The organism is Bacteroidales bacterium, assembly GCA_016709865.1.
Taxonomy (GTDB): Bacteria; Bacteroidota; Bacteroidia; order Bacteroidales; family VadinHA17; genus LD21.
Map to the genome: position 1 here is coordinate 1,557,132 of JADJLX010000005.1, position 115,343 is coordinate 1,672,474.

General features: G+C 39.8%; 90 protein-coding genes, 3 tRNA genes and 1 pseudogene (2 of these 94 cut by a window edge). 49 read left to right on the top strand and 45 right to left on the bottom strand.

Going from position 1 to position 115,343, the window contains the following annotated elements; genetic code table 11:
* Window positions 1-3,877, bottom strand: the 5' end (the start) of a protein-coding gene (locus IPJ16_14885) for an Ig-like domain-containing protein (protein ID MBK7628460.1). 18,647 nt of this gene lie to the left of the window's left edge; only the first 3,877 of its 22,524 coding nucleotides appear in the window; it begins with the start codon at window positions 3,875-3,877; its stop codon lies off the left edge, out of view.
* Window positions 3,878-4,305: 428 nt separating this feature from the next.
* Between IPJ16_14885 and IPJ16_14890 the strand changes: the two genes are divergently transcribed.
* Window positions 4,306-4,380: transfer RNA gene (locus IPJ16_14890), tRNA-Val, on the top strand.
* A gap of 613 nt (window positions 4,381-4,993) precedes the next feature.
* Here the strand turns inward: IPJ16_14890 and IPJ16_14895 are convergent.
* Entirely contained in the window at window positions 4,994-5,911 is a 918-nt protein-coding gene (locus tag IPJ16_14895; protein MBK7628461.1) for a TerC family protein, read from the bottom strand.
* Window positions 5,912-6,010: 99 nt separating this feature from the next.
* Here IPJ16_14895 and IPJ16_14900 point away from each other — a divergent pair, with 99 nt between their 5' ends.
* On the top strand, window positions 6,011-7,657 hold the full coding sequence (locus tag IPJ16_14900; protein ID MBK7628462.1) for a M28 family peptidase: 1,647 nt from the start codon (window positions 6,011-6,013) through the stop codon (window positions 7,655-7,657).
* Window positions 7,639-8,544 (top strand): aldo/keto reductase, encoded by a 906-nt coding sequence (locus IPJ16_14905; GenBank protein ID MBK7628463.1) that lies wholly within the window; start codon window positions 7,639-7,641, stop codon window positions 8,542-8,544. The genes IPJ16_14900 and IPJ16_14905 overlap by 19 nt, the downstream gene beginning before the upstream one ends.
* Before the next feature lie 52 nt (window positions 8,545-8,596).
* Here IPJ16_14905 and IPJ16_14910 read toward each other — a convergent pair whose 3' ends face one another.
* Together IPJ16_14910 and IPJ16_14915 are read right to left on the bottom strand one after the other, a co-directional pair.
* Window positions 8,597-10,393 (bottom strand): bifunctional metallophosphatase/5'-nucleotidase, encoded by a 1,797-nt coding sequence (locus IPJ16_14910; GenBank protein MBK7628464.1) that lies wholly within the window; start codon window positions 10,391-10,393, stop codon window positions 8,597-8,599.
* A 106-nt stretch (window positions 10,394-10,499) separates the two neighbouring features.
* A complete protein-coding gene (locus tag IPJ16_14915; protein MBK7628465.1) occupies window positions 10,500-11,801 on the bottom strand; it encodes a bifunctional folylpolyglutamate synthase/dihydrofolate synthase in 1,302 nt (433 codons plus the stop codon).
* Between the two features lie 227 nt (window positions 11,802-12,028).
* Here IPJ16_14915 and IPJ16_14920 point away from each other — a divergent pair, with 227 nt between their 5' ends.
* The 7 genes from IPJ16_14920 (at window position 12,029) to IPJ16_14950 (ending at window position 19,306) form a co-directional block, all read left to right on the top strand.
* Window positions 12,029-13,363, top strand: a complete 1,335-nt coding sequence (locus tag IPJ16_14920) for a PhoH family protein (protein ID MBK7628466.1) — start codon at window positions 12,029-12,031, stop codon at window positions 13,361-13,363.
* Between the two features lie 64 nt (window positions 13,364-13,427).
* A complete protein-coding gene (locus IPJ16_14925; GenBank protein ID MBK7628467.1) occupies window positions 13,428-14,108 on the top strand; it encodes a DUF1080 domain-containing protein in 681 nt (226 codons plus the stop codon).
* 48 nt (window positions 14,109-14,156) lie between these two features.
* Window positions 14,157-15,413: a tRNA (N(6)-L-threonylcarbamoyladenosine(37)-C(2))-methylthiotransferase MtaB gene (gene mtaB, locus IPJ16_14930; protein MBK7628468.1), complete on the top strand. Its 1,257-nt coding sequence runs from the start codon at window positions 14,157-14,159 to the stop codon at window positions 15,411-15,413.
* A 3-nt stretch (window positions 15,414-15,416) separates the two neighbouring features.
* A complete protein-coding gene (locus IPJ16_14935) occupies window positions 15,417-16,214 on the top strand; it encodes an inositol monophosphatase (GenBank protein MBK7628469.1) in 798 nt (265 codons plus the stop codon).
* 11 nt (window positions 16,215-16,225) lie between these two features.
* Entirely contained in the window at window positions 16,226-17,110 is an 885-nt protein-coding gene (locus tag IPJ16_14940; protein MBK7628470.1) for a lysophospholipid acyltransferase family protein, read from the top strand.
* Window positions 17,103-18,140: a glycosyltransferase family 2 protein gene (locus IPJ16_14945; protein ID MBK7628471.1), complete on the top strand. Its 1,038-nt coding sequence runs from the start codon at window positions 17,103-17,105 to the stop codon at window positions 18,138-18,140. The genes IPJ16_14940 and IPJ16_14945 overlap by 8 nt, the downstream gene beginning before the upstream one ends.
* Window positions 18,137-19,306: a metallophosphoesterase gene (locus tag IPJ16_14950; protein MBK7628472.1), complete on the top strand. Its 1,170-nt coding sequence runs from the start codon at window positions 18,137-18,139 to the stop codon at window positions 19,304-19,306. Before IPJ16_14945 ends, IPJ16_14950 begins: the two co-directional genes overlap by 4 nt.
* Before the next feature lie 4 nt (window positions 19,307-19,310).
* Here the strand turns inward: IPJ16_14950 and IPJ16_14955 are convergent, their stop codons facing one another.
* The 3 genes from IPJ16_14955 to IPJ16_14965 form a co-directional block, all read right to left on the bottom strand.
* Entirely contained in the window at window positions 19,311-20,603 is a 1,293-nt protein-coding gene (locus tag IPJ16_14955; GenBank protein ID MBK7628473.1) for a UDP-N-acetylmuramoyl-tripeptide--D-alanyl-D-alanine ligase, read from the bottom strand.
* Window positions 20,604-20,666: 63 nt separating this feature from the next.
* Window positions 20,667-22,172, bottom strand: coding sequence for an SUMF1/EgtB/PvdO family nonheme iron enzyme (locus tag IPJ16_14960; GenBank protein ID MBK7628474.1), 1,506 nt, complete (start codon window positions 22,170-22,172; stop codon window positions 20,667-20,669).
* Window positions 22,173-22,256: 84 nt separating this feature from the next.
* A complete protein-coding gene (locus tag IPJ16_14965) occupies window positions 22,257-23,219 on the bottom strand; it encodes a PorP/SprF family type IX secretion system membrane protein (protein MBK7628475.1) in 963 nt (320 codons plus the stop codon).
* A 124-nt stretch (window positions 23,220-23,343) separates the two neighbouring features.
* On the opposite strand from IPJ16_14965, the gene porU reads away from it, so the two are divergent.
* The 4 genes from porU to IPJ16_14985 all read left to right on the top strand — a co-directional run bounded on the left by porU (window position 23,344) and on the right by IPJ16_14985 (window position 28,857).
* Complete coding sequence (gene porU / locus IPJ16_14970) at window positions 23,344-26,766, top strand: type IX secretion system sortase PorU (GenBank protein ID MBK7628476.1); 3,423 nt, start codon at window positions 23,344-23,346, stop codon at window positions 26,764-26,766.
* 68 nt (window positions 26,767-26,834) lie between these two features.
* On the top strand, window positions 26,835-28,001 hold the full coding sequence (porV, locus tag IPJ16_14975) for a type IX secretion system outer membrane channel protein PorV (GenBank protein ID MBK7628477.1): 1,167 nt from the start codon (window positions 26,835-26,837) through the stop codon (window positions 27,999-28,001).
* Entirely contained in the window at window positions 27,998-28,480 is a 483-nt protein-coding gene (locus IPJ16_14980) for a 2-C-methyl-D-erythritol 2,4-cyclodiphosphate synthase (GenBank protein MBK7628478.1), read from the top strand. Before porV ends, IPJ16_14980 begins: the two co-directional genes overlap by 4 nt.
* Window positions 28,481-28,491: 11 nt before the next feature.
* Window positions 28,492-28,857, top strand: coding sequence for a CoA-binding protein (locus tag IPJ16_14985; GenBank protein MBK7628479.1), 366 nt, complete (start codon window positions 28,492-28,494; stop codon window positions 28,855-28,857).
* Here the strand turns inward: IPJ16_14985 and IPJ16_14990 are convergent.
* From IPJ16_14990 to IPJ16_15020, 7 genes are all read right to left on the bottom strand, one after another.
* Window positions 28,838-30,847, bottom strand: coding sequence for a urocanate hydratase (locus IPJ16_14990; protein MBK7628480.1), 2,010 nt, complete (start codon window positions 30,845-30,847; stop codon window positions 28,838-28,840). The two genes, IPJ16_14985 and IPJ16_14990, sit on opposite strands and share 20 nt — an antisense overlap.
* Before the next feature lie 195 nt (window positions 30,848-31,042).
* Complete coding sequence (locus tag IPJ16_14995) at window positions 31,043-31,807, bottom strand: hypothetical protein (protein ID MBK7628481.1); 765 nt, start codon at window positions 31,805-31,807, stop codon at window positions 31,043-31,045.
* A gap of 2 nt (window positions 31,808-31,809) precedes the next feature.
* Window positions 31,810-32,904 carry a Nif3-like dinuclear metal center hexameric protein gene (locus IPJ16_15000; protein MBK7628482.1) on the bottom strand — a complete coding sequence of 365 codons (1,095 nt, stop codon included), beginning with the start codon at window positions 32,902-32,904 and terminating at the stop codon, window positions 31,810-31,812.
* Between the two features lie 130 nt (window positions 32,905-33,034).
* On the bottom strand, window positions 33,035-33,370 hold the full coding sequence (locus IPJ16_15005; GenBank protein MBK7628483.1) for a MerR family transcriptional regulator: 336 nt from the start codon (window positions 33,368-33,370) through the stop codon (window positions 33,035-33,037).
* 5 nt (window positions 33,371-33,375) lie between these two features.
* Complete coding sequence (locus IPJ16_15010; GenBank protein ID MBK7628484.1) at window positions 33,376-34,473, bottom strand: CapA family protein; 1,098 nt, start codon at window positions 34,471-34,473, stop codon at window positions 33,376-33,378.
* 16 nt (window positions 34,474-34,489) lie between these two features.
* Window positions 34,490-35,461 carry a M23 family metallopeptidase gene (locus IPJ16_15015; GenBank protein ID MBK7628485.1) on the bottom strand — a complete coding sequence of 324 codons (972 nt, stop codon included), beginning with the start codon at window positions 35,459-35,461 and terminating at the stop codon, window positions 34,490-34,492.
* An 88-nt stretch (window positions 35,462-35,549) separates the two neighbouring features.
* Window positions 35,550-36,497 carry a M23 family metallopeptidase gene (locus tag IPJ16_15020; GenBank protein ID MBK7628486.1) on the bottom strand — a complete coding sequence of 316 codons (948 nt, stop codon included), beginning with the start codon at window positions 36,495-36,497 and terminating at the stop codon, window positions 35,550-35,552.
* A gap of 132 nt (window positions 36,498-36,629) precedes the next feature.
* Between IPJ16_15020 and alaS the strand changes: the two genes are divergently transcribed.
* The 3 genes from alaS (at window position 36,630) to IPJ16_15035 (ending at window position 40,873) form a co-directional block, all read left to right on the top strand.
* Window positions 36,630-39,266: an alanine--tRNA ligase gene (gene alaS / locus IPJ16_15025; protein ID MBK7628487.1), complete on the top strand. Its 2,637-nt coding sequence runs from the start codon at window positions 36,630-36,632 to the stop codon at window positions 39,264-39,266.
* 406 nt (window positions 39,267-39,672) lie between these two features.
* A complete protein-coding gene (locus IPJ16_15030) occupies window positions 39,673-40,143 on the top strand; it encodes a hypothetical protein (protein ID MBK7628488.1) in 471 nt (156 codons plus the stop codon).
* Window positions 40,115-40,873, top strand: coding sequence for a hypothetical protein (locus tag IPJ16_15035; protein ID MBK7628489.1), 759 nt, complete (start codon window positions 40,115-40,117; stop codon window positions 40,871-40,873). Before IPJ16_15030 ends, IPJ16_15035 begins: the two co-directional genes overlap by 29 nt.
* Before the next feature lie 13 nt (window positions 40,874-40,886).
* On the opposite strand, the gene IPJ16_15040 is transcribed toward IPJ16_15035, so the two are convergent.
* On the bottom strand, window positions 40,887-42,341 hold the full coding sequence (locus IPJ16_15040; protein MBK7628490.1) for a sodium:solute symporter: 1,455 nt from the start codon (window positions 42,339-42,341) through the stop codon (window positions 40,887-40,889).
* Between the two features lie 120 nt (window positions 42,342-42,461).
* On the opposite strand from IPJ16_15040, the gene recR reads away from it, so the two are divergent.
* The 8 genes from recR to IPJ16_15080 all read left to right on the top strand — a co-directional run bounded on the left by recR (window position 42,462) and on the right by IPJ16_15080 (window position 54,867).
* The gene (gene recR / locus IPJ16_15045; protein MBK7628491.1) at window positions 42,462-43,076 is read left to right on the top strand and encodes a recombination protein RecR; all 615 of its coding nucleotides are present in this window, start codon (window positions 42,462-42,464) and stop codon (window positions 43,074-43,076) included.
* A gap of 23 nt (window positions 43,077-43,099) precedes the next feature.
* Window positions 43,100-43,969 carry a glycosyltransferase family 2 protein gene (locus tag IPJ16_15050; GenBank protein MBK7628492.1) on the top strand — a complete coding sequence of 290 codons (870 nt, stop codon included), beginning with the start codon at window positions 43,100-43,102 and terminating at the stop codon, window positions 43,967-43,969.
* A gap of 118 nt (window positions 43,970-44,087) precedes the next feature.
* Complete coding sequence (locus IPJ16_15055; protein ID MBK7628493.1) at window positions 44,088-45,395, top strand: 2-oxo acid dehydrogenase subunit E2; 1,308 nt, start codon at window positions 44,088-44,090, stop codon at window positions 45,393-45,395.
* A gap of 247 nt (window positions 45,396-45,642) precedes the next feature.
* Window positions 45,643-48,501, top strand: coding sequence for a PD40 domain-containing protein (locus tag IPJ16_15060; GenBank protein ID MBK7628494.1), 2,859 nt, complete (start codon window positions 45,643-45,645; stop codon window positions 48,499-48,501).
* Window positions 48,502-48,519: 18 nt separating this feature from the next.
* Window positions 48,520-49,794: a PD40 domain-containing protein gene (locus IPJ16_15065; GenBank protein ID MBK7628495.1), complete on the top strand. Its 1,275-nt coding sequence runs from the start codon at window positions 48,520-48,522 to the stop codon at window positions 49,792-49,794.
* 53 nt (window positions 49,795-49,847) lie between these two features.
* Window positions 49,848-51,806, top strand: a complete 1,959-nt coding sequence (locus tag IPJ16_15070) for a PD40 domain-containing protein (protein MBK7628496.1) — start codon at window positions 49,848-49,850, stop codon at window positions 51,804-51,806.
* Window positions 51,803-54,322: an OmpA family protein gene (locus IPJ16_15075; GenBank protein ID MBK7628497.1), complete on the top strand. Its 2,520-nt coding sequence runs from the start codon at window positions 51,803-51,805 to the stop codon at window positions 54,320-54,322. The genes IPJ16_15070 and IPJ16_15075 overlap by 4 nt, the downstream gene beginning before the upstream one ends.
* Window positions 54,323-54,342: 20 nt before the next feature.
* Window positions 54,343-54,867 (top strand): GNAT family N-acetyltransferase, encoded by a 525-nt coding sequence (locus IPJ16_15080; protein ID MBK7628498.1) that lies wholly within the window; start codon window positions 54,343-54,345, stop codon window positions 54,865-54,867.
* On the opposite strand, the gene rlmN is transcribed toward IPJ16_15080, so the two are convergent.
* Together rlmN and IPJ16_15090 are read right to left on the bottom strand one after the other, a co-directional pair.
* Window positions 54,851-55,909, bottom strand: a complete 1,059-nt coding sequence (gene rlmN / locus IPJ16_15085; protein ID MBK7628499.1) for a 23S rRNA (adenine(2503)-C(2))-methyltransferase RlmN — start codon at window positions 55,907-55,909, stop codon at window positions 54,851-54,853. The two genes, IPJ16_15080 and rlmN, sit on opposite strands and share 17 nt — an antisense overlap.
* A 4-nt stretch (window positions 55,910-55,913) precedes the next feature.
* Window positions 55,914-58,019, bottom strand: a complete 2,106-nt coding sequence (locus IPJ16_15090; protein MBK7628500.1) for a M3 family metallopeptidase — start codon at window positions 58,017-58,019, stop codon at window positions 55,914-55,916.
* Between the two features lie 124 nt (window positions 58,020-58,143).
* On the opposite strand from IPJ16_15090, the gene IPJ16_15095 reads away from it, so the two are divergent.
* Both IPJ16_15095 and IPJ16_15100 read left to right on the top strand, forming a co-directional pair.
* Window positions 58,144-58,232, top strand: a tRNA-Ser gene (locus IPJ16_15095).
* Between the two features lie 424 nt (window positions 58,233-58,656).
* On the top strand, window positions 58,657-59,910 hold the full coding sequence (locus IPJ16_15100) for a nucleoside permease (GenBank protein MBK7628501.1): 1,254 nt from the start codon (window positions 58,657-58,659) through the stop codon (window positions 59,908-59,910).
* A gap of 48 nt (window positions 59,911-59,958) precedes the next feature.
* Here IPJ16_15100 and IPJ16_15105 read toward each other — a convergent pair whose 3' ends face one another.
* From IPJ16_15105 to IPJ16_15140, 8 genes are all read right to left on the bottom strand, one after another.
* On the bottom strand, window positions 59,959-60,702 hold the full coding sequence (locus IPJ16_15105; GenBank protein MBK7628502.1) for a hypothetical protein: 744 nt from the start codon (window positions 60,700-60,702) through the stop codon (window positions 59,959-59,961).
* 73 nt (window positions 60,703-60,775) lie between these two features.
* The gene (locus IPJ16_15110; GenBank protein MBK7628503.1) at window positions 60,776-61,585 is read right to left on the bottom strand and encodes a L,D-transpeptidase; all 810 of its coding nucleotides are present in this window, start codon (window positions 61,583-61,585) and stop codon (window positions 60,776-60,778) included.
* A gap of 11 nt (window positions 61,586-61,596) precedes the next feature.
* A complete protein-coding gene (locus IPJ16_15115; protein MBK7628504.1) occupies window positions 61,597-62,709 on the bottom strand; it encodes a L,D-transpeptidase family protein in 1,113 nt (370 codons plus the stop codon).
* Between the two features lie 75 nt (window positions 62,710-62,784).
* A complete protein-coding gene (locus IPJ16_15120; protein MBK7628505.1) occupies window positions 62,785-63,375 on the bottom strand; it encodes a hypothetical protein in 591 nt (196 codons plus the stop codon).
* Between the two features lie 177 nt (window positions 63,376-63,552).
* On the bottom strand, window positions 63,553-64,917 hold the full coding sequence (locus IPJ16_15125; protein MBK7628506.1) for a beta-glucosidase: 1,365 nt from the start codon (window positions 64,915-64,917) through the stop codon (window positions 63,553-63,555).
* Window positions 64,918-65,268: 351 nt separating this feature from the next.
* Window positions 65,269-65,355: transfer RNA gene (locus IPJ16_15130), tRNA-Ser, on the bottom strand.
* A 91-nt stretch (window positions 65,356-65,446) separates the two neighbouring features.
* On the bottom strand, window positions 65,447-66,859 hold the full coding sequence (rlmD, locus tag IPJ16_15135; GenBank protein ID MBK7628507.1) for a 23S rRNA (uracil(1939)-C(5))-methyltransferase RlmD: 1,413 nt from the start codon (window positions 66,857-66,859) through the stop codon (window positions 65,447-65,449).
* Window positions 66,860-68,098 carry an alpha/beta fold hydrolase gene (locus tag IPJ16_15140; GenBank protein ID MBK7628508.1) on the bottom strand — a complete coding sequence of 413 codons (1,239 nt, stop codon included), beginning with the start codon at window positions 68,096-68,098 and terminating at the stop codon, window positions 66,860-66,862.
* Window positions 68,099-68,299: 201 nt separating this feature from the next.
* On the opposite strand from IPJ16_15140, the gene IPJ16_15145 reads away from it, so the two are divergent.
* The 6 genes and pseudogenes from IPJ16_15145 (at window position 68,300) to rlmB (ending at window position 74,434) form a co-directional block, all read left to right on the top strand.
* Window positions 68,300-69,067, top strand: coding sequence for a T9SS type A sorting domain-containing protein (locus tag IPJ16_15145; GenBank protein MBK7628509.1), 768 nt, complete (start codon window positions 68,300-68,302; stop codon window positions 69,065-69,067).
* Between the two features lie 95 nt (window positions 69,068-69,162).
* A pseudogene (locus tag IPJ16_15150) lies at window positions 69,163-69,515 on the top strand (four helix bundle protein).
* 103 nt (window positions 69,516-69,618) lie between these two features.
* Entirely contained in the window at window positions 69,619-71,562 is a 1,944-nt protein-coding gene (locus IPJ16_15155) for an ABC-F family ATP-binding cassette domain-containing protein (GenBank protein MBK7628510.1), read from the top strand.
* A gap of 2 nt (window positions 71,563-71,564) precedes the next feature.
* The gene (locus tag IPJ16_15160; protein ID MBK7628511.1) at window positions 71,565-72,335 is read left to right on the top strand and encodes a hypothetical protein; all 771 of its coding nucleotides are present in this window, start codon (window positions 71,565-71,567) and stop codon (window positions 72,333-72,335) included.
* A gap of 12 nt (window positions 72,336-72,347) precedes the next feature.
* Window positions 72,348-73,682 carry a GWxTD domain-containing protein gene (locus IPJ16_15165; GenBank protein MBK7628512.1) on the top strand — a complete coding sequence of 445 codons (1,335 nt, stop codon included), beginning with the start codon at window positions 72,348-72,350 and terminating at the stop codon, window positions 73,680-73,682.
* 11 nt (window positions 73,683-73,693) lie between these two features.
* Window positions 73,694-74,434, top strand: coding sequence for a 23S rRNA (guanosine(2251)-2'-O)-methyltransferase RlmB (gene rlmB, locus IPJ16_15170; GenBank protein ID MBK7628513.1), 741 nt, complete (start codon window positions 73,694-73,696; stop codon window positions 74,432-74,434).
* A 1-nt stretch (window position 74,435) separates the two neighbouring features.
* On the opposite strand, the gene IPJ16_15175 is transcribed toward rlmB, so the two are convergent.
* Window positions 74,436-75,653, bottom strand: a complete 1,218-nt coding sequence (locus IPJ16_15175; protein ID MBK7628514.1) for a transaldolase — start codon at window positions 75,651-75,653, stop codon at window positions 74,436-74,438.
* Between the two features lie 28 nt (window positions 75,654-75,681).
* Entirely contained in the window at window positions 75,682-76,947 is a 1,266-nt protein-coding gene (locus tag IPJ16_15180; protein MBK7628515.1) for a mechanosensitive ion channel, read from the bottom strand.
* Window positions 76,948-77,046: 99 nt separating this feature from the next.
* Between IPJ16_15180 and IPJ16_15185 the strand changes: the two genes are divergently transcribed.
* Window positions 77,047-78,321, top strand: coding sequence for a peptidase (locus IPJ16_15185; protein ID MBK7628516.1), 1,275 nt, complete (start codon window positions 77,047-77,049; stop codon window positions 78,319-78,321).
* Window positions 78,322-78,407: 86 nt separating this feature from the next.
* Here IPJ16_15185 and IPJ16_15190 read toward each other — a convergent pair whose 3' ends face one another.
* A complete protein-coding gene (locus tag IPJ16_15190) occupies window positions 78,408-78,752 on the bottom strand; it encodes a hypothetical protein (GenBank protein MBK7628517.1) in 345 nt (114 codons plus the stop codon).
* 135 nt (window positions 78,753-78,887) lie between these two features.
* Here IPJ16_15190 and IPJ16_15195 point away from each other — a divergent pair, with 135 nt between their 5' ends.
* Window positions 78,888-79,463: an RNA polymerase sigma factor gene (locus IPJ16_15195; protein ID MBK7628518.1), complete on the top strand. Its 576-nt coding sequence runs from the start codon at window positions 78,888-78,890 to the stop codon at window positions 79,461-79,463.
* A complete protein-coding gene (locus IPJ16_15200) occupies window positions 79,456-79,872 on the top strand; it encodes a hypothetical protein (protein MBK7628519.1) in 417 nt (138 codons plus the stop codon). Before IPJ16_15195 ends, IPJ16_15200 begins: the two co-directional genes overlap by 8 nt.
* A gap of 31 nt (window positions 79,873-79,903) precedes the next feature.
* Here IPJ16_15200 and IPJ16_15205 read toward each other — a convergent pair whose 3' ends face one another.
* Window positions 79,904-80,179, bottom strand: a complete 276-nt coding sequence (locus IPJ16_15205; GenBank protein MBK7628520.1) for an ATP-dependent Clp protease adaptor ClpS — start codon at window positions 80,177-80,179, stop codon at window positions 79,904-79,906.
* Window positions 80,176-81,879, bottom strand: coding sequence for a hypothetical protein (locus IPJ16_15210; protein ID MBK7628521.1), 1,704 nt, complete (start codon window positions 81,877-81,879; stop codon window positions 80,176-80,178). Before IPJ16_15210 ends, IPJ16_15205 begins: the two co-directional genes overlap by 4 nt.
* 137 nt (window positions 81,880-82,016) lie before the next feature.
* Here IPJ16_15210 and bcp point away from each other — a divergent pair, with 137 nt between their 5' ends.
* Genes bcp through IPJ16_15225 form a run of 3 tightly spaced genes read left to right on the top strand, consistent with a single transcriptional unit; the run spans window position 82,017 to window position 85,588 of the window.
* Window positions 82,017-82,481: a thioredoxin-dependent thiol peroxidase gene (bcp, locus tag IPJ16_15215; GenBank protein MBK7628522.1), complete on the top strand. Its 465-nt coding sequence runs from the start codon at window positions 82,017-82,019 to the stop codon at window positions 82,479-82,481.
* A gap of 10 nt (window positions 82,482-82,491) precedes the next feature.
* Window positions 82,492-83,499, top strand: coding sequence for a recombinase RecA (recA, locus tag IPJ16_15220; GenBank protein ID MBK7628523.1), 1,008 nt, complete (start codon window positions 82,492-82,494; stop codon window positions 83,497-83,499).
* A 25-nt stretch (window positions 83,500-83,524) separates the two neighbouring features.
* Window positions 83,525-85,588 (top strand): S9 family peptidase, encoded by a 2,064-nt coding sequence (locus tag IPJ16_15225; protein ID MBK7628524.1) that lies wholly within the window; start codon window positions 83,525-83,527, stop codon window positions 85,586-85,588.
* A 52-nt stretch (window positions 85,589-85,640) separates the two neighbouring features.
* Here IPJ16_15225 and miaA read toward each other — a convergent pair whose 3' ends face one another.
* Window positions 85,641-86,549 carry a tRNA (adenosine(37)-N6)-dimethylallyltransferase MiaA gene (miaA, locus tag IPJ16_15230; protein MBK7628525.1) on the bottom strand — a complete coding sequence of 303 codons (909 nt, stop codon included), beginning with the start codon at window positions 86,547-86,549 and terminating at the stop codon, window positions 85,641-85,643.
* Window positions 86,550-86,648: 99 nt separating this feature from the next.
* Here miaA and IPJ16_15235 point away from each other — a divergent pair, with 99 nt between their 5' ends.
* On the top strand, window positions 86,649-87,230 hold the full coding sequence (locus IPJ16_15235) for a YIP1 family protein (protein ID MBK7628526.1): 582 nt from the start codon (window positions 86,649-86,651) through the stop codon (window positions 87,228-87,230).
* 9 nt (window positions 87,231-87,239) lie between these two features.
* On the top strand, window positions 87,240-87,698 hold the full coding sequence (gene smpB / locus IPJ16_15240) for an SsrA-binding protein SmpB (protein ID MBK7628527.1): 459 nt from the start codon (window positions 87,240-87,242) through the stop codon (window positions 87,696-87,698).
* On the opposite strand, the gene IPJ16_15245 is transcribed toward smpB, so the two are convergent.
* From IPJ16_15245 to IPJ16_15285, 9 genes are all read right to left on the bottom strand, one after another.
* Window positions 87,699-88,409, bottom strand: coding sequence for a TIGR00730 family Rossman fold protein (locus IPJ16_15245; GenBank protein ID MBK7628528.1), 711 nt, complete (start codon window positions 88,407-88,409; stop codon window positions 87,699-87,701).
* Between the two features lie 44 nt (window positions 88,410-88,453).
* Window positions 88,454-91,273: an excinuclease ABC subunit UvrA gene (gene uvrA / locus IPJ16_15250; GenBank protein MBK7628529.1), complete on the bottom strand. Its 2,820-nt coding sequence runs from the start codon at window positions 91,271-91,273 to the stop codon at window positions 88,454-88,456.
* A gap of 20 nt (window positions 91,274-91,293) precedes the next feature.
* Window positions 91,294-92,247, bottom strand: coding sequence for a lytic transglycosylase domain-containing protein (locus IPJ16_15255; protein MBK7628530.1), 954 nt, complete (start codon window positions 92,245-92,247; stop codon window positions 91,294-91,296).
* Window positions 92,248-92,411: 164 nt separating this feature from the next.
* Entirely contained in the window at window positions 92,412-93,734 is a 1,323-nt protein-coding gene (locus IPJ16_15260) for an outer membrane beta-barrel protein (protein MBK7628531.1), read from the bottom strand.
* Window positions 93,727-94,287, bottom strand: a complete 561-nt coding sequence (locus IPJ16_15265) for an RNA polymerase sigma factor (GenBank protein ID MBK7628532.1) — start codon at window positions 94,285-94,287, stop codon at window positions 93,727-93,729. The genes IPJ16_15260 and IPJ16_15265 overlap by 8 nt, the downstream gene beginning before the upstream one ends.
* Before the next feature lie 99 nt (window positions 94,288-94,386).
* Window positions 94,387-95,778: a dihydrolipoyl dehydrogenase gene (gene lpdA, locus IPJ16_15270; protein ID MBK7628533.1), complete on the bottom strand. Its 1,392-nt coding sequence runs from the start codon at window positions 95,776-95,778 to the stop codon at window positions 94,387-94,389.
* Window positions 95,779-95,843: 65 nt separating this feature from the next.
* Window positions 95,844-96,656, bottom strand: coding sequence for a metal ABC transporter permease (locus IPJ16_15275; GenBank protein MBK7628534.1), 813 nt, complete (start codon window positions 96,654-96,656; stop codon window positions 95,844-95,846).
* Between the two features lie 11 nt (window positions 96,657-96,667).
* Complete coding sequence (locus IPJ16_15280; GenBank protein ID MBK7628535.1) at window positions 96,668-97,417, bottom strand: ATP-binding cassette domain-containing protein; 750 nt, start codon at window positions 97,415-97,417, stop codon at window positions 96,668-96,670.
* 9 nt (window positions 97,418-97,426) lie between these two features.
* A complete protein-coding gene (locus IPJ16_15285) occupies window positions 97,427-98,299 on the bottom strand; it encodes a zinc ABC transporter substrate-binding protein (GenBank protein ID MBK7628536.1) in 873 nt (290 codons plus the stop codon).
* A gap of 125 nt (window positions 98,300-98,424) precedes the next feature.
* Between IPJ16_15285 and IPJ16_15290 the strand changes: the two genes are divergently transcribed.
* Genes IPJ16_15290 through IPJ16_15300 form a run of 3 tightly spaced genes read left to right on the top strand, consistent with a single transcriptional unit; the run spans window position 98,425 to window position 102,292 of the window.
* Window positions 98,425-98,916 carry a hypothetical protein gene (locus IPJ16_15290; protein MBK7628537.1) on the top strand — a complete coding sequence of 164 codons (492 nt, stop codon included), beginning with the start codon at window positions 98,425-98,427 and terminating at the stop codon, window positions 98,914-98,916.
* Between the two features lie 14 nt (window positions 98,917-98,930).
* Entirely contained in the window at window positions 98,931-100,550 is a 1,620-nt protein-coding gene (locus IPJ16_15295; protein MBK7628538.1) for a peptidase, read from the top strand.
* A gap of 20 nt (window positions 100,551-100,570) precedes the next feature.
* Window positions 100,571-102,292: a peptidase M14 gene (locus IPJ16_15300; protein MBK7628539.1), complete on the top strand. Its 1,722-nt coding sequence runs from the start codon at window positions 100,571-100,573 to the stop codon at window positions 102,290-102,292.
* An 87-nt stretch (window positions 102,293-102,379) separates the two neighbouring features.
* Here IPJ16_15300 and IPJ16_15305 read toward each other — a convergent pair whose 3' ends face one another.
* Window positions 102,380-103,087, bottom strand: coding sequence for a hypothetical protein (locus IPJ16_15305; protein MBK7628540.1), 708 nt, complete (start codon window positions 103,085-103,087; stop codon window positions 102,380-102,382).
* 147 nt (window positions 103,088-103,234) lie between these two features.
* On the opposite strand from IPJ16_15305, the gene IPJ16_15310 reads away from it, so the two are divergent.
* From IPJ16_15310 to IPJ16_15320, 3 genes are read left to right on the top strand one after another with little or no spacing between them, the layout of a single operon-like run.
* Window positions 103,235-104,647: a HAMP domain-containing histidine kinase gene (locus IPJ16_15310; protein ID MBK7628541.1), complete on the top strand. Its 1,413-nt coding sequence runs from the start codon at window positions 103,235-103,237 to the stop codon at window positions 104,645-104,647.
* The gene (locus tag IPJ16_15315) at window positions 104,637-106,376 is read left to right on the top strand and encodes a discoidin domain-containing protein (protein MBK7628542.1); all 1,740 of its coding nucleotides are present in this window, start codon (window positions 104,637-104,639) and stop codon (window positions 106,374-106,376) included. Before IPJ16_15310 ends, IPJ16_15315 begins: the two co-directional genes overlap by 11 nt.
* A 44-nt stretch (window positions 106,377-106,420) precedes the next feature.
* The gene (locus tag IPJ16_15320; GenBank protein MBK7628543.1) at window positions 106,421-107,101 is read left to right on the top strand and encodes a response regulator transcription factor; all 681 of its coding nucleotides are present in this window, start codon (window positions 106,421-106,423) and stop codon (window positions 107,099-107,101) included.
* Window positions 107,102-107,235: 134 nt separating this feature from the next.
* Here IPJ16_15320 and IPJ16_15325 read toward each other — a convergent pair whose 3' ends face one another.
* The 3 genes from IPJ16_15325 to IPJ16_15335 form a co-directional block, all read right to left on the bottom strand.
* Window positions 107,236-108,342, bottom strand: a complete 1,107-nt coding sequence (locus IPJ16_15325) for an AhpC/TSA family protein (GenBank protein ID MBK7628544.1) — start codon at window positions 108,340-108,342, stop codon at window positions 107,236-107,238.
* A gap of 76 nt (window positions 108,343-108,418) precedes the next feature.
* The gene (gene meaB / locus IPJ16_15330) at window positions 108,419-109,510 is read right to left on the bottom strand and encodes a methylmalonyl Co-A mutase-associated GTPase MeaB (GenBank protein MBK7628545.1); all 1,092 of its coding nucleotides are present in this window, start codon (window positions 109,508-109,510) and stop codon (window positions 108,419-108,421) included.
* The gene (locus tag IPJ16_15335) at window positions 109,482-110,582 is read right to left on the bottom strand and encodes a DUF1573 domain-containing protein (GenBank protein ID MBK7628546.1); all 1,101 of its coding nucleotides are present in this window, start codon (window positions 110,580-110,582) and stop codon (window positions 109,482-109,484) included. The genes meaB and IPJ16_15335 overlap by 29 nt, the downstream gene beginning before the upstream one ends.
* A 286-nt stretch (window positions 110,583-110,868) precedes the next feature.
* On the opposite strand from IPJ16_15335, the gene IPJ16_15340 reads away from it, so the two are divergent.
* Window positions 110,869-114,141, top strand: coding sequence for a hypothetical protein (locus IPJ16_15340; GenBank protein MBK7628547.1), 3,273 nt, complete (start codon window positions 110,869-110,871; stop codon window positions 114,139-114,141).
* Window positions 114,142-114,346: 205 nt separating this feature from the next.
* Window positions 114,347-114,514 carry a 4Fe-4S binding protein gene (locus tag IPJ16_15345; GenBank protein ID MBK7628548.1) on the top strand — a complete coding sequence of 56 codons (168 nt, stop codon included), beginning with the start codon at window positions 114,347-114,349 and terminating at the stop codon, window positions 114,512-114,514.
* A gap of 52 nt (window positions 114,515-114,566) precedes the next feature.
* Here the strand turns inward: IPJ16_15345 and IPJ16_15350 are convergent, their stop codons facing one another.
* On the bottom strand, window positions 114,567-115,343 hold the 3' portion of the coding sequence (locus IPJ16_15350) for a hypothetical protein (protein MBK7628549.1). It continues 243 nt past the right edge of the window; the window shows 777 of its 1,020 coding nt (coding positions 244-1,020); its start codon lies off the right edge, out of view; it ends in the stop codon at window positions 114,567-114,569.

The following is a 115,343-nucleotide window of genomic DNA, read 5'->3' on the forward strand; positions in this document are numbered from 1 at the left end:
AATTAAAAACACCATTATTGGTTATGCCTCCCTGGAATGTCACAGCTGTACTTGCAGTATTGTCCCATGTACCATTTAATCCAATGGTTACCAACCCAGTAAATGTTTTTGAGCCAGTTAATGAGTTCAACACTATGCTACCTGAAGTTGCACCGTTACCAATGGAGGTTGTTCCATTAACTGCCAGAGCAGTTGTAAATACATCTAAAGTGAAAGCACCCTGAGTTGCAGTCAGATTTCCGGTAACAGTTGTTGTTCCTGTACCTGCGAATGTTGCACCGAAAGCATCATCAAGTTCAAGATTACCGAAAGTATTTGTTGTTCCGGAAATTGCATGAACACCAGCTCCTCCGTTTAAATATAATTTACCGGCACCTGAATGAGTTCCGTTATTTGTAACATTTCCGTTTACGGTAATTGTATTGCCGCCATCAGCAAAAGTCCCAAGCAGAATATCAAGATTGCCGTTAACTTCAATATTGGCAGTTCCGGTTACTGTCCCGGCAGATCTTACAATCAGATTATTGTAGATCAGCTGAGAAGCCGACATATTGCCATTATTGTTATACTCTGTGGTACCTCCGCCTGCTAAAACAAAATTATTAACAGTAGCTGAAGGAAAATTTGGTGAGTTTAGTTTTAATGTACCACCGCCATTTAATTCAGTAAGAGTATTATTGAATTTAAATGTCGACTGGTCAATTGTACCGCCACTGTTAATCGTAATCTTATTACCAGTTGTTGTAACATCTGAAGTAAGTGATACGGTACGTCCGGTAAGGATAACAACTTCAGTACCATTCACAGGAATAGAAGTACCGGGACCCGTTAATCCTGAAGGATCTGTAGTCCAGGTTGTTGTCTGATCCCAATTACCGGTCTGGAAAGAGTATAGAACTGGTGGAATATATGGATTGACTGTAACAACTGCCAGACAATTTGAACTGTTCAGTGCGGCATCAGTAACCGTAAGTGTTACATTATTAGGTCCGATGTTTGCAACAGTAAAAGCAGTTGGTGCAGCTCCAAGTGTTGGAACTCCGCAATTATCCGATGATCCGTTATCAATATCAGCTGCAACAATTGAAGCATTTCCAAATGCATCTAATGTAACAGTTATGTCTTTGCATAATGCTGTTGGATTAATTATATCCTGTATTGCGACTGCATATGCAGGAGTGGTAGTTGCACAAAGAAGTGCTGTTGTCTCAGTTACTGTGACTGTTCCTGGTCCTGCAGGACCCCAATCTACAGTAATGCTACTACCTGTTGTTGAACCATTTATAGCTCCCCCGGTGATAGACCAACTATATGTGTTTGGAGGATTATTTGCAGTGGAATATACGACACCTGTAGCATTTGGACAAACACTAACAGGACCGCCAATCGAAGGTGATGGAGACGGATTCGCAGTTATTGTCTGCGATCCGGTCATATTATTTGTACATGATGTTGTTGCGTTTGTAGCTACAATCGTATATACTCCGGCTGTTTTATTAGGCCACGTTAACAGTAAACCTGATCCTGCGACTGGTGCATCTTCATCTACTCCACCTTTCTTAAGCTGATAATTTACTCCCGATTCAGAACTACTAAGTGTAATATCAACACCCGTACCACCTGAACAATAGGTGGTAGATGATGCACCTACGATGTAAACAGCTGGCAATGGATCGATGGTAATTACCTGAGATCCAGTCATATTACTTGTACAGAAGGTTGTTGTATTGGTTGCAACAACTGTATAGGTTCCTGCTGGTTTATTATTCCATGATAATAGAGCACCTGTTCCGGCAACTGGTCCTCCATCATCTGATCCGCCGACTTTGAGCTGATAATTCACTCCTACCTCTGAACCACTGAGCGTAATATTTACACCTGCTCCGCCTGAGCAATATGAAGAAGCAGAAGCGCCGACCGCAAAAGCAGTTGGCAAAGGATTCTCAGTAATAACCTGAGAACCGGTCATATTATTAATACATAAAGTTGCATTATTTGTCGCAACGACTGTATATGTGCCGTTTGTCATGGGTGTCCAGGTCAACAGGGAACCTGTTCCTGCCTGAGGAGCTCCTTCATCAAGACCGTTTTTCTTCAGCTGGTAACTGAATCCTATATCAGAATCAGACAGAGTTATATCTACTCCGGGTGCGCCGGCACAATAGGATGTTGCTGAAGCACCAACATTATAAGCAGTTGGCAATACAACACAATCCTGAATTGTATATGTATGAACAGTTATGGTTCCAAGATTAATACCTACAGGAGGATTGCTAAGGGTAACAGTGAAGGTTTCATCACCCTCAGGTATAACATCATTTAAAACACTTATCTCAATATGTGCAAATGAGTTTCCCGGCTGAAAAGCCACTGTATCTGCAAAAGCAGTATAATCACCCGGAGCAACTGCAGATCCATTAGCTGTTGCAAAATCAACAATCAGTAAGTTCAGAGGAATATAATTCAATCTTACCGGCAAAATGGCGGGACTTAAACTTTCTGATCCGGCTGATGCAGCTGCAAGAAAGTTAACAGTCGGTCTTACTGCAGCAATAGAAACAAAATCACCGTCGTTTATATCAATTCCTAATATTTCATATTGCCCTCCACCTAAAGATAACATTTCATAAACTTTTGCGCCGGTGCTGAAATTGCCATCTGCATCAACCATCAGTGCATATTTTGTATAACCCACAGGAACCGCAGGAAAAGATGAAGTATTAACAGTAAACTTAACTGTTCCAACACCATTACCCAATCCACCATCGGTTTCATCTAAACGCCATTCTCTGGCCAGTCTTGAAATATTTAGTCCGGCATCAGGTGCTTCTGTGGTTGTCCAGGCAGCAATAGATCCATTGTCGTGCCCAAACAAAAGGTAGTCCCCGTTATCTAGTGCGCTTGGAGTATTAACTCTAAGAATATCGTCAGACATTGCATCATTGTGAGTATTAGATGCATCTACCTGACCAATTCCTGCCACTGCAAATTTATGAGTGGCATCGTAACTATACTTGTCGTTTGATATAGTAAGCCCGTATTTTGCAGCCAGGTAACTGTTTATAATATTTATTTGCGCATTGTTAATCCTGTAATTGTAAAATATTACTTCGGTCATATAACCCTGTAGTCCGCCATCAGTTGCTGTAGCATGCCTTCCTATTCTGGGATTTGGAGGAGTAAGATTACCATCTCCATCTGCGACAGAATTTTCCATGGTGCCATTAAGATAGAACCTGTAGTCCACACCTCTGTTACGCATATAATCGACGAGTTGAAACGAAGCAGTATTAACATTTGTGGTACTTAACAATCCACCTAATCCACCTCCACCGTTATCTCTTTTCTGAAAGAAATACTTGTTTGTCCCAGCGAATTTCAGACTAGTCAGCTCATTAGTTGCAGTAGTTCGGTCAATAACATAATCACCAGCACCATCATTGGTTCCCCCAGCTGTGTAACCTGTGGCCTGAAACACCGTTACAACTGAAAAACCACCAGTTCCGGGAATGCCTAGTGCCGGAGCATCAATAAAATCATCGCTGAAAAGTATAGCTGGAAGGCCGTTAATGATATTAGTTTTAAACTGTGGCTTAAGAGGGACATTTGTCTGAACTGCATGATTGTTATTTCCTGAAAAATCATTCCATTGCTCAACAAACTGATTATTAGTAGCGAGATTAACTCCGTTATCTCTGTAAACACCAGCATCAGATTTCAGCCACAATCTGTTTGTAGTGCTGTTTCCCACACCACCCGGACCAGACTGCGAAAAAGCAGAAGGCATGAAGAGGCATAAAAGTACAGTAATCAGAAGTGAAATTAATTTCGCACGTCTCATATAGTCAGGTTCAAAATATTTCTTAAATAATCTCATAGATCAGGTTATCAAATAGTTATATATCCGGAGTATATAGTATTCCCATATGAACTTCGGATATTCATCTCACTTTTTCGCAATAGCGAATATATACATTTTTTAAACACCTGTAACACTTTATTTTATAAGTGTTTTAAACACTTTAACAAGACTTATAAAGAACAATTAAGGTTGCTTCGGGTAACTTATTAAGAATATCGTACTTAACATGCCACAGAATGAGGATATGCACTTGTTATTACAATATCGTCATTTGACCAACTACCGAAAAAAGCGACTTGAATGGTTATTTAGATTTGATGAAATTATCACACAGCCGGTACAAAGGTCAGGATAGCAATCTGAACTAAGTATGATCAAAAACATAATAATTGAAATATTTTTTGCAGAAACGAAAATTGAATCTATATTTGCACTCTCTTTTTGGGGGTTTAGCTCAGCTGGTTCAGAGCATCTGCCTTACAAGCAGAGGGTCGGCGGTTCGAACCCGTCAACCCCCACAACACTTAAACCGGTCGCAAAGCGACTGGTTTTTATTTTTTAAGGACGTCGAAAAATGGTTCAACGGAGCGCCGCGGAGGCAACCCGGCAAAAGAATCAACCACCCCAGTGGAACTGTAAAATTCAAATTCAAAATCATTTCACCATTTGGGGTCACCCCTAATAAAAAGCTAATCTTTATACACAACTTTTTTGTTAAGTTCCTGCTGTGAGAAGGAGATCCCTCATTCCTCCAAACCTCCGCAAGCTCCGGTTTGTCGAAATTCGGGATGACAGGTTTTTTGAGGGGACATGGGAGGAAGGAAGAAACGGCGGTTTGCTCTTAGAAATTTGATTTTTGAATTTTCCCGGGGCAAACCGCCGTTTCTTCCTTCCTCATACCTCTCACCAAAAATGGTGTCATCCTGAATTCATCCTTCCTGATAATTTCTCAATATCCCACAATTAGAAAAGGATGAATGAAGGATCTCCTTATCTCTTTAAGCAATTGACTAGAATTGAGATATGATATGAGATTACCTTCAAAAGGAGGGGAAACCTTGTTTTCTTCGACATATCAGAGATTAGAAGTCAGAGAAATGTCGCCAGTTTACCGTTATAGGAAATCTGCTATTATTTTTTCTCCTTTATCACGACAGACGCCAGTATTGAGACAACAAGTATCGAAATTATAACTAACAGAGAGAGAACTATCGGAATCTCAAATTCAAAATATGCAGCCAGCATTTTTAATCCCACAAATGTGAGTACAAAAGCAAGCCCGACCTTAAGATACCTGAATAATCCCATTATTCCTGAAACAGCAAAATAGAGAGATCGCAGTCCCATTATTGCAAATATATTGGAAGTATAAACAATGAAACTATCCTTGCTGATAGCAAGTATTGCCGGTATACTGTCAACTGCAAAAATAAGATCGGATGATTCTATTACTAACAACACGAGGAAAAGTGGAGTCGCATATATTTTTTTGTTCTGCCTCACAAACAGCTTATTACCATGTATTGTATCAGTAACAGGAAGGAACTTTCTGAAAAACTTTACTATTGCATTCTTATCCGGATCCACAGCAGTCTCTTTCTGAAACAGCATGGCGATTCCGGAGTATACAAGGAAACCTCCGAAAATAATCACTATCCAATGGAACCTGTTTATCAGGGCTACTCCGGCAAAAATAAAAATACCCCTCATTATAAGCGCACCAAGTATGCCCCAGAAAAGTATCTTATGCTGATATTCTCCCTTTACCGCAAAATATGAGAATATCAGAATGAAAACAAAAATATTATCAACACTCAGAGAGTACTCAATTACATACCCTGTGAGAAACTCAAGTGCTTTGGTCTTCCCGAATTCGAATAAAACAAACAGATTAAATAAGAGGGCAAGGGAAATCCAGACTGCACTCCATATAAGTGCTTCTTTAACAGGGACTTTATGTGTTTTTTTATGAAAGACACCAAGGTCAAGTGCCAGCATAAAAAAAATGAAAAGATGAAACCCTATCCAGAAATAAATGCTTATGCCCATTATCGAATAAATATTAGGCTGCAAACTTAGGAAAATAATTTCTTATATCTTTATGACGGTTACCTCTGTGCAGTTTTATAATATCAAAGCTTATCAAAAATGAAAAAAAATCTTTTCCTGGCTGTAATAATTTGCATTTCTCTTTCTGCTGCCACAGCTTACTCTCAGAAAGGCAACAGTTCTGTTAATCAGATAACAGCAGCTGATCTTGAGAGTTATGTTACTTTCCTCGCTTCACCCCTGCTTAAAGGCAGAATGAACGGTGAAGAGGAACTGGATATAGCCGCTCAGTTTATTGCCTCACAGGCAAAACTTATTGGACTGAAACCGGGTAACGGAACTAGTTTTCTTCAGCCTTATTCAATCCATAAGACTACTATGGATCCTGAAAAGACGAGCATGAAAATAGTATCAAATGCTAAAGATACAATAGCAATCAACAAACCCTTTTATCAGCTTGTACCAACGGGACCTACTGACCTTGATATTCAGGGAGAAGTAGTCTTTGCCGGTTATGGTATCAGGTCGCAAAAGTATAAATACAACGATTTTGAGAACCTCAACGCGGAAGGAAAAATAATTCTGATTATGGAAAGAGCCCCAATGTCGGAAGACGGCAAAAAATCGCTCTTTGAGGAACCGGAATGGAGCTCAAGAATGAGTTTCAATAATAAACTAATGGCTTTGCCTAACCTCAAGCCAAAAGCCATACTTATTGTACCTGATCCAAAATCAGGAATCAGATCAATAAGTGATTCTGGTCAGGGACTTGCAGAATATATAAGCTCCAAAACAAGTCTGGCAGGTGAACCTGAAGAAAAGCCAAATCCTATTATGGCGATGTTGCCAAAAATAATCTTTATCGACAGGGCTCTGGCTGATGAGTTACTTAAAGGTTCAGGACATACACTTGAGGAATTACAGAAGAATATTGATGCATCATTCAAACCCAATTCATTTCTGATACCCAACAAACAACTCATTATAAAAGAGGTTACCAGGAAGGAAGTTAAAATTATGAATAATGTTGCCGGATATATTGAAGGAAGTGATCCTGTCCTTAAAAACGAAGTAATTATTTTCTCAGGGCACTACGATCATATTGGGGTTACAGGAAGCGGAATAAATACAGGCGCAGACGATAATGCCTCCGGATGTGCAGCACTTCTGTCAATGGCTGAAGCATTTCAGAGTCTTAACAAAAAGCCGTTGCGTTCAATCCTCTTTCTCTGGGTCTCAGGTGAAGAGATTGGCCTTTACGGATCAAAATCTTATGTAAACATGCCGTTGTTCCCTCTCGATAAAACTGTTGCCGACCTTAACATGGACATGATAGGCAGAGTAAAAGAGGAGGCCGATTCAACAAAGGACACACCTATGACAGGAGCAAACTCAGTCTTCGTCATTACTGATAATCAGAGCAAAGATCTGATAGCGATAGCTGACGCTGTTGATAAAAAAAGTATCCTTGATTTTGACTATAGTCTCAGTGGCAGAGATAATCCCCTGCAGCTTTTTTCAAGAAGTGATCATTATAACTTTGTTGAAAAAGATATTCCTGTTCTTTTCTTTAGCTCAGGAATTCATGCAGATTATCATACGCCGGGTGATGTAATTGAAAAGATAGATTTCAAAAAGATGGAACTGGTAACCCGCACTATGTATGAAATCGGTTTAACAGTAGCCAATAGGAAAAACAGAATAGTTGTAGATAATCCATTCAGCACATGGGGAAAAAGCAAATAAGCCGTAAAGAATTCTTTACAAGGACATTAACCGGACTTGCTGGTATAAGTCTGATTTCAAAGGACCTGAAAGTTCCTGCTACTTATTCTCAGGAATTAAGAAGCATTGGTAAGACCGGAATAATGGTCAGTCCTGTCTGTTTTGGAGCTCCCAGGACAAACGAGGAATCATTAATCAAATATGCTGTCAGCAAAGGAATTAATTTTATTGATACCGGCAGATCTTACGGTAACGGGAACAACGAAAGGCTGGTAGGAAGGGCTATATCCGGACAAAGAGACAAAACTGTTATTCAGTCTAAAATACGACTAGATGAGAACGAACTGCCTTCGAAAGGGAAAGGGAAGAAAGGTGCCGCAGAGATCAGAAATGCACTTCAGACTAAAATCGATGCAAGTCTGAAGGCTCTTAACAGCAGCTATATTGATGTACTTCTCTATCACGATGCTGCTGATGAAAACCTTCTCTTTCATACCGAGACAATGAAGTTCTTTGCAGATATGAAAAGCAGTGGCGTAATAAAAGCACACGGGTTCTCAACTCATAATGACTTTATGAATCTCCCTGAAAGGAATAATAAGGAAGTGTTTTATGATGTCATAATGGTCCCGTTTAATCCAAAGGGTTCATTTGTTCACTCAGTAACAGGCAATTACTCTGAATGGGACCAGAAAAAACTGATCTCAGTTCTTTCTGAAGCCGGTGAAAAGGGGATCGGTGTCATTGCAATGAAGACCTGTTCCGGGGGTAAACATTCTCTTAAAGAAGGATCTGAGCCAACTTTCAAAGATTCAGTACTTTGGGTGCTTCAGCATAAATTCATCAGCTCAGCAGCAATTGCAATGGCTAACTTTGAACAGGTAGACGAACACACTTCCTGGCTCTAGCAGGGGATTCCTCGCTAGCGCTCAGAATGACAAAACAGGACGAAAGTAATAATTATTTCACCTCGAAGAAGTTCTTCACTGGTTGCTTATACTTTATATTCAGATCAGGAATCCCGTTACCATTTGTGTCCTTCATAAGCGATATCATTTCCATTAGCGCCAGCCACTCTTTTCCTTCCTGCACTCCTTCCCGCCTGCTGTCCAGGTCAATAACCGCATTCTTCATATCTGTAACCCTTGCTCCTGTTACATCTTTCGGAACAACATTTATCAATCCGAAACTCATCTTTTTGATAATGCCAATAAACTCAAGCATATATGAATTTGCAGTAACTGAATAGAGTGTCTTATTCTTTTTGGAGAAATCAGCTACCTCAACTTTTCCATCAGAATGGAGTATTTCAACTTTTCTTATCTTTTTCAGCATTCCCTTTTCAGGATTGTATTCAACTCTGATACCTGAGTAATAGCAATAGTTTCCGGGAGTTGATTTATAGGCTACCTGCAGTATTTCAAGAATACTTCTCAGTTCCTTTCCAGTAACATATAATCTGGAAAGAGGATAACCGGGGACCGGATCGTTGCCGGTTCCCATCGACATAATCCTGAAGATATCAGCTGCAGACTGTTTTCCAGGAACAATCCTGTCGCGGATTACTCCAACGGCAACCATGCTTACATCGGTACCTTTATCAGAATGATTATTTACATAACTGTGAATTGCATCTGCCACCATAGGTCCGAGATTACTGCCTTTTATATCACCCATCTCATCGCATTCCAGCAGAAAATCAGATTCAGCAACCGGGTTACTATATTTCATCCCGAGGGGTGTAAGTATCTCTGAATCTATAAGTAATTTCTGATTTTCAATTAATTTCTGTACAACAATGTCACCGGCAGTCTTGTCATCAACGGGAATAAGAGTATAGCCGTCAACCGAAACGTTTCCATTTTTAATTGTCAGAGATAATTTGCCGATATTCCTCCCATACTCTCCTGTCTGTACAACCGGAATGCCATTTACCAGCAGAGGTTTTTCAAGAAATGTATGTGTATGTCCGCTAATGATCACATCAATACCTGCCACTTTTTCAGCCAGTTCAACATCTTCTCCTTCCCATCCGCCTTTTCCGTCAGCAGAAACACCTGAATGTGAAAGACATATAATAATATCGCAATTCTCATTCTGAAGCTCTTTAACCATTTTACGCGCCATCGGGATCTGTCTCGAAAAAGTAACAGGGGGGGCAAGAGCTGCATTATCATCAGCTACAACGCCCATTAGAGAGAAGAATCCGATCTTTATCCCATCTCTGGTAAGCATCAGTTTTCTTCCGATGGTATTATCATTGAATAACTCCTCGAGTGTATTATCTCCGCTCTCCTTTTCGCTAAAAACGGCATTGCTCAGAAGCAGCGGAGGGATCTCACCGTTTTTCTTAGCAGAGGAAATGATGGCCGCAAGTTTCTCCGGACCATAGTCAAACTCATGATTACCAAGGCATGCCACATCGTATCCCATTGTTTTCATCAGGCGAAGCTGGAATCCGTTTTTTGTTTCCAGACTCTGAAAAAGTGTACCCATGAGGAAATCTCCGGCATCAAGAACAAATGTTGTTCCGGTTGCAGATTCCTTTTCTCTCTTTATGATAGTTGCAATTCTGGAGAAACCTCCAACAGTTTTATCATCATTTACTGAAGAAGGAGAATAGTCAGATTCCGGAGCAAATCCTTCAATATGAGCATGGAGATCATTAGTATGCAAAATTGTAATCTTCTTTTCTGATTGTGCTGATAATGAAAGAGTAACAGCGGCAGACAAAATAATCAATAAGGTCCTTCTCATCTATGTTAATATAATTCCTTTAAACAAATCTAATCAAAATAAGACAATTCGCTACAATCAATGCAATAATACCATTGTGCCTTTGTGCCTTTGTGCCATTGCGCCTTTAAGCCTCCTCCTCCAACGCATCTGCAACAATAAATGTGCTTCCTCCTATAAATATTAAATCGTCAGGTGAAGATTTTTCTTTTGCTGCCTTCAATGCGCTTTTTACATCAGTATAAGACTCTCCCTGCAATCCATAATCTCCTGCCTTTGATTTAAGAATCTTCTCATCCAGAGCCCTTAAAACTGATGCTTTGGTGAAATAGTAAACAGCATCTTTCGGAAAGAGAGGCAAAACAGATTTGAGATCCTTATCACTAACAAAGCCAATCACCATATGCAATGAACTCTTCTGAATCTCCTTAAGCTGCTTCAGAACATATTCAAGTCCTTCCTTATTATGGCCCGTATCACATATAGTAAGGGGATCGTGACTTAATATCTGCCAGCGTCCCGACAATCCGGTATTTGAAATGACATTGGTTATTCCGTCTTTGATATTTGCGTTTGAAATATCAAAATCATTTTTCAACGACCTGAAAACCTGAAATATACACTGAATGTTTTTTGACTGGTAATCTCCTCCTAAAAAGGTTGTTCCAGAAAAAGTATTTTTTGTATCAGTCTCCTCAACAACATATTTTCTGGGAAATCCTGAAAAATTGTTTTCACCCAGAGTGCAGCTGAACTTCTGATCAGCGAACACTATCTCTGACCCTGTTTCACCGGCTCTGTTTTTGAAAACTTCAAGCGTCTCCGGATGTGTTTCACTTATAACCAGAGGTGTTTTTTCTTTAATAACTCCTGCCTTTTCAATAGCTATCTTCTCAAAGGTATCGCCCAGCAGATCCATATGATCTGTGCCGATATTTGTAATAACCGACAGAACAGGCTTAATGATATTTGTTGAATCAAGTCGCCCACCAAGTCCGACTTCTATTACCGCCACATCAACCTTATATTCAGCAAAATGATTAAAAGCCATTGCAACACATAACTCAAAAAATGAAGGTTTCAGCGACTCAATAATCGAAATATGATTTGTAACAAATGTTACAATTTCATCTTCAGCTATCATCGCGCCGTTCACCCTTATTCTTTCCCTGAAATCCTTCAGGTGTGGTGATGTATATAACCCTGTTTTATAACCTGCCTCCTGCAAAACTGAGGCAATCATGTGAGAAACAGATCCTTTTCCATTCGTACCTGCTACATGAATGGTCCGGAACTTAAGGTGCGGATTACCCAGATAATTGTCAAGTGCAATTGTATTATCGAGATCATTCTTATAAGCAGCCTTCCCGATCCGGTGATAAGCAGGCAGCTGACTATATAAGAATTCAAGAGTTTCCTGGTATGTCATTAAATTCAAAGTTCAAAGTTCAAAGTTCAAAGTTCAAAGTTCAAAATTCAAAATTCAAAGTTAAAGGCTTTAAGTACTTTAGTCACTCTAGTCACTTTAGGCACTTTTTTCAGCAAAATAACAAACTTAACAATCAGTTAACAATTTGTGCCTGAATTTAGTTATTTTTACAATTGGGACATGAGTTGACAGGAGAAAAGTATAATGCTGACTTTAAACGACTTAGTATGAGAAAGAAGAATAATAAGAAACTGTTTATTATTGACACTAATGTTTTACTTCACGATTATAAATGCATTTACAATTTTGAGGAAAATGATGTTATTATACCGATAGTTGTACTTGAGGAGCTTGATAAATTCAAAAGAGGAAATGACCTTATTAATTTCCATGCAAGGGAGTTCACCAGAGAGCTGGACAAACTTTCAGGAGATTTGCTGCTTACTGCAAATATACCTCTTGGAGAAAACCTTGGGAACCTTCATATTGAAACCGGTAAGGATTTCTCTGAAAAGGTAAATCAGTCATTCCCTGAAAGAACCGCTGACCACAGGATACTGGCAATATCCGAATATGTCTGCACATCAAATAAAGACAAGACAGTTGTGCTTATCACAAAAGATATCAACCTGAGGATGAAAGCCAAATCACTCGGAATAATTGCCCAGGATTATGAGAATGACAAGGTTGCTGATATCGACGATCTCTACAAAGGCATAACAATAATGGAAGGTGTCGATCAAACTCTTATCAGCAAGCTTTATGAGCTGCCTGAAGGGGTCAGTTCAGAAGAATTCAAACTCGAGAAAGATATGAAAGGGCACCAGTTTTTTATAATGAAAAACAACGGATCCAGTGCCCTGGCTCATTATAACCCTGTGAGTAAAAACCTTACCAGGGTGATCAAGCAAACTACTTATGGTATAGATCCCCGTAATGCTGAACAAACATTTGCCATAGAGGCACTCTCAAATCCTGATATTCAGCTGGTTTCACTTACCGGAAAAGCCGGCACGGGAAAAACTCTTCTTGCACTGGCTGCTGCGCTTCAGCAACATAAAAGATACAAACAGATCTTTCTTGCCCGTCCAATAGTCCCGCTTGCAAACCGCGATCTCGGTTTCCTTCCTGGTGACGTAAAAGAAAAAATGGATCCTTACATGCAGCCTCTGTATGATAACCTTACCGTAATAAAACATAAATTCAGTCATCAGAGTCCCGAATTCCTTCGTATTAATGATATGATGAAAGAGGATAAGCTTGTTATAACTCCCCTTGCATATATCAGAGGAAGAAGCCTTTCAAGCATATTCTTTATTGTAGATGAGGCCCAGAACCTTACTCCCCACGAGATAAAAACAATCATTACAAGGGCAGGCGAAGGAACAAAAATGGTATTTACAGGCGATATAGAACAGATAGATTCTCCATACCTCGACACTGCATCAAACGGACTTAGTTACCTGTCGGATAAAATGAAGAATCAGGATATTTTTGCCCATGTGAACCTTGTAAAAGGAGAAAGGAGCTTTCTGGCTGAACTGGCCAGTAAATTATTATAAGTTAAAAGGCAAAAGGCAAAAGTTAAAAGTCAAAGTTAAATACATAACTAACCCTATTTATAGTATGAAAACAAGAACTATCCAGCTAACCGCAGTATTGATAATTACATTACTTCTGATCCCATCTGCCATTATGGCTCAGGGAAAAGCTAAAAAAGAAAAGGCTCCAAAAGCTCCAAAGGGTACAGTAATGCTCTTCAATGGCAAGAACCTTGATAATTGGGTATTTCACCTTAAAGATCCTGCTGTCGATCCTGCTAAAGTGTTCACTGTTCAGGATGGTGTAATTCACATTAAAGGTGATCCTTTCGGGTATATGCGCACAAAGGAATCTTATTCAGATTATAAACTTCATGTTGAATACCGGTACCCGGTTGAATTGTCGAACAGCGGTGTGTTTATACATGGACAGGGAGCTGATACAATCTGGCTGAAATGCATTGAATGTCAGCTGAAAGCGGGCAGTGCAGGTGATTTTGTCTGCATGAACGGGTCTGATATGAATGAGAGAAAAGATAAAGCCAACCGTGTTGTAAGAAAACTTGCAGAATCTAATGAAAAACCTGTGGGAGAATGGAATACAATAGAGGTTACATGCAAGGCTAACACTATAGAGGTTGTTGTTAACGGATTAACACAGAATAAAGGGACTAATTTAAATATCACCTCAGGAAGTATCTGCCTGCAGAGTGAAGGAAAAGCTATCGAATTCAGAAATGTATTTCTGACACCACTTAAAAAATAGGATGGAGATCCCTAAAAAAAAGTTGCATTTCATACACTTGGCTGTAAGCTGAATTTTGCAGAAACTTCAACTATCTCAAGATCATTCCCGGAGGAAAAATTTGAGAGGGTGCCTGCAAATACGAAGGCTGATATATATGTAATAAACACATGTTCTGTTACAGACGCAGCTGATAAAAAATGCCGGCAGGCAATAAAGAAATTTATCACCCTGTCGCCCGATGCATTTATTGCAGTTGTGGGATGCTATGCCCAGCTAAAACCTCAGGAGATCTCATCAATTCCGGGGGTTGATCTTGTACTGGGCACAAATGAAAAATTCGATATTACTGATTATATATCCGGCTTAAAGAAAAGATCACATGCAGAGATCCATTCATGCGATCTTTCATCTTCAGACTCCTTTAATCAGTCGTATTCAATGGGCGACCGCACACGATCTTTCCTTAAAGTCCAGGATGGTTGCGATTACGGCTGCTCATACTGCACAATACCACTTGCACGGGGAAAAAGCAGGAATCCTGAAATCGACTCTATCTTAAGTGAAGCAGAAAAAATAGCTGAAATAGGTGTAAAAGAGATTGTTATAACCGGCGTAAATATAGGCGACTTCGGAAAATCCACAGGAGGCTCATTTGCTGAACTTCTTAAAGAACTTATCGGAATAAACGGTATAGAGAGGTACCGGATCTCTTCCATCGAGCCAAATCTGCTTACAGATGAAATAATTGAGATGACTGCGGCTAATGAAAAGATACTGCCCCACTTCCACATTCCGCTTCAGAGCGGCTGCAATAAAATCCTTGGTCTGATGAGAAGGAGATACACACGGGAAGTGTTTGCTGACAGGGTAAATGCAGTAATAAAGAAAATACCTTTTGCAGGTATCGGGGCTGATGTTATTATAGGATTCCCAGGTGAAACAAAAGCTGATTTTGATGATACTTATTCGTTTATTGAAAGCTTACCTCTCTCCTATCTCCACGTTTTCACATTCTCTGAAAGACCCGATACCGCAGCTGAGAAACTTCCCGGAAAAGTTGATCATAATGAGAAGGATGCAAGAAGTAAAAAGCTTATTTCCCTTTCTGAAATGAAGAGCCTTGAATTTTACAAATCCAATCTCGGACTCGAAACAAAAGTATTGTTTGAAAGAACACGCTCAGGGGGATTAATAACCGGATTTACATCGAATTATATAAGAGTGGAACATCCATGGAATGCCAGACTTGCAGGTACTGTAAGACGGGTTATGCTTAAGAAAATAGAACCAGGTGGAAGGATTAGTGTTGAATTAACTGACTGAAAAATGATCAACCTTAAAGAGATTTGCACACAAGTTGAAAATAGTGCCCGCGAAACAGGAGCTTTCATAAGAAGAGAAGCTGAGAACTTTGATATCAGCAGGACAGAAACCAAAGGATTAAATGACTTTGTCAGTTACGTTGATAAGACTTCTGAAAAAATGCTTGTTGCAAAACTGAGTCAGCTTCTTCCGGAAGCAGGATTCAAAACAGAAGAGGGGACAATTGAAAAAACAGGTATAAAATACTGCTGGGTAATCGATCCGCTCGATGGCACTACAAATTTCCTTCATGGACTTAACCCTTATGCTATAAGTATTGGACTGATGGAATATGATGAAGTTGTTGCCGGAGTGGTATATGTCATTAAAGAAGATGAAATGTTTACCGCCTGGAAAGATGGGGGAGCATGGCTTAACGGGAGGCAGATCCATGTTTCAAAAGCAAAAAAAATATCTGCCAGCCTGATCGCAACCGGTTTCCCTTATAGTGATTTCAGCCGTTTGGATAATTATATGAATTGTTTCACCTGGTTCTGCAAAAATTCTCAGGGAGTCAGACGTTTAGGATCTGCGGCAACAGATATTGCATATATTGCCTGTGGCAGGTTTGAAGTATTCTACGAATATGGTCTTCATGCATGGGATATAGCTGCCGGAATAATCATTTTACGCGAAGCCGGGGGAAAAATAAGCGACTTTGCAGGGAATGAGAAAAACCTTTCCGGAGAAGAAATTGTGGCAGCAAACAGCGCAGTATTTCCTGAAGTTCTGGAAATTGTGCGTAAATTTATGCAGAATTAGTCTTTTTTTAAATGAGCGCAATTGCCTACTATATTTTCTATCCTCTGAACTGGATAGTTACTCTCCTGCCGCTAAGAGTTTTATATATTTTTTCGGACCTGCTTTTTCTTGTACTATATTATTTCCCGTCATACCGGAGAAAAGTAGTCGCAACAAACCTCAAAAATTCTTTCCCTGAAAAATCTGAAACCGAACTCAAAATAATTGAAAAGAAGTTTTACAGACATCTTTCTGACCTTTTTATTGAGACTCTTAAGCTCACACATATGTCGGAAAAGGAATTCATGAGCAGGTTTACAGTCACCAACCTTCATATTATTGAAAAGCTCCTTGAGGAGAAACGCGATACTATTGCTGTGCTGGGACATTACAACAACTGGGAATGGCTCGGAGCCTTCCCTATGTACACAAAATATAAAGCAGTATCTATTTATAAACCACTTCAGAACAAGTATTTCGACAGGTTCATAAATAGCCTTAGAACCAAACATGGAATGGTACTCACCTCGATGGCTAACATTATCAGAGAGATAATCAACGATAGAAAGAATAATATCAATACAATCTCAGCTTTTATCTCAGATCAGATACCAATAAAGACTGAAATTAAATACTGGACTACTTTTCTGAATCAGGATACACCGGTATATTTGGGAACTGAAAAAGTTGCCTCCAAATATGATATGGCAATTGTGTTTTTCAATATTCAGAAAATCAAACGAGGTTATTACAATCTTAATATTGAACTGCTTTTTGAACATACTTCTGGCCTTCCTGAGCACCTCATAACAGATACTCACGTAAATCGTCTCGAAGAGTTAATAAGAGAGAAACCTGAATTCTGGATCTGGAGCCACCGCCGCTGGAAACATAAGAGACCGGTAGAAAATGCTTAAAACTGCAATAGTAATATTAAACTGGAATGGTATTGGTTTTCTTAAACAATTCCTACAGACAGTTATCGATCATTCAGCTGATATTAATACAGTTATATATATTGCTGATAATGGATCAACTGATGGTTCTGCTGAATGGATTGAAGAAAACCACAAAGATGTAAAACTGATCAGGCTTGGTAAAAATCATGGATTTGCCGGTGGCTACAATCTTGCACTGGCAAAGATAAAAGCAGAGTATTACATACTCCTCAACTCAGACATTGAGGTAACTGCAGGATGGCTGCAACCGCTTGTTGATTATATGGATAGGTATCCTGATGTTGCATCATGCCAACCTAAAATTCTAGCTTATAATAATAAAGCTTACTTTGAATATGCCGGGGCAGCCGGAGGATATATAGATAAGTACGGGTATCCTTTCTGCAGAGGCAGGATCCTTCATAAAACCGAAAAGGATACAGGGCAGTACGATGATCCGGTCGATACCTTCTGGTCGAGCGGAGCCTGCATGATAGTGCGTGCCTCAACCTGGAAAAAGTGCGGAGGACTCGACGCTGCCTTCTTTGCCCATATGGAGGAAATTGATCTCTGCTGGCGGTTCCATAAAGCAGGATTCAGGGTCTGCTGTAATCCTGCATCTGTTGTTTACCATGTAGGAGGAGGCACTCTTCCATACAACTCCAGGCTGAAAACCTACCTGAACTTCAGGAACAGCCTCTTCATGCTATTTAAAAACCTCCCGGATAAAGATCTTGAGAATATTATCTACAGGCGCAAACTCCTCGACGGATTGGCAGGGTTGTTCTTCCTGCTGAAAGGTCAGTTCGGCAATATTAAATCAATCCTTAAAGCCCACAGGGATTTCTTCAAGTGCGACAGTATACTTGTTGATAAAAGAGTAATCGTCAAAAAACTTGAAAAGGAAAATTATTATGTGCCTGTTTTGAACAAGAGCATCATTTTTGAGTTTTATGCTAAACAAAACAAGACATTCAGAAGCATAAAAGGAACAAACAATTTAAAATGAGAAAAATTCAAATGCTGATATTCTTTTCAATAGTACTCGTACTTTACTCACTGGTAAATATTTACATCTTCTATAAGGGTTATGGGGCAATTCCTGCGCTGCACGATAACAGACTCCTCTACTCAATCGTTTTCTTCTTCCTCGCAGCCGTATTCATAGCCGCCAAGTTTCTCGAATCTAGGCACTCCTCGGTTATAACAGATGTCTTTAATATAATTGGAGGATTCTGGATGGCATTTATGCTTTACGGATTCTTATTTTTCCTGATATCTGATATTGTTCTGCTGTTTCTGAGGGTTTCACACCTCATCAGCGGTGATAATATCTTACTGTACAAGAAGTGGGCCTTCATTGCAACAATCTCTTTATCTGCAGTTTTAATCATAGGTGGTTTTATAAATGCGGTCATTCCGGTTGTCAAGGAATATAATATTACAATTAATAAATCTGCAGGAGAAATAAAAAACCTGAGGATTGCTGCAGTTTCTGATATTCACCTTGGAAGCATTATAAGAAAAAGAAGCATAAAGAAACTTTCAACGATGCTTCAGGAGATAAAACCTGATCTTGTTTTGCTGCTTGGAGATATAATTGATGGCGAAATCGGACCTGTACTGAGAGGCGACCTGCTCCAGTATTTTACATGTCCCAAATGTAATGATGGCCTTTATGCAATTACCGGTAATCATGAATTTATCGGTGGAGGAGGTAAAACAATTCCATACATTGAAAGCAAGGGGATTAAGGTTCTTAAGGATGAAATGGTAATCCTCGACGGAGGCATTCAGCTACTGGGCAGGATCGACAGAGATTCATTCCGCTTCTACGGTAAAGAACGTATGCCTCTTAGTCAGCTTATGCAACAGGCTGATACATCCAAACCGGTAATCCTGCTCGACCATCAGCCTTTTCACCTCGATGAGTCTGCCAGGGCGGGAGTTGATCTTCAGCTTTCAGGACATACTCATAATGGCCAGATGTGGCCCTTAAATTATCTTACAAATAAGATCTATGAGTTAAGTTATGGTTACCTGAAAAAAGGCAACTCGCATTTTATTGTATCTTCCGGTTACGGCCTGTGGGGTCCAAGGGTAAGATCAGGAAGCAGATCTGAAGTACTTCTTATTAATATTACTTTCTCAGGTTCTGATTTGTCCCCGAAATAGGCTCTTACAAAAGATCGAAAATCTTTTCAAGTCCCATTCCTCTCGATCCCTTAATCAAAACAGTTTTACCTTTAACTGGTTCATTTTTAAGATATTCTATCAGTTTGCCCTTTTCAAGGAATGATTTTATTCCTGATTTGGCTGATACCCTCTCAAAAACAGGTCCGACAAGAATCGACTGGGTAAACTTATAAGCCAAGACCTCTTCAAGAATTTTCTTATGCTCCTCTTCACTCTTCTCTCCCAGCTCAAACATATCACCAAGGATTACCATCTTATTATCCTCTGCAAGTTCAGAGAAGGCTTTGAGGGCCAGATGCATGCTTGTAGGATTTGCATTGTAAGCATCGCAGATAAGAGTATTGTTTTTTGTTTTTGTAACCTGTGATCTGTTGTTCGCAGGCTGATAATTCTCAACTGCATCAACAATATCTTTTATATCAACATCAAAGAAGAGACCTGTCGCAATTGCGGCTTTAAGATTTTCAATATTATAGCTGCCGAATAAATTAGTCTTTATATTATATGTATGGTGCTGATAAGTGGCTTTTATTTCAATATTAATTGCTGATGGTACTTGTTCAATACCCAACTCAATTCCAGTAGGATCTGAAAATGGTACAGCTCTGTTAACATTTTTGAATATTTTTTCTGTCAGAAGCGGGTTAGTATCATTATATAGTGCTACTCCGTTAACCTTCCGTAAATATTCATATAATTCCGTTTTTGCTTTTACTACACCCTCAAAGGAACCGAACCCTTCAATATGTGCAGTACCTATATTTGTTATAATTCCAAAATCAGGTCTGGCAATAAGGCATAGTGTTCTGATCTCACCAATATGATTAGCCCCAAGCTCTATAATCATCATCTGGGTATCTTCCGGGGCTGAAAGAATAGTAAGAGGAACTCCTATATGGTTATTCAGGTTTCCACGGGTATAGTGTACCTTTTTTTTCTTTGAAACAATAGCAGCAATCAGTTCTTTGGTCGTTGTTTTACCATTGGTTCCGGTAATTGCCAGAACCGGAACCTTCATCTCTTTCCTGTGATGTGTGGCAAGAGCCTGCAGTTCATTGAGGCAATCATCCACAAGGATAGTATTTTCGGTTTCGAAAAGAGGATCATCAATTACTGCACATATTGCACCTTTCTCAAGAGCCTCAGCAGCAAATTTATTACCATTGTAGTTCTCTCCCCAAAGGGCAAAAAACAGTTGACCCTTGCTTACTGTGCGCGAATCAGTAGCTATTCCCGTTGACTCTTTATAGAGTTCATATAGTTGATCTGTCTTCATATTGGTAAAAAAATGCCTCATTATTCAACATAATGAGGCTGTATTTTCAGAGAACTTTTTCTTTTATAATCCGGACGGACTTCCTACCCTGATCATTGCACATCTGAACCCGATATCGTCACGTGATTCTTCCTGATCTAGGAATCTTCTTGTTGCCGGGTTTAGCCAGTATGCCCTGTCTTTCCATGATCCGCCTTTGTATACTCGTGCATTATCATTGAGGAGAGTAACAAAATCCTGACTCCCCGGGGTAAGGTCCTGTGAATACATCCTGAGTGAACCTTTCTTACCGTCTTCAACTGTCCAGTCTGCGCCGCCAACGATAGCTGACTGAAGGTCACCGTCCCTGTAGTTTCTGTAATCACCTTTCTGGTAATTATATCTGTTTGCTACGTCGGCATCTTTTACAGTATCAATATATAGTCTTCCTAGTTTATCTTTCCCAACTACTGTTCCGTTTGCATCTCTTCTGACATCTGTGTATACGTTGCCCCTGAAAGGGTTAAAGCCATCAACATCTTCCGAGGTAAGCGGACGATAAACATCCTGCACCCATTCATTTACGTTTCCTGCCATGCAATAGAGACCGTAATCGTTTGGCCAGTATGATTTAACATCAACTGTAATACTTCCGTTATCGTTCAGGCTTCCTGCAACACCCATTAGGTCGCCTCTGCCACGAACAAAGTTTGCCATCATCTCACCACGTACTTTCGGGTCGGCGTTTCTGACAACTTCTCCATCCCATGGATAAATTCTTCTTTCATAAACTCTTTCCTCGAAAGTATTTCCCCTGAGTGCGTATGCTGCAAATTCCCATTCAGCTTCCGTGGGGAGCCTGTAGCTTGGAAGGAGCACTCCATCCTCGAAGTTGGTTCTGCGTTCAGTCTGATTCGGATTGAGACTCTCACGAAGCTGATTCACAACTCCTTCATACAGACCTGCAAGATATGCTTCGGTATTAAAGTTTTTATCATTTAACTGGTTTGGATCGGGATTTAGTTCACCCTCATCAATCAGAATCTGCTCATTTACCCTGTCAGTTCTCCATAGGCAGAAGTCATTAGCTTTTAACCAGCTTACTCCAACAACGGGATAGTTATTATATGACGGGTGTCTGAAATAGTACTGAACATAAGGATCGTTGAAACCCATCGGACTTCTCCAGACTAAAGTGTCAGGTAGTGCTCTTCTGAAAACTTCAGGATAATCTTTGTAAACCCTGCGCAGCCAGAAAAGGTATTCACGGTAGTCGATATTCTTAACTTCCGTCTCGTCCATGTAAAAAGATGATACAGTTACAGTTCTGGGTTTGTTGTTCCAGTCGAACATAACATCCTGCTGTACCTGGCCCATTGTAAAGCGGCCACCTTCAATAAGTACAAGACCAGGACCTGTTTTCTGATCTGCTCCGAGAGTGACCTCAAACCCGCCATTGTCAGGATTATTATATTCCCAGCCTGTTGCGGTAGAGACATTCTCATTCCCGCCTCCCTTTTTCTTGAATATACAGGATGTGAATAGTAAAACAGAAATTAAAACAATTGGTAAGGCTCTGAATTTATACATAACTCCTTTAGTTTTATGGCTTTTAAGAATACTCAAATATAGCATTTTTTACTAAAACAATCTTTTTTTGATGCCCAAATATAACTACAATTTAGGAAAATTTATTGTTTTAATTGTTTTTCTTTTATCAACATTATTTAAACTGAATGCCAATCCTGTCTGATGAAGAAGTGAGAAAGGCATCATATTATTTCCTGATGAAATATTAAAACGATAATTGTAATATACACTCATTCTGCCTGCTTTTACCGAAAACCCTGTCTGCATATTTATATTATCCCAATTATCATCTAATAATAATGCATTGAATGACAAATAATTACTTTCAAAAACAGTTCCTGCTCCCGCAGATAAATATCCTCCCTGCATCACAATGTATCCGAGTGGTCTGAGTTTAACATTATCTGAATTACCAAGGTTAATATCATATAAAACGTGAAGGAGAAGTTTCCTCTTAAGTTTTTCATCATGACTTAAATTTTCTGAAAGATCAGGCTCAGCAAGATGACTTACCGAAATACCGCCGGTAAGCTTACCTGTCATAATTAGAAATCCTGCTCCGATATCAAATACCGACTTTCCGGTATTAGTCATAACATCACCTGTTGGGTAAATAACTCCTCCAAGCGGATCAATCTGATCGGGCAGTATTGCACCATTGAAATTAAAACCCCGATGAAATACTGAAGCCGAAAGTCCTGCATTTATGAAGAGGTCTTTTCCAGCCTGCAAATAGTATGAATATGAAACTCCTCCTCTCATTTCGTTGGCTATACCACACATAAAATCATCAGACAAATAGATTCCAACTCCTCCGTGAAGCGATGGTAAATAAGAATCGTATGAAACAATAACTGAATGAAGATTATAACTGTTACCGGGGAAGTAATTATTATACGACAACCTTATTACTCCGTCGCCTTCACTGCCGGAAAGTGCAGGGTTGTTCATAAGAATCAGCTGATAACCAGGACCTGACTCACTATCCTGCCCCTTGCAGAAGAGAGAGAAAACAACAAAAAGAGTGATAATACTAATTAGTCTCATGAACACCACGGGTAAACTGCAATATCAACGTTATGAATCCGTTATTATTATCATCCCGTTGATTATGCAAAAAAACAAAATAAGTTAGCAAAGAAAAAGCACATTTCTATCTTTGTCAGGAAGAATGAAAAAAATAGTTTCAATATCACTTATTTACCTGTTTGTTTTTGTCTCTGGTCTTAGCGGACAGAAATCAGGCCAGAACTATGCCTCATCATCAGTCTTATCCTCAGGGCAATGGTACAGGATTGCAGTTTTGTCGGACGGGATTTACAGAATTGATTATTCCAGGCTGAAACAGCTGGGGCTGTTGAATCCATCGAATCCGCGGCTTTATTGTAACAATTCCGGACAGTTATCGTATTATAATAATGATCCTGCTGCTGACGACCTTAAAGAGATCCCGGTATATACATCTACAGGATCTGACGGCATATTCAATGAGGGAGATTATCTGTTGTTCTTCGGAAAAGGTACCCACCGATGGACCTATAATGAAAAATTAAAAGATTACGATTTTCTCCGTCATAATTATTCAGATACAGCTTATTATTTTATTACATCGTCTGCAACTACTCAGGGCAAGAGAATAATAACTCTTCAGGAACCAACCCAGGCTGCTACGTTTATCTCTTCACTGTCTGATGCTTTATATATTCATGAGATTGAAAATGAAAACCTGCTTAAATCCGGAAGGGAGTGGTTTCAACAGATACTGGATCTTGATATTAACCCCGGATTTTCCGAAATAAGTACTACCAGCCGTTTAAAATATAAAATCAGAGTAGCTGCCAGGGCAGGAACAACAACAACATTCAGACTTTATGACGGGGGTTCGCTTAAAAAAAGCATTCAGGTACCCGGTATAAACCTTTATAATTATACAGGTATCCAGGCACAGATAGTATCTGATACAGGTTCATTTTTGCCTTCTTCGGCTGCACCTGTTCTGCAGTTAAGGTTCTCAGGTAACAGCGAACCTGGTGCGAAGGGATGGGTCGATTTTGTTCAGCTCAAAGGCAGAAGAACAAATTCATTTACGGGGAAGCTGGTGCAATACAGCGATTCAAGATCCGTTGCACCAGGTGGTATAACCAGTTATTCAATTAAAAGCCAGATAAATGATGCTTTGATATGGGACATTTCAGATCCGGAAAATCCTAAACAGGTATTGTTTACAAAAACAGGAGATAATATTACATTTAAATCACTCAGCGATTCATTAAAATCATTCGTTGCGTTTACTCTTTCAAATGCTTCAGTTCCTGTAATAAAAACAGCTGCTATTCCGAACCAGAATCTTCATGGCTCTGAATCTGCTGACATGATTATAGTTACTCATCCCCTGTTCAAATCGCACGCAGAAAAGCTGGCAGAAATTCACTTCGCAAACAGTGGTCTGATCTCACAAATTGTTACTCCAGTTCAGATTTACAATGAATTCTCGGGAGGTATACCGGATATTGCTGCAATCAGGAACTATGTAAGGATGAAGTACATAAAACAATCCGGAACTGATCATCCTCTCAAATATCTGCTGCTGTTTGGTGATGGCTCGTACGAAAACAAGACGCTTCCTCCCGGTAACCCGAATTTTATTCCGACATACCAGTCGCAAAATTCAAATGTTGTTGTCAATTCATTCACATCTGATGACTTTTACGGATTACTTGAAGACGGAGAAGGTGAAGCAGACGGAACTGAGGATATTGGCATCGGGAGGATGCCTGTTTCTGATACTGCCCAGGCTGGAATAATTATTTCAAAAATTAAGAAATACCTCGATCCGGTTAACATGGGTGACTGGAAAAACATAATATGCATAACTGCAGATGACGAGGATGGCAATGCACATATGTCAGATGCTGAAGGACTTGCCAGTGTACTGAAAGACAGCGTTCCTGAATATAATATTGATAAAATCTACCTTGATGCATTTAAACAGACAACAAATGTTGGGGGACAGTCTTATCCGGATGTAAATAAAGCAATTACCGCCAGAATAAATAACGGTTGCCTAATTTTCAACTATGTGGGTCATGGAGGAGAAGGTGGTCTTGCCCATGAGGGGGTTATCAAACCTGAAGATATTAATTCATGGAAGAACGGAGGAAAACTGCCGCTGTTCATTACTGCCACATGTGAGTTCAGCAGATTCGACGATGCAGAGATGAATGTTGCTACACATGAGCTTTTCGGAAAAACATCTGCAGGTGAAATGGTGCTTCTGAATAAAGAAGGAGGTGCAATAGCACTTATGTCTACAACAAGGGTTGTTTACTCTGCACCGAATTTCTTTCTGAACAGGAATATTTTCAATTATGCATTCAGCCGTGATGAAGACGGGAATGCCCTCACACTGGGTGATATTATAAGGATTGCTAAAAACAAATCAGGGAGCGGTCCGAATAAGAGGAATTTTACACTCCTTGGCGATCCTGCACTCACCCTGGCTTATCCGTGGCATGGCAAAATAATAACCGATTCTGTTAATAATGTGTCGGTTACAGAAAAAACAGATAGCCTGAAAGCCTTGTCCGTTGTGACAATTTCAGGACATATAGAAGATAAAAACGGAGTACATATGAACTCCTTTAACGGAGTAGTCTCACCACAGGTATATGATAAAGAGAGTAAGATAAAAACTCTTGCCAATGACGGTGGACAGACTTTGGAATTCAATCTCAGGAACAGTATTATTTTTAGCGGCAAAACAAGAGCCAGAAACGGAAAGTTCAGCTTTACTTTTATAGTTCCAAGAGATATTAACTATACTTTCGGGAATGGTAAGATCAGCTACTATGCCAATGAAAATAATGAAGATATGAACGGTAGTTTCAATAATATTATAGTCGGAGGATTTTCAAGCACAGCCGTCTTCGATACATCTGGTCCGGTGATAAGGCTGTTTCTCAACGATACTCTCTTCAGAAACGGCGGAATCACTGACAAAAATCCGAGGCTACTTGCGATAATAGAAGATAAGGGTGGAATAAATACTTCAGGATCGGGAATTGGTCATGATATAACTGGTTTCCTTGATAAAGAGGTAACACTGCCTATTGTTCTAAATAACTATTATACAAATGATTTTGATAATTATTCGAGGGGTACGATTTCTTATAATCTCACTGATCTTAGCATGGGAAGCCATTCAATAACTGTCAAGGCATGGGATAACTTCAATAACTCTTCTGAACAGACGATTTCTTTCTTTGTGGAATCTGAAGATAAATTCATTCTTAAAAATCTTATCAATTATCCAAACCCTTTCTTCACCGAGACAAATATTACCGGAGAGCATAACAGGCCTGACACTGAGTTGGAGGTCACAATAAATATCTTTAATCTCAGCGGACGCATAATAAAAATTATTAAAACAAGGGTGCCATCAACCGGCTACTCAATCCCTCCGGTCACCTGGGACGGAAACGATGACAGCGGAAGAAGAGTGGGAAAGGGAATTTATCCCTATTCAGTTACTATTAAAGTATCGGAAGGTACCGGTGAAACAGCAAGGGCCTCAGGTCGTATGATCATTTTGTGACAGTTACACAATATTTCGGGCGAAAATTTGTTTTATATTTGCACAATCGTAGAATCTTAATTACAGGCATGAAGAAAAAGTTAGCTATTATATTATTATTACTCGTGGCCCTATCGGGCAAGACGGTACTCTTCTCTCAGGATCTGAATGCAATACAGACTGTTGTACCCTTCCTTACTATTGCTCCTGATTCCCGTTCAGGAGGTATGGGTGACGTAGGTGCTGCAACATCACCTGATGTTTACAGCATGCACTGGAATCCTGCAAAATTTGCTTTTATCGACGGCGAAGGCGGTGTGGGAGTATCCTATTCTCCATGGCTGAGGAACCTTGTTCCTGATATAAATATTGCTTATCTGACCGGATATAAGAGGATTGACGACAAACAGGTAGTTAGCGGAAGCTTAATATATTCATCACTCGGACTTGTACCGCTAACAGATGAATGGGGAAATCCGCTGCGGGATATTAATCCTAATGAATTTGCCATTGACGCCGGATATTCAAGGGTCTTTGCAGAAAATCTTTCAGGAGGACTTGCTTTCAGATTTATTTATTCAAACCTCACAAGTGGTTTTTCCGCAGGAGGTGAAGATACAAAACCAGGTACTTCATTTGCTGCCGATATTTCAGGTTATTATAATAAGGATGTTACAATTCTCAGTAAAGACGGACAACTGGCATTCGGACTTATTTTTTCCAATATCGGTTCAAAAATGAGTTACTCTGATGCTCAGACTTCTGATTTTATTCCAATGAATTTGCGGATAGGCAGTTCAGGTACAATTGAACTTGATCAGTATAATAAAATCAGTGTTTCCTTTGACATAAATAAACTTCTGGTACCTACAACACCCCAGTATAGCACATCAAATGCAGATAGTATTATTGCAGGGAAAGATCCCAATGTAGCTGTCCCTGTAGCTATATTCCAGTCATTTATTGATGCTCCGGGCGGTTTTAAAGAGGAACTCCATGAGCTGACATATTCATATGGAGTTGAGTACTGGTACAACAGTCAGTTTGCTATCAGAGGCGGATATTTTCATGAGAATGAAACAAAGGGAAACAGAAAATATTTTACTGCAGGTGCAGGTTTCAGACTTAAGATATTCACAATAGATTTCTCCTACCTGATGCCACTCACTCAAAATCATCCTCTCGCACGTACTCTGAGGTTTTCCCTCGCATTCGACTTTAATGCTTTGAGAAACGCAGGCAGATCAAAGGGATGAATATCAGAATTGGCCAGGGAATCGATTTTCACAGACTTGAAAAAGGATTAAACCTTTGGCTGGGAGGAGTACAAATACCTGCTTCAAAGGGATGTGTTGCCCACTCCGACGGAGATGTCCTTCTTCATTCTATATGTGATGCACTTCTGGGTGCTGCCGGTTTAAGAGATATAGGATTTTATTTTCCTGATTCAAGCGCAGAGTTTAAAGGTATCGACAGCAAAATCATACTCAAAAGGACATTCGATCTGATAAAAGCAAAAGGATTCAGCGTCGTTAATATAGATGGTACGGTTTGCCTTGAGAATCCAAAAATCTCTCCATTTATTGAGGAAATGAGAAGCACAATCTCTGCTATCGTTAATACAGATGCTGAAAATATTACAATTAAGGCTACCACAACTGAAAAGCTTGGATTCACCGGACGTGAAGAGGGAGTAGTTGCACTCGCCGTTGTATTGCTTAACCGCCAGACTTAAGATAGATTATAATGGAGAAAACTACTTTGGTACTTGGAGCAAGTCCGAATCCTGACAGATTCGCATATAAGGCCATCAGAAGTCTGCAGAGGAGAAATATTCCCGTTATTGCTATTGGCAGAAGAGATGTCGATCTTGGTAATCTGCAGATAAGAAAAGGTATGCCAGCCGATTTAGGAAGTGTACATACCATAACAGTGTACATGAATGCAAAAAATCAGAAAGAGTTTTACGATTATATTCTTTCACTTACCCCAAAAAGAATAATATTTAATCCGGGAACTTCAAATCCGGAACTTGCTGAAACAGCCAGGAAGAAAGGTATTGAAGTTGTTGAAGATTGTATGCTGGTGATGCTTAATACAGGAAAGTTTTGATTAATTCATCGTCAGCAACATAAGGTACAGTTACCCTTAGTCCCGGGGTTCTCCCCATCTCCCTCTTAATAGCAAACATAGCTTCATCGTTACGGGCCCAGCTCCGGCGGGCAATTCCATTGTTAACGTCCCAGTGGAGCATCATCTTAAGCTTATCATCAGTTTCACTGCTTCCATCGAGCACTAATCCAAAGCCCCCATTTATAACTTCTCCCCAGCCTACTCCTCCTCCATTGTGCAATGAAACCCATGTTGCCCCCCGGAATGAATCACCGATGACATTCTGTACTGCCATATCAGCTGTAAATTTTGAACCATCATAGATATTGGATGTCTCTCTGTATGGTGAATCTGTTCCTGACACATCGTGATGATCGCGTCCAATAACCACAGGTGCGGATATTTTTCCTTTGGCAATAGCACTGTTAAAAGCTGAAGCAATAGCAGCCCTGCCTTCTGCATCAGCATATAAAATTCGTGCCTGTGAACCAACCACCAGTTTATTTTTTGCAGCCTCTTTAATCCAGTGTATATTATCAGCCATCTGCTGTCTGATCAGTTCAGGAGATCTTTCGATTAATTCAGTAAGAACCTCAGTGGCTATAGTATCAGTAACAGCCAGATCAGCAGGATCATTTGAGCAGCAGACCCATCTGAAAGGTCCAAAACCATAATCGAAACACATTGGCCCCATAATATCCTGAACATAAGAAGGATATCTGAACTCTCCATCTGGTTTCATAACATCACCGCCAGCCCTGGAAACCTCAAGCAGAAATGCATTGCCATAATCAAAAAAATATGTTCCCCTGGCAGTATGTCTGTTAATGGCAGCTATCTGTCTTCTCAGCGACTCACACACCAGCTCCCTGAATCTGTCAGGTTCAGCTGACATCAGCCTGTTGGATTCCTCAAAGCTTATTCCGGCAGGATAATAACCTCCCGACCATGGGTTATGAAGCGAAGTCTGGTCTGATCCCAGGTCAACATATATATTTTCGTCTGCAAATTTCTCCCACACATCAACAATGTTTCCATGATATGCCAGTGAAACAATTTCATTGTTCTTCTTTGCCTGATTTACCCTGTCGGTAAGTTTACCAATATCTGAATACACCTCATCTACCCAGCCCTGGGAATGTCTGATTTGAATAACCTTCTGATTTACCTCAGCCACAACAGAGATGATCCCTGCTATTGAAGCAGCCTTAGGCTGAGCACCTGACATTCCTCCCAATCCGGATGACAGGAAAAGCCTTCCTTTCAGATCATTCGGATTACTGCTTATCAGCCTGCCGGCATTAAGAATAGTAATTGTTGTACCGTGAACTATCCCCTGAGGGCCTATATACATATACGAACCGGCAGTCATCTGTCCGTACTGTGAAACACCGAGAGCGTTAAACTTCTCCCAATCGTCCTGGGCTGAATAATTTGGTATCACCATACCATTGGTTACAACAACTCGGGGTGAATTTTTAAATGAAGGAAAGAGTCCGAGCGGATGACCTGAATACATTACAAGAGTCTGTTCATCAGTCATTTCAGAGAGATACTTCATTGTCAGAAGATATTGCGCCCAATTCTGAAAAACAGCGCCATTCCCACCATATGTAATAAGCTCATGCGGATGTTGTGCTACTTCGTTATCAAGGTTATTAGAGATCATAATCATGATTGCTGCCGCGCTTTTCGATCTGTGGGGAAACTCTTCGAGATGACGGGCCTTTATTGTGTAATCAGGTCTGAACCTGTACATATATATACGCCCGTAAGTTTCCAGTTCCACTGCAAATTCCTCTGCCAGAACCTTATGAAATCTTACAGGAAAGTATCTGAGTGCATTTTTTATTGCCAGAATCTTTTCGGAATGTGACAATATATCCTTTCTTTTTGGAGCATGATTCAGACTTTTATCGAATGGTTTTGGATCAGGGAGCACTTCTGGTATCCCCTTTGAAATAAGTTTTTGAAACTCGGGAGTGGTCATTATAATGCGAATGATAATATTGTAAAGTTAAGATTTTTTTTGCCTCTCCCCAACCCCTCCCCCAGGAGGGAGGGGCTGAAATCCGTATCAGGTGATTGCTCCCCTTCTCCCCCGGGAGAAGGGGCCGGGGGATGAGGTCTCCGAAACAAAAAAGCTGACCCGTATTGAGTCAGCTTTCTTTATTTCATCGGTCTGTTATAAATGACCCTCTTTAATTATCTCATCATCAACGAGAATACGGCCGCAATATTCACACACAATAATTTTCTTTCTTGATTTAATATCGAGCTGTCTCTGTGGGGGTATCTGGTTAAAGCAACCTCCGCAGGCATCCCTCTGAACAGAAACAACTGCCAGACCGTTACGTGCATTTGAACGTATACGCTTGTAAGCAGTAAGAAGTCTCTCTTCGATAATAGCTTCCACTTTTTCGGATTTTTTATAAAGGCCTTCCTCCTCTTTCTGTGTATCAGAGATAATCTCATCAAGTTCTGATTTCTTGTTCTCGAGATCAGACTTACGGTCAGCAAGAGTTACTTCAGAATCTGCAATAACAAGTTTTTTCTCATCTATCAGGAAATTAAACTCCTTTATTTTCTTGTTATATAATTCGATCTCCAGATTCTGGTATTCAATCTCTTTTGACAGTGAATCAAATTCCCTGTTATTTCTTACATTTTTCTGCTGTTCTTCATATTTTTTTATGAGAGCCTCAGAATCGGTTATCTCATTTAACTTCTTAGAAACCGATTTTTCAAGGTTAACCACCTCTTCCTTCAGATTGCCCAAACGTGTCTCCAAACCTGCTATCTCATCCTCAAGATCCTGCACTTCAAGAGGCAGTTCACCTCTGAGTGTTTTGATCTTATCAATCTCTGAATCAACCAACTGTAAACTAAATAATGCTCTTAATCTCTCTTCAACAGAAATTTCAGATTCATGTGCTTTTGCTTTTTCCATCTTTACAAATAATTTATCGGATTCGTATTTGTTTCTGAAAACCGGACTGCAAATTTAGGGAATTTTTTCTTAATTAGGTCTTTTAAAATTTCTGATGAGAATTTTTCAGTCTCAAAATGGCCGGCATCCACAAGCAGAATCTTATTATCAGCATCAAAAAAATTATGATATTTTATATCTGCAGTAATAAAAACATCGGCTCCGGAAGCAATTGCAACAGGAAGTAGTGATACTCCTGAACCTCCGCATAAAGCAACCTTTCTGATCTTCTTTCCTGTAAGTTTTGAGAATCTGACGCCTTTTATTTCAAAAACAGAGGAGATCAGTTTCAGAAGCTCATTCTCTCCAATCGGTTCAGAAAAATCACCTGTACATCCCAACCCTGCACCATAGAATTTATTTTCCAGTTCATATAAATCGTATGCCACCTCCTCATATGGATGTGCAGCAAGAAGAGCCCTGACTACCTTTTCTTTAAGATGCGAGAATAATATTGTTTCAAACCTGCTTTCATTTTCAAGATGCATTTCACCCTTTTTACCGGCAAAAGGATTTGCAGATTCATTTCCTCTGAAACTCCCGGTACCGTCTGTAACGAAACCGCATTGGTCGTAGTTGCCTATAACACCGGCACCTGCTTCAAAAAGCGCAGCCCTTACCCTATCCAAATGTGACACAGGAATATATGTAACCAGCTTCAGAAGCCTGTGTTCCAGTGGAGAGAGGACCTTAATATCTTTAAGCTCCAGCTTTTCAGCCATCTTTCTGCTGACACCATTATGAAAAATGTCAAGGTTTGTGTGAGCAGAATAAACAGCAATACCGTTATCGGTGCATTTGTAGATAATTCTCCCGACAAGAGATGAGTCGCTGATTTTTTTAATACCTCCGAATAACAGTGGATGGTGTGAAACGACTAGATTACAATTACTATTAATTGCCTCATCGATAACTTCTTCGGTAACGTCAAGAGCAATTAATGCGGAAGTTATTTCTGTATCTGCTTTTCCAATCTGAAGACCTGAATTGTCATAACTTTCCTGAAATGACAATGGCACTTCCGAATCGAGGTATGAACAAATTTCTTTTAGTTTCATATTTGTTTCTTTTCTCTGTGCAACTCTATGCCAGCCGAAGCTTGCCGAAGGCCTCTGTGTCTCTCTGTGTAACAAAAAAAAGAACTGTCACAGAGTTTCACTGAGGATGCACAGAGTTACACAGAGTTTATTAAACTCCATCCCGGATATCGAGAAGCATGGCTTTGATTTTCTGCAAAGACTCATTGATCTCGAATTTATACTCAGTTTCCGCCCACTTTTCAGCCAGTCGTTTTTTTGCTCCAGAGAGTGTCATTCCCTCCTCTTTTACAAGATGATGAATGATCCTGAGGTTTTTAATGTCGGCCGGAGTAAACAACCTGTTGCCCTTTTTGTTTTTCATCGGCTTCAGAACATCAAATTCATTCTCCCAGAACCTGACAGTAGATACCGGTACTTCAAGCATTTCTGCTACTTCTCCAATAGAATAATAGAGCTTTTCGATCTTTTTTTCCTTGTATGGCATAGCAACTATTTATAAGTTATTTCACCTTTTTCCGAAATACTGATTACACTCTCCGGGAAATCAGCTGCAGTCAGATCGCGGATCTTCCTGATAACACTTCCGTTTGAATCATATTTAACTCCTCCCGGCCATGGCTGATACACCGGAATAATCTTACCCGATAAAAACCTTCCTGATATGTCTGTTTTGATTTTCATTATTGGTGCCAGACCGTTTGGTCCTGCAAGATTAAACCTTCCATATGTACAGAAATTACCAAGACTATAGCTTATGAAGCGTTCATTATAAACCTCAATTGCACGCGTTACATGAGGGCCATGCCCAAAAACCACATCAGCCCCGTTATCAATCACAAAGTGAGCAAATTTATAAACATTTCCCCTGTTTTCACCATGAAATATCTCATCTGTTCTCGTGACATTCTGAAATTCAGCCCCTTCAGCCCCTCCATGAAAAGATACTATTACAATATCGCATGTATCGGCCAGCATTCTGACTATCTCACCGGCTTTCAAATATTCATTAATATTCACAGTTCCTGCATTTGGCGCAAAGGCGCAGAAGCCATAGAGAAGAGAATCTTTCTTCAGAATGGACCATGGATGCTCCTGCAATCCGGCATAAACTATCCCGACTGAATCAAGAATCTCTTTTGTCCTGATTCTGGATGGCTGCCCGAAATCCCCAAAGTGGTTATTTGCAAGGCTCAGCATATCAAACCCTGTTGAAGTAAGAGCTGATATATATCGTTCCGGCATTCTGAAAAGATAACACAATGTTGTATCCCTGCACTTTTTGGCAGCCTCACCGTTGTTCAGAAATGAACCCTCAAGGTTACCGAAAGTAATGTCAGATGAAATAAGTGTATCGGCTACACTTTCTAATAGAAGAAATGGATTATCCCGGGGCGGAAGAAATTTTACTGAGGGGAATGAAGAACCAAGCATTATGTCGCCAACCCCTGTAATTACTACTTCTCTTTTGCTAATCGCTGTATCCTGATATTCCGGAAGAAATGAATTAACTTTTCCTGCCGGATAAGTAATTAATGGGAAAACAAATAATAAGGAGAGTGGCAGAATTAACCGAACCGGTATCTTCATAATAGTAATAAAATGGCTAATCAAAAGACTGACCGGTTTTGGAAGCAATCTCAATCATTCTTTCATATTCAGCGGCTGACAGATCTTCAAAATAATAATTTACCGGATCAACATTAACACCGTTCAGTTTTATTTCGTAATGAAGATGATTAGCAACAGACTGTCCTGTACTTCCAACATAACCAATTATATCGCCTCTCTGAACCTTCTGTCCCACCCTTACATTAAAATCATTCAGATGAGCGTAAATGCTTGTATACCCGAAACCATGATCTATAATAATGTGTTTCCCAAGTCCGCGTTGCGAAATAACACGTGCAACAACTGTTCCGTTACCTGTTGCATAAACATCAGTTCCCTCTGGAGCAGTGAAATCCATTCCGTAATGGAATTTTATGATTTTATATATTGGGTGAATCCTTCTTCCGAAACCGGAAGCAGTTCTTTTAAGATCTTTATTCGAAATTGGAATTATAGCAGGGACTGATCTGAGCATCTCTTCTTTCCTTGATGCCAGGGATATCAGATCATCAAATGATTTGGACTGAATATAGACTTTCTTCCTTATTTTATCGAGCCTGGTTGCTGTTTCAATTACAAGTTTCGAATTAGAATAGCCTTCCAATGATTTATACCTGTTTACTCCGCCTACTCCACCGTCGCGCAGGGTTGCAGGGATAGGTTCAGCTTCAAAAATTGTCCGGTAAAGATTATCGTCGGTTTTCTGAAGTCCGTCGAGAACATTCTCAATATTAGCCATATCCCTCTGAATGAGATCATACTGAATAGCAAGTTGTTCAACCTCCCTCTTTAGTGCTTTTTCCTTCGGAGAATCAAAAAAGGAAGCAAAAATAACCCAGTAGATCAGGGCAATAATTACAGAACCGACAAGATAAGCCAGTGTTCTGAATAACAAAGCCCTGACCCCAAGTCTGACTCTGTCGAAACTTAGTGATTCAGGATTAAATTTATACTTTGTTCTTGGCATAACATGGCAAAGATAATCAATTCTGTAAAAAATGAAACCTCTGGTGAATATTGAAGGTTATGAAGAGATAAAAAGATAAAAGAATGAATTACCTGAAATTGGATTTTGCCGAGAACTCCTGGATCATCTCATTAAATTCCTTGGAGGTCACGTCATTATTAAAGAAATTAATAGGATTGGTATGCTGACCCAATTTTTCTATCTGGTAATGAAGATGAGGGCCTGATGAAAGTCCGGTACTGCCGCTTAGTCCAATGAGTTCGCCTCTTTTGATATTCATCCCCTTGGGAACAGTTATCTCGCTAAGATGGCCGTAATATGATTTTAAACCGTAACCATGATCGATAACAACAAGGTTACCAAAACCACCGGAGTTCCAGCCCGATTCTACAATTGTCCCGTCGCCTGTTGCATATACTTTGGTTCCGTAGGGAACTTCAAAATCCTGGCCATAGTGCGGCCGGGGTGTTCCGAGAACCGGATGAATATCGCGGAATCCGAATTTGTCTCCGAGCCTGAATTCAACACTTACCGGGCTTATTGAGGGCATATGATCCAATTCCCTCTTCCATTCAGTTGCGCTCTCGAGAAGATAATTAAATGATTCGGATTGAACACTTGAAAGATTTTTTATCTCTTCAATCTTTGCCCTGTATGCAATAATCATAGAGGAATTCATGTAACCATTTAGATCCCTGAACCTGTCGACACCTCCATAACCTGCCATTCTGTATGATTCTGCAAGTGTATCAAGGTCAAGGATGGGACGATACATAACATCATCAGATAGTCTGAAACTGTTTAGTGTGGTTATGGAATTATCGAGTTCACGTCCGATAAGAGAATACTGTAGTTTCATGTTTTCAACCTGCTGTGTCAGCATTTTCTCTTTAGGAGAACCATAATACTTCTCAAAAAGAACTCCATATACAACAGCAATAACTACAGTTGCTGCAAACCAGAGAAAAAACCGCAAAAGCTTTGCCTTCCATGGTAACCTAACCTGCTTATACTGCAGATCAGATAAATCAAGCACGTATTTACGGTTTCGCAACAAAAGGCAATAGTTTTTTTAATTTTTATTTTGGTAATCGACAAATCTAAATCAAATAAATTAATTTTACAAGCCAAAAATCAGGTAATTTTACTTAACACTATGATTAACAAAATGAAAGCGCAGGAACTGAGGGATTTGTTTTTTGATTTTTTCAGATCAAAAGGTCATAATATTGTTCCATCGGCACCGATGGTTGTAAAAAATGACCCTACTCTGATGTTCACTAATGCAGGGATGAATCAGTTCAAAGATATCTTCCTGGGAAACCAGCAGGCAATAAATAAAAGAGTGGCAAATTCCCAGAAATGCCTTCGTGTTTCAGGGAAGCATAACGATCTTGAAGAGGTCGGACATGATACATATCACCATACCATGTTTGAAATGCTTGGCAACTGGTCGTTTGGTGACTATTTTAAAAAAGATGCCATTGAGTGGGCGTGGGAACTGCTTGTCGATAAGCTGGGAATACCTGAAGACAGACTTTATGCAACAATATTTGAAGGAAGCAGGGAAGATAATGTTCCGCGCGATGATGAGGCCTATGGTTACTGGGAAAAGTGTTTTTCAAATCCTGCAGGCAAGATAATTGAAGGATCAAAAAAAGATAACTTCTGGGAAATGGGTGAATCAGGACCATGCGGACCATGTTCTGAAATTCATGTTGATATAAGGGATGACGAAGAGAGGAAAAAAATATCCGGTAAGGATCTTGTAAACAAAGGGCATCCCCACGTTATAGAAATATGGAATCTTGTATTTATTCAGTACAATAGAAAAGCCGACGGGATACTTGAGCAACTACCTTCGAAACATGTAGATACAGGTATGGGATTTGAAAGGCTCTGTATGGTCATTCAGGGCAAAAAATCGAATTATGAAACTGACATTTTTCAGTCTGTAATTAAAGAGATCTCAACAATAACAGGAAAGCCTTACGGCGAAAATGAGAAATGGGATATTGCCTTAAGGGTTATAGCCGATCACCTCAGGGCTGTTTCGTTTTCAATTGCCGACGGACAGCTTCCTTCAAACAATAAGGCTGGCTATGTTATAAGAAGGATTCTTCGCCGTGCAGTCAGATATGGATACAATAATCTGGGAATCGAGGAACCATTTATGTATAAGCTCGTTCCTGTTCTTGCTGAAACAATGGGGAATCAGTATCCGGAACTTGTTGCCGGAAAAGACCATATATCCAAGATCATCTTTGAAGAAGAAACAGCTTTCCTGAAAACACTCGGGAAGGGACTGAAAATGATTGAGAAGATGATTTCAGACCTTAGAAAAGAGAAGAAAAATATTCTCCCCGGCAAGGTTGCTTTTGAAATGTACGACACTTTCGGATTCCCTGTTGATCTTACACAACTGATTCTGAAAGAGAACTATATGCATCTCGACATAAAAGGATTTGAGGATGAGATGAAAAATCAGAAGGAACGTTCGAGAGAGGATGCTACTGTTGAAACTGCTGACTGGATTATAATACGTGATATTGAAGGAACTGAATTCACAGGTTACGACAAAACTGAAGATGATGTTCTTATAACCAGATACCGCACGGTAAAAGTAAAAGGGAAAGAGAGTTACCAGATAATATTCAATAAAACTCCCTTTTATGCTGAATCGGGAGGACAAACAGGGGATACGGGTGTGATTACTTCCGGTAAAGAGAAGATTATTATCACAGATACAGTAAAGGAGAATAACCTGATAATTCACATGGCAGTGCAACTGCCAGCCGATGCCGCCGTAACTTTCAGGGCATCAGTGGATACAGAGAAGCGCCGGATGACAGCTAATAATCATACTGCCACCCACCTTCTGCATTTCGCACTAAGGTCTGTCCTTGGAAACCACGTGGAACAAAAGGGTTCGCTGGTAACTCCTGATCGCTTAAGGTTCGATTACAGTCACTTTTCCAAACCTACAAGGGAAGAACTGGCACAGGTGGAAGAGATCGTAAACAGGATGGTAAGGGAGAATCATGACAGTAAGGTAACTTACGGTGTCACAATGGAGAAAGCCAAATCTATGGGAGCCATGGCTCTCTTCGGTGAAAAATACGGCGATACTGTAAGAGTTGTGGAATTCGGAAAATCGGTTGAATTATGCGGCGGAACCCATGTTGAAGCAACCGGGTCGATAGGTATTGTGAAAATAATAACAGAAGGGGCTATAGCCTCAGGCATCAGAAGAATAGAAGCTGTAACTGCCTCAAAAGCTGAAGAATACATAAATGAAAAATTAAACACGATCGACGAAATTGCCATCCTTCTGAAGAGCACAGGAAATGTTACAGAAAGTGTTGAAAGGCTTTTGGCTGACAATGCCTCACTCAGAAAGAGTGTTGAGAAATACCAGGCACAGTCAACTTCCATAATGCTCAATGAACTTGTTGAGAAGGCTGAAACAATTAATAAAATCAGGTTTATCTCAGGGAAAGTTGAAGCTGAGTCAGCAGAAATACTGAAAAATATTGCTTACCAGATCAGAAGCACATCTGAAAACAGTGTCCTCGTTTTAGGCTCTGAAAACAACGGTAAAGCCAATCTGCTGGTAATGGTCAGCGACAATCTGGTTAAGGAAAGAAACCTGAATGCTGTCACAATCATCAGAGAAATTTCGGCAGAAATAAACGGAGGCGGAGGTGGTCAGCCATTTCTTGCTACGGCCGGTGGGAAAAACCCTGGGGGCATAGGTAATGCCATTAAAAAAGCGGAGGAGTATCTGAAGAATGTAAAGTATTGAATATATGCTTTATACATTTCCCCTCCTTTTGAAGGAGGGGTGGCCGCAGGAAAATGCTTGTTTGTTTTTGCAAAGCTAATTTGCGGCCGGGGTGGTTGATTATTATCACTGCAATCACCTTTTTGCATTATGTGATATTTCACTAAAATCAACCACCCCGGTCGGGATATAAAATACGTTAAAAATCTGATAATCAATCATCCCGACCACCCCTCCTTCAAAAGGAGGGGAAACTCTATATATGCAGTCTTTCATTTATCCCAAACCTTAAGCTGAAAGCTATGCTTCGAGGGGGAAGTCCCGATAGCTATGGGGAGGAAAGTGGATATTTAAAGATTGAATGACCAACTTCATAAAAGTTCCAATTGTCCAATATTTTTGTAATTTTGAGGCTTTCAGAAAAATAATGAATAAATATTATAAGGGAAGCCTCATTATAATTATATCCGGACTATTCTTCGCGATGGTTTCCTGTACACCTTTAACCTGTTTTGAAGATACCGAATCTTTTGTAAAAGCCTCATTATATAATTATACAACAAAAGCAAGGCAGGCACCCGACAGTATTACTCTTTACGGTATTGGTAAAGAGAATCTGTTCCTTTACAAAAAAGCGATTAACGTTCAACCTGTTCTTTTTGCCCTGAATCCATCAGTTACCACCTGCAAATACATTTTTAAAATAAACAATATAACTGATACAATCACATTCAATTATACAGGATATCTGCATCTGATTTCAAAGGAATGCGGTTATACATATTACTATACTCTTTCAGACAAACCTATATTCACAAAAAATACAATCGATTCCGTGTCAGTCAGCAAAGGAGCCATTACCACTTTAAATGAGGAAAATATCCGTATATATTATTAGCCTTCTGTTCCTGATGGCAGGCAGTAATGTGTATTTAAATGCACAGGATACTCTTGACATTCCTCTGAAAATGAGAGCAGGAATTGACATTTTCGGTCCTGCTATGTACTTTGCTGACAAGAATATACTTAGTGCTGAAGGATATTTCTCAATTGATCTGAATGAAAAAAGGTCTGCCTTTCTCAGTGCCGGATATCTCGACTATAAATATTCACAACCCGATTATGAGTATATCAATAAAGGAATATTTCTCCGGACCGGGATTGATTTCAACCTGTTGAAACCTGAAAAAGCTATGGGTAAGTATTACACAGGTATTGGTCTTCATTATGGAATAAACCGTTTCACCTCGGAAGTTCCGCTGATGAGACAGGAAAATTACTGGGGTACAATTTATTCATCTGTCTCACCCAAAACCAGCTGGGGTCATTTTATTGAAGTCTCTCCCGGGGTAAGGGCTGAAATATTCAAAAACTTCAGTATGGGCTGGAATATAAGTCTCAGAATGCTTGTATATTCAGGTACCGGAAAAGATCTGCGGTCAATCTATTTACCCGGATTCGGAAATGGTGCAACTAAGTTCAGTACAGGAGTGAGCTATTTCATATCATGGAACATTCCTTATAAGAAAATCAGGGTAATAATTAAGAAAGAGGAACCCGAAGAGACAGAGGAAACTGATGAGATTGAAAGCACCAGTACTTATGGCGGTGGACAGATAAGGCAGTGAGGGACCGCAAGACTTATTTCTTTTCCGGCTTTCTGCTGAACAGATAAAGTCCGATGAAAGTCAGGAAACCATTCAATAAAAGAAGTTCAAATCCGAATTTATATCCGTTAAAGAGCTGAACTGAATACTTGCTCAGAAAGAAGCAGATAAGGGGTGAAAGAACTGCAATAAACGGTGTCAGCTTATCTTTTACAAGCCGTTTTGTGAAGAGTCCGAATGAGTAAAGTCCGAGCAGAGGCCCGTATGTATATCCCGCAATAGTAAATAGCTTATCTATAACTGCCTTATCATTTAATGCACTGAATATAAGGACACTGACAAAAAACACACAGGCAATTGATAAGTGTACTATATACCTGATCCGTGTCTTGGCTTTCTCAGTAATACCCTCTCTCGTGTCGAGTCCAAGAAAGTCAATACTTACTGATGTTGTCAGAGATGTCAATGCACCGTCTGCACTGGGGAATGCAGCAGAAATAAGTCCGATAAGAAATACAACACCTGCCATTGGTCCAAGGTACCTTATCGCGACTGTCGGAAAAATATCATCGCTCGAAGCAACTGTGATTCCTCTTGCCTGAACAAAGATCAGCAACAGTGCCCCCAGGAACAGGAACAGCAGATTCACAAATACAAGAATGCCGCTGAAAGTGAACATGTTTTTCTGGGCTTCCTTTATATTTCTGCAGCTAAGGTTTTTCTGCATCATCTCCTGATCAAGGCCTGTCATAACAATAGTAATAAACATCCCGCTGAAAAACTGCTTCAGGAAAAATCTCTCATGGTGCCAGTCGGTGAAAAACATTTTTGAAGCGTCACTCTCCCTTACTGTCTTAAATAACTCAGGAAGAGAAACATCCAGGTTTTTACCAATATATATTACTGACAGAATCACAGCAAGAAGCATAAATGTGGTCTGTAGTGTATCAGTCCAGATTATCGTTCTTATACCTCCCTTTAAGGTGTAAAGTATAATCAGAAGTATAAATACAAATACATTGACCCAGAAAGGAATATTCCATGCGTCAAAGACAAAGATCTGCAGTACGTTAATTACCAGAAACATCCTGAGTGAAGCACCAAGTGTCCGGGATATTATGAAGAAACCTGCACCGGTTTTATACGACCAGAATCCGAACCGCTGATCGAGATATGTATAGATTGAGGTTAGTTTAAGCCTGTAATATAAAGGAAGAAGAACCAGGGCAATAACAAAATATCCAAAAAGGTATCCGAGAACCAGAACCATGTAGCTGAACTGGGTATCCTTAACCCAGCCGGGAACTGACATAAATGTAACACCCGACATGGAAGCGCCAATCATGCCGTAAGCAACAACAAACCAGGGGGATACTTTATTCCCGATAAAAAACGACTGATTATCTGCCTTACGTGCTGTGAACCAGGTAACAGCAAATAACAGAAGGGTATAGAGAAGAAAAAGTCCAAGGATCAGAATTGGCTGCATAACTGAATTTATTCTAATTAATTATTATACAAGAATAACAAAAAGAAAGGAAGACAAAAAATTCTGTACCTCTTTAATAACACCGGAAATTTGAACTAATTTTGCTGAAAGACCTTTGCTATGAGTTTTACTGAATTTCCTTCCAGACTTCTTGAAAATGCTGTAAACGAGTTTGCCTCACTGCCCGGAGTTGGGCGAAAAACAGCTTTCAGACTTGTGATGAATCTTTTACGAAGAGATTCAGAAGAAGTTAAGCGTTTCGGCGAGAGTATAATGAGGCTTCACGGGGAGATTCATTATTGCAGAATATGTAATAACATTTCCGATACCGAAGTCTGCAGTATTTGCAATGATGATAAGCGGGAAAAGGCAATAATTTGTGTGGTTGAAAATATACAGGATGTAATGGCTATCGAGAATACACGTCAGTTCAGAGGAATTTACCATGTACTTGGCGGTATTATTTCACCAATTGACGGGATTGGTCCGTCAGATCTGAAAATAGATAGTCTTGAGGAAAAAGTAAAGGAGGGTAATATCAGGGAAATAATATTTGCATTAAGCACAACAATGGAGGGGGATACTACCAATTACTACCTCTATAAGAGACTTAATAAGTATAACATAATCCTCAGTACCCTCGCCAGGGGAGTAGCAATCGGGGATGAGCTTGAATATACCGATGAGATCACACTTGGCCGTGCAATAAACAACAGGAATCTTTACCAGCAATAGGCTGACATATAAACAATTACCTGATGGAATTATCTGTAATAATTGTCAGCTTTAATGTCAGGGAATATCTGCGACAATGCCTGATTTCAGTTTTAAAAGCAGCTGAATCGGTCGAATGTGAGATTTTTGTTGTGGATAATAATTCATCAGATGGCTCCTGTGATATGGTGAAAAACGAATTCCCTGAAGTTGAACTTATTGAGAATAAAGAGAATACCGGATTTTCATACGCTAATAATCAGGCGATTAAAAGGGCCACTGGCTCATTTATATTGGTTCTTAATCCTGATACAATTATTGAAGCTGATACTTTCTCAAAATGTATCGGATTCATGATGGATCATTCTGATGCAGGTGCCGTTGGAGTAAAAATGATAAACGGGGAAGGCCGCTACCTTCCCGAATCAAAAAGGGCTTTCCCTGATCCATTGACTGCCTTCTTCAAGACATTCGGATTATCGGCAATGTTCCCAAAATCTCACTTCTTCAACAGATATTATCTTACAAGCATTGATACAAACGAAACAGCACCGGCAGAAGCAGTTTCAGGCGCCTTCATGCTCATAAGAAGGGAAGCTCTTTTGAAAGCCGGCCTTTTCAGCGAGGAGTTTTTTATGTACGGTGAAGATATTGATCTGAGCTATAGAATAAGCCAGTGTGGATATACCAATTACTATTATCCGGGGGTGTGTATAATTCATTTTAAAGGCATGAGTACACCAAGGGATAAATACACTGACATTTTGCATTTCTACAACGCAATGAAAATATATTCAGGAAAGCGTTACAGGGAGAAATTCAATCCACTGTTCTTCATCATAATTTCTGGTATCCGGATCAGGGAAGGAATTGCGCTTACCGCCCGTTTCATCAGGTACACATTTATAAGGTAAAAAAAACTGAAATAGGACTGTTTGTTTCAGGCATGTTACAATTTCTAAAACATTTCCACAATCTGGTTGTTTTATTAGTGTAGATAATTTTTAGTAAATTTAAGATAAAATATTTCAGATGGCCAGCATGAATATATTGTTACCGGCAATGGGTGAAGGAGTCATTGAAGCAACTATTAATAAATGGCTTGTTTCTGAAGGTTCAGTTGTTAAGGAGGATGATCCTCTTGTCGAAGTAGCAACAGACAAAGTAGATTCCGAAGTACCTGCACCTGCATCTGGCAGAATTGTATCAATTAAAGCCAGAGAAGGTGATATCATAAAAGTAGGCGGTCTTCTTGCTATAATTGAAAATGATACTGTTCCGACTAAGGAAGAGGTAAAGAAAATAGAAAAAGAAGTAGAAAGGATTCGCGAGACTATTGAAACAGTAAGACAGGAGAGAAAAGAGGAAGAGGTACTGTCGCATGATCTTAAAAGCCGCACTCCTTCAGGAAAATTCATTTCTCCTCTTGTAAGAAGTATTGCCGCAAAGGAAGCAATCAGCTATGCAGAACTTGATAAGATTACTGGTACCGGCATGGATGGAAGGATAACAAAAGATGATATACTGAAGAATATTGAAGAGAGGAAAAAGAAAACAGAGGCATCTGAAGCAGTAAAAGCTGTAAAAGCAGTAGATGCTGTAAAAGCATCAGTATCTGAAGTATACGTTAGTGGATCAGATGAGGTAATTCCAATGGACCGTGTGCGAAAACTGATTGCCGACCATATGGTAATGTCAAAAAGAACATCGCCACATGTTACATCGTTTATCGATGCTGATGTCACCCGACTGGTCAACTGGAGAAACGCAAACAAAGAAAAATTCCTTGCAGCTGAAGGACAAAAACTTACACTCACTCCGATCTTCATTGATGCTGTCGCCAGGGCACTTTATGAATTTCCGATGGTTAATATCTCCGTTGATGGCAACAACATAATACGGAAGAAAAATATTAATATCGGTATGGCAACCGCCCTGCCCGATGGAAATCTCATTGTGCCGGTTATAAAAAATGCTAATGAAAAGAATCTTACCGGACTTGCAAAAACTGTTAATGACCTGGCGGGAAGAGCAAGATTAAATAAACTGAAACCTGATGAGATTACAGGGGGAACCTTTACAATCACAAATTTTGGCAGCTATAATAATATTGCAGGTACACCAATCATAAACCAGCCGCAGGCTGCAATACTTGGCACAGGAGCAGTCAGAAAAACACCTGCAGTAATAGAGACTCCCGACGGGGATATGATAGCTATCCGCCAAATAATGATACTTTCGCTGAGTTACGACCACCGAGTAATTGATGGCGCTCTTGCAGGAAAGTTTCTTAACAAAGTAAAAGATATTCTCGAAAATTATTCACCAGAAATAGCTTAATTACTCATTTGTCCTTCAGGAGAGGAACCTATTTTCATCCGGATAAAACAGGTCTTTAAATAAAATCAGCAACATTTGATAAAAAGGGCTTCCACAAATAGCCCTTTTTTCTAATATTTCTACTATATTAGTAGCTTTGAGTAATTAGAACAAAGCAAATACTCCCCTCATTTCTAAACTGTGGAATGAGGATTTAAAATATCCGCAGATGATAACTTACTATCATTCTAATTAGATTTATTACAATATGATGAAGAGGTTCCTGTTTATATCGTTGCTCCTGGCTGCATTAACTGACACAGATCTTATTTCCCAGGCGATAACAATCAACAAAGAAGATTTCTATTATGCAGAGAGCCGTCTGTTATTTGAGGATTACAAGGAGGCTTTGCCTCCCTATCAGAGGCTATTAAAATCCTACCCCGACAATTCGAATTATAAATACAGGATTGGGCAATGCTATATTAACACGCCCGGAGAAAAAGAGAAAGCTATTTCCTACCTGGAGGAGGCAGTTAAAAATATTAATCCAAAATATAAGGAAGGAAAGTTTAAAGAAACAGGGGCTCCTTATGATGCTTACTATTATCTGGCTAATGCCTACAGAATAAATAATCAGCTTAATAAAGCCATTGAGACCTATAAACTATTCAAAAAAAACCTTGATCCGGAGGTATATGATTCAAATATCGTAAATCTGCAAATACAATCATGCCTGAACGCCCAGGAACTAATGAGCATGCAGCTTTTTATCAAGGAGTCAAATCTTGGTGATATGATAAATGAAGGCAGGTCAGAGTTTAATCCTGTTGTTTCAGATAACGAAGATCTGATGGTTTTCTCAAGAAGTGAAGCATTCTTTGACGCTATCTATTATACAACCAAAGTTAACGGACGATGGACCGGACCAGTTAACATGAATGAGATTCTAAAGGTAGACCGTGACATGTTCCCAACATCAATTTCGAGTGACGGGAAAACATTATATCTGTACAGTTCAGCCGATTATGACGGAATAATATATACTTCCACTATTGAAAACGGAACATGGACTCCGATAGTCAAACTAAACGAAAATATTAATACAAAATACTGGGAATCCCATGCCACAGTTTCACACGACAATAAGAAACTTTACTTTACAAGTAACAGGAAAGGCGGGTATGAAGGTCTTGATATATACGTATCTGAAAGAGACAGCACTGGTGACTGGGGACCAGCTAAAAATCTTGGACCTGTAATAAATACCCCTTATAATGAAGAGTCTCCGTTTCTGAGCAAGGATGACAAGACACTTTTCTTCAGTTCCAGAGGTCATTTTAACATGGGAGGATATGATATTTTCTATTCAACACTGCTTCCTAACGGTGAATGGTCTGTTCCTCTCAATGTAGGATTCCCTTTGAACTCAACCGATGATGACGTATTTTTCAAACCAATGAATGAGGGTTATGAGGGTTACTTTGCCAAAGAACAGGCCGGAGGGTTCGGACAGCAGGATATTTATCGTATTGAGATCTTTTCAGACGACCATCCAAGGAAGTTCTTTGTAAGAGGAATGGTAAAAGTGGCAGACCTGATCAGCAATATTAACGACAGCGTTAAGATCAGCGCAATGAATATCAAAAATCCGAATCAGACACTTATAGTCTATTCAAATCCTAAAACCGGAGAGTATGAATTTCAGCTTCCGCAGGGTAATTACGAGATAACATACGAAGGTGACGGCGGTGAAAGAGTTGTGCGAAATCTGGATCTGCCTCTTACTAATCCGTCAGATAGTTTTGTCCTGCCAGGAACTATTCTTCCCAAGACCGACTTTACAGCCGATCTTAATGTTGAAAGCAACAAAACCATCTCAGTATCAAAAGGAGATACAGTTCTATTCCCGTTAAAAGTAGAACGTAATTCATTCCTGACTATTGAACACTGGGTTGGGGATTCACTGATATCATCCGAACAATTCCTTGTTACAGATACAATCTTTAACTACAAAATGGTCCCGGGATCAGGCGATAACAGGGTAACCTTTACTTTAAAAGACAGGTTTAACAATACAACAACAACTGATGTTTTCATCACACGTGAAAAAGATATAACCCAGCAACCTGTAATCAGACCTGAATACAGTCGGATTATAGCCAAAAAACAGGTTTCCGCTCTGGCTTCCATGCTAAACAGCAGGAGCGACAGTAAACTTAAAGGCATCATTAAAGATGCTGATCTTGAAGATCATCAGTTCGGAAGGGTCGATGATATGTTTTCATATCTTAAGGAAGAGGCTGCCAAGAAAAGCGTCAGTCCGGAGGAGATCGACAGACTGGCTCTGAGAGTCGCAGTTATGGATAATGTCCTCACCCAGGCAGCCGTTGATCTTATGGCAAAATACACAACGGGTAACCTGAAAGAGATACTCTCAGACCTGGATATTGAGAAAGCTAATCTCAAAACATGGACTGATCTGCAGGAATATATTAAATTGAAAACCGGAGGTGAAATAACTCCTGAAGAACTCAACAAAATCGCTGCAGATATTTTAGCCAATGTAGATCCGACTATATCCGTAATAAACAGTAAAATTCAGGCTTATAGTGAAAATTCTGAAGATGGAACTATTATCAGGCAATCACTTGCTGCTGTAGACCTGAGTAATATCAAAATTAAGGAGAAATGGCTAAAAGCATTCTATTATGAATCGATAAAACAGGGCCTTACTCATAGTCAGATGTCAGAAATTCTGGTGACAATCAGTTCAATGCCGGATACAAAAGTTGAACAGTTCCTGCTTGATCTTATTGAACAGGCTGAAGAACCTCTCCGCTCTGCATTGAAGGCACTTGATCTTAAAAAGGAAAATATAAAATCTCCTGCTGAATTACTTCTGTTCCTCCTGAATAACAGCGACAAGGTAAAATATCCTGAGGATTTGATTTACAAAGCTATAGCTAACCTGATAATAGATAAGGATATTCCTGTTGAGACAATAAAGGATCAGCAAATGCCTGAAAGCAAAAACCTGCTTTGGTTGCTCTGGTTATTGATTGGAGCAGGACTTGGCTTCCTCTTCTTTATCATCTGGAGAAGAAAAAAGAAAGAAAATAAATAAATACTAAATCTCATATTTATGAGTAAAAAGCATGTCTGTCTGGTTGTTACACTACTATTCTCTGTTGCTGTTTTTGCACAGGAAACTAAAAATCTGCAGGAATCATTTCTTGAGGCTGAATACTTTCTTCTGAATGAAGATTATTCCGATGCTCTTAATTACTACATGCAGCTTTATGAGAAGCTTCCTGACAATTCCAATCTTGCATATTGCATAGGAGTATGTTATCTTAACATTCCGGGTAAGAAAAACCTATCAGTAGACTATCTGGAAAGTGCCGTTAAGAATATGTCGGCAAAACATAAGGAAGGGACAATTTCCCAGACTGCTGCGCCTTATGATGCATTATATGAGCTTGCAAAAGCTTATCGTATTAACTATATGTTTGATAAAGCAAAAGAAGCCTATCTTAAGTACTCAGGTACACTACTCCCTGATGACAAGGAAAATCTGGATTATATAAAACATGAGATGGATGTTTGCGACTGGGCCAAGAAGTTAATATCTGAACCTGTTGCATATGAGGAAGAGAATATGGGAGAACTTTTTAATGATGATAAATCTAATTTCAACCCATTGATTTCAGCCGATGGAAAATCTTTTGCATATATGGTATCTCTTAAATTCTATGATGCGGTAATGTTTTCAAGATTAGAAAACGGCAAGTGGAGCGGACCTGTTAATATAACACCTGATCTGCAATCAGACGGGGACTTTTATATTTCATGCCTTTCGGCTGACGGGAAACAACTATATCTCTCAAAGGATGATAACTACAACAGTGATATCTATGTTAGTTCCTTTGATGGTACAGTATGGTCAAAAGCTGTTAAACTTGATAAAAACATCAATACAAAATACTGGGAGTCTCATGGTTTCCTTTCTGAATCAGGAACTCAGCTTATTTTTGCTTCAGACAGACCCGGAGGCTTTGGAGGATTGGATTTGTATATTTCACAAAAGGTAAAAGGTACTTGGGGTCCGGCAGTAAACCTTGGCCCACAAATCAATACACCTTTCAATGAAGACCGGCCATTTTTGGTTAATAAAGGAAAGACACTCATTTTCAGTTCTCAGGGACATCAGGGGATTGGAGGATATGATTTATTCAGGACTGATCTTCAGACAAATGGACTCTGGAGCAAACCTGTAAATATGGGATATCCAATAAACACACCTGACAATAACACCTTTTTTATGCCGGTTGGTGACGGAAAATCAGGGTACTATTCAGTGTTTAAAGAGTCAGTAGGATTTGGGAAAGAAGATATATACAAGATCACGATTAAATAAAAAATGACTGACTATTAATCTGATAGTCTGAAATATTTATTACATTTGTTCTGATGGTTAACCTCAGAGTAAATATGTACCGCCTTGTTTTGCAGCTTTTAACTCTGTTTATAATTCCTTTTGCTGCATTTTCTCAATCAGCCGATGAGATGAAAAAAATATTCGCACAGGCTGAATCATATTATCTTTATGAGGAGTTTGAGCTGGCCAATCAGCTGTATCTCCTTCTGGAAACTCCTGACAACCTCAATATAAAGTATAAGATCGGCACCTGTTACCTTAATATCCCCGGGGAGAAAGAGAAATCAATTCCGTATCTTGAGGATGCAGTTAAAGGTGCAAGCTATGATTCAAAAACTGAATTGCTCAAGGAGACAAAAGCTCCGTTGGATGCCTACTTCTTCCTTGCAAAAGCCTACATGATAAATGATGAGCTTGAGAAAGGCTTGGCGACTCTTACTACCTTTAGTAAACTCGCAAGTGAGACTAAATCAAAAGGGGGTATGCAGAACCTTGAGTATATCGATCAGCAGATCCAGGCATGTAAGAATGCTATTCAGTTTAAGGAAAAACCTGTACAGTTCAGTAAAAAATCCCTTGGTCCTGATTTTAATCTTGGCTCTATAAACGACAACCCGGCAGTAAGTTATGACGGCAATACAATTGTTTATACTGAACGGAGAGGAATAGTTAACGTTTTATACTTTTCGAAGAAAGAGAGAGGAAAATGGCAGCCGCCTATAGAAATAACTGCCGAACTGAATGCAGGAGAAGATTGCTCTTCATGTTCCCTCAACAGTGACGGAACAGAGTTGTTTCTATATAAAACTGATAATTACGACGGAGCAATCTATTCATCAAATTACATTAACGGGGCATGGACTCCAATTAAAAAACTTAACAAAAACATAAACACTAAGTTTTATGAGTCTCATGCATCAATATCTGCTGATGGTAAGAAACTATATTTTACAAGTAACAGAGAGGGCGGACAGGGAAACCTCGATATCTATGTATCAGAAAAAGATGCATCAGGTGACTGGGGAATACCTGTGAATCTGGGAGCCGCAATCAATACACCTTTTAATGAAGACACTCCTTTCATAACAGCTAATGACTCTGTTCTCTACTTCTCATCCGAAGGCCACAGTACAATGGGCGGGTATGATAATTTCAAAAGTCAGCGAATTGGTGATGTATGGAAGACTCCTTCAAACCTCGGGTATCCTATTAATTCCTCTGACGATGATAAATTTTTCGAGCCGGTAAATAATGGGGTTAATGCGTATTACTCAATAACAACTGACTACAAGAAAAATGATATCTTTTTTATTGGAATAGGAGTTAATGATGTTGCACAACTCTTCGAAATAAAAGGAAAATTCAGCCTTAAAGACACAACAGTTACATTCGATAAAAACTATGCAATTCATCTTCTCGACAACAATTCAGGCGATACTCTCGATGTAGGATTTCCAAATAAATACACCGGCTTTTACAGTTTTACCGTGCTCCCCGGCGACCTGAAGCTGATCTATACCGGTAAAGGCTATCTTTCACATACAGTTGACACTACAATTCAGCAGGACAATCCGTCGCTCATCATTAACATCGATGCCATCCTCGAAAGGGATACTACAGTTAAAGTCGCTATTGTCCCTGATCTGACTGTATATGATAAAATTAATCTGTCACTGGCACCATCAGTTAACGCAATTGATACAAGCATACTTATTACTAACATGAACGTTGCGGATGTCAGCGACAGAAATGTCGATGATGCTGATATACTTTATTATACTGTTCAGGTAATTGCTCTACATAACCCTGTTGATGTCAGTTACTTCAAGTATATTACCGACATGAAAGTGATGTATAGTGACACCGATAAGTTCTACCGGTATACTACCGGAAGATTATCCACGAGGGAAGAGGCTTATGCATTACGATTAGAACTGATACGAAAAGGATATCCCGAAGAGATATTTATCAAAAAAGTCTCCAAAGAATGAGTACCGGGTTTAAAAAATGCATAAATATTTCTATTGCCTCTTTTTTACTTTCAATTACCCCTCTCTTCTCTCAGGTACTTACCAAAAAGCAATTCATTAAGGCTGTTCAGGATGCTGATATTTCATTTTATTATGATGAAGATTATGAAGAAGCTGCTTTGCAATATGAATCCCTCTTAAAAGTATATCCCGATAACTCAAACCTCTCAGCCAAACTGGGGATCTGCTATCTGAATATTGATGGCAAAAAAGCCGACGCTTTAAGACTTCTCGAAAAAGCTTCAGCAAATATTGTTGAAAATGATAAGGATTATATAGAGTATGGTGAGAAAGCCCCTCTCGACACATACCTTTACCGTGCAATAGCATATCATAAGAATGACAGCCTCCAGAAAGCTATTACACTTTTTTACGATGCAAAAAAACGACTTAGCGGTACTGAAATTTTCAAGGATGAGTATATCGACAATCAGATCAGAGATTGCAGATATGCTATTGAAATGCAAAAGAAGCCTCTTACTATCATTGCAAAACTTTTTGCTCCATGGCTCAGGGATTATCCCGGAGCATGTAATCCTGTTCTTTCAAAAAACGACTCTGTATTTATTTTTACACATAAAGAGGGTGGAAAAACCCGGATACTATGCTCGTATAAAAACAAAACATGGAAACCTCCTGTAGATATAACAAAACAACTTGGAGGTTATGACAGATTTTACTCAAATTCGATCACCGGCGATGGCAGATTACTTATAATATACATGGATGACGGAGGAGATGGAAACCTCTATTTCAGTCAGAGAAAAGACTCAGTCTGGTCGAAGATAAAAAGTGTTGGTAAACCGATAAATACGATTTACTGGCAATCTCACGGATTCATAACTCCAGATGGACAGGAGATGTACTTTTCAAGCAATAAACCCGGAGGTTTCGGTGAACTTGACATATGGTATACAAAAAAGAACCCTAACGGGACCTGGGCTGAACCTGTGAACTGCGGAGATGTTATAAATACCCCTTACAATGAAGACACTCCGTTTTTTGATCCTGAAACAAACGCATTGCTTTTCAGCTCTCTGGGACATATAAGCATGGGTGATTATGATATATTCAGGGCAATAAAGAGAAATGGAGGATGGACAAATCCGACAGGTATGCCATATGCTTTTAACAGTACTGCTCAGAATACCTTCTTCATACTCAATAATAATGCCCCGGGATTCATAGCAAGCATATTCAATGAGAAAACTTATGAAAGGAACATCTATTCCCTCGTTGCTGAAGATCCTGCCGATAAGATAACTACTGCTAAAGGGACAATTTCTCTCCTGGATGGTCTGGCAGTTGATCCAACGCAAACTTTTATACAACTTCTAGATCTCAAAAAGGGAACCACATCAGGGAATATTGCCCTCAGAGATTCTTCCTCTTTTAGCGTTGATGTTAAACCCGGTGATTATCAGATTTTTGTTACTCATACCGGCTATAAAAAAGATACAATAAACCTGAATATCCCGTTATACTTTCCGGGAAACTATGTAGCTGTACAGGCTTCCCTTACTCCGGATAAAGTAACAAGCGGCGATTTTCTCTCAATAAATAATATCCTGTTCAGCTTCGACAGCTATAAACTCGACGAGCAAGCTATTAACAGTCTGGAGATATTAAAAACAATCCTCTATGGCTACCCTGATCTTAAAATAGAAATAGCTGGCTATACCGATGCAAAAGGCAGCACTGAGTATAACAGGAAACTGGCTGATAAGAGAGCTCAGGAGGTGATAAATTATCTTGTTAAATCAGGAATTTCCGGCTCCCGTTTTGTTAAGAAGGCATTTGGTGAGTCGAATTTCGCAGCTGTTAATACTAACCGCGATGGTTCTGATAATCCTGAGGGCAGAAAATATAACAGAAGAGCCACTTTCGGTATTGTTGATCCTCAGACAGGAGTGGTAATAAGTCAGGAGACATATACGCCGCGACATCTGAGGCAACCTTCTTCAATGAAGTACAGTATAGTTCTGATGCGTGCTGCAAAAACAGTCCCTTCAGGTTACTTCAGAAATTTGAAGATTGACGAAACACACTTCATAAGAAGTCTGCAGATTGATTCAGTAACACTCTATACTCTGGGACTCTTTTACAACAGAAGTGATGCATCTAAATACCTTCAATATGCAAAAGAGAAAGGATTCAACGATTCATATATAGTGTCACAGTATGAGATCAACAGTGAATCTAAATCCCTTATTGATCCAAATGCAGGCAGCAGACAGGCTGGAACAGGAAAAACAGTCTATACAATCCAGCTAAAAGCCGCAAGACAACCAATAAAGCTAAAGGAATTCAGGGGAATTGACGGCATACGGGAGATAATCTCCGAAGACGGATACTACAGGTATGTAACAGGTGAATTCAGCTCATTCAAAAAAGCTAAAACAGCTCTTACACCTCTTGTTGAATCGGGTTATAAAGATGCATTCATAAGAGAACTTAATTTGCTCATTAATAAGTAGTTTAATTAATAATTCTTGATATGCAATTTAAAGACATCAGGCTTCGGGCACTTGAACCGGAAGATCTCGAACTTCTTTATGAATGGGAAAACAACGATACAAACTGGGTAATCAGCAATACTGTCTCACCATTTTCGAAATATACCCTAAAAAGATACCTGGAAAACTCCCATAAAAGCATCTACGAAACCGGCCAGCTAAGGCTGATGATAGACCATGCACCTGATAAAATAACTATCGGTACAATTGATGTTTTTGACTTTGATCCTTTTCATAAAAGAGCCGGACTTGGGATTCTTATTGCCAACGACAAATACAAGAGAAAAGGGTATGGTACTATGGCTCTAACATGTCTGATCAGTTATTGTTTCAGAACTTTGCAGCTTCATCAGCTTTATTGTAACATACTTGAAAATAATAGCGGCAGTATTGATCTGTTTAAAAAACAGGGATTCGTTCAGGCCGGAATGAAGAAGGATTGGATAAAAACATCTGAGGGATATCTGAGTGAGTATCTTTTTCAACTGATCAACTCAAATCAGTAGCTAAAAGACCACAGGCTGCTGAAATATCTGCTCCCCTTGACTTTCTTACTGAGGCTGAGACCCCTGAGATAACAAGGTTGTGTTTAAAGTAATTCATCCTTTCCGGTGAGGAAGAGATGTGATTATCCCCCGGAACATTATGATAGGGCAATAGATTGACCCTGATCTTTGACCCGACAATAAGATTCTTAATAGCTTCCAGATGTAAATCCGTATCATTCATGCCCTTAATCATAACGTAAGCGAGAGATACTCTTCTGTTCTTTCGTAAAGGATAATTTTTCAGTATGCTGATTATCTCCTCCACAGGATATTTTCTTTCTGCCGGAATAATCATTTTTCTTTCTTCGAAGAAAGGTGAATGAAGGCTCACTGTAAGATTACATGAAGAGCTTTCCATAAACCTTACAATGCCCGGGGTAATACCAACAGTTGACACAGTTATATTACGCGGACTAATTGATAAACCCCATTCAGAAGTGAGGATCTCGCATGCTTTCAGCACATTGTCCAGGTTATCCATTGGCTCCCCCATTCCCATGAAGACCACATGTGTAACTTTATGTGCATCAGGAATGCCGATAACCTGGTTAACTATTTCTCCTGCACTAAGGTTTCCTGCAAAACCATATCTGGCTGTAGCACAGAAAGGGCAACCCATCCTGCAGCCTGATTGAGTTGAAACACATACTGTATTTCTTTTACCATCAGGAATATAAACAGTTTCAAACTCTTTGTTTGTATCAGTACTGAATAAGTATTTTATTGTACCGTCAGATGAAACCCGGGATGCAACAGGATGAGCCATTCCGGTTACAGCGTTATTCCTGAGATACTCCTTTAGAGTTTTTGGAATCCCTGCCATTCCCGAAAAGTCATCAATCCGCTTCTTATAAATACTTGTTGCAATATGTAAGGCGTGACTTAAAGTGAAACCTGCAGGAGCAATAAACTCCTGAATCTCATTGGAAGTTAAACCACAGAGTTTAGTTATCTCTGAATCTGTGAAAAGCGAAGAGGGGTGCATATTAGTTTGAAACACCCACCTACTTTATTAAACCTCTGTTTTTTAGAAGAGGTTCTATCTGAGCATCACGTCCTCTGAAGTTCAGAAACATCTGCATAGCATCCATTGTTCCGTTCTTCTCCAGAATGTTCTTACGAAAAGACGCCGCAACTGTCTGATCAAAGAGACCCTTTTCTTTAAACGCCTCATATGCGTCATTGTCGTATACTGCCGCCCATATATAACTATAATATCCTGAATCATAGCCTGTTGCGATATGGAGGAAATATGTGCTCCTGTAACGGGGCAGTATTTCAGGTATTAATCCGATACCTGTTAGATAATCCTTTTCAAAAGATTGAACATCTATATCAGCAGGTGCTGTTAGTGAATGATATTTGATGTCAAGTAATGAAGCAGCAAGATATTCAACTGTCTCAAATCCCTGGTTGAAATATCCGCTGTTTTTAATTTTCATAACAAGTTCAGAAGGAATCGATTCACCGGTACTGTAATGTTTGGCGTACATATTAAGGACTTCAGGTTCAGTAGCCCAATGTTCCATAATCTGCGATGGCAGTTCAACAAAATCCCACGCAATAAATGTCTGGTTATAGGTACTTTTATTAAACAATGCATCAAGTGCATGTCCGAACTCATGATAAAGTGTGCTTGCCTCTTCAACACTTATCAGTGCCGGCAGGTCACCTGATGGTTTCGTGAAATTAAAACAGGTTGTAACCACAGGTGCGATAGCCTTACCATCAGCTATATGGTGACTGCGATAATTCCCGCACCATGCTCCCTGCTGTTTGCTCTCCCTTGGAAAGAAGTCCATATAAAGCACCCCAATATGAGTACCGTCAGCTTCTTTTACTTCAAAAGCCTCTACATCAGGGTGTGGTTTCGGGAGATCAGAAACAGGTGTAAATGTAACACCAAATAATTTGTTAGCTACTGAGAAAGCACCCTCTCTCACATTTTCCAGTTTGAAGTAGGGTCTCAGTTCACTGTCGTTCAGATCATATTTTTCCTTCCTGAGTTTTTCAGCATAGAACCACCAGTCTGATGGTTCAATTTTGAACTTTGCTCCATCTTTTTGAGCAATCTTCTGCATACCTGCCAATTCATTACCTGCAACAGGAATGGCCTTTTCCCATAAATTATCAAGGAGCTTTAGGACGTTTTCAGGATTTTTAGCCATCCTTGGTTCCAGAATTATATCCGAATGAGTTTTGTATCCTAACAGCTTAGCTCTGGCAGCCCGGATTTTAACAATCTCAGCAAGTACTTTATTATTATCAAATTCGTTCCCGTTATTTCCCCTGTTTACATAGGCAGAATAGATCTGTTTACGCAAACTCCTGTTTTCAGCATATGTAAGGAAAGGGAAAATACTTGGTCTCTGTGTATTTACAGCCCACTTACCCTCCTGTCCGGCATTTTTTGCGGTCTCTGCAGCAGCTGCAATGACAGATTCGGGAAGTCCAGCAAGGTCCTCTTTATTAAGGAACATTGTATAGTTGTTTGTCTCCGCCAGAACATTCTGGCTGAACTTAACAGTAAGTACAGAAAGTTTCTGATTATAAGCTTTAAGGGTATCCTGATCTGCCATATTCAGGTTTGCACCGTTTCTGACAAAACCTTTGTAGATATTTTCAAGAATAAAAATCTGATCAGGATTAAGTTTGAATTTAGCCTGGTTATCATACACTGATTTTATCCTTTTGAACAATTCAGCATTCAGAAGAATCTCATCATTATAAGCTGATAACAGAGGTGAAATCTCAATCTCTACTTTTTGAAGCGAATCATTCGTATTAGCTGTTGATTGTGCAAAGAAAACAGCTGAAACATTCCTAAGAAGCTCCCCTGCCTTATCATAAGCCGCAATTGTATTAATAAATGTGGGTTCTTTCTTTGTAGCCACAATCTTTGCAATGTCCTTTCGCCCCTGTGCCATTCCTTCACTGAAAGCAGGCATATAATGCTTTGCCATTATCTGCTCAAAGGGAGGAACTTTAAATTTTGTATCATAAGCTGTAAAGAACGGATTACTCTGATCAGGAAGAGGCTGTTTATTACAACTTACTATTGGAAGAAATGCCAATCCACAGATTAACAGATTTTTGCAAATAATTTTCATGGTTATGTTCAGTTTGATTATTAGGATTCGGAATACTAACTACAAAATAAAGATATAAAGTACTGGAATCAAAACATAAACGGCTAAAATTTACTACTTTTGTCCTTCCATTCTGCAGAACCTTGGAGAGATGGCAGAGTGGTCGAATGCGGCGGTCTCGAAAACCGTTGTTCGCCTTCCGGCGAACCGGGGGTTCGAATCCCCCTCTCTCCGCAAAGTCAAAGCAAAACAACCGCCAATTTGGCGGTTGTTTTAGTCTTGAGACAAACCGTTCAAAGCTCGCTTTGATAAGGGAGGTCTCAAAACTAAAAAACCCGTGAAGCGGGTTTTGCTTTGACTTTGCAGGCCACCCACCAGGGATCACGACCGAACGGAGTGAGGTCGTAATCCCCTACTATTCTTAACCCTTCCCCGTCCCTTCCCTTAAAAAATAAGGGAAGGGCGTCCACCATTTATGAATACAAATCATATGAGGCAGTGGTTTGTCTTTGCAGGCCACCCCATATGGGAATTCATATCTTTTGAAATTAAAGACGACAAGTTAAGCCTTCTTTTTTCAACATTTTCTCAGAAAGGTAAAATAGAATTAAATAGCTTGCTATCTTCGTGAATTAACAATAACAAATATTAAAAAGCTATGGGACTTAAAAGCCGGCTTACTATCATGAACTTCCTCCAGTTCTTCATCTGGGGATCGTGGCTGCTCACAATTGGCGCATATTGGTTTCAGAACAAAAACTGGTCGGGGACCAATTTTGGAGCTATATTTTCAACAATGGGTGTTGCCTCGCTTTTTATGCCTGCTATTGCAGGTATCATAGCCGACAGATGGGTTAACGCGGAGAGATTATATGGTATCTTTCACATAATTGGTGCTATTCTGCTTTCAATAATCCCGTCTATCAATAATCCTGACACTTTCTACTGGGTCCTTTTACTTACAATGATGTTTTATATGCCCACTTTAGCCCTTGCTATTACGGTGGCATACAGCTCCATGAAAAAAAGTGGTCTGGATATAATAAAAGATTACCCGTCGGTAAGGGTTTGGGGCACCATAGGCTTTATTGTTGCCTTGTGGGTCGTGAGTCTTCTGGGCTTTGAGACCTCATCCTATCAGTTCTATATTGCAGCCGCGTGCTCACTTACACTTGGACTCTATGCTTTTACCCTTCCGAAATGTCCGCCTCTTGCCAGGGGCCACAAGAAGAAGCTGATTGAAGAGTTGGGGCTTAACGCTTTCAAACTATTTAAAAGCTCAAAAATGGCCCTCTTCTTCATCTTTGCTATGATGCTTGGCGGAGCTCTGCAGCTAACCAATGCCTACGGCGACACTTTTCTTCACGATTTCGCCAAGATCCCTGAATACAAAGATCTTGTTGCTGTAAGGTACCCTGCAATAATAATGTCAGTATCACAAATCTCCGAGACACTTTTTATCCTTACCATTCCATTTTTCCTGAAGAAGTTCGGTATCAAGATGGTGATGCTTATGAGCATGGTAGCCTGGGTTCTCCGTTTCGGACTGTTCGGAATAGGAAATCCCGCAGATGGTCTTTGGATGATCATCCTCTCATGCATTATATATGGTATGGCTTTTGATTTTTTCAATATCTCCGGTTCTCTCTTCGTAGAGACACAAAGCACTCCTGAAATACGTGCAAGCTCACAGGGTCTGTTCATGATGATGACTAATGGCTTCGGTGCTTTCCTTGGCAGCAGAATAAGCGGGATAGTGATTGACAAATACTTTACCCTTGCAAGCGGTTCATTTGACTGGAAGGGGATCTGGTTCGCCTTTGCAGGCTATTCTCTGGTAATAGCAATTCTATTCACAATACTCTTCAGACATAAGCATGTGCCGGAGGAAACTGCTAATATTACTATTTAATTTCTTAACCGCTTTTAATTAGATTGTACTGGAAGTAAAAGAATTTTATTACAAGTATACGGCAATCTGCCCATGCCTTGGTACAGCCCTGTAAATGATTTTAGCATCAGCACTTGGAATTTTAATTTTAATGTAAGGCTGATATTCAGGCACCTTAAATGCAAGAATGTCCTTCAATGCCTTCCTTGTGTAAATTAATCTCTGACGCAGGTCAAACATAAAACGATCCTTGCTGTCTCCCTGCTTGACCTCTTCACTCTGGTATACAAATATCTTAATTCCTCTGTCTGTATCGAATATGTAATTAACAGGTTCATAAAACGCTGTATCGGGAATAGCATCAGGAATAAACTCTGAAGTATCCTTTGGTGCAATTTTCAGTATTATTGGTATTTTTTCAATTGAAGATGTATCACTTACAATATTGAGTGGCGCTGAGAGCAATGAGGTAATAACAAATTCATCACCATGGGTTATTAATTTGCTGGCTTCAAATTCGTTAATAGAAGTTGAATGAACAACTACACCACTTATTTCAATATTAATCACACTGTCAGACAAATTTATTGTAAGATAAACCGAATCGGTTTTAGCCATTGCTGCTCTCGATTGCAGATATGCCTCTTCTTTGAATAAGGAGAGAAAAGTTGAATCGGAAGTTATACTTTCGGGCAGTTTTTGCTTTTCATATTTAGCAAAACCGTACTTATCTGATATTTCAGCCATCTTTTTGGCAGGACTTCTTCTCTCCATTATGCTGTAATAGGCAACAAATGCCAAGACAGCTGTCATGATAATTATCAGGAGTATGAATAAATAACTGGGGGATTTACGTGTTTCTGATTCCATTATAGGTACCTCCGGTTTAGAAAATATACACTTTTGAACCAATATTGAGAGTATTAAATACTATCTCAAGGTCTTCATCACCAAGCCTTACACACCCATGAGTAACGGGCATCCCCATAAGTCGTTTATAAATTGTTCCGTGAATCATATATCCATCAACCAAATCGAGGGCATAATCGCCAAGGACACCTTCTTCCCATCTGGAAGGATGGTCTTTTGGCGGTACAGGAAGGCCCTGCTCAATAAAATCCCAGTCAGAACGGTGCCAGTATGGATGCTTTCTCTTACCTGTAATTGAAAATTTTCCTTTAGGTGTCTTAAAAACATATGTTTTTTTCTGAGTCTGAAGGATCTTATTGGCCCCTGAACTGCATAAACCTTCTCTTACAAGCTTCTTATTTTTATAAAGAAAGAACCTGTTCTCAGTAGTATTAATAACAATATAAGATTGTCCGGAACTATAGGTGTTTAGTTTTCTTGACAATTGTTGAATATTCTTCGACATAAGGGATATCTGCTTTTTGTAAGCAGCATCCTTTTTTAAGTCTGCATCATTTGTTATTTCAGTCTTCCTTCCGGATGATGATTCCTGAATTGAAGGAACGATGTATAAAATAAAGAATACAATCAGAACTGGAATGAGAATTGATGAAACTGTAATTAATACCGCTTTCAAGATAAGTAACAACTTCCTGTTTGCCTGCAATTTAGCTCTTAATGAGGAAATTAACTGGATGATGCCTTCATCATCAGACTCGTTGTTTTCAAAAGGACTTTTTGCAGGTTCAGGCTGTAGTCCTTCGTTTTTTATTTCTTCATTCTCCATAACAGAATTTATTATCTGTTTACTATATCTTCGAGTTCAATCATTGATCCGACAATAGTAACGGGTGTCCCAACTTTGGCAATCCTAAAGACTGAATCCATTTCCTTATCAGTCAATGCTATACAGCCATCAGTCCAGTCTATACCCTTCCCCCCGTTTCCATGAATCTCTATGAGGTTTCCAATCTTAGCTGATGCTGGCAATGAACCTCGGGCAATCTCCTTCCTGAAATTCTCTTTATCCTCATCGTTAGGATAATCTATTAACAGGGCTTTATAGTATTTGGTTGACCGTCCGTCAATTTTCTTTGTAACTTTATACATTCCTTCAGGAGTTGCCTTATCTCCTTTAACTCTTTTATCACCAACCCAGTTTTTACCAAGTTCAGCGGTAAACTCAAGCTTTTTTACGCCATTCTGATAGATATAGCATTTTCGTGAAAATTTATCAATAATTATTGAATAATCGCGATTTTTCTTTGAATCATTTATCGTTCTTGTTACCCAATTCTTCCATGTGGGATACGATTTGAAATAATCCTTAAGATTGGTTGTGGCATTTTCATAGGAGTTTGTCAGCAGATATTCCGAATCGGTTATTTTCCGGTTTGCCTGCAGATACTGGCCTTTTCTGTAAATTATCTCAGCTTCTTTGAGCAGCATTTTCCCCTGGGAGATTCTGTTTCTTGTTTCAGCTGTCAAAGGATATGTGGTAAATAACTCGTTAATTTCTGATACAAGTTCATTAAGTATATCAATCTTTTGCTTAACTCTGATCTTCAGACTGGAGGTACTGCTGATTGAGTTTTCACCTGCTTTTTCTGCCTTTTCTATTGATTGTCTGGCAAACATCAAAACACGGTCATAATCTCTGAAATATATGAACCTGGTGTTTTGTCTCTGCCAGTTAACCATAGCAGAATCATAAAAGGCTTTTGCCTCGTTATAAAGTTTCTTTGAATAAGTATCAGCCCTGTCCTTCCCTGCCTGAGATAATGCTTCCCTGGCATATTCAACCTCCTCAGCCGGAGGTTTGGGTGTTAACCTTATTAATAAAATAACTATTAAAGGAACAGACACAGCAATTCCAGAAAATAAAAGGAAATCCCTCCAGTTAGCCCTCATTTGTATTTATGAAGAATTTAAAAAACCCCCGGAAGTAATCCCGGGGGTTTTATATTTTAAAGTGTAATTTGATAATTACCTTCTTACTTTTGCAATAGCTTCTTTGAGTTCGGTATTGATACCAACAGCTCTGTCATTAGCAGCTTTAACTTTATTGAGTGCATCCATGTATGCGCCTTTGTCGTACATACCCTGTGCCTCAACAACTGATGCCTCGATAGTTGCTGTTTCAGTTTTAATCTGCTCAAGAACTGCAGCGCCTTCTTTACCTCTTGGTGCTTTTTTCATAAGGCCTGTATTCTCCTCAAGAACAGCTTTGATGCCGGTCATTAAACCTTCAACTTCTTTTTTAACTTCTTCTTTCTTAACAGCAGCGTCAGCAGCAACTTTGTTTGCAGCAGCTAATGTCTCATCTAATTTGATAGCGATTGGACCAAATTTTTTGAATAATTTTGAATTCTGTACTTCAATAGCAGCATTGATAGCTTTCATTGAATCCTGAACAGCAGCAAATTCAGCCGGTACATAAACAGCTGCTTCAGCAGTCTGTGCAGCTGCGATCGCTGCATTAGTAGCATCTACTTTTTCCTGTGGAACTTTTCCACAACTTGAAAGGAAAGCAACCATTGTAATAGCGGCTAATCCCATTAAAACTTTGTTCTTCATTTTTCTAACCTTTTTTTTAAATACTTTGTTTGTTAACAACTTCCGATTTATATATTAATCGCTTAAGTTCAAAAATTTACGGTGCGAATATACTAAAAATATGATATATGACAACACAAAAAATGAATAATGTTAAAATTTATTAATTACAGGTATCAGAAACATAAACATATACCACTAAAAACTGCCTGACTCAAAATCAAGAAGTTTAAGTCCTTTACTGATCTCTTCGCTCGACATAAACAGATTCCATAACAATCCGGTCCTGTAATTCTCGATCATTACAACTATGGGTCCCTGATCTATAGCAAGATATTTCTGCGGATACCAGTCATATTGCTCACTGAATGCATCATAGAAACCAAATTCTCCCCAGATTTTAGTTCCAAGAACATTATAGAAATGTTTCAATGCGTCCATCGATTCTTTTGGAGTATAAGGAAATGATGAAAGAGCAGCAGTGGGAGTTATTACACCCATATCATTTTTTTCACCCGGACTATGAGCGGCATAAAATTTAACGGAGTAACTGGCTGTAAGACCCCAGCACTTATCACTATATCCTTTATACTTTAAAGGATTGACAGAACACCACTTCCAGTTTATTAAAGTATGGTTCTTATTCTGCTGCCAGTAATCTGCATACCTGTCTTTCAGATTCCGTGGGTCTAATCCCAGATAAGAATAGTGTGACCAGAATAATGGTCCGCCATACTCCTCAGCACCATTATGTTTAAGTGTAAGAACATAACCATATTTACCACTTGTTGTTTTTATCCCGCCGCTTCTGGCCCACCCTTCATGATACGCAGAGGCGCTTACCGGAAATGTCGGAGAGGATGCAGCTAGTATATATAATATAAGACATTCATTATAACCTTCAACCTTAAAGTTCATGTCCCATCCGAAATCAGGCGACCAGTGCCAGTAGATAGCATTTTGGCCTCCGCGTGTAAACCAGTTCCATTCTACCTCCCTCCATAATTGATCTATCTCAGAAGCCAGCTGAATCTCTCTCTCCGAACCTTTTGCAAAGTATTGTCTCACAACAAGCAGTCCCTGCATTAGGTATGCTGTTTCAACAAGGTCTGCCCCATTATCTTTCTGACTAAAAGGTTTAACACGACCTGTTTCTCCATATATCCAGTGCGACCAGGCACCGTGAAATCTGTCGGCACTTTTTAGAAAATTAACAATCTTATTTAGTCTTGAATAGCCTTCTTCCCTTGTAATAAAACCTCGTTCTATTCCGGCCAGTATTGCTAAAACACCAAACCCGGTACCTCCGGAAGTAACAACATTCATATCATTATCTGGATAAACTCCGTCAACATGATAGCGCTCACGGGCCATGCCCGAATTCGGTTCGGCACCATCCCAGAAATATCTGAAGGTCCTGTACTGAACAAGAGTCAGAAGTGAATCATCACTGATCTGGTTAAATCCTGTTTTTGATTCAGATCCATCACTGTTTTTTTGAGAATGAGAACAGGAAATACTTAGAACTGATATAAGGAATAAGACAAAAGAAATGTTTCGCATCTTAGTTGGTAACATATTAGTTATAATACAAATATAGCCAAAATCAAATACATAAGAATGTATGGTGTGTGACTGAAAAGACAAAATACTGCCTCATATGATTTGTATTCATAAATGGTGGACGCCCTTCCCTTATTGTTTAAGGGAAGGGACGGGGAAGGGTTAAGAATAGTAGGGGATTACGACCTCACTCCGTTCGGTCGTGATCCCTGGTGGGTGGCCTGCAAAGTCAAAGCAAACCCGCTGCGCGGTGTTTTTGTTTTCAGCCTGACCTTATCAAAGCGAGCTTTGAACGGCCATGCTGAAAACAAAAACCCTCCGCCAAAAGGCGGAGGGTTTGCTTTGTCTTTGCGGAGAGAGGGGGATTCGAACCCCCGGTACAGTTACCCATACGGCAGTTTAGCAAACTGCTGGTTTAAGCCACTCACCCATCTCTCCTGAATGGTGTTGAGCGCGACAAAAGTAGGAAAACAAGTATTAAGTTCAAAATAAATTAAATTTTTATTTCAAACCATCTGAATATCAAAGTTTAACTCAATTTTCTTTTCAGAAGCACAACATTCTCAACATGATGAGTATGCGGAAACATATCAACCGGCTGTACACTAGCAACATAGTAGTCGTCAGAAAGTAAAAGTATATCACGTGCCTGTGTCGAAGGATTACAACTTACATAAACAATTCTTTCAGCTCCCGCTTTTGATATGATTTTAACAACATCCTCATGCATCCCGGCCCGTGGGGGATCGGTAATAATAACATCAGGCCTGCCGTTAGCCTCAATAAACTGCCCTGAAAGGACATCTTTCATATCTCCGGAAAAGAAAAGTGTATTATTTACACTATTTATCTGTGAATTAATAACTGCATCCTTTACCGCCTCATCAACATACTCAATACCAATAACTTTTTCTGCAAAACCGGCAACAAAATTTGCAATTGTACCTGTTCCGGTATACAGATCATAAACAGTTTCCCTGCCTGTAAGTCCGGCGAATTCGAGCGCAACTCTGTATAAGGTTAAAGCCTGCCTGGTATTTGTCTGATAAAAGGATTTAGGTCCTATCCTGAACTGCAAATCACCCATATGCTCGGTAAGGTGGCCCTCTCCCTTATAAAGGATTGGCTCCTGGTCATTTAATGAGTCGTTCTTCTTTGAGTTAATAACATACTGAAGTGAAGAGATCTGCGGAAATTCTGATGCAAGAAAATCAAGAAGCCCTTCACGTTTCTCAGCATCTTCATGAAAGAAAACCACAATTACCATAACCTTTCCCTCAAGGGAGTTACGGATAACTATGTTTCGCAGGAACCCTTTCTGCTCCCTGAGATCAAAGAATTCGAGGTGGTTCCTTAAAGCATACTCCCTGACCTTGTTTTTAATAGTATTTGAAGGTTCGGGCTGCAGATGACACTCTTCTATATCAAGTACCTTGTCAAACAATCCGGGTATATGAAACCCCAGGGCACCCTCCTTCTGGAATTCAGTATCTGATTCAACCTCTTCCTTTGTAAGCCATCTCTTATCCGAAAAAGTGTATTCAAGCTTATTCCTGTAATGAAATACTTCTTCCGACCCGCTAATGGGATGAATAACCGGAAGTTCTACTTTGCCTATTCGTGTAAGATTATCCCTCACCTGCTTCTCCTTGTATCTGAGCTGCATATCATATGGAAGATGCTGCCATTTACAGCCTCCGCATACTCCGAAATGTATGCACCTGGCGGCAATCCTGTCAGGTGAGTATTCGCGGAACCGGATCACTTTCCCTTCAAGATACTTCTTCCTTTTCCTTATTACCCTGAGATCAACAACATCTCCCGGAATCAGCATTGGAACAAAAACCACCAGATTATCTACCCTGGCTACCGCATTCCCCTCAGCTCCTATGTCTGTTATCCTGACATTCTCAAGTACAGGCAGCTCCTTTTTTCTTCCCATTTATTTCGATCCTCCCAGATTCATCAGAAACTGTATACTCTGCATCACAAAAGGAGCAACTCCATCTCCGTGATCAGCTCCCGGTATTATTACCTTCTTACATATATCAGGCGAAGTCCCTTCTGCTATCATCGAAGAATAAATGTTTTCAGTGGTTACAGGATTAACACTGGTGTCTTTTTCTCCGTGTACAAGAAGAAGTGGTTTAAATGTATGCCATGCTGAAATACTATTCCTGTTGAGTGCTTCTCTTACTGAAGAGTATTTAGGCGATGTGGCAAACCCTGAAATGAAATCAGGATTTAATAGTCCTGGTATTGAAGTTGTAAGTTGTGCATTTATCTGATCAGAACCAAGTAACCCTGTATAGAGTGATGAAACACGTGAGGCATAAGGTTCATTAAAAATATCTGTTACCGGATTCGTAAACTGATGATATGAGGTATATGCATTCAGAATGTATCCAAGGTAGACAGGCATTGGGTATGTAGTTATGGTTGTCATTCCCTGAAACAGAAGTGAAATATTATAAGGTCCTGCTCCACAGGCGCTTCCGGCTAAATTAAAATCACTGCTATAATCGAGTTCCATTGCTTTATGCAGTGCCAGAGTAGCCCATCCTCCCTGGGAATAGCCAATGAGATAATACTCATCTTTCAGCACAATTCCTTCGATCTCTCCGGCAATCATCTCTTTTACAGCAAAATGCATATCAATCAGCGACTGAACTGTTGGCTCTTTAACCAGATACGGATGCGGAATATCTGCAGATTCACCGAATCCGGGATAATCAGCAATAACTACAATATATCCCATTGAAGCAACAATCTCAATCATCTGATAAGAATAGTTTGTTGCAAATTCGCTGGGCGCGTAGGCATTAACTGTATTGGTTCCATTCTGAAATGAGAGAACCGGATATTCACCCGGAGTTAAGGGCACGCAGACCAGTCCTGAAGCACTGATCTCTTTACCGTCAACAGTAGTATTATAAACGATTTTGTATATAATGACATCACCTTTTACAAATGCTTTCAGACTGCTGACTTCCGGAATGGTTGCGGAAGCAGCATTTATAAGGTTGGTAATGTAAGTCTTGGTATATGTGGATGTCTCCTCTTTTGAAACAAAGTAAGAATAATCCGGACCCTGGTCATCTTTCTGGCAGGAGGTTACAAAAGTGATTATTAATATAACAAGAACCGGAAGTCGTAATAAATATTTTCTAACAATCATCATATCTGAGTTTTATGATTATTAATCTATTGAAATCGTCGATAGATTAATCTGATGCAAATATAGCTTTTCTGAAGAGAACATCTATCAACGGATCAGGTGCTGAAAAATTATTTGATTATCTGACAGAATATTCTGAAATTAGCTATGAAAATTTGTCTCGCAACAATTTTCAAAAGACATCTTAATCTAATACTGATCTTTATGAAAAGAGCTCTGTTCTTTGTGCTGCTCTTTATTCCGGAGCATATACTGTTATCACAGAACCTGGTAATAAATCCGGGATTCGAGACCTGGAGTAAACCTGATAAACTAACCAGCTGGACAAACACCCAAGGCTGTCTGAAAGATTCCGTTTTTGTTTTGTCAGGTGACTACTCATGCAGGCAGGAGGGAACTACCACTTCAAGGGATCTGGGTCAGAAATTTGTTGTCAAACCATCAACTCCTTACAGGTTTTCATTCTATTACAAAACAGGTACTGAAACAACCGGCAATGGTTGCAGGGTATGGTGCTCATGGCTCGATAACAGTCAGGTTGGAATAGATGATCCCGTAATTCACTCCGGGTTTATGAAAAGCGTGGAGTGGCTAAAATATGAAGTTGCAGTTACATCTCCGGCAGAAGCCGGTTACTTCTATCTTCTTGTAAGAACATTACCGAACAGTGTAACTTACTGGGATGATTTTCTTTTTGAAGAAGATATAGTTTCATCAGCCTCTGATTCAAAGGCCCCGGAAATTAAGATTTATCCTAACCCGGCTCATAATTACCTCACAATCAGCAACATGCAAAATGTACAACAAATTGATATTCAGGGCATTACAGGCATAATAGTTTGGTCAGAAAAATTACAGGATGAGGAGCAGATCACAATCCCAGTTTCTCAATTACCGAATGGCATTTACTTTGTCAGGATTATTTCATATGGAAAACTGATGACATACAAGTTTATTAAAACTAGGTTTTAAATCCTTATAACCACGGAGTTACACGAAGTTACACGGAGACCGAAGACCGGAGACCGGAGACGGAAGACGGAAGTAAGAATTTAGACAAATCTACTATGAAATTTAAATTTGAGAAACTCATTATTTGGCAAAAGGCCATGGATTATGGAGAAACCATATACAGATTATCCATAAATTTTCCCAAAGAAGAAACATATAATCTTGTTAGTCAAATCCGAAGAGCCGCAGATTCCATAGCTTTAAATATCGCAGAAGGAACCATAGGCCAATCAAACCCTGAACTAAAAAGTTTTTAAGTTATGCCATTCGTTCTCTTGCTGAAGTGGTTACATGTCTCCATAAAGCATCTAAAAGAAAATACATTACAGACTCAGAGTTTTCAGACAATTATGAATTTGCGTTTAACTTGATGAACATGATGATTGCTTTCAGAAATAAAATCAATTAATAGAGTAAAATACCTTTTTTTCTTCTTCCGTCTTCGGTCTTCGGTCTTCAGTCTTCTAACTCACATTCTTTTCCTATATTTGCAGACATTTTCACATTAGTCTATGGTTTCGGTTCAGGATATCTCAGTTTCTTTCGGCAGTTTTGACCTCTTATCAAATATATCTTTTCTGATAAATGACCAGGACCGTATTGGTCTGGCTGGCAAAAACGGTGCAGGCAAATCAACTCTTCTTAAGATTATATCAGGACTTCAGAGTCCTTCCGGAGGAACGATTGATATGTCGAAAGATGTAACTATCGGATATCTGCCGCAACAGATGCGGGTTGATGATACAACAACAGTTCTAAATGAGACGATCACAGCTTTTTCTGAAATAATTGGCTTATCTGAAGAGATTGAATACATAGGTTCTGAAATATCCAGGCGGGAAGACTATGAATCAGCCGACTATCTGAAACTATGCGATCATCTGACAGTGGTTGAAGAGCGTTACCGCATGCTTGGAGGTACAAACTATATGGCTGAAGCTGAACAGACACTTCTCGGACTTGGTTTTGAAAGAAAAGATTTTGACAGAAACACAAAAGAGCTGAGCGGCGGATGGAGAATGCGTATTGAGCTTGCTAAGATCCTGCTCAGAAAACCATCTCTCTTCCTCCTTGATGAACCTACCAATCACCTTGATATCGAATCTATTCAGTGGCTCGAGACATTCCTTGCAAACTATTCCGGAGCTGTTGTTCTTGTTTCACACGACCGTGCATTCCTTGACGCTGTCACTAAAAGAACCATTGAGATCTCTCTCGGGAAAATATACGACTACAAAGCAGCTTGGTCAAAATATCTGGTACTCAGAGAGGAAAGAAGAACTCAGCAGATAGCAGCTTTCAGGAATCAGCAGAAGATGATTGAAGATACTGAAAAGTTTATTACACGATTCAGGTCAAAGGCAACAAAGGCTGTGCAGGTACAGTCGAAGATTAAACAACTCGATAAAGTTGAAAGACTTGAAGTTGATGAAGAAGATAAGAGCGCAATTAATCTGAGGTTCCCTCCTGCCCCGCGATCAGGGACTGTTGTAGTAGAGACTTTGGAGCTTTCTAAAAGCTACGGGACTCTTAATGTCCTGAATAAGATAGACTTCAAATTACAAAGGGGAGAAAAAGTTGCATTTGTAGGCCGTAACGGTGAAGGGAAAAGTACTCTTTCCAAAATAATAATCGGGCAGCTCGATCATTCAGGCATACTCAAAATGGGACATAATGTGAAGATCGGCTACTTTGCACAGAACCAGGATGAGCTTCTGGATGAGAGCAGAACAGTACTTCAGACCATAGATGATATTGCCAAGGGAGACATTCGTACCAAAATACGCGACATGCTTGGTGCTTTCCTGTTCAGGGGAGATGATGTTGAAAAAAAAGTAAAGGTTCTTTCCGGAGGCGAAAGGTCGCGCCTTGCTCTTGTTAAGCTGCTCCTTGAACCAAGCAATCTTCTGGTACTCGATGAGCCAACAAACCACCTCGACATGCGTTCGAAAGATATCCTTAAACAAGCTCTGATAAAATTTGATGGCACATTAATTGTGGTATCTCACGACAGGGATTTTCTGGATGGAATTGTTGGAAAAGTGTATGAATTCAGGAATAACAGGATTAAGGAAAACATAGGAGGTATTTACGATTTCCTCCGAAAAAAGAAGATTGAGAACCTTAAGGATATTGAGAAAAAAGATAAAGCGAAGGTTGAAGCTGCCCAGGTAAATGTTTCATCGAACAAGCAAAAGTACCTCGAGAAGAAAGAGTTCGACAGAAACCTGAGAAGGCTGAGAAAGCGCCTTGAGGAGACTGAAAAGGAAATAGAAAAACTGGAAGCTGAAATAATTGCTGTTGATAAAACGTTTATGGAACCGGGTAACACTTCTGAAGCACATGATCTGGACTACAGAAAGTACCAGGATCTGAAGGAGCAACTCAATGAGGAAATGAACAAATGGGCTCAGTACAGTGAAGAGGTTGAGGAATTTTTAAAAACAAACAGTTGAAGATGGATTCACTTCAATTTGAAAAAGAGTACCGGATACATGTTTATGAAACAGGTCCTGACGGGAAACTGAATCTCTATTCACTTTTTAATTATATGCAGGATATTGCTTCCGATCATGCCATCAGACTGGGATTTGGAAGAGACGATTTGATGAGGGATAACCGCTTTTGGGTATTGTCAAGGATCTATTCTGAAATCGAAATCTGGCCGCTTTGGGAAGAGACAATTATTATAAAAACATGGCCAAACGGAACAGATAAATTATTTGCTTTGAGAAATTATGAAGTCAGCTATCCCGATGGCAGACATATCGCGTCGGGAACATCATCGTGGCTGATTCTTGACAGAACTACTAAAAGAGTTCAGAGACCAGATTCAATTCTTGCAACATACAATCCGAATCTTCATCAGGAGGTTTCTCCGATAAGATATGCTTCAAAACTTGAAAACAATTGTCAGGATGGGCAGACACAGGCGCTGTACAAAATAAAGATCAGCGATCTGGACGTTAACCTTCATACAAATAATGTAAAATACCTGAATTGGGTTTGTGATACTTATGATCTGGATTTCATAATGAAAAACGAACCTCAATCAGCTGAAATAAACTATCTTGCTGAATCAAAATATGATGAGGAAGTGATTATAAGAACCTCGTCTGAAAGTGAGAAGAATAATAGTTATAGCCACTCAATTTCCCGAACCGGCGATAATAAAGAGCTTTGCCGTCTCAGGATAGAATGGAGAGAAAACAACACAGTAAAAAGTTAACCAGACCCGGAGATGAAAACGTGTATTGGCATAAAATATCCTTATTTAATAGCTGGTTTTCTGATTGTTGCATTTTTTTCATCATGCAAATCAACTCAGCCAGCCTTCGACAATAAAGATCTTTCGTACCTCTATAATCCTACAAAAAATCCAATAAGTCCGAGGTATAATGTCAATAATCAGTCTGCTGAGACATCAGTGCTATCTGTTAAATTCTTTGGTAATGATCTGTTTTTCTCAGAAGCCAATCCACAGGGTGTTCCAACCGCTGTAATGCTGGTAACTGTAAAACTTTTTGATATCAGTCAGGGCAGGATTCTTGCAGACACTGCTGTTTATAATCTTAATATTATAAAGGCAGCAAACACTCCTGAATATGTTTATAATATCCCTCTTAAAGTTGAGAAGGAACGCAACTATATGGCTGAGATAAAAATACTTGACAGGCTAAGGTTGCAGGTAGTGCAGGCTTTTGTACCATTTAATACAAACTCTGTTTTCAACAGTTACAACTTTAAGACTGTGGGGCATTTTGAGAAAAACCTTCTCTTTAATCCCGTCGTAAGAGAAAACGAATATTTTAACCTTCTGTACAACCGAGCCCCGGTTGACAGCCTTTATATCTCATACTTCAAACCATTCAGGGAGATTCCCTATCCTCCTTCTATGATCCTTCCTGAAAAAGTCCTTGATTATGAACCGGAGAAACTTGCAGCAATACCATATTCAGACACGATGCCTTTGATGCTGCCACGCCCCGGTATTTATCTTTTCTCTGTAGACAGGAAAATTAAAGATGGATATACGCTTCTGAATTTCGGGACAGACTATCCTTCCATGACTACTCCGGAGGTAATGATTGAACCACTCGCATATCTGGCATCAACTGATGAGGTTGAAGGGTTACGTTCAGCACTTAAACCGAAAGCAGCCCTTGATGAATTCTGGATTAAATGCGGCGGAAACGTTGAAAAAGCAAGGGAACTGATCCGAATTTATTATACCCGTGTTCAATATTCCAATTACTATTTTACATCCTATAAAGAAGGGTGGAGAACTGAAAGGGGAATGATATATATTATTTATGGTCCGCCCGATAAGGTTTATAAAACATCTGAGGGTGAAAGCTGGGGATACAGGAAACCGGTCGTTAAATCCTCATGGGGCGGAAGATACAGTGTGAAAGAGGAATATTTGTTCTTTAATTTTAAAAAGAAAGACAATATATATTCTGATAATGACTTTTTCCTGAGCCGAAGCGAGACACTTGTAACGTATTGGGATAAAGCAATTTCCAGTTGGAGAAAAGGAATAGTTTTCCGTCTTGATAATCCGGAAGACATATAATCAATAATCAGATGCAGAAAGAAAGCGAATGTATTTTTGGATTAAGAGCGGTAATTGAGGCCATTAAGGCCGGGAAACAGATTGACAGGCTACTGATTAAACAGGGGCTTCAGGGAGAACTCTATCGTGAACTGATGAATGAAGTCAGAACTCATAATATAGTATATCAGATAGTTCCGCTTGAGAGAATAGAACTTGTTACAAGAAAGAACCACCAGGGCGTTCTTGCATGGCTGTCGGTGATTGAATTCCAGTATATTGCCAACCTTCTGCCAATGATATTTGAAAAGGGGGAAGACCCGCTAATCATTGCTCTTGACGGGGTATCTGATGTAAGGAACTTTGGCGCAATTGTACGTACTGCGGAATGTCTTGGAGCTCATGGTATAATTATTCCTGAAAAAGGATCTGCAAGGATAACGGCTGATGCTGTAAAGACATCAGCCGGCGCGCTACATACTTTCCCTGTTTGCAGGGAAAAAAGCATTGTCAGATCGATTGAATTTCTTAAGGACTCAGGTTTAAAGGTGATCTGTGCAGGTGAAAAATCAGGAACAGTGGCATCAGAAGTTCTCCTCACCGGTCCGGCTGTTTTAGTACTTGGTTCAGAAGATAAAGGTATCAGCAGAGAGCTTATAGCCCTGGCTGATCAGCATATAAAAATACCAATGACGGGAGCAATAGGCTCACTTAATGTCTCGGTAGCTGCAGGTATTCTCTTATATGAAATTGTAAGACAGAGGGCTGTCTGACCTATTCAATTATGTTTCTGATCCTCTGGTCGAGCTCACGCTGGTCGGAGGTAAATGATGCCAGCCCTGCAAGTGTAAGCAGGGTATCAGGTGCAATCTTCCCTTCGCTGATTTTTTTCTCCCATCGTGAATGAACCGGAATTTTTCCGTCGGAGGCAATAAAGCCTTTCTCTTCCTTTGTAAGTGATGGAAACATATCCTCGCAGCCCTCTTCATGAGCTATGTGTATAAGTTCGGAACCGGTTGCCGGTACTTTGGCTGCCAGTCTTTCTGCCAGATGAAGAACCTTTGTATCAACTTCCCAGAATTTTTCAACGTGTGCTTCCTTAGCTGAGTCAAACATACTTATGTCGTAATTCTCATGCATCCGTGAAGAAAACTTCCCACTCAACTCCTTGTGTCCGGATGCCGCTACTTTCGGGGGCATTGTATAAACATCTGTTCCTGCAAGAAGTTCCAGCTGAGTATGGTTTCTGAGACTTGCAGCTATAAGTTTAGTCTGCCAGGGATTCTCTGCAGATAGGCCGGTTACCCAGTTCTGGGAAGCAATAACTGCCATCTCTCCTGCTCCCGAACCATCACCAAGCTTGTTGTTAATCATATATGCTCCTATCCTGCCAAGAAATACATTAAGATAATCTGGTCGGGCCACACGGGTCACAAGTACATTTTCCCTGGCACTGAACTCGAGGGTAAAATTAATCTTCACTCCCATATCCTTAAGCAGTCTTGCACCAATCAGTCCTTCAGCAGTGTAGGGCACTTTTACTATAAACTGTTCAGGACATATATCATGAAATCTCTTTCCGTAAGAAAGTATCGCCTTTATATCATGAGCAGTATCAGTATGAAGTTCAACACTGACATAGCCGCCAAACTTCTGTGCAAGTCGCAGGCCATGACGGGCATTCAGAATAAAAGCAATCTCCTTAACACGATCTTCCTGAGGCAACTCCCTCACTATGCTCTTTGCTTCTGAAATGAAGATATCATAAATTCCTTTCTGGATTTCATTATTAAGAAGAGTGTTATTTGTTGTAAGGGCACTCATCTCAGCTGACCAGTTTGATTCAGCCTCCTCCATATCACCGGTATCGAGCCAAAGTTCTGTTCCTGTATTACGGAGAGCCTCCCAGAAAGGATCCTTTTTCCCTGTAACATGTTTTTCATTCAGATTCTTCCAAACAAAATCACTAATTCTGGTACTAAGGTCAGCCATGATTATAATTATTGATGTTGGTTACTACTCATTTTTTCGATAATGTGATAAGGTCTTCGCCGGTTGGTTGCTGGTAAACTTTAAGTCCGAACTCATTCATTATAGCCAGCAGATGTTCGAATATCTCCGACTGAATATTTTCATAAGGGGCGAATGTATTGTTCTTGGTGAAAACATAAACCTGCAGAGGCAACCCATTACCATCAGGAGTCCTGTGACGTAATATTACAGTCTGGGTAGGATCGACAAACTGATGATTTCTGAGGTATGCTTCAGCATAAAAACGAAAAACTCCAAGATTAGTCAGGTTAGATGAAGTGAAAACCGGATTATCAGGATTATCAAGTCCGTTTTTAAAAATCCCAGATTTATTTTCGGAGCTCTCAATATATGTTTTCAGTACAGGAATTTTACACAGTTTCTCCTTCAATTCCCTGTCCAGAAACCTGATACTTTTCATATCAATATAAATGTGTCTTTTTATCTGTCTGACACCTGACTCTTCCATCCCTCTCCAGTTCTGAAATGATTCATTTACAAGAGAATAAGTTGGCACCGTTATAATTGTCTTATCGAAGTTCTGGATTTTGACAGTATTAAGAGTAATATCCGTTACCGTCCCATCAACTTCTCTTCCGGGGATTGTTATCCAGTCACCCACTTTAAGCATCTTATCTGCCGAAAGCTGGATACTTGCTACAAGTCCAAGCAGAGTATCCTTAAACACAAGTATCAGTACAGCAGCCATTGCTCCAAGACCAGTAACTATGGCCCTGATGTCTATTTTAAATACAACTGATATTACAATCAGGAGAGCAATCAGAATAACAAATATTTTTACAAGCTGAACATATCCTTTAATATGCCTGTGCTGCGATATAGGAAGTGTGAGATAAATTTTGTGCCATGCTTCAATAAACGATATTACTACAACAGCTCCAATTGTTACAATATATAGGTATGTCAGCCGGTGAACAACTATTAGCCACGTAGGATAGGTCTTAAGGGCCCATCCTGCCATAAACCAAATCACAAGAGCAGGAGCCAGATGTGACAATCTTGTAAAAACTTTCTGCTCGAGGAAAATATCATCCCAGGTTGAGGTTGTTTTTTTAACAATTCTCGTAACAACCTTTAAGATTATTACTTTTGCAATAAGATTTGAAAGCCAGCTTATCAGAAGGACTATTACTACGAGCCCTACTGTACTCAGAAAAGTGGAGAGACTATAGCTTAATCCTGCATTTAAGAAAACCTCTTTCAGCCAAATTGCGGGATCATTAATTAAAGGCATATTAAATCACTTTATAATTTGTCGCAAAAATAGATAAATTATCAATCTCTCTGAATGAATATTTTTAGCTTTGCCAAAAACAGTATCAAATATACTCCCATGAGAACATCTATTCTATATCTTTTGATTACCCTTTCAATTCCCGGAATGGCCCAGCAGAGCTATGATAAATACTTTACCGATAAAGTCCTGAGGTTTGATTTTATGTTTTCAGGTAACAGTCAGAAAACTATCGTATATCCTGTTGGATTAAAGGAAGAACCAATATTTGCAGGTTCAAGAACCAACCTGATTGATCCATTCAATTCAGGAAATTTCAGGTATGAAGTATTTGATGAAGCGGAGAACATACTGATTTACTCTAAAGGATTCTGTACTCTCTATCAGGAGTGGCAAACCACATCTGAGGCGAAGAAGATAGAAAGGAGCTTTTACGAAGTAGCCACTATGCCTTACCCTAAGAATAAAATAAAATTCAAAATTAGCGTCAGGGAAAAGACCGGCCAATTCTCCCCGTTATATGAAGTATCAATTGATCCCTCCGATTACTTTATAAGAAAGGAAAAACCGGTTAACGCAAAATATTCCAGGGTTTATGGCAGCGGAGACCCTGACAAGTCAGTAGATCTTGCATTTATTGCGGAGGGTTATACCGCTGATGAGATGGGGAAATTCAGAGAAGATGTCAAAAAACTTGCAGATGCCCTTTTTGCAGAAGCCCCATTCGTTGAATACAAGAATAAATTCAATATCTGGGCTGTTGAAGCAGTATCCCAGGAATCAGGTACAGATGTTCCCGGGGAAAAGATTTATGTGAACACGATACTCAATTCAAGCTTCTATACCTTTGATACTGACAGGTATCTTACCACACAGGATATCAAATCTGTAAATGACTTTGCAGCTGTTGTACCTCATGATAACATTGTTGTTCTTATAAACAGCAGCAGATACGGTGGCGGAGGTGTATACAACTATTACAGCGGTACAACTTCGGGTCATGCACTTTCTTTAAAGGTATTCGTACATGAATTTGGTCATGGGTTTACAGGACTGGCTGATGAGTATTATTCTTCGTCAGTAGCCTATGATGAATTTTATCCGCTTAATGTAGAACCATGGGAACCAAATATTACCACTATGGTAGATTTTGATTCAAAATGGAAAAAGATGATTGCAAAGGAGACTCCCGTACCTACACCTGCTGAGGAGAAATACAATGGTGTTACAGGTTTGTTTGAAGGCGGCGGATACTCTGCAAAAGGAATCTTCCGTCCGGAATTGGATTGCAGAATGAAAAGTAACGGGCCGAAAGGATTCTGTTCTGTCTGCCAGAAGGCAATTAAAGATATGATCGATTATTATACAAAATAAAAATTGTGATTGCAGGGACATAAAAATTGTAGTAGGGACATAAAATTTTATGTCCCTACAACAACAACAACAACAACAACAACAAATTATTTGTTTTTTCTGTCGATGAGATAGAATAATACAAGGCTGAGACCACCAAAGAAGAAGATCATCGAAGGATAGAGAGCATCCTCATCAAGAATCTGAGCCTGCGCCATCAGGGCAGCAACCATGATACCAATTGCGATACCCATTGCAAGCATTCCTATCTTCAGAGTAAACTTACTCCATGAGAAATTCCATTTCACAGCTTCCTTACCTGTATTAAACAAAGAGGCATCAGCTCCTTTTTCGATAAGAGCCATTCTTTCTTTGTTACGTGTTGTATAATGAACATATACAACACCAAAAATTGTTGCAAAAAATGCGATAAATCCAATCAAACCTTCCATAACTTATAATTATTGGTTAATAACTCTTTTTGTGCTTTAGACACAAGAGTAATCAGTCAGGTTACAAAAAACAGAATAAATATTTTTTCTTTAATCGTGTAACCAATTCATAACTTTGCTCGTCAAAGATCTGAAATGGCTTATAAGGGAGACATAATATATATTGAACAGGTACTGGAAGGAAACACCAACGCCTTCAGTTATATAGTTGACCGGCATAAAGATAAGGCCTTTAACCTCGCATTCAGGATATCAGGCAGCCGCGAAGAGGCTGAGGAGATCACACAGGATTCATTTTTAAAAGCATACCGGTCGCTTGGAAGTTTTAAAATGCAGAGTAGCTTTGCAACATGGTTCTACCGGATAGTTTATAATACTTCAATATCATATATCAGGATTAAGAAGAAAGAAGTTTTATCACTTGAGGATTTTCCGGCTGACGCAACTGATTTTATAGGTACCAGTTACTCAGAGGAAGAAGCAGACAAAGAGTACAGGAGTGCATTACTTAACTTTGCACTTCAGAAAATAAGTGAAGATGAGAGAGGTTTGATTACACTTTTTTATTATGACGAGCTTAGTCCTGATGAGATATCAGAAGTGACAGGAATAAGTAAATCGAATCTGAAGGTTAAATTATTCAGGGCCAGGCAGAAAATGCAGGAGATAATTGAAAAAGCTGAAAAGAAAAATTTAATATATCATGGATAAACAGGAAAAACATACAGAAGATCTTCTGAGTCAATATATTAATCCTGAAAGGATTGAAAAAGCTCCTGAAGGATTTACATCTAAGGTTATGTCTGTTATCGAAACTGAAAAGATTCCGGTCAGGGCAACTGTAAAATCCAAAAAGAGGACTCTTGTCCCCTATATCTTTTCTGTATTTATTGTAATACTTATTATAACAACCTTCTTTATACCAGAGACCGGAAACAAGACGTTCTTAATTCCTGCGTTTGAATTTTTAAAAACCCTCAAACTTGATTTGCCCGAAATCGATACCAATAACATTTTCAGTATCAATCTGCCTTCAGCCCTGATGTATGTACTAATTGGGATTTTCCTGTTATCTTTTTTAGACAGAGCGCTTTACAGGGTATTTCACAGGGAAAAATAAAATTGTAGGGACATAAGATTTTATGTCCCTATTATAAAATCTGAACCTTTGAATTCAGACCTTTAAGATTGAGCGATCTGCTCATCGCATTAAGAACCTCCGGCAAACCGGTTTTCACATCACAACTCCCTTTAAAGTGAACAATAAGAGCACATTGTTCTGCCTGCACCGGATCATGTCCGCACACTTCGACCAGCGATTTTATTACATGATCGAAAGTGTTTACATCGTCATTATAAAGCACCAGTGAACCTGACTCACTGCCACTCTTAAGCTTATCATCCCTATGTAAAGTTCTTTCCTTCATTGCAGGTTTTCAAATAATTGCCTTGCAGTATCAACGGGTATCTCTTTCTTCCCCAGCCATGCTCCTACCCTGGCTTCCCTGTAACCGTTCCGTATCAGAAGATCAGTGTATTCTGCAGCGCTCTCAAAAGTAATAAAATTCCCGATCAAATAAACAATTTTTCCATCTTCAAGTGTCTGAATATCCAATCCCCTGTTTCCTGCCATCTTCTTCATACCGTCAATCACATCCTCCTTAACAGGTTTCAATACCCTCATAACCTCGACCCTGAAAGCGAGAGTCGGAGGTATTGTATCTGCAGGAACCTGAGGTTCTGCCTCGACCCTTGTGACAAATGGTTTCTTACCCCACTCCTTTTCCAGAAGTGCCGCCCTGTCAGCCGAAACCGGCTTATTGCCTGAAAGTGCGATGACAAATGCATCTTTAAAACCCTTAGCTTTAACTGCAGAGAGTGCTTTTGCTGCATCAGCTGAGCGCCTGAACATCCCTGCAAAGTAATTTGTCTTGTCTGTTCCTGCAACTTTAAATCCATATACTGGTGTTATCCCTTTGAAGTAAGCTGGTGCAACAGGATTTCTAAATACTGCTATCTGAATTCTGTAGATCAGTCCCGGAGGAACTTCAGGATCTATGAGAATTTTTTCTTTTGGATCTGTAACAGGTTTCGGAAGAACTTCAAAAAAAGAAAACACCTCAACAGGCTTACTTATTACCACCTTTTCAACTATTGCTGTATCTGCCTTAGTGTCTGTTTGTACATTTTTTTTGATTGCAGGTGCAGCAGTTTTTACATTCTCTGAGACTGCCTGCTGTGGTTTTATGGTGTCTTTTAATTCATTTTTTATTACAATTCCGGATGCCTTATTAACAGATAGTTGTGCCTCATTATACTTCTCATCTGCTGCTTTTTGAAACGATAGTGCTGTTGCCTCATTTTGAGCTATTTTAGCTTTTAATCCTGGCTTTTCAGCTTCCGGAAGGGTATTAAGAAGTTTCTTCTGATCAGAAGCCAACTTTGTTAGTGAATCAGCCTTTGTCTGAAGCTCCAGGGCATCATCAAGTATTTTGTCGAAAGCTGCAGGAACAGGTTTGCGGGTAAGGGTATCTTTTATGGCTGCCGGCTTGCTTTCAGCCACTTTAGCAGCAGGCTGCGGAACCGGCTTATTTACTGCTGCAACAATTCTTGGTTCTGCTTCAGGTTCGGGGATCTTCCCTTTTTTCTCAATACATTGTTTTATAAAGTCAGCAACATTATACTCCTTTGCAGTTTTTTTGCCAGCCAGATCAATGAACTGATTGTATGTACCTGATGCTTCTGAATACTTGCCAGCCATCTGCTGGGCCCGGCCCAGATAAAACAATGCATCTGGAGGAAGGCTCTTAATAACTGCTGAACTCTGAATAGCCTGTTTTAAAAGAGACTCTGCTTCCAGCGGATTTCTGCTCAGATTGATCAGTGATACACCGGAATAGTATTTATAAAGAGGATCCTTTGGATAGGAAATCAGCAGTTCTTTAAATTCATTATATGCCTGTTCATAATTCTTATTTGCGAATGCCTCAAGTGATGATTGCCGGGTTGGTTTTACAGGAACCTTCTGAGAAAAAACAGTGGAGGGATAATAACATATGGCAAATAAAAGTATCAACAGTAACTTCTGTCCCTGTAAAGTATTATATTTATCACGATCAATCTTCACAAACTATTGATATTAAATTACTTAGTATTAAACTAAAAATGACTGTAATTAGCTATATGTTAATAACAAATAAACGTTTTCTTGCAGAAAACAATTCAAACTTCGTAAATTTACCCATAATAACAAAATAAACAACCATGGCAGAGCTAAAAGAGGGTAAAAAGGCGCCGGCATTTACAGGTATTGATCAGAATGGCAAGGAAGTAAAGCTGAGTGATTTTGCAGGTAAAAAACTGGTTCTATATTTCTACCCAAAGGATAATACACCCGGATGCACTGCCGAAGCATGCAGTTTGCGTGATAATTATGATGCATTCATTAAAAAAGGATTTGCAATAGTCGGAGTAAGTCCCGACAGCGAGAAATCACATAAGAATTTTGCAGGAAAATATACATTACCGTTTCCTTTAATAGCCGATACCTCAAAGAAAATACTAAATGATTATGGAGTTTGGGGTGAGAAGAAAATGTATGGCAAAAGCTATTTCGGGGTAATCAGAACAACATTTATTATTGACAGTAATGGTATGATTGATAAGATCATTACAAAGGTCAATACTGCGGGTCATGCAGAACAGCTTTTTGATATATATAATCAATAAAATCAATAATATGAGCAAAGAAAGAAAAGAGATAAACAAAGAAAAACTTAAGGCACTTGAAGTCACATTAGGAAAAATCGAGAAGGATTTCGGCAAGGGAACCATAATGAAACTTGGTGATCATGCCATTGAAAACATTCAGGTTATTTCCACAGGGTCGATCGGTCTCGATGCAGCCCTTGGCATTGGCGGATTACCGCGTGGAAGAGTGATTGAGATCTATGGTCCTGAAGCATCCGGAAAGACAACCCTGGCTATTCATGCAATTGCTGAAGCCCAGAAAAACGGAGGTATCGCCGCAATTATTGATGCAGAACATACTTTTGACCGTAATTATGCCGAGAAACTCGGAGTTGATGTTGAAAATCTTCTTATATCCCAGCCTGATAATGGCGAACAGGCACTTGAGATAACTGATAATCTTATAAGGTCGGGAGCACTCGATATCGTAGTTATCGACTCAGTAGCTGCACTTACACCAAAAGCAGAGATTGAAGGTGAGATGGGCGACTCAAAAATGGGACTGCAAGCCAGGCTTATGTCTCAGGCTTTGAGGAAATTAACTGCCAATATCAACAAAACAAATACATCATGTGTATTTATCAACCAGCTGAGAGATAAAATCGGTGTTATGTTTGGCAATCCGGAGACAACAACCGGAGGTAACGCCCTTAAATTCTATGCTTCAGTAAGGCTTGACATCCGGAGAACCAGCCAGTTAAAAGAGGGTGAAGAGATAATCGGAAGCCGCACAAGAGTCAAAATAGTAAAAAATAAACTCGCACCTCCCTTTAAAAAGGCTGATTTCGACATACTTTATGGTGAGGGGATTTCACAGCTCGGAGAGATTGTTGACCTGGGTGTCGACTTTGAAATAATCAAAAAGAGCGGATCCTGGTTCAGCTATGGTGATACCAAGCTTGGACAGGGAAGAGATGCTGTTAAACAGATACTTAAGGACAATCCTGAATTATATGATGAGCTGAAGACCAAAGTGTCTGACGCGCTTAAGAAATAATTATTCAATATTTTATATTCCAGTTATGAAAAGATATCTCTTTCCGGTACTTCTTCTGGCATTGCTTTTTACTTCATCATGTAAAGAGAAAACACCTGTCATAAGCGAAGAAGCTCAGCCACAAATAAATAATCAGCTTACTGCTGAGGAGAAAAAAGGCGGTGTGATGACACCAGAAATAATGTGGAAATTCAGGAGGCTAGGCACATTCACGCTTTCTCCTGATGGCTCTGCCATACTCTATACTGTTACTGACATAGACCTCCTTACAGAAGCCAGAATTACAAACATTTACAGGTTATCTGTTTCAGGAGGCGATCCTGTTCAGCTCACCACTGACGGAGGAAGTTCTCCGCAATGGTATAACGATGGCAAATCAATTGCTTATACCAACAAAGGAAACCTCTGGGTAATGAATCAGGACGGATCAGACAAAAAGAGTGTTGAAGGAATTACCGACTTTGAGATCTTCAATATATCACCGGCAGGAGATAAAATTTATTTCACAAAAAGGGTCAAACTTGATCAGACAGCCAATGAGAAGTACAATCTGCCAAAAGCAAAAGTCAGAATCATAAACGACCTGATGTACCGTCACTGGAATTACTGGAGCGATTTTTCCTACAGTCATATCTTTGTAGCATCTTTTAACGGAACTGCTGTTTCGGATGAAAAAGACATTATGAAAGATCAGAGATATGAATCACCTACTGCACCATACTTTGATGAGGCTGAAATATCATGGAGCCCCGATGGCAGGTATATAGCATACACCTCGAAGAAACTGACGGGAATGGCTGATGCGCGCAGCACCAACTCTGACATCTATCTTTATGATTTAAAGAAAGAAACTGAAACCAATATTACGGAGGAGAATAAGGGTTATGACAAATATCCTGTCTTCTCACCGGATGGTTCCTCTATAGCTTATCAGAGTATGGAAAGAGACGGATATGAGGGTGATCTTGACAGGCTTTTCATTTACAGTATTGGTGAAGATAAGAGGAAGTGGATTACCAGGGACTGGATCTATGATGTTGAAAGCATAAACTGGGATAGCAACGAATCACTATACTTTGTCAGTTCCTATCTGGGTACAGCCCAGCTGTTTAAAACAAACATTTCAGATGGGAAAGTTACAAAAGTGACTGAAGGCAAACATAATCTTGGTCCGGTTAACCTGAAATCAGGAGTGCTTGTTTCAGGACTGGTATCAATGTCGATGGCACCTGAGATTTCTGTTGTTGACACGAAGAACGGAGAGGTTAAACAGATCAGTTCAATCAACAAGCCTATCTATGAGTCGATAAAAATGGGCAAGGTTGAAGAGAAGTATATAAAGACAAAAGATAAAAAAGATCTCCAGATGTGGATAATCTATCCGCCTGACTTTGATCCTGCAAAAAAATATCCTGCCTTACTATTTTGCAAAGGTGGTCCGCAGGGACCGCTTGATCAGAGCTGGTCGTACCGCTGGAACTATCAGATGATGGCGGCAAAAGGATATATTGTAATTGCTCCAAACAGAAGAGGGAATTCCGGATTCGGGCAGGAATGGAAAGAGCAGATCTCAGGAGATTATGGCGGAGCCAATATGCAGGACTACCTCGATGCCACCGATGCAATGATGAAAGAACCTTACGTTGATAAAGAGCGGGTTGGTGCCGTTGGTGCAAGTTATGGCGGGTACTCTGTATTTTATCTGGCAGGTATGCATGGCGGAAGATTCAAAGCCTTTATTTCACATTGCGGGATGTTCAATTTTACCAGCTGGTATGGTTCTACTGAGGAGTTATGGTTCCCTGATAAAGATATTGAAGGACCATACTGGAATACACCAAAAAGTTACAAGTATTCACCGCATCTCATGGCCGACAAATGGGACACGCCTATACTTATAATAACCGGCGCAAACGACTTCAGAATACCATATACCCAGAGCATGGAAGCGTTTCAGGCAGCACAGTTACAGGGAGTTCCTAGCAGATTTCTGTTTTTCGAGGATGAGTACCATTTCGTTACCAAACCACAGAATGCAGTTATCTGGCAGTATGAATTTTTTGAATGGCTGGAGACGTATCTCAAATAATAATATTTCGCAGGGAAGAGTCGCGACTCTTCCCTACATATACCCTGTTCAATTAGATTAACAAATCAATTACTTTAGATAGTTTCTCCTCCAATGGCATGTTTCCATCAAGCCAGTGGATTACTGTGCCCCTCTTCTCCATGCCCCTGAACCAGGTCATCTGCCTCTTGGCAAACTGATGAATCGCAATTTCAAGATCAGTAACCATCTTTTCATAAGTTAACTTACCTGTCAGATAGAGAGTTATGTACTTATATTCCAATCCATAATAAAGAAGTGTATCAGTATCGACACCATTTTCAATCAGCAGCTTTACCTCATCAACCATTCCGGCATCAAGTCTTTGCTTAAGGCGTTCTGTAATTCGTTTTCTCCTGCAGTCTCTGTCAAACAAAATGCCTACTATCAGAGGATTAAGTTTTGGGAATATACCTTTTTTAGACAGTCTGTTACTATTGAAATGTTCAATTTCGATAGCCCTGATAACACGCTTCTTTGTATCTATATCAGTAATGTTATGAAGACTTTTATAAGTCGACAGGATATCTCTGAGTTCTTCTAAAGATTTTTTCTCGAGTTCAGCCCTGAGCCCACTGTCAGGTGGCACTTCTACCATTTTATAACCTGAGATAATGCTATCGGCATACATTCCCGAACCACCGCAAACAACAGGAAATACCTTCCTCGACTTCAAATTTGTATACACTTTATTAAAATCGCGCTGATATTCAAAGACATTATACTTATAACCAGGGTCGGCGATATCTATCAGATGGTATGGAATGACACTCCCGTTAATTAAATAATCATCGTAATCCTTCCCTGTACCTAGGTTCATGCCCCTGTAGACCTGGCGCGAATCAGCGCTTATGATTTCACCACCGACTCTGCTGGCAAGAGCTACGGCAAGGGATGTTTTGCCGGATGCAGTAGGTCCGGTAACAACTAAAATATCATAGATTGAACTCAATTCCACAGGTATTCAGTTAATGATTACGGTAGGAAAAGCAATATACCATAAATTTATTTAATTTTGCGGGGCATTCAAATCTGAATTTTTATGAATTACAAATTCTTCCTTTCCGGATTAAGAAATATTATATTTTCTCCTGTAAAAGCATGGGAAACAATTGATTCAGAGAATAAATCTGTGAAAGCCACCAGGGATAATTTTTTATTTCCCCTGATTATTTTAGTAACTATATCAGCAATTGCCGGCTCCCTCCTTTTTACAAACACTGAATTATCTCCTGTATATTCAATATTTACTGGGATTAAATGGTTCCTTGTGTTCTTTGTAACTATCTATCTGACTTCATTTATATTAGGTGAGATCACATTCCCGCTTGACCTTGGAAAAGATTTTTCAGTCTCATTCAGACTAATTGCATACTCACTTGCTCCCTTTATTTTATGCCAGATACTTAGCCGGCTGTTCGAGTCACTGCTCTTTGTAAATATTATTGGACTATACGGACTTTATATATTCTGGACAGGCGCTGAAAAGCTATTAAATCCTCCTCAGTATAAAAAAATGCCATTGCTTATTGCAACAACAATTACTCTGGGCGTGATTTATGTCGGGACAAGTGTGCTGCTCAGTATGCTTGTTGATAAGGTTTACTACTCATTTTTTGCTTAACTGTTGAGTATGAAAGGGGGAACCGGAAATATTGTAATAAAGAATAAAAAGGCTTCTCACGATTATGAGTTCCTGGAGAAATTCATTGCCGGTATCAAGCTTACAGGGACTGAAATTAAATCAATAAGGCTTGGTAAAGCAACAATTTCAGATACATATTGCCTTTTCGAAAACGGAGAAATGTATCTCAGGGGGATGCATATATCAGAATACTGGTGGGGAAATCTCAATAATCATGATCCAATCCGCGACAGGAAACTGCTTCTTAACAAGAAGGAATTAAGAAAGATAGAAAGAAAAGTAAAGGAAACCGGGCTTACAATTATTGTAATTAAAGTCTTTATCAACGACAGAGGTCTTGCAAAAGCTGAAATAGCAATATCCAAGGGGAAAAAGGAATACGACAAACGCGAAACCCTCAAGCGCAAGGATGCAACCCGTGAAATGGACAGAATGAGAAAAGTCTGATCAGAAGTTTGGACTTAGCAGGTACCTTGAGTAGAATTTCACAATATATTCCACAGCCTCATCTGAAGTATCAACAAGAGTGAACAGATCAAGATCTGCCGGTGAGATAGTATGCTCTGATTCAAGCATTTCTGCTTTTATCCATTCTACAAGTCCGCTCCAGTATTTTTTTCCAACAAGTATGATCGGGAATTTTCCAATTTTCCGTGTCTGAATAAGGGTTATAGCTTCGAAAAGTTCGTCAAAAGTTCCGAATCCTCCGGGAAGTACTATAAATCCCTGGGAATATTTCATGAACATCACTTTCCTTACAAAAAAATGGTCAAAAGTAATGAGCTTGTCATTATCAATGAAAGGATTGGCATGCTGTTCGAACGGCAAGTCGATATTTATACCTACCGACTTTCCATTTCCTCGTCTGGCTCCTTTGTTGGCAGCTTCCATAATACCGGGGCCACCACCGGTTATTACCCCGTAACCATTCTGGGTAAGTTTAAATGCAATGTCTTCTGCAAGTTTATAGTATTTGTCATTGTAATGTGTTCGTGCTGAGCCAAAAATAGAGACACAAGGACCTATACGTGCAAGTTTTTCAAAACCTTCGACCAGTTCAGATATAATCTTAAATACCCTCCATGAATCAGTTGTATGAATCTCATGCCATGTCTTCTCGGTAAACGCATCTTTAATAAGGTCTGCTGGTTTCTCCATTACAAATCGAATAATATATTACTGTTTCAAATATAACCAAATTCTTATCTTTTAAGTTCCGGAGAAAGATATTTTCCGGTATAGCTTTCTTTACATCGGGCAAGATCTTCCGGTGATCCTGAAAAGAGGATATTCCCGCCGGCTTTACCACCCTCTTTACCGAGGTCTATTATATAATCAGCCATCTTCACAACATCAAGATTGTGTTCAATTACTATAACTGTATTTCCCCTGTCAACAAGTTTATTCAGCACATCCAGAAGAACTCTGACATCCTCAAAGTGAAGACCGGTTGTAGGCTCATCCAGAATATAAAGCGTCTTCCCTGTATCGCGCCGTGCCAGTTCTGTCGCCAGTTTTACCCGCTGTGCTTCCCCCCCTGAAAGAGTTGTAGATTGCTGCCCCAGTTTAATATATCCCAGTCCGACATCCTGAAGTGTTTTTATTTTGTGAAATATCGACGGGACATTAGCAAAATACTCAACTGCCATATTTACAGTCATTTCCAGCACATCGCTTATTGACTGACCTTTATACTTAACTTCCAGTGTCTCTCTGTTATATCGTTTCCCGTTACACTCGGTACAATGTATATACACATCAGGAAGAAAATTCATTTCAATTGTCTTCATCCCCGCCCCTTCACAACCTTCGCATCTTCCTCCTTTGACATTAAATGAAAATCTTCCTGCGCCGAATCCCCTGATCTTAGCCTCAGTTGTCTGCTCAAAAAGCTTCCTTATATCTGTAAAGACACCTGTATATGTTGCCGGATTTGAACGGGGCGTTTTGCCGATAGGTGACTGATTAACCTCGATCACCTTATCCAGGTATTCCAGTCCGGATAAATCTTTATAAGGCAAAGGAGACTGACCTGCATGATGAAATTTCTTTGCCAGAGCAGGATGAAGCGTCTGGTTGATCAAAGATGATTTACCACTGCCTGAGACACCGGTGATGCAGATCATGGTACCCAATGGCAGGATTATATCAACATTATTAAGATTATGTCCGGTTGCCCCGGTAAGTACAAGCGATTTACCATTACCTTTTCTCCTGACATCAGGTATATTGAATCTCTTTTTATTGTTCAGGTATGATGCTGTAAGTGTATCCGTTTTCATTAACTCTTCAGGCCGGCCGTGTCCGACTACCAGTCCGCCGTGACGACCTGCACCCGGACCCATATCAATCACATAGTCAGCTGAAAGGATCATCTCTTTATCGTGCTCCACGACGATTACAGAATTACCGGCATCTCGCAGCTGCTTGAGAGCCTCAATCAGTCTTCTGTTATCTCTCTGGTGCAATCCTATACTCGGCTCATCGAGTATATAGAGGACATTTACAAGTCTCGATCCGATCTGGGTTGCCAGTCTTATCCTCTGACTCTCTCCACCGGAAAGAGTCCTTGACCCTCTGTTAAGTGAAAGGTATTCCAATCCAACTTCCAGAAGAAATCCAAGTCTCGCCCTTATTTCTTTAAGTATCTCTGCCGCTATCTGTTTCTGCTTCCCTGTCATCCTCTCCTCTATACCATCGAGAAATGCTGAAAGATCTTTAATATCCATTGCAGAGAGTTCACCAATGTTTTTATCAGCTATTCTGAAGTAGAGAGACTCTTTTTTCAGACGCGTTCCATTGCATTCGGGACAAACATTGTACTGAACATACTGATCTTTAATTCTTGAGCCGCTTTTTTGTCCGTTTACAACTTCGATATTACCAACAAAATTAACCACACCTTCGAATGTAAGGAAGTAGTTTGAACTCATTCCAAGCGGAGTATTTGAAAGCTTAAGTACCTCATCGGAGCCATAGAGAACTTTATTTAAGACATCCTGAGGAATATCCTTTATTGGAGTATCGAGAGTAAATCCGTTTTTTTCTGCTATGGCTTCTATCTGCCAGAAGATCCAAATGTTTCTGTATTTACCGAGAGGTTCAATGCCCCCCTTTCGTATGCTGAGTTCTTTATCGGGGATAAGTTTATCCTCATCTATAGTTGATACCTCTCCGAGACCATTGCAGTGAGGGCAGGCACCCTGCGGGGAGTTAAAAGAAAAAGTATGAGGGGCAGGTTCATTATATGATAAACCAGTTACAGGGCACATCAGATGCCGGCTGAAATAGCGGGGTTCATTATTTTCAGGGTCGAGTACCATCATAATCCCTTCGCCCTGATCGAGAGCCATAAGGATTGAGTCGTGAAGCCGTTTATCTGTTGTTTCGCCTACCCTGAATTTGTCTATTACAAGCTCAATAAAGTGAGTTTTGTACCTGTCGAGTTTAATCCCGGGCGTAAGTTCCTTTATTTCATTATTAATACGGACATTAAGGAAACCCTTTCGCCTCAGCTGTTCAAACAACTCCTTGTAATGACCTTTTCGGCCCTTTACAACAGGAGAAAGGAAATATACTTTTTTGCCAGCGAACCGGGTCTTTACCAGTTCAAGGATCTGCTCATCGGTATACCTTACCATCTTTTCACCTGATGCATAGGAATAAGCCTCACCTGCCCTGGCATAAAGAAGACGAAGGAAATCGTAAATATCAGTAATAGTACCGACTGTAGACCGGGGATTCTTGTTTGTGGTTTTCTGTTCGATTGAAATTACAGGGCTTAAGCCTGTTATCTTATCAACATCGGGACGTTCCATACCACCCAGGAACTGCCGCGCATATGCTGAAAGGGTTTCCATATAACGCCTCTGCCCTTCAGCATAGATAGTATCAAAGGCAAGTGAAGATTTACCACTTCCGCTCAGTCCGGTTATTACAACCAGCTTATTACGCGGAATTGTTACATCAATATTCTGTAAATTATGTACCCGGGCACCAAGTACATTAATCTCCTCACTCATATCAGCTCTGCCTTAAAGGATTAATTTAGAACTTCTGTTTTTTCAATACTTCTCATCCCTTCCGCAGGAATTTTGATAAGATATGTCTTATTAGGTCTGGAAGTCAGAAATGGCTTTCTGAGCCAGGGATTAAGAAACTTCAGCATCTTGTAGTTAGTACCGTATTTTTCAGCAAAATCAGAGAAATTTGTGACTGCACTATCAACTTTAACTTCGTAATATTTTAGTTCCGGGTAAAGGTCATCCTTGCTCAGATCAAAACCATAAGCAACAGGATCGTTTATAACAAGCTTATAGGCCACCGCCCTGAAGATGTATCTTGCAGTCTCTTCATTTAATAGAAGATCATAATAGTTATTCTGCTTCTGAATATTAATCTGCTCATCAAGACCAGCTCTGCCACCGTTATAAGATGCGGCAGCTAATGTCCAGTTGCCATATCTCTCATATGACCTTTTGAAGTAATCACAGGCAAACTGAGTTGATTTCTCGACATTGTATCTTTCATCAACAACAGTATTTATCTCCATCCCCTCCTCTTTTCCTGTTTCAGGCATTATCTGCCAGAATCCTGTTGCTCCGGCAGGAGAGATCATGTTACTGTATTCACTTTCTGCAGCAACAAGATATTTAAAATCGTCAGGTATATTATTTTCCTTCAGGATCTTTTCTATAACCGGAAGATACCGGTTTGCCCTTTTGATTATCATTATAGTAGAAGAGTGCCTGTATGCACTGGTAAGGATTTCACGTTCAAGGCTCTCCCTGGTGTCAAAATTTTCAAGAGGCATCCTTTCCCCGGCGAATGTTACATTCTCGGGCAATTTAAAAGACTGGATAGAATACACAGTATCGAACTGTTCCGACATAATGCTGCTGCTTCTCCCGAATCCCTTAAATCCAAATACAACTGAGAGAATTATTATTGCAGAAAATAAAATTGTGAAAGCTGTAAATATTGTTTTCCTGTGCATATTAATCATAGTTTGCAGAGCTGAAATAAATAAACTGCAAAGGTAATAATTTTGCATCGGGAAAGTACCTTTTTATAAAGCAAAGTTCAAAATGTAAAATGCACAGGGCACGGGGCACAGAGCAAAGAGCTCAGGGCAATAAATAAAACTAATACTCAGGGAATTTAAAACTTATAGGAGAGTCCGGAGAAGAGGCCGAAGGAATACGGATGTGATTCTGAGCCGCTCATGTTCGTAAACGGATTGATATAATATCTCAATGTCGGTTCTATGTTAAATGAGAGTTTCTCTGAAAAACTGTATTCCACACCCATCCCCAGTGAACTGCTGACACTGACAGGATTAAGACCAGCTGTTTCACCAACAAAATACTTTTCCCCGTCATTAAATGTAAAAACAGAATTATCAAGAAGCATATTATATGATAATCCGCCAACAAGGTTAAGATCAACAGTCTTATCGACAAACTTATATCTCAGAACCACGGGCAACTCAAGGAAACTGAATTTCTGGAACAAATTATTGTTTATAACCTTAAGATTGGCCTTCAGAGGATCAAATACATCGTTTGTATAGAGTGTCTGGATACGATCAACCTTTCCCGGAGCAATCATAAACACATCAGAATTATTGCCTTTCACAATTCCGCTGGTGGTAAGCACGTCAAAGTTGTTTGCCCCTTTAGTATAATCATATTGTTCAAATCCACTGAAGGTGCCTATACCTTCCAATTTCTGACCAAGAGAAGAATAATAGAGACCAGCCTGTACAGTAAATCTCTTATTAAGTTTATAGGATACTGCTACACCACCGGAATAAGACGGAAGTGAATTCTCCGATGCGGCAAGCATTTCTGTAAGATCGTTCTTGTTTGTAATAACCCTTGAGTTGACTGTAGGTGAGGCAAGAGCGCCAATTGACCATCGTTTGGTATCCTTAACAGAACTAACATCAGGCATATAAGCCGGTTCAATCTCCTCAACAACAAATGTTCTTGCCGGCAGTCCGGCAATATCAATAAAAGCAGGCTCCTGCTGCAGGGAAGATCTGTCAGTTAACAGAGTATTGTCCATCTGTAAATTTGAGATATCAAATAACTGAGCCTCGTTTTCGTTACCAGCTTGTAAACTTTCTGATTCAGGGGCAATATTGCTTTGAGCAATCAGTATCTCAGGCCGGGCTGTAACTATTTTTATCTCCTGTGAAGGATCTTCTTTCCTGACAAATACAGGGGTAGCAGCTTCAACATTCATAGCTACAGAACTGAATTCAGGAAAAACTACAGTTTGCTGACCGGCTCTGTAAGCAAAAAAACTAATTGCAGAAAGGAGAGCTACGGCTGCAGCACTCTTAAGAAATATGTAACGCGGTGCATGCCCCTTTATAGCAGGCTGAATCTGATCCCAGACCTCCGGAGGAGGAAGAACTTCATAATCTTTCAGTCCATTTCTGAAAACGAGATCAATATTTGCGTTCCTGTCATCCATTCGCAACACTCTTCTTAATTCCTGTATAGGACCCGACTCTCCTCTGCAGGATCATCCTGGCCCGTGACAGATTTGATTTGGAAGTACCCTCTGAAATCTTGACCATTTTACTGATCTCCTTATGTGAGTAACCTTCAATTGCGTAAAGGTTAAACACCATCCTGTATTTCGGTGGCAACTCCCTTATAATTTCAAGCAGATCATTCGCTTCTAGTCCTGCATAATCATAATTATCAGGTTCAGTCTCAGGCTCCTGAATTGTATCAATATCATCAACCCTGTACAGGTTATTCCTGCTTCTGAATCTCTCAAGTGCGGTATTTACAGTTATCCTGCGCATCCAGCCTTCAAAAGAACCCTCATATTTATAACGATCCAGATGTTCAAAGATCTTAATGAATCCTTCCTGTAAAATGTCCCTTGCTTCTTCGTCATTTCCTGAATACTGAAGACATACAGCGTATAACTTTGACGCATACCTTCTGTACAGGAGTTCCTGATCTCTCCTGTCGCCGGCAAGACAACCTTTTATTATTTTTTTTATCTCGGTCAAGGTATTCTACCTGTTTGAGAAGATAAAAATATAAAATAATTATCTTAAATGCCAGTATTTCCTTTTAAGAATGATGCTAAATAGCTTAAAAAGGTTGCTTTAGAGATGAATCACTTCTCCATAAGCTGCTGCTGCGGCTTCCATTATTGCCTCCGACATTGTAGGATGGGGATGAACAGCTTTAATAATCTCATGTGCCGTAGACTCAAGTTTCCTTGCCACCACAACCTCTGCAATCATCTCTGTTACATTCGCTCCAATCATATGGGCACCAAGCAGTTCTCCGTAAGAAGCATCAAAAACTAATTTGACGAAACCATCTTTTGCTCCTGCGGCACTTGCTTTTCCTGAGGCTGTAAAAGGAAATTTACCGACCTTTATTTCATATCCGGCTTCTTTGGCAGCAGCCTCTGTAAGGCCTACCGAAGCTATCTCCGGATTTGTATAGGTACAACCCGGAATATTCTTATAATCAAGTGGATCAACATCCATACCTGCAATCTTCTCGACACAGATAATACCTTCAGCTGAAGCTACATGGGCAAGTGCCGGACCATGCACTATATCACCGATGGCAAAAACACCTTCGACTGAAGTCCTGTAGTAATCATCAACAACAACTTTCCCTTTTTCGGTTTTTATACCTGCTTTTTCAAGTCCGATCCCTTCAAGATTTGTTGTCACGCCTACAGCTGAAAAAACAATATCTGTCTCTATAACTTCCGAACCTTTTGGAGTCTTAATAGTCACAAGGCACTTTTCTTTAGAAGTATCTACCGATTCCACCGATGAATCTGTCATAATCTTCATTTTCATCTTTTTAAAGGACCTCTCCAGCTGTTTTGACACCTCCTCATCTTCATTAGGAACGATCCTGGGAAGGAACTCAACAAGAGTGACGGCGGTACCAATTGACTGATAGAAGTTCGCAAATTCACTCCCAATAGCTCCCGAACCAACAACAACCATAGAACCCGGTTGCTTATCAAGTATCATTGCTTCACGGTATCCGATAATCTTCTTCCCGTCCTGTCTCAGGTTGGGAAGCTCCTTCGATCTTGCTCCTGTTGCCAGTATGATGCTTTTCGCGGTTATATTTTTTCTGGTCCCATCGGTTTCTTCAACCTCAACAGTATTATTACCTGCAAGACGTCCAAATCCTTTAACATGAGTAATATTGTTCTTTTTGAAAAGGAACTGAATCCCTTTGCTCATGCCGTCTGCAACACTTCTGCTTCTTGCAATAATTGCATTGAAATCGGGTTTTACCTCACCTGAAACAGATATCCCGTAATCAGAAGCATGAGTCAGATAATCAAAAACCTGCGCGCTCTTGAGAAGTGATTTTGTTGGTATGCATCCCCAGTTCAGGCAGATGCCTCCAAGTTCTGCACGTTCCACAACTGCAACCTTCATTTTTAACTGTGAAGCCCTGATGGCTGCTACGTAACCACCTGGTCCGCTTCCTATTATAATCAGATCGTAATCCATAATATTTATAATTAAAATTTGACTTTATAATCCTTTTTTCGAATAATTATATATTTTATTCGAAGCTATTTATCTGAGCTGAGTTTCATTAACAACTGACTAATGATCTTTGCCACTACCCATATAATCACCAATGTAAATATTATTGTCGCGCCAACAGGTATCCCTGCAAAGTATGAAATTACATAACCTGTTGCTGTGCCTACAAATCCTGCAATTATCGACCACACCACTATCTTTAAATACACGCGTGTAAACAACATGGCTATATTTGGCGGAATTGTAAGCAGTGAAATAACAAGTACAACACCTGCCATCCTAATGTTCAGAACAATTGTCAGGGCTATCAGCGATGTAGTCAGATACTTGAATATATTTACGTATGAAGAATAGGTCCTGGCAAACACTTCATCAAAAGATATATACAGAATTGTCCTGTAAAAAATCCCGAAGTACAATATCAGTATCAGCGACATAATCCCCAGAGCAATCAGGTCTGCATTTGTAACAGTGAGGATACTGCCAAAAAGGTAACTCATAAGATTCGGAGTATATCCGGGTGTCAGATAGATGAATATTATTCCAATAGCCATCCCAAATGCCCATAAAATACCAATTGCCGAATCCTCCCTGATTTTTTGTCTGACCGAAAGATATTCCACTCCCAGTGCCGACATAATGCCGAAAACTGCAGCACCTATCACGGGGTTGAATCCGAGGAAATATCCTATTCCTATTCCCCCGAATGAGGCATGTGTAATTCCTCCGCTTAGAAATACCATGCGTTTCGATACAACATAAGTGCCTGCAAGACCAGCAGTTATACTCGCAAATATTGCCCCGAGCAGCCCTTTTAGTATAAATTCGTATTGAAAAATATTTGCTTCCACTATTTGTTATGGTATTTCAAAACAGTATGAGGTACTTCTCCGTGTGTGATAAGCTGAATCGGACATCCGTATGCCAGCAGGTCGTCGTTTGTAATCTCGTGAGAAGGATGGTAATGAAGGGTCCTGTTCACACAGGCAAATGATTTTATGTGAGATGAGATTGTTCCCACATCATGCGAGACCATAAGAATTGCCATGCGCTTATTCAGCTCCCTCAGTTTTTCATAAAAATCATTCTCAAAGGAGGTGTCAACAAAGTTGCCGGGCTCATCGAGCAGCAATAGTTTAGGGTTCCCGATGATTGCCCTTCCAAGAAATACTCTCTGCATCTGCCCTCCCGACAATTCATTTATTGTTGCACCTGCCAGGTCAGACAATCCAAGTTCGTCTATGACCTTTGCTGCTTTAATCTTATCGGAAGCATTCATTCTTGAGATGAATCCTTTCTGTATCATTAAACCGGAGAGAACAATATCTGTTACAGTTACCGGATAGTTGATATCGCCGGTTGACATCTGCGGAAGATAACCGATCCTGTTTCCGTTTAAGATATTTCCGTTGAAAACAATAGTCCCTTCAGAAGGTTTAAGCAATCCAAGTATAATTTTTAAAAGTGTGGTTTTGCCGCCGCCATTGGGTCCGATAACTCCGATGAAATCATTCTCGTCCACAACAAAATTGACATCCTTAAGCACAGTAAGAGCGCCATAAGATGCCGACAAAGAATGCATTTCAAAAAGATGAGCCATCTCTTTAGTTTAATTTGAATTTTCAATCATGCTCTTATACAGAGCATCAATAATCTCAATAGTTGAAGTGTCCCAATCTGCTGATAATGGATCAATAACTATCAGTTTTGCACCTATTTCATCAGCAATAGCCCTTGCATTTTTAGTATCGTACTCCTTCTGAATAAAGATTGTTTTCAGGTTATCCCTCCTTGCAAGATCAATAAGCTCCCGCAAACGTGACGGAGAAGGTTCTTTGCCTTCATACTCAACGGAAATTTCAGTAAGTGCATAATCTCTGGCAAGATAAGCGAGATTCGGATGGTAAATCATTATTGATTTTTGGTTAACAGATCCGAAAAGCTCTTTTGCTTTAATATCAATAGCCTGAATTTTCAAAAGAAGAGTCTGATAATTTGTTTCATACTTAACACTTTCAGAAGGATTAAGTTGTGATAGAAAATCCTTAACATCTCTGGCCATAACTGAAGCGCACTGAGGAGAAACCCAGTAATGAGGATCAGCTCCTTCAACATGCTCTCCCTCGTGATGGTGCTCCCCTGTTATCGGAACAATATTGGTTCCGAGGGAAAGTTTCTTCATCGTCCTGTTGGACTCATAAAAACGATCGAGCCAGTTCATTTCAAATCCCAAATAACCATTACTGATATATCCTACTGACTTTCTCAGATTGTTTATCTGTTCGGGAAAGGGTTCATAAATATGAGGATCCGAACCTGCAGGAACCATAACATTAACTGCAAAATCTTTACCTGCTATTGCTTCAATGAAATATTTAAAAGGTGCTATACTTACGGTTATGATCCTTTCATTCCCATTTTTGCTTTGCCTCCCGCATGAAGCAATCAGAATTATTATCAGGAAAAAGAATATTTTTCTCATCAAGGAGTCATGTCTGTTTTGGCTACAAATTTAACATATAACAGAACAAATGGTTTAAGTGTTGTAAATAAAATAATATAAGCTATTTTTGAGATCGTTTAAACAGAAAACCCATTTTCTGACGGATGAAGAATAAAGGTGAGATACTTGCATCGGTATTAAAGAATTTCAGGGATTGTTATTTCTTCCTCCATAACACCAAAGAATTCAGCGTTGTTGAAAGCATAATGAACGAGGGTTTCGTCTTTGAAAGTCAGCTACCCCACTCTTCCGACCGGGTTAATCCCAATGAACCTATAGAAGTTACGTATTTTCTATTCCAGCGGAAAGACTACGGATCATATACAATAATCATAGCCATCCCGAAAACAACTTATGAGGCTTACTTAGCCGCATCTAATAAGGATGACATTGGTATTGAAGAGGTTCTCACAATAACTGATCCATACTTCGGAGACAATGACGAGCTTATATATACCGTCTCACCAAAACACATTCTGGGGTATTTCAATATCAAAACTGCTGAATTCTACCAAAACAGAAACTGGGATCCATTCTTCAATAACTGCAATTTCAGATCTCCTTCAGCTAAACCTCACAAACCAGGCAAAATTTAATACAAATCTCATATATGATGAAAAGAGACTTCAGACTATTACTAATACCAATAGCCTTATGCGTTGGTATTATGCAACTTAATGCACAGACACAATACAGTAATTATAAAACAATGTCGCAGAAGATTGAAGCCATGGCGAGGGAATACCCTTCTCTGTGCTCGGTAAAATCTGTGGTAAAAACCTCAGGTGGCAAAGAGATCTGGGTTGTGACTATCGGTACAGGCGACAAGGATAATAAACCGGCAATCGCTGTAGTGGGAGGAGCCGATGGCAACCATATTCTTGGAAAAGAGCTGGCTCTCGGATTTGCAGGTTCTCTTTTAAAAGACGCTGCCACTTCTGAAATTAAGGCTCTCCTTGAAAAAATATCTTTCTATATATTCCCCGATGTCAGCCCCGATGCAACTGAACAGTATTTCTCGGAAATAAAATATGAAAGGTCCGTTAATTCAAGGCCAACCGACGATGATAAAGATTTTTCAACTGATGAAGATCCTTACGAAGACCTTAATAAAGATGGACTTATAACTCTCATTCGTGTTAAAGATCCTTCAGGAAAATTTATCGAGAGCGATGAAGATAAAAGGATAATGGCCGAAGCAGATCTATCCAAAGGGCAAAAAGGAAGTTATTTGCTTTTTACAGAAGGTACCGATAATGATAAAGATGACAAATTTAATGAGGATGGCCCCGGCGGTACTAACTTCAACAGGAATTTCACATTCAACTATGAGGAATTCGGTTTAAATGCCGGACTATATCCGATGTCGGAACCTGAGACAAAAGCAGTTGCTGACTTCTTATTCGGCAAATTCAACGTTTTTGCTGTTTTTACCTTTGGTCTGCAGGATAATCTCGGACAACCAATGAAGTCAGCCGACAGACCCAATGCTGACAGAAGAATTACAGCAATAATGAAAAGTGACGAAATAATTAACAAACTTGTTTCCGACAAATATCATGAGATAACCGGTGCTAAGGGAGCCCCGGTAGTAAAGCCAATGCCGGGCAATTTTCTCGAATGGGCATATTATCATTACGGCAGATATAGTTTTGGTACTCCCGCTTGGTGGTTTCCATCAGAAAAAGGTAAAAATCAGGAGGCTGCATTTTTAAAATTTGCTGAGAAGAACAGGATAAGGGACGTATTTGTTCCATGGACACCAATCGATCATCCTGATTACCCCGGAAAGGCAGCAGAAGCAGGGGGGATAAAACCATTTGCAATGGTCAATCCGCCGGCAGATACACTGGATGCACTCATAAACAAGAACTATAAATTCCTTACCACTGTTGCATCAATGCACCCTGAGCTGGAATTCCTCGATATCCGCACTGAAAACGCCGGAGAGAATATTTTCAGGCTGACCCTGAAAGTCCATAATAAAGGTATCTTTTCCACATGTGCTGAGATCGGTAATATAAACACTTTCACCAGAATAATGCGTCTGTCACTCGAGCCCGCAAAAGGCCAATCTTTAATTAGCGGAGTAAAAGTACAGAGGATAAACAGGCTTGAGGGTGATGCCTCTTCCGAATTCAGCTGGCTGATAAGCGGCAAAGGGAGTGTTAAAGTCACTGCCGGAGCTCTTAACACCGGAACCATCAGCTCAACAATAGAACTTAAGTAACACATCTGAAAAACAAGATCATGAAAAAGATATTTTCAATAACAATAATCGCTTTTGCCATTCAGCTAATTACCTCATCTCTGAATGCACAGAATGATGAAATGTTCTTCAGGGCGGCGGGTACACCTCAGAATCCTAAAGTACAGGTCTCATGGAACAAGTATAACACCTACAAGGGAGTGGCAGATATCTGCACACGTCTTGCTAAGGCATATCCCGATCTTGTTACAATGGAATCAGCAGGAAAATCATACCAGGGAAGAGATATTATTGTTCTGACAATCTCCGATAAAAAGGTTCAGAGTCCCGATCTCAAACCCGGTTTCTGGATCGATGGCAATATACATTCAATTGAAATACAGGGAACTGAAATGGCCCTTTATACAGCCTGGTATCTGTGTGAAATGTATAACGATAATGCCTTTATAAATCAATTACTTAAGGATAAAACCTTCTATATAGCTCCTACAATAAACCCTGACGCAAGAGACTACTTTACACTTGTTGGCATGCCTCCCAGGTCGGGACTGATGCCCTATGACAGTGACCGTGATGGTCTTTTCGATGAAGATGGCTATGATGACCTGAATAACGATAAGAACATCAGTCAGATGAGAAGAAAGAACCCTAATGGAATGTTTAAAACTGATCCGGCCGATCCCCGCAGAATGATACGTGTTGAACCCGGAGAGAAAGGGGAATTTGAAGTTCTTGGTTCTGAGGGCATTGATAATGACGGTGATGGATTAGTCAATGAGGATGGCATTGGCGGGTATGACGGAAACCGCGACTGGGGTTTCAACTGGGAGCCAAACTATATACAGGGAGGAGCTGACAAGTATCCTTTTGCCCAGCCTGAAAATCAGGCAGTAAGAGACTTCATGCTTAAGCACAGGAATATTACCGGGTCACAGTCGTTTCACAATTCAGGAGGCATGATACTCAGAGGTCCGTCAATTCAGGGAGGAGGGGCAGAAGCCTACAGCCGTGCCGATGATGCAGTAATTGATGCAATCGGAAAGAAAGGGGAACTTATGATAGCAGGGTATAAACTTGTGACTATATGGAAAGATATGTACACCGTATGGGGAGGAGAACTCGACTGGGCACATGGTGCAATGGGATATTTTGTTTTTTCAAATGAATTATGGCACCCGTACCTTATGTTCTACGACACTACAAAAACCGATTCATATGAATTTGACAGGCTGTTACTGTTTGAAGATTCTTTTATCCCATGGCAGAAAATCAATCATCCAGTATACGGAGAAGTAGAAGTTGGAGGATTCAGCAAAAACTTCGGGAGACTGCATCCCGGATTTCTTCTTGAGACCGATGCTCACCGCAATGCAGCCTTTTGCATTTATAATGCGTATCAGTCACCAAAACTTGAAATATCTGATATAAAGGTAAAGAAACTTCCGGGCGGATTACAGGAGGTGAGTGCAACTGTTGAAAACAAGAGGATGATTCCGACACATTCAGCCAGTAACCTGAAATTTAAAATTGATCCGCCTGACTATATTTATCTTGACGGAGGCAAAGTTATAGCCGGTATGTTTGTTGAGAATAAAGACCTTAGTATCAACAGGGAGCAGAAGAAGAATCCGCAAAGGCTCGAAGTACCAAATATTGGAGGCTATCAGCGTATTGACGTAAAATGGATTGTTAGTGACGGAAGCAAATTCACAATTCGTGCCGAAAGTGTTAAAGGAGGAAGAGCTGTTGCTCAACCAGAATAACAAGATTATCTCGCTAAGACGCTAAGACGCAGAGTTTAAACTTTGCGCCTCTGCGCCTTTGCGAGATAATTATCAAAGGAATGAAAACTAATTTGTCTGAAGTGAAATTCTGAAATAACCGGTTGCTTTAGTTGAGCTGATCTGGAACTTCCATTCACCTGCCTTATCTTTATTCTCAGTTTCACTAATTGAAAATGACTTTCTCCAGTTCAGATTGCCAAATTCATCGATCAGAATTTCCGAATAGCTCTTTCCGTTCGGCATTATGATCTTAATACGGATCTCTCCTGCTTTGCAATCACCATTAACAGACATTGAAACAGACTTGGCGGTCTTTTCAACATCGAAAGTATAATCCTTCGAGAAGGTACTTTCTTTAACAGACTTTGAAAAGTCCCAGGTAGTTCTTTCCGTGTCACTGAATGAGTGACCGAAAAAGGCATAATCACTGCCTGAACCTCCAATAATGAAGGGATCATCTATACCGAAGGACCTGCCGCCTCTCGGAGTATAGACTCGTACTGAGCTTCCGGCTTTTCCCTCAGTTTCAACCTTCACCTGAAGATCTTTCATCAAGTCTTCCATCTCTTCCTGCTTCTGTTTCAGGATATCTTCTGACTCAGCCTGAGCAGCTTTCTGGTCGATCATCGCTTTTTTCTGCTCCTCGATCATCTGCTGTAGTTTCATCTCCTTCTCCAGCTCTGCCTTTGTCTTCTCCTGGGCAACTGCCTGCTGAATAAAAGAACCGGCTGAGAGAATTATTACTGCTATTAAAAATACTTTAAACTTTTTCATGACTGCCTCTTGTTAGTTAGATGATGTAAAGATACAGCCGAGGATCATGTTATTTTGTTAACACCAGGTTAATGCCGGGTTAATGTTTCGGGTAACTGCAAGTTGTGTCGATAAAATGAATAATTTTGAAGGGCATATATAAATATTATGAAAAAAAGAAATTCCGTTCTTATCGCAGGCATAGTCTCAATATTAATTCTTGTTTCCGTTCAGGTTTATATAGTAATAGGGATATGGAATCAGAAGAATGAGATGTTCAATCTTCGTTACAGGACCTTCTCCCAGGATGCTTTATCCAGTATGTCGAGACGCATGAGTACTGATGGATTTGATACTGCCCGTAATCTTATCAACTGGTATTCAGTACAATCAATAAAAGATCTGGCTGGAATTAAAGATGATTCAGCAATAGTATTGAAGAAGAAAGAGGTATACGAATTTGTGTCTAAGATCTTAATAAAGGAAGAGGATCTTTCAGCTTATTTATCAAACTATTTTGAAAGAGCAGGTATCGACAAAAATTTTAATTTTAAGATCATCATCAACCGTTTTGAGCTGATTAATCAGGAGACTATTATACCCATTTACACAAGTGAAGAATTTGCCAGCAGAAGAGTTCCCAGGGTTGCTGGAGGGCCACCTCCTGTGAACAGGAGACCCACATCAGAAATCCTTGTTAAGGGCGACCGTTCCGAGACCGATTACTACAGGCTTGATTTTGAATGCTATATCGATTTCTCAGAGAAGCAGAAGACAATTATGAAAGAGACTTCTTCATCATTGGGATTGAGCACTCTAAGCATAATTCTGGTTGGAATAATGTTTATGATAACCTATAGAAACCTTGCTGAGGAAAAGAGGCTTTCAAATCTTAAAACTGACTTCATAAACAACATGACGCATGAATTAAAAACTCCCTTATCTACAATCACGGTCGCCGGCAAAACTCTTCAGATGCCTCAGATAAGAACCAATGAAGAGAAGATACTCGAAACAGCAAAACTGATTGGCAAACAGAGTCTCCATCTCAATCAGCTCATAAACATGATTCTTGAGATCAGCATGTGGGAAAGAACTCAATTCCAGCTCGATAAAAAAACAGTTGATATTGAGGATCTTATGAGTGAAGTTGTTTTCAGTTTCAAATCAGGAGGAGGGAACGGAGCCACAATATCAGAGAAGTACAACTTCAACGGAAGAAAACTCGACCTCGATGTTGTTTACTTCACAACTCTTATCAATAACCTACTTTCAAACGCAGTTAAGTATTCTGATAAGGTTCCTGTTATCGAAATTGAGGGGAATTCAACAGAAGAAAATGTATCTATAAGTATTTCTGATAACGGAATTGGAATTGGAAAGAATGACCAGAAACATATCTTCGATAAATTTTACAGAGCTTCCACCGGGAATATCCACAAATTCAAAGGTCTTGGTCTCGGACTCTATTATGTCAAGAAGATCGCTGAAGCCCATGGCGGTGACGTAAGCGTAAGCAGCAAACCTGGAAAAGGAAGTACTTTTACCTTAACCTTACCGAATATTCATGATGAGGTTTAAAATATTTATTGTAACCGGATTGCTGGTCTTATCAGGTGCAAAGTCGGTTGCCCAAAAAACATACTGTAATCCAATAAATCTTGATTACGGCTATTGCCCAATCCCGAATTTTACAGAGAACGGAAAACACAGGGCCACAGCTGATCCTGTAATCGTACTTTATAAAGGAGACTATTACCTGTTCTCTACAAATCAATGGGGTTACTGGTGGAGCAATGATCTTAACCACTGGAATTTCGTGTCAAGGTCGTTCCTCAAACCATATCATAAAGTCTACGATGACCTCTGTGCACCTGCAGTGTGGGTTCAGGGTGACACTCTTCTAGCATTCGGATCGACCTACTCTAAAAATTTTCCCATTTGGATGAGTACCGATCCTAAAGCCAACAAATGGAAAGAAGCAGTCGATTCATTTGATATCGGCGGTTGGGATCCCGACTTTTTCACCGATTCAAATGGCAGGCTTTACATGTATAATGGCAGCAGCAATTCTTACCCTTTATACGGAATTGAAATAAACAGAAAAACTCTGAGTCCCATTGGAGCAAGAAAAGAACTGCTTCTGCTGAACGACGAACGTTTTGGCTGGCAGAGATTCGGGGAATATGCCGATAATACATTTCTCAATCCTTTCATTGAAGGCGCATGGATGACAAAATACAAGGACAAATATTATCTTCAGTATGGAGCTCCGGGCACTGAATTCAGCGGCTATGCCGACGGAGTTGCAGTATCTGATCAGCCCCTTGGCGGATTTATTCACCAGTCGTTACCTTTATCTTATAAACCGGGCGGATTTGCAAGAGGTGCAGGACACGGAGCAACATTCCAGGATAAGTGGGATAATTACTGGCATGTGAGTACAATTTCAATATCAGTTAAAAACAGCTTTGAAAGAAGACTGGGTTTATGGCCAGCTGGTTTCGACAAGGATAATGTAATGTACTGCAATACTGCCTTTGGTGACTATCCGCACTATCTTCCCGACAGTAATACTGACCATCTGAAAAGCCGGTTCACCGGATGGATGCTGCTGAACTTCAACAAACCTGTTCAGGTCTCTTCTTCGCTTGCCGGTTATCAGGCAAACAATGCAGTTGACGAGGATATAAGAACCTATTGGTCTGCCTCAACAGGGAATACCGGAGAGTGGATTTCAAGTGATCTTGGAGCAATTTCTGAAATAAGAGCTGTACAGATTAATTATGCTGATCAGTATGCAGAACTTATGGGCAAGCAGACAAACATTTACCACCAGTATAAACTCTATTATTCAGCTGACGGGAAAAAGTGGACACTGCTTACAGATAAGAGTAAAAACAATACTGATGTCCCGCATGATTACATTGAGTTAGCTAATCCCGTCAAAGCACGTTACATTAAACTTGAAAACATACATGTTCCAACAGGGAAATTTGCAATTAGCGGACTGCGGGTGTTTGGAAAGGGATCAGGAGATAAACCGGGCACTGTTAATAATTTCACAGTACTGAGAACGGAGACAGATAAGCGCAGTGCCTGGCTGAAATGGAAGGCTGTTGATGATGCCTACGCATATAACATTTACATTGGTATAGCTCCGGATAAACTATACAACTGTATTATGGTTTATGGCTCAACTGAGTATTGGCTTAAATCGATGGATAAAGAGGAAACTTATTATTTCAGAATTGAAGCCATTAATGAGAACGGATTATCACAATTATCTGATATATTTAAATCTGAATAGTAGTATCTTTACTGTAACAATATAAAATTAATAATATTCGTGATATGAAAGTTTTATTAGCTGAAGACGACAGGGATTTTGGGAATATATTGAGCCAGTATGTCTCCATCAGCGGATTTGATGTAACTCTTGGCCGCGACGGTAAGGAGGCCTGGGAGCTGTTTAACCAGGGTAAGTATGATATCTGTGTTTTTGATGTTATGATGCCTGAGATGGACGGTTTCACCCTGGCTGAAAAAGTAAAAGAGGCACAGCCATCTATTCCCATAATATTTCTGACTGCAAAAAGCCTTAAGGAAGATATTGTACGCGGACTAAAAATCGGAGCAGACGACTACATAACAAAACCATTTGATCCTGAAGTACTTATCCTCAGAATAAACAACATTCTGAAACGGGCTTACTCCTCATCTAACGACGAATATAAAGTATCTGACACTGTCCTCAACTACAACTCTCTAGAACTGACCAGCGGAGGTGCAAAAGAAAAACTTACCCTAAAAGAGGCTCAGCTGCTAAAGTATTTTATCATTAACAAGAACAAAGTACTTGCCCGCGAAGATATACTTACTGAGATCTGGGGAGAAGATGATTATTTCCTTGGAAGAAGCATGGATGTATTCATCAGCAGGCTAAGGAAATATGTCTCGGAAGATAAAAACATCGACATACGTACGGTACGGGGGACTGGGTTTATACTTGAAGAGATTACGAAGACGGAATAATGCTGGTGTGCAGTACGAGGTACGCGGTGCGAGGTAAGAAAATTAAAAAAAGGCTACTCATTTCTGAGGCAGCCTTTTATATTAAATATTTTCTTGTATCTCATGCCTGGCGCCTGATGCCTGGCGCCTGATGCCTATTTTTTAGCTCCAAGTACTTCATTAACCTTATTATACAGATCTTCACCTCTCAGGTTTCTACCGATAATTGTACCGGTTTCGTCGAGGAGGAAGTTGGCAGGAATAGCGTTTACAGCATACATTTTTGCAGCAGCATTACTCCAGTACTGAAGATCAGAAACATGTGTCCAGGTAAGTTTGTCGTCAGCTATAGCTTTAACCCAGTCTTCCTTTGACTGATCAAGAGAGACACCGAATACATCAAATCCTTTTTTGTTAAATTCAGCATATACTTTAACAACATTCGGGTTTTCCTGACGACATGGTCCGCACCATGCAGCCCAGAAATCAACAAGCAGAAGTTTCGCACCGATCTTCGAAGAAAGAGCAACAGGATTTCCGTTAACATCATCCATAATAAAGTCAGGGGCTTTCTGTCCGACTGCCACCGCTTTCATTATCTGAACCCTTTCTCTCAGTGCTTTCATCGCAGGAATTGCTGCCACTGCAGTATCCAATTCATTTATTGCTGCTTCGATTTCATTAGCTTCCATCTCATAAGCCAGACTCGACAGAATAGAAGGGGTTACATATGATTTTGGATTCTCCTTTACAAAATTCTTCTGAAGATTACCCATCTCAGTCTGAAGACTGTCAAGTTGTTTTTCTATTGCAGAAGCTTTAGCTGCATCGCCAGCCCTGTTAGCCTCCTGATACTGACCATATATTCCTGCGTAGGTATCACTCAGGGGCTTATTTGAATCTATAAATTTCTGGTATTCATCCTGTGTTTTGGAACCGGTTACCTTTGCCTTGAAAAGAGAATCAAGTGTTCCTGTAACACTTATTTCACTATTTTCAAGGTAGAATGATACTCTCTTTCTTGTTTCTCCTGCTGCAAGCTGAACCATCTGGGGGAAATCAATTTTTCCTGATTTTAGAGTGAATGAACCATTCTTCGAAACAGCGGAATCAATAGAAACCATTCTTCCGGCTTCTCTTTTCTGAAGATAGAAGGTAATAGTATCAGATCCATCAATTTTTCCCTTTACGGTATAATGAGGTTCAGAAGAACATGCTGCCATCAGAACCGCAGCCACAAAAAGATAAATTACTTTTTTCATAACAGGTTACTTTATTTTTATATATGATTAGATTTGAATTGATTGTGGCAAAGATATAAATTATTGCATATCCTCCTCACCTTTCGAAATATTTGTCAAGCAGCTTTACAGCAGCCTGATAAGATGTTATAGTGCCTGCACTCAGCTGACTTTCAATCTCTGCCTTAATTAGTTTTACTTCCTCGTTATTATAGAATGATGTCCTGAGATACTCAAGTATTGTTGTATGCATTCTTATTATATCCTGCTGTTTCCTGAAATCTTCAAAATAACCCGATTCGCGGGTCATTCTGACATATTCCATAATGATTTCCCAAAGCTCATTTATACCAGTGTTATTGCGGGCTGAACATGCAACTACATGAGGCTTCCATCCAGAAGGTTTGGGAGGAAAGAGATGTATTGCATTCTGGTATGTGACTTTTGCACCCTCAGCTATAAGCTGATTTGATCCGTCAGCTTTGGTAATGGCAACCAGATCAGCCAGTTCCATAATACCCCGTTTCATTCCCTGAAGTTCATCGCCTGCTCCGGCCAGCATGAGCAGCAGGAAAAAATCAACCATCGAATGAACTTCTGTCTCCGACTGCCCTACTCCTACTGTCTCGACAAGTATCGTATCGAAACCTGCCGCCTCACACAGTATAATTGTCTCCCTTGTTTTACGGGCAACACCTCCCAGAGTACCTGCAGCGGGTGAAGGGCGGATATATGCAAATGGGTGTATGCTTAGTTTTTCCATTCTTGTCTTGTCGCCAAGAATACTCCCTTTTGTTTGTTCACTGCTCGGATCAATGGTGAGAACTGCAAGTTTTCTTCCAAGACCTGTGAGTAGTAATCCGAATGTTTCAATAAATGTGCTTTTCCCGGCTCCGGGAACTCCTGTTATGCCTATTCTGAGTGATTTTGAACTATATGGCAGACACTTCTCTATAATAAGTTGTGCAGTTTTGTAGTGATCCGGGAGTGAACTTTCAAGCATTGTAATTGCCTGACTGAGAATAGTAATGTTTCCGGCAATAATACCGGAAACATACTCATCGACAGAATATTTTTTACGATGTTTCTTTCTCCTTTCGGAAAAAACTTCGGGATTTATATTTGGAGGCTGTGATATACCCTCCTGAATAATCAGTGCACTATTTCGGGACAGCCTGTTGTTCGACATCAGAATTAATCATGAGTACAACCTCAGAGTTTTTCGGGTCGTTAGTATAAACGTAGATAGCTTTCGTTACCTTTCCTGAATAACCTCCTGAGTTGAAGGTAGCTTTTATTGAGCTCGACTGGCCCGGCTTGATTCCAACACCCTGGGTCCCCTGCTGAACTGCAGTACAACCACAGGTAGATCTTACATGGCGGATAAATAAATCATTCTTACCTGTGTTCGTAAACTTGAATTCAACATCATTCTGAGTCGATCCTTTTATTTTACCAAGGTCAACAGCATTAGTTTCAAGCTTGAAAACCGGAGCACTAAGCATTTGCTCTTTAGTCATTGAGGAGAAATCCTCAACAAGGTTAGCAGAAATATAGAAATAAACGTTTTCCTGAACCACGCCATTTAGTTTTACCTTAACCATATCGCTGACATTACCCCAGCCTGCATTTTTTGTAGCGTCGAAAGTTCCTTCTATAAGTCCTTTCTGCCCTGGCTTTAGGGTTTCAGGAGTCGCTTTAATTGTAAGATGAGCAGGAATCTGATCAAATTCAATTTTAACCGGTACTTCTGAAGGATTTATAACCGGCAATACCCTTATTTTTTTCTCTGTTTTCTTTACGTTTGTAAATGCGAGTTGCGGACTCTCGAATCTCACTCCTCCAACAGGGAAAGTAAATAATTCTTCAACCGTCTTTTCGCGGGGAGTAACCTCACCTTTTATTGTGATAACACTAACCTCGGGTTGGGTATTTGTATAAACAGATAAGGTTTTATTAAACTGGCCCGGACGGTCTTTAGGATCATAAATTGCAGTCAGTTTTCCTGTACCTCCTGCCGGAATAGGCTGACGTGTCCATTCAGGAGTAGTACAGCCGCATGAAGCCACCACATTCTTAATTACAAGCGGCTGAGAGCCGGTATTTGTAAGGATAAAATCATATTTCTGAGGTCCGGCTTCTTCTTTAAAAACACCGAAATCATGTTGATTTTCAGATAACTTCATTGTTGTTACTGCAATCTGAGCTCCTGAACTCAATGAGATCATAAACAGAGTTGCGATAAATAAAACCTTTTTCATATCGATTGAAATTTTATATTGTTTGTAATAATCTTCTCTCCTTAAAATATAGTTATTATGATAAGGCCAGATTACTCTTTATAACAAAGATAATACTGGTTTGGTTGCATCTGATACTTCAAAAATCGGGCCGAACCAATATCTTTGCAAACACATGCAAAAATAATAAAGTTTAATGTTTTTGAATAGTTTAAAACAGAATATCATTAGTTTTGCTGACTGAACAGGACTATTTGGAACAATATTTGTTGATTTATTATCCTGTTTATCTGAATAGGTTTATAAAATGAAGCTCATCAAAAGACTGATATTCACCGCCATAGCGAGTGCATTTTTTTTAAATGCAGGTGCTCAGTTTTATAATGGGCATCAGATGAATTTCGGAAAAAACAAGGTTCAGTATTACGATTATTACTGGTCGTACTACCGTTTCGACGATTTTGACTGCTACTTTAACGAATATGGCCGCGATCTTGCTCAGTTCACTGCAGATTATGCAATGAAGAAACTTGCGGAGATCGAAGACTATTTCGATTACACTCTTGAAAAGAGAATCATTTTCCTCATTTATAACAAGAACGCCGAGTATAAGCAATCAAATGTGGGACTTGTAACTTTTGAAGAAGACAGTTATAATACCGGCGGATTCAGCAGGATAATAAAAAACAAGGTAATGCTCTACTACGAAGGCGATCATGTAGCTTACGAAAGACAGATCGCCGCCTCAATTACCGAGGTCATTATCAACGAGATGCTGTACAATGCTGATGTAAAGGACAGGGTGTCAAGTTCGTCTGTTATTTATATGCCAGACTGGTATATAAAAGGCCTCATCCGCTATGTCGCATACGGTTGGGATTACTCTGCAGAGAACAGGGTAAAGGATGGCTTCAAATCAGGAAAATACAAAAACATTAATCATCTGGAGTATGATGATGCACTCGATGCAGGATTATCATTCTGGAGATTTATCGGAAAGAAATACGGTGATGCTCTTATTCCCAATATAATTTATCTGACAAAGATTTATAAGAATATCGACGATGGATTTCTTTTCGTTATGGGACAGGATTTAAAGGATATTCTTAAAGAGTGGAAAGTATACTATAATGAAGAGTTTACAGGAGGCAGAGAGATCCCTGCAGACGATGAAAACACAATACGCAAATCGAGGAAAGAGCAGATCATTCAGCAGGTACGAGTTAGTCCGGGAAATGACTATATAGCCTATGTAACAAACGACTGGGGCAGGAAACGCGTCTGGCTCTATGACCAGGCAACAGGAAAACAAAAAATTATATTCAGAGCCGAACCAAAGTTCGAACAGGTAACTGATAATACATATCCGGTTATTGCATGGCACCCGAGCGGCAGAATTCTTACATTCATTTCTGACGAAAAGGCAGATCTTGTATTGTATTTCTACCGTGTAAACGATAAGACCACTGAAAAACGTAATCTGCTCTATTTTGATAAGGTACTTGATTTTTCATATTCCCCGGAAGGTTCGAGACTTGCTTTTTCTGCTGTAAAGGATGGGATAACAGATATTTACATTCACACAATTGCTTCAGGTACAAACGAGCAGATAACACGCGATGTTGCGGATGATCTTAACCCTTCATTCCTTAAGGGGGAAAACGATAAGATCATTTTCTCCTCAAACCGCGTCTCAGATACGCTTAGGAACAACGCCGATCCTTTTGAAAAATTGGCAGATAATTTTGACCTTTTTACCTACAGACTGAATTCAAAAAGCAACGTGCTTGACAGATTATCAGAAGGTAAGTATACCGACAGGTTTGAAGCTACAGGCATAACAAAAAATAAAATTGCATATATCGGTGACCAAAATGGTATTTACAACAGGTATATCGGAAATTTTGACAGTATTATCAGCTATATAGATACCACAACTCATTACAGACAATACATTAGCTCTCTGCCAGTTACCAACTATGACAGGAATATTATCAATCAGTCGGTAGTAAACGGATCGGACACATATGGTGAGCTGTTTTTCAACAATAGAAAATATGTTGTCAGAAAAGGTTTACTCAGTCAGTCAAAACAACTTAAAGCAACTGATCTTCAGAATACAGTATACAGGGAAGAAAGAACACAGATGCTGCATAAAGCTGACAGTATTGAGCAGCTGAGACAATGGCTTGTTGCTGAAGACAAGAAAAGGAGAGACACACTTACCAAACCATTGTATGAATATTACATTACAAATGAACCAATTGATATAAACCATTATATTTTTGAGAGGGAAAAACAGAATTATTACGACCAGCTCTGGCGAAAAGATTATATGGATATTGATCTGGATACCGGCCGGTTAAGACTGCCGCTTATCAGGATTTATGAGACGTCATTCTACAACAATTATATTGCAAATCAGGTCGATTTCAGTTTCCTTAATAACTCTTATCAGGTTTACAGCGGTGGTGCTCCATATTATAATCCGGGAGTTAATATTCTTACCAGGTTCGGGACATTAGATCTGTTTGAAAACTACAGAATTACGGGAGGATTCAGATTCTCGGGAAACTTCCAGAGTAATGAATATCTTCTCAGTGTTGAGAACCTGAAAGGAAAATTCGACAAACAACTTATCTTCCACAGGCAGTCATTCTTTAGCTACGATTCAATAGATTTCAAAAATATCTCTCAAAACGTATACCTAACCTATTCAAAGCCAATTACACCTGTGCTGGCGCTCAAAGCAACAGCTTCCTACAGGTTCGATCAGCATATTATTGTTGCATCAGATATTGCCACACTTAACAATAAAAACAGCTACCGGCACTGGGCAAGTCTGAAAGGTGAGATAATCTATGACAATACCCGCAAGAGAGCAGTTAATATTTACTTTGGAACCAGATTCAAGGTATTTGGTGAATACTATAAAGAGCTTACACAGAGGAAAACCGATATGTTTGTTGTTGGGGCTGATATCAGGAAATATATCCGGATACATCGCGAGCTGATCTGGGCTAACAGGTTTGCAGCCAGTAGTTCATTCGGTCCCACAAAACTAATATACTACCTCGGCGGAGTTGACAACTGGATGGGATATCTGTTCAATAAATACCCAATGTTCGACAGCTCAATTCCTGTAACACCAAATGTAAATTACGGATTTCAGGCACTGGCCACCAACATGAGAGGATTTACCCAGAACGTAAGGAATGGTAATAATTTTGCCCTCATTAACAGCGAGTTAAGATGGCCATTCATAAGATATTTTGCCGGACATCCGCTCCGGTCAAATTTCCTTAACAGTCTGCAGGTTGTTGGATTCGGCGATATAGGCACTGCCTGGTCAGGAAAGACACCATGGTCGGGGAATAACGGTTATGATATTGAGAAAATCAAAAATGGTCCGATTACTGTTACTCTCGACTCGAACAGAGAACCGGTTGTTGCAGGCTTCGGAGCAGGTGCAAGGGCACAGCTTTTCGGTTATTTTGTAAGGGCCGACTGGGCCTGGGGTATAGAAGACAGTTATATCCTTCCAAGAATATTTTACCTCTCTTTCAGTCTTGATTTCTAAAAACAAATCAGGAACTTACACAGAGAAACACAGAGAAGGCACAGAGAGACACAGAGAAATCCACTGATATATAACACCTTGCGCCTCTGGGTCTTTGCGAGAATTAAGAATATTATGATATATTTATCAGGTTTCTTTTTCAATTAAAAAAATAAAGGTAATTTTGTGAACATTATTGTAATTAACAAACCAAAAAATAATCGAAATGGCTTACAAAATTAATGATGATTGTACTGCTTGCGGAACATGCATCGATGAGTGTCCTGTTGAAGCAATATCAGAAGGCGATATCTATAAAATTGATGCTGATGTTTGCACCGACTGTGGTGCTTGCGCTGATGTTTGCCCCGTTGAGGCTATTCATCCTGCATAGTAACGCATATCCTAAGCAATAGAGAAGGGGCATGTCATGACATGCCCCTTTTTTATTGCGGATTGTATTTTGCTTTCTCGAGTATACTCTGTACGTCTGTATCTGTCATAAGCTCATCAAGCGTAACACCGCTTTTCATCATATATGACTCAACTATCCTGAAGCCAATCCATACAGCTGCCTTACCGGGCGACTCACTTGTAAAATAGCTTGTGAAAGGAGCTTCACCGGTGAGCTTGCGGATAATAAACTGATCTGTGTTAAACAACAGATCATTCTCAATAAGATACTCCCACATCTGACTTTCATTATTCCTGCAGAATTTCATCTGGTCAGGATTAAAGTCAAAGATCAGTTCATCTGATGTTTCAGGAAGCATGCACTTTTCGAAATACTTCAGTTTGCCCTGATGGATTATTTCACTCAAAACATTATCTGCCGGGTATTTCAAAAATGAAAAATCCCATTCCGAGGCGGCCCAGGCATACATACAGTCAGGAACAATATTATCAGGAGTCATTCTTGCTGCCAGATATTTATAGATCTCAAGCCGCGGGTAGTATTCACAGTCAGCACCAAGGTACCTGTCGAGACCAATTCCGAGTACAGAATCGCCTGTAATTATGCTATTATTAAACCCTGTGATACAGGTATAAACAGACGGAACGTGTTCTTTCGGAAAATAATAAAGGTAATGTTTGAATGCATCGTTGAGACCTATCTCTAAGTTACTGACATCAGGGAAAATCTTAGAAGTGAGTGAATAAATATCGTTATTCTGCTTGTCAGTGCAAAACCTTACTAGAAAATCGCCGAATCCTAAATCATT

What these genes read in the sequence shown, in the direction of transcription:
- IPJ16_14925 (MBK7628467.1), top strand. Translation starts at nt 13,428, where the DNA reads ATGAAAACAAGAACTATCCAGCTAACCGCAGTATTGATAATTACATTA.
- IPJ16_15325 (MBK7628544.1), bottom strand. Translation starts at nt 108,342, where the DNA reads ATGAAAAAAGTAATTTATCTTTTTGTGGCTGCGGTTCTGATGGCAGCA.
- IPJ16_15080 (MBK7628498.1), top strand. Translation starts at nt 54,343, where the DNA reads ATGCAATTTAAAGACATCAGGCTTCGGGCACTTGAACCGGAAGATCTC.
- IPJ16_15160 (MBK7628511.1), top strand. Translation starts at nt 71,565, where the DNA reads ATGGATTCACTTCAATTTGAAAAAGAGTACCGGATACATGTTTATGAA.
- IPJ16_15340 (MBK7628547.1), top strand. Translation starts at nt 110,869, where the DNA reads ATGAAGCTCATCAAAAGACTGATATTCACCGCCATAGCGAGTGCATTT.
- IPJ16_15245 (MBK7628528.1), bottom strand. Translation starts at nt 88,409, where the DNA reads ATGGAGAAACCAGCAGACCTTATTAAAGATGCGTTTACCGAGAAGACA.
- IPJ16_15125 (MBK7628506.1), bottom strand. Translation starts at nt 64,917, where the DNA reads ATGCGAAACATTTCTTTTGTCTTATTCCTTATATCAGTTCTAAGTATT.
- alaS (MBK7628487.1), top strand. Translation starts at nt 36,630, where the DNA reads ATGAAAGCGCAGGAACTGAGGGATTTGTTTTTTGATTTTTTCAGATCA.
- IPJ16_15050 (MBK7628492.1), top strand. Translation starts at nt 43,100, where the DNA reads ATGGAATTATCTGTAATAATTGTCAGCTTTAATGTCAGGGAATATCTG.
- IPJ16_15255 (MBK7628530.1), bottom strand. Translation starts at nt 92,247, where the DNA reads ATGCACAGGAAAACAATATTTACAGCTTTCACAATTTTATTTTCTGCA.
- IPJ16_14900 (MBK7628462.1), top strand. Translation starts at nt 6,011, where the DNA reads ATGAAAAAAAATCTTTTCCTGGCTGTAATAATTTGCATTTCTCTTTCT.
- IPJ16_15010 (MBK7628484.1), bottom strand. Translation starts at nt 34,473, where the DNA reads ATGAAGATACCGGTTCGGTTAATTCTGCCACTCTCCTTATTATTTGTT.
- IPJ16_15200 (MBK7628519.1), top strand. Translation starts at nt 79,456, where the DNA reads ATGGATAAACAGGAAAAACATACAGAAGATCTTCTGAGTCAATATATT.
- IPJ16_15185 (MBK7628516.1), top strand. Translation starts at nt 77,047, where the DNA reads ATGAGAACATCTATTCTATATCTTTTGATTACCCTTTCAATTCCCGGA.
- porU (MBK7628476.1), top strand. Translation starts at nt 23,344, where the DNA reads ATGAAAAAAATAGTTTCAATATCACTTATTTACCTGTTTGTTTTTGTC.
- IPJ16_14955 (MBK7628473.1), bottom strand. Translation starts at nt 20,603, where the DNA reads ATGAAGACAGATCAACTATATGAACTCTATAAAGAGTCAACGGGAATA.
- IPJ16_15040 (MBK7628490.1), bottom strand. Translation starts at nt 42,341, where the DNA reads ATGCAGCCAATTCTGATCCTTGGACTTTTTCTTCTCTATACCCTTCTG.
- IPJ16_15305 (MBK7628540.1), bottom strand. Translation starts at nt 103,087, where the DNA reads ATGAAAAAGTTTAAAGTATTTTTAATAGCAGTAATAATTCTCTCAGCC.
- bcp (MBK7628522.1), top strand. Translation starts at nt 82,017, where the DNA reads ATGGCAGAGCTAAAAGAGGGTAAAAAGGCGCCGGCATTTACAGGTATT.
- IPJ16_14980 (MBK7628478.1), top strand. Translation starts at nt 27,998, where the DNA reads ATGAATATCAGAATTGGCCAGGGAATCGATTTTCACAGACTTGAAAAA.
- IPJ16_15140 (MBK7628508.1), bottom strand. Translation starts at nt 68,098, where the DNA reads ATGATGATTGTTAGAAAATATTTATTACGACTTCCGGTTCTTGTTATA.
- IPJ16_15030 (MBK7628488.1), top strand. Translation starts at nt 39,673, where the DNA reads ATGAATAAATATTATAAGGGAAGCCTCATTATAATTATATCCGGACTA.
- IPJ16_15285 (MBK7628536.1), bottom strand. Translation starts at nt 98,299, where the DNA reads ATGAGAAAAATATTCTTTTTCCTGATAATAATTCTGATTGCTTCATGC.
- IPJ16_15175 (MBK7628514.1), bottom strand. Translation starts at nt 75,653, where the DNA reads ATGGCTGACCTTAGTACCAGAATTAGTGATTTTGTTTGGAAGAATCTG.
- IPJ16_15060 (MBK7628494.1), top strand. Translation starts at nt 45,643, where the DNA reads ATGATGAAGAGGTTCCTGTTTATATCGTTGCTCCTGGCTGCATTAACT.
- IPJ16_15190 (MBK7628517.1), bottom strand. Translation starts at nt 78,752, where the DNA reads ATGGAAGGTTTGATTGGATTTATCGCATTTTTTGCAACAATTTTTGGT.
- IPJ16_14960 (MBK7628474.1), bottom strand. Translation starts at nt 22,172, where the DNA reads ATGTATAAATTCAGAGCCTTACCAATTGTTTTAATTTCTGTTTTACTA.
- IPJ16_15035 (MBK7628489.1), top strand. Translation starts at nt 40,115, where the DNA reads ATGAGGAAAATATCCGTATATATTATTAGCCTTCTGTTCCTGATGGCA.
- IPJ16_14910 (MBK7628464.1), bottom strand. Translation starts at nt 10,393, where the DNA reads ATGAGAAGGACCTTATTGATTATTTTGTCTGCCGCTGTTACTCTTTCA.
- IPJ16_14945 (MBK7628471.1), top strand. Translation starts at nt 17,103, where the DNA reads ATGCTTAAAACTGCAATAGTAATATTAAACTGGAATGGTATTGGTTTT.
- IPJ16_15315 (MBK7628542.1), top strand. Translation starts at nt 104,637, where the DNA reads ATGAGGTTTAAAATATTTATTGTAACCGGATTGCTGGTCTTATCAGGT.
- uvrA (MBK7628529.1), bottom strand. Translation starts at nt 91,273, where the DNA reads ATGAGTGAGGAGATTAATGTACTTGGTGCCCGGGTACATAATTTACAG.
- IPJ16_15180 (MBK7628515.1), bottom strand. Translation starts at nt 76,947, where the DNA reads ATGCCTTTAATTAATGATCCCGCAATTTGGCTGAAAGAGGTTTTCTTA.
- IPJ16_14965 (MBK7628475.1), bottom strand. Translation starts at nt 23,219, where the DNA reads ATGAGACTAATTAGTATTATCACTCTTTTTGTTGTTTTCTCTCTCTTC.
- IPJ16_15235 (MBK7628526.1), top strand. Translation starts at nt 86,649, where the DNA reads ATGAATTACAAATTCTTCCTTTCCGGATTAAGAAATATTATATTTTCT.
- IPJ16_15335 (MBK7628546.1), bottom strand. Translation starts at nt 110,582, where the DNA reads ATGAAAAAGGTTTTATTTATCGCAACTCTGTTTATGATCTCATTGAGT.
- IPJ16_14895 (MBK7628461.1), bottom strand. Translation starts at nt 5,911, where the DNA reads ATGGGCATAAGCATTTATTTCTGGATAGGGTTTCATCTTTTCATTTTT.
- IPJ16_15320 (MBK7628543.1), top strand. Translation starts at nt 106,421, where the DNA reads ATGAAAGTTTTATTAGCTGAAGACGACAGGGATTTTGGGAATATATTG.
- rlmD (MBK7628507.1), bottom strand. Translation starts at nt 66,859, where the DNA reads ATGGGAAGAAAAAAGGAGCTGCCTGTACTTGAGAATGTCAGGATAACA.
- lpdA (MBK7628533.1), bottom strand. Translation starts at nt 95,778, where the DNA reads ATGGATTACGATCTGATTATAATAGGAAGCGGACCAGGTGGTTACGTA.
- IPJ16_15105 (MBK7628502.1), bottom strand. Translation starts at nt 60,702, where the DNA reads ATGACAGCTGTCTTGGCATTTGTTGCCTATTACAGCATAATGGAGAGA.
- IPJ16_14905 (MBK7628463.1), top strand. Translation starts at nt 7,639, where the DNA reads ATGGGGAAAAAGCAAATAAGCCGTAAAGAATTCTTTACAAGGACATTA.
- rlmB (MBK7628513.1), top strand. Translation starts at nt 73,694, where the DNA reads ATGCAGAAAGAAAGCGAATGTATTTTTGGATTAAGAGCGGTAATTGAG.
- IPJ16_15280 (MBK7628535.1), bottom strand. Translation starts at nt 97,417, where the DNA reads ATGGCTCATCTTTTTGAAATGCATTCTTTGTCGGCATCTTATGGCGCT.
- smpB (MBK7628527.1), top strand. Translation starts at nt 87,240, where the DNA reads ATGAAAGGGGGAACCGGAAATATTGTAATAAAGAATAAAAAGGCTTCT.
- IPJ16_15345 (MBK7628548.1), top strand. Translation starts at nt 114,347, where the DNA reads ATGGCTTACAAAATTAATGATGATTGTACTGCTTGCGGAACATGCATC.
- IPJ16_15065 (MBK7628495.1), top strand. Translation starts at nt 48,520, where the DNA reads ATGAGTAAAAAGCATGTCTGTCTGGTTGTTACACTACTATTCTCTGTT.
- IPJ16_15005 (MBK7628483.1), bottom strand. Translation starts at nt 33,370, where the DNA reads ATGCCATACAAGGAAAAAAAGATCGAAAAGCTCTATTATTCTATTGGA.
- IPJ16_14950 (MBK7628472.1), top strand. Translation starts at nt 18,137, where the DNA reads ATGAGAAAAATTCAAATGCTGATATTCTTTTCAATAGTACTCGTACTT.
- IPJ16_15195 (MBK7628518.1), top strand. Translation starts at nt 78,888, where the DNA reads ATGGCTTATAAGGGAGACATAATATATATTGAACAGGTACTGGAAGGA.
- IPJ16_15260 (MBK7628531.1), bottom strand. Translation starts at nt 93,734, where the DNA reads ATGGATGACAGGAACGCAAATATTGATCTCGTTTTCAGAAATGGACTG.
- IPJ16_15205 (MBK7628520.1), bottom strand. Translation starts at nt 80,179, where the DNA reads ATGAAGGAAAGAACTTTACATAGGGATGATAAGCTTAAGAGTGGCAGT.
- IPJ16_14940 (MBK7628470.1), top strand. Translation starts at nt 16,226, where the DNA reads ATGAGCGCAATTGCCTACTATATTTTCTATCCTCTGAACTGGATAGTT.
- IPJ16_15075 (MBK7628497.1), top strand. Translation starts at nt 51,803, where the DNA reads ATGAGTACCGGGTTTAAAAAATGCATAAATATTTCTATTGCCTCTTTT.
- IPJ16_15090 (MBK7628500.1), bottom strand. Translation starts at nt 58,019, where the DNA reads ATGAAAATTATTTGCAAAAATCTGTTAATCTGTGGATTGGCATTTCTT.
- recR (MBK7628491.1), top strand. Translation starts at nt 42,462, where the DNA reads ATGAGTTTTACTGAATTTCCTTCCAGACTTCTTGAAAATGCTGTAAAC.
- IPJ16_15110 (MBK7628503.1), bottom strand. Translation starts at nt 61,585, where the DNA reads ATGGAGAATGAAGAAATAAAAAACGAAGGACTACAGCCTGAACCTGCA.
- IPJ16_15070 (MBK7628496.1), top strand. Translation starts at nt 49,848, where the DNA reads ATGGTTAACCTCAGAGTAAATATGTACCGCCTTGTTTTGCAGCTTTTA.
- IPJ16_14915 (MBK7628465.1), bottom strand. Translation starts at nt 11,801, where the DNA reads ATGACATACCAGGAAACTCTTGAATTCTTATATAGTCAGCTGCCTGCT.
- IPJ16_15300 (MBK7628539.1), top strand. Translation starts at nt 100,571, where the DNA reads ATGAAAAAGATATTTTCAATAACAATAATCGCTTTTGCCATTCAGCTA.
- IPJ16_15155 (MBK7628510.1), top strand. Translation starts at nt 69,619, where the DNA reads ATGGTTTCGGTTCAGGATATCTCAGTTTCTTTCGGCAGTTTTGACCTC.
- IPJ16_15225 (MBK7628524.1), top strand. Translation starts at nt 83,525, where the DNA reads ATGAAAAGATATCTCTTTCCGGTACTTCTTCTGGCATTGCTTTTTACT.
- IPJ16_15165 (MBK7628512.1), top strand. Translation starts at nt 72,348, where the DNA reads ATGAAAACGTGTATTGGCATAAAATATCCTTATTTAATAGCTGGTTTT.
- IPJ16_15100 (MBK7628501.1), top strand. Translation starts at nt 58,657, where the DNA reads ATGGGACTTAAAAGCCGGCTTACTATCATGAACTTCCTCCAGTTCTTC.
- IPJ16_15055 (MBK7628493.1), top strand. Translation starts at nt 44,088, where the DNA reads ATGGCCAGCATGAATATATTGTTACCGGCAATGGGTGAAGGAGTCATT.
- IPJ16_15120 (MBK7628505.1), bottom strand. Translation starts at nt 63,375, where the DNA reads ATGAAGAACAAAGTTTTAATGGGATTAGCCGCTATTACAATGGTTGCT.
- meaB (MBK7628545.1), bottom strand. Translation starts at nt 109,510, where the DNA reads ATGTCGAACAACAGGCTGTCCCGAAATAGTGCACTGATTATTCAGGAG.
- porV (MBK7628477.1), top strand. Translation starts at nt 26,835, where the DNA reads ATGAAGAAAAAGTTAGCTATTATATTATTATTACTCGTGGCCCTATCG.
- recA (MBK7628523.1), top strand. Translation starts at nt 82,492, where the DNA reads ATGAGCAAAGAAAGAAAAGAGATAAACAAAGAAAAACTTAAGGCACTT.
- IPJ16_14935 (MBK7628469.1), top strand. Translation starts at nt 15,417, where the DNA reads ATGATCAACCTTAAAGAGATTTGCACACAAGTTGAAAATAGTGCCCGC.
- IPJ16_15295 (MBK7628538.1), top strand. Translation starts at nt 98,931, where the DNA reads ATGATGAAAAGAGACTTCAGACTATTACTAATACCAATAGCCTTATGC.
- IPJ16_14985 (MBK7628479.1), top strand. Translation starts at nt 28,492, where the DNA reads ATGGAGAAAACTACTTTGGTACTTGGAGCAAGTCCGAATCCTGACAGA.
- IPJ16_15115 (MBK7628504.1), bottom strand. Translation starts at nt 62,709, where the DNA reads ATGAGGGCTAACTGGAGGGATTTCCTTTTATTTTCTGGAATTGCTGTG.
- IPJ16_15000 (MBK7628482.1), bottom strand. Translation starts at nt 32,904, where the DNA reads ATGAAACTAAAAGAAATTTGTTCATACCTCGATTCGGAAGTGCCATTG.
- IPJ16_14920 (MBK7628466.1), top strand. Translation starts at nt 12,029, where the DNA reads ATGAGAAAGAAGAATAATAAGAAACTGTTTATTATTGACACTAATGTT.
- IPJ16_15145 (MBK7628509.1), top strand. Translation starts at nt 68,300, where the DNA reads ATGAAAAGAGCTCTGTTCTTTGTGCTGCTCTTTATTCCGGAGCATATA.
- IPJ16_14990 (MBK7628480.1), bottom strand. Translation starts at nt 30,847, where the DNA reads ATGACCACTCCCGAGTTTCAAAAACTTATTTCAAAGGGGATACCAGAA.
- IPJ16_15310 (MBK7628541.1), top strand. Translation starts at nt 103,235, where the DNA reads ATGAAAAAAAGAAATTCCGTTCTTATCGCAGGCATAGTCTCAATATTA.
- IPJ16_15015 (MBK7628485.1), bottom strand. Translation starts at nt 35,461, where the DNA reads ATGCCAAGAACAAAGTATAAATTTAATCCTGAATCACTAAGTTTCGAC.
- IPJ16_14995 (MBK7628481.1), bottom strand. Translation starts at nt 31,807, where the DNA reads ATGGAAAAAGCAAAAGCACATGAATCTGAAATTTCTGTTGAAGAGAGA.
- IPJ16_15290 (MBK7628537.1), top strand. Translation starts at nt 98,425, where the DNA reads ATGAAGAATAAAGGTGAGATACTTGCATCGGTATTAAAGAATTTCAGG.